Origin of the sequence: Klebsiella sp. HMSC09D12, assembly GCF_001808475.1 — a bacterium.
GTDB classification, from domain to species: domain Bacteria; phylum Pseudomonadota; class Gammaproteobacteria; order Enterobacterales; family Enterobacteriaceae; genus Klebsiella; species Klebsiella oxytoca.
The window spans coordinates 1-99,743 of record NZ_KV793458.1 but is presented as its reverse complement, the minus strand read 5'-3'; the positions used below and the strand labels follow the sequence as shown (position 1 = coordinate 99,743).

The window sequence follows — 99,743 nt, the reverse complement described above, 5'->3', positions numbered from 1 at the left end:
CGGGTTCGAGTCCCGTCCGTTCCGCCACTTATTAAAAAAATTAAGCCTGCTGATTAAGCAGGCTTAATGATAAGAAACTTTAGGGGCGTAGCTCAGTTGGTAGAGCACCGGTCTCCAAAACCGGGTGTCGCGAGTTCGAGTCTCTCCGCCCCTGCCATATAATAATCCTTTGCTCAGGCAAAGGATTTTTTTTGCTTTAAATTTCCCTTCGTTCATCCTCCGTCCCTGGAGGAGTCATCCTATCCTAATATGCTGTGCTTCAGGATCTCACGGATTTGCGCTTGCTTATCGCTGTTCTGTAGCCAAATCGCATAAAGAGGCCTTGAAAGCGTCACGCTGTCAGTGACAGTATGCAGGTTATTTTTTTCCTGCGCCCAGAGTACAGGCAACCACGTGCAGCCGTTAAGCGCGCTGAGCTGCTGATACGCTAATTCGGCAGAACTGGTAGTCAGGAGAGGAATATCATCATTTCCGATCAATCCCGCTTCATTTTGTTGAAAGTCAGGACCCCATTCCAGGCGCAAATAATTCAATTCATTTGTATTTTTAGCCGGCGAGGCGCAATAAAGCGCTAAGGTAAAATTACCCAGCAACTGGCTGCTTAGTTCATCCATCTTCGGCGATTCTGTCGTGATCAGTAGATCAAGCTGACGTTCGTGCAGCTGTTTGACCAACGATTGCCTCTGCGCGATTCGCGCCTCAAATTGTAGGTTATAGGGCTCTGTATAGAGCTTTCCTAACCACTCGTTAAGCAGGCATTCCCATAGCGAAGCGCTGGCTCCGATTGAAAATTCGTTATGCCGGGAGGCATTTGCGACCTCCTTGCGCGCAGCTTGCCAGGTGTTCATCAGGGTTTCGGCATAAGGCAGCAGTTTCTCTCCGGCTGAAGTCAGGCGGATATTATTGCGATGGCGGGTAAAAAGATTCACCCCCAGCTGGTTCTCCAGCTGACGAATACGAAAGCTAACTGCTGACTGCGTCAGATAAAGCGCCTCTGCGGCTCGGCCAAAGTGGCGAGTTCTGCTCACCTCGAGGAAAGTCTTGAGCAATTCCGTATCCACACTCTTCTCCGCAAAATTATTTGTCGTGATGATTTAAATGTTTTGTTTGACGCTCTGTCAAGCGTAACTAATACTCCGCGCCATAAATAGCTCGGCCAAAGAATCAGGAGCGTGTAGGATGGCGGAAAGCTTTACGACAACTAATCGTTTTTTCGACAATAAAAATTATCCGCGCGGGTTTTCCCGTCATGGAGATTTCACCATCAAAGAGGCGCAACTGCTGGAACGTCATGGTTATGCCTTTAATGAACTCGAACTAGGTAAACGCGAGCCTGTCACCGACGATGAAAAACAGTTTGTTTCGGTCTGCCGTGGTGAACGTGAGCCCGCAACGGAAGCAGAACGCGTCTGGATCAAGTACATGGCGCGCATTAAGCGTCCGAAGCGTTTCCATACTCTTTCCGGCGGCAAGCCGCAGGTGGAAGGCACGGAAGATTACACGGAAAGCGATGATTAAGAAAAAGGGCGTAAGCCCTTTTTTTACGTCATCATTTTTTGCAGATGGCTCAACATTCTGTCTATTGCCCGATAGCCAAGAGCCTCCTGCAAATGACGGCGTTCAATACGATCGACCTTCTCAATATCGGCAATCGTGCGTGAAACTTTAAGCAGGCGCTGCCAGGCCCGGATTGAGAGCCCCAGTTGCGTAAGCGTCTGCTCCAGCCAGATTGCGTCATCTTGATGAAGCTGGCACCAGATTTTCATCTCATTATTCCCCAGATTTGCATTGAGTTTTTTCTGTCGTGACAGTTGCCTTTCGTGCGCAGCCAAAACGCGTTGGCGTACGCAGGCGCTGCTCTCTTCTTCGTTTGTTCCCCGGCTAAGCACCCCCGGCGGCGGCAGAGGAATTTCCAGTGAGAGATCGAAACGGTCAAGAAATGGGCCAGATAAACGGGCCAGGTAGCGTAGCGTCTGTTCTGGAGATGCGCGATTATGCTGACCCTGATAGTGGCCCGTGGGGCTGGGATTCATTGCTGCAATAAGCTGAAAACGGGCGGGATAATCGATTTTCGCGCGCGTGCGGGAGATATGGATTACCCCGGATTCAATCGGTTCTCTTAATGCATCCAGAACCCTGCGTTCAAATTCGGGCAGCTCATCCAGGAACAGCACGCCATTATGAGCGAGAGAGATCTCTCCCGGTGTTGGAATAGAGCCGCCACCCACCATCGCAGCCAGGGACGCGCTATGATGCGGAGCTCGAAATGGCCTGCGGCGCCAGTTTTTCATCGCATAACTGGAATTGACCAGGCTAAGTATTGCCGCGCTTTCCAGCGCTTCCTGGTTACTCAGCGGCGGTAGTAGCCCAGGCAGCCGACTCGCAAGCATCGTTTTCCCTGTGCCGGGTGGGCCTATCATCAGCAGGTTATGTCCGCCTGCAGCGATAATTTCCAGCGCTCGCTTTCCTTGCTGCTGACCAATAACCTCGCGCAAGTCTAATGAAGACTCATCTGAGGTCTCCGCTTCCGGAATAGGATGATTTAGCGGGTTTTTTCCCTCCAGAAAGGCGCAGACCTCCTGAAGATGGGCGGCGATAAGACAGTCACTGCCGCCGATTAAACCCACCTCAGGAGAATTCTCATGAGAGACAATAATCTTTCTGCCCGCTCTTATCGCCTCCATCGCGCTGGATATAGCCCCAGGAACGCCACGTAGAGCGCCTGTAAGCGCCAGCTCGCCGACAAACTCGTACTGATTTAGCCTGGGAGCATTTAGCTGCTCAGAGGCCACCAGAAGCGCGAGAGCGATAGGTAAATCATATCTTCCCCCTTCTTTTGGCAAATCGGCTGGCGCCAGATTGATGGTGATTTTTTTCGCCGGCCAGGCGTAGCCGCTGTTGATAATCGCACTACGTACCCGGTCACGCGCTTCTCTGACCGTTGTTTCAGGCAACCCTACCATCGTCAGGCCAGGGAGTCCGTTGCTGATATGAACTTCAACTGTGATAAGGGGGGCGCCGATCCCAAGAGCGGCGCGGGTGTAAACAATGGCGAGTGACATAAAACCTCCTGAGAGCTGGCATTATGTCGGGGATTTTTTGTCGGGTAATTCAGCAATTTTAAATTTCAGGCGTTCGCTTCCAGCCAATTTTCCGTGAATTGCCGCTTTGCACTCGTTGCGGATACAGACTCGCAAAACATTGTTATCAGCCAGCGATGCGAGAAAAAGCTGTGGCGCTCGCCACAAATTGAAATATTTTCATTTCCTGTTTTTCCTATTAAAAACAATTGTTTTTTCGTAAATGGTTAGCAAGATAAGAAATAGGGTCATAAAAAAATCTTGTATTTAATGCGATGTCTGTGGTACCTCTTTAGGTATTCCTTCGAACATGAAGCCAGAAAGAACATAAAATGACAGCCCTTCTACGAGTGATTAGCCTGGTCGTGATTAGCGTGGTGGTGATTATTATCCCACCGTGCGGGGCTGCACTTGGACGAGGAAAGGCTTAAAAAACAAGCCTTAACGAACTAAGACCCCCGCACCGAAAGGTCCGGGGGTTTTTTTATAACTTAAAAACAGAAAAGAGGAGCAGATGATGGTTGGCAGCATAAAATTCTGTTTCTCTCGATCTACGACGGGGAAGTAACTATGAATGGGGCGCGGTGGGTGGTACATGCTTTGCGAGCACAGGGTGTCGATACTGTTTTTGGCTATCCGGGTGGCGCAATTATGCCGGTTTACGATGCATTGTATGACGGCGGCGTGGAACACTTACTGTGCCGGCATGAACAAGGCGCAGCCATGGCGGCTATCGGCTATGCCCGGGCTACTGGCAAAACCGGCGTATGTATTGCGACGTCAGGACCGGGCGCAACCAACCTGATTACCGGCCTCGCCGACGCGCTGTTGGATTCCGTTCCCGTCGTTGCCATCACCGGCCAGGTTGCCGCTCCGTTCATTGGTACTGATGCATTCCAGGAAGTGGATGTTCTCGGTTTATCGCTGGCATGCACTAAGCATAGTTTTCTGGTGCAGTCGCTGGAAGAGCTGCCGCGCGTCATTGCCGAAGCATTCCATGTGGCAAACTCAGGGCGCCCCGGCCCGGTACTGGTCGATATCCCCAAAGACATCCAGCTGGCTCAGGGCGATCTCGATCCGCATTTCTCCATGGTAGCCGATGACGTTGACTTCCCATATGCGGATATCGAATACGCTTTGCAGATGTTGACTCAGGCGCAGAAGCCGATGCTCTACGTTGGCGGCGGCGTGGGTATGGCGCAGGCGGTACCGGCGCTGCGTGAATTTCTTGCCGTCACGCAGATGCCGGCAACGTCTACCCTGAAAGGGCTGGGCGTGGTGGCAGCTGATTATCCATACTATCTGGGCATGCTGGGGATGCATGGAACTAAAGCGGCCAATCTGGCGGTGCAGGAGTGCGATCTGTTGATTGCCGTAGGCGCTCGCTTTGACGATCGCGTGACCGGCAAGCTGAATACGTTCGCCCCGCACGCCAAAGTTATCCATATGGATATCGATCCGGCAGAACTGAACAAGCTCCGTCAGGCGCATATTGGCCTGACTGGCGACTTGAACGTGATGCTGCCGGCGTTGCAACAGCCGCTGTCCATCGACGCCTGGCGTCAACGTAATGCTCAGCTGCGCGCCGAGCACGCGTGGCGCTACGATCATCCGGGCGAGGCCATCTATGCTCCATTGCTGCTGAAGCAGCTTTCCGAGCGCAAACCAGCAGATTGCGTCGTGACCACCGATGTGGGCCAGCATCAGATGTGGTCAGCGCAGCATATGACCTATACGCGTCCGGAGAATTTCATCACTTCCAGTGGATTAGGGACCATGGGCTTTGGCCTGCCGGCAGCAGTGGGCGCGCAGGTGGCCCGTCCTGATGATACGGTAATCTGTATCTCCGGTGACGGCTCCTTCATGATGAACGTGCAGGAGCTGGGCACCGTAAAACGCAAGCAGTTGCCGCTGAAGATAGTGTTACTGGATAACCAGCGTTTAGGAATGGTTCGACAATGGCAGCAGCTGTTTTTCCAGGAACGTTATAGCGAAACCACCCTTACCGATAATCCCGATTTTCTTACTCTGGCCAGCGCCTTCGGCATTCCTGGTCAACACATCACCCGTAAAGACCAGGTTGAAGCGGCACTCGACACCATGCTTTCGAGCCAGGGGCCTTACCTGCTTCATGTCTCAATCGACGAACTTGAGAACGTCTGGCCGTTGGTGCCGCCCGGTGCCAGTAATGCAGAAATGCTGGAGAAATTATCATGATGCAACATCAGGTCGCCTTGCAGGCTCGCTTTAATCCAGAAACCTTAGAACGCGTGCTGCGCGTCGTGCGTCATCGCGGGTTCCAGATTTGCGCGATGAATATGGAAACCGCCGCCGATGCCCGGAATATTAATATCGAACTGACCGTTGCCAGCCAGCGGCCCGTCGAATTACTGTTTAGTCAATTAAGCAAACTGGTGGACGTCGCCTGCGTCGAGATCCAGCAACCTACATCACAACAAATTCGCGCCTGAGCGCAAAGGAAGAATAATGACGACGAAAAAAGCTGATTACATTTGGTTCAATGGCGAGATGGTTCCGTGGGGAGAGGCGAAAGTTCACGTGATGTCCCATGCGCTGCACTACGGGACTTCCGTATTTGAAGGCATCCGTTGCTACGACTCTCACAAGGGGCCGGTTGTGTTCCGTCACCGTGAACATATGCAGCGTCTGCATGACTCAGCCAAAATTTATCGTTTCCCGGTTTCGCAAAGCGTTGATGAGCTGATGGAAGCCTGCCGTGAAGTCATTCGTAAAAACAATCTGACCAGCGCCTATATTCGCCCGTTAGTTTTTGTCGGCGACGTGGGCATGGGCGTCAACCCGCCTCCGGGCTATAACACTGACGTGATCATCGCGGCGTTCCCGTGGGGCGCCTACCTGGGTGCCGAAGCTCTGGATCAGGGGATCGATGCGATGGTTTCTTCCTGGAATCGCGCAGCGCCGAACACCATTCCGACCGCGGCCAAAGCCGGCGGTAACTATCTTTCTTCGCTGCTGGTCGGCAGCGAAGCGCGTCGTCATGGCTATCAGGAAGGTATCGCGCTGGACGTGAACGGCTATATCTCTGAAGGCGCCGGTGAAAACCTTTTTGAAGTGAAGGATGGCGTGCTGTTTACCCCGCCGTTCACCTCCTCCGCGCTGCCGGGCATCACCCGCGACGCGATCATCAAACTGGCGAAAGAGCTGGGTCTGGAAGTGCGCGAACAGGTATTGTCTCGCGAGTCGCTGTATCTGGCCGACGAAGTATTTATGTCCGGCACGGCTGCAGAGATTACGCCGGTGCGCAGCGTTGATGGTATTCAGGTGGGCGAAGGTCGCTGCGGCCCGGTCACCAAACGCATTCAGCAAGCATTCTTTGGCCTCTTCACCGGTGAAACCGAGGATAAATGGGGCTGGTTGGATCAGGTTAATAACTAAGTATAAAAAGATGGGGCGGCACGCAACGCCCCATTTAACAGACACTGGGAGTAACTAAAGCATGCCTAAGTACCGTTCCGCCACAACCACTCACGGCCGTAATATGGCGGGTGCCCGCGCGCTGTGGCGCGCCACTGGAATGACCGACGATGATTTCGGTAAGCCGATTATCGCCGTGGTGAACTCTTTCACCCAGTTCGTGCCGGGGCACGTTCACCTGCGCGATCTCGGCAAGCTGGTTGCTGAGCAAATTGAAGCCGCTGGCGGCGTCGCTAAAGAATTCAACACCATTGCGGTGGATGACGGGATCGCGATGGGGCACGGGGGTATGCTTTATTCACTGCCATCCCGCGAACTGATCGCTGACTCGGTGGAGTACATGGTTAACGCCCACTGTGCTGATGCGATGGTCTGTATCTCCAACTGCGATAAAATCACTCCCGGGATGTTAATGGCGTCTCTGCGCCTGAATATTCCGGTAATTTTTGTTTCCGGCGGCCCTATGGAAGCCGGGAAAACCAAACTGTCCGATCAAATCATTAAACTCGACCTGGTCGATGCGATGATTCAGGGCGCTGACCCGAAAGTCTCTGACGATCAGAGTAATCAGGTTGAACGTTCCGCTTGCCCGACCTGCGGTTCCTGTTCCGGGATGTTCACCGCCAACTCCATGAACTGCCTGACCGAAGCGCTGGGCCTGTCGCAGCCGGGTAACGGCTCGCTGCTGGCGACTCACGCCGATCGTAAACAGCTGTTCCTCAATGCGGGTTCGCGTATCGTCGAGCTGACTAAGCGTTACTACGAGCAGGACGACGCTTCTGCGCTGCCGCGTAATATCGCCAGCAAAGCGGCGTTTGAAAACGCCATGACGCTGGATATCGCCATGGGCGGTTCCACCAATACCGTCCTGCATCTGCTGGCGGCAGCGCAGGAGGCGGAAATCGACTTCACCATGAGCGATATCGATAAGCTTTCACGCAAAGTACCGCAGCTGTGTAAGGTGGCGCCAAGTACGCAGAAATATCATATGGAAGACGTGCACCGCGCGGGCGGCGTATTGGGTATTTTAGGCGAGCTGGATCGTGCCGGACTGCTGAACCGCGATGTGAAGAACGTGCTCGGTTTGACCCTGCCGCAGACGCTGGAGCAGTACGATATCACCGTCACGCAGGATGAAGCGGTTAAAAAGATGTTCCGCGCCGGGCCTGCGGGTATCCGCACGACGCAGGCTTTCTCTCAGGATTGCCGCTGGGACAGCCTGGATGACGATCGCGCAGAAGGCTGTATCCGCTCGCTGGAACACGCTTATAGCAAGGACGGCGGTCTGGCCGTTCTGTACGGCAACTTTGCCGAAAATGGCTGCATCGTGAAAACTGCCGGCGTAGACGATAGCATCCTGAAATTCACCGGCCCGGCTAAGGTATACGAAAGCCAGGACGCGGCCGTGGATGCCATCCTCGGTGGTAAAGTGGTTGCGGGTGATGTGGTGGTTATTCGCTATGAAGGTCCGAAAGGCGGACCGGGGATGCAGGAAATGCTCTATCCGACCACCTTCCTGAAATCCATGGGGCTGGGTAAAGCCTGCGCGCTGATTACCGATGGTCGCTTCTCCGGCGGCACTTCAGGCCTCTCCATCGGTCACGTTTCTCCGGAAGCCGCCAGCGGCGGCAATATCGCGATCATTGAAGATGGCGACATGATCGCCATTGATATCCCAAATCGCGGTATTCAGCTGCAGCTGAGCGATGCTGAGATCGCGGCGCGCCGTGAAGCTCAGGAAGCACGCGGTGATAAAGCCTGGACGCCGAAAGATCGCGAGCGTCAGGTTTCCTTTGCCCTTCGCGCCTACGCCAGCCTGGCAACCAGCGCCGACAAAGGCGCGGTGCGCGATAAATCGAAACTTGGGGGTTAATGATGGCCGAGTCGCAACCCCTGTCCGCCGCCCCTGAGGGGGCGGAATACCTCAGAGCCGTACTGCGCGCGCCGGTATACGAAGCCGCGCAGATTACGCCGCTGCAAAAAATGGAAAAGCTCTCGTCGCGCCTCGATAACGTTGTGCTGGTGAAGCGTGAAGATCGTCAGCCGGTGCACAGCTTTAAGCTGCGCGGGGCGTACGCGATGATGGCCGGGCTGACGGAAGAGCAAAAATCGCACGGCGTGATCACCGCTTCGGCGGGTAATCATGCGCAGGGCGTGGCTTTCTCCGCCTCTCGCCTGGGCGTGAAGGCGCTGATCGTCATGCCAACCGCCACCGCGGATATCAAGGTCGATGCGGTGCGCGGCTTCGGTGGTGAAGTGCTGCTGCACGGCGCGAACTTCGATGAAGCCAAAGCCAAAGCTATTGAGCTGGCGCAGCAGCAGGGATTCACCTGGGTACCGCCTTTCGACCATCCGATGGTGATTGCCGGGCAGGGGACGCTGGCGCTGGAGCTGCTGCAGCAGGATGCCCATATCGACCGCGTATTCGTACCGGTTGGCGGCGGAGGTCTCGCGGCGGGCGTGGCGGTGCTGATCAAACAGCTCATGCCGCAGATTAAGGTCATTGCGGTTGAAGCCGAGGATTCTGCCTGTCTGAAAGCCGCCCTGGATGCGGGCCATCCGGTTGATTTACCCCGTGTGGGGCTGTTTGCCGAAGGCGTGGCGGTTAAACGTATCGGTGATGAGACTTTCCGTCTCTGTCAGGAGTATCTCGACGACATCGTCACCGTTGATAGCGATGCCATCTGCGCGGCGATGAAAGACCTGTTTGAAGACGTGCGTGCGGTAGCAGAACCTTCCGGCGCGCTGGCGCTGGCGGGAATGAAAAAATATATCGCTCAGCATAATATTCGCGGCGAACGCCTGGCGCACGTGCTTTCCGGTGCGAACGTCAACTTCCACGGTCTGCGCTACGTTTCCGAACGCTGCGAACTGGGAGAACAGCGTGAAGCGCTGCTGGCGGTCACCATTCCTGAAGAGAAGGGCAGCTTCCTCAAGTTCTGCCAGCTGCTGGGTGGCCGGTCGGTGACCGAGTTTAACTACCGCTTCGCCGATGCAAAGAATGCCTGCATTTTTGTCGGTGTGCGCCTGAGTCGCGGTCTGGAAGAGCGGAAAGAGATCCTCAATCTGCTGCATGAAGGGGGCTACAGCGTGGTGGATCTCTCCGACGACGAAATGGCCAAGCTACACGTACGCTACATGGTCGGCGGGCGACCTTCTCAGCCGCTGCAGGAACGTTTGTTCAGCTTCGAGTTCCCGGAATCGCCCGGCGCCCTGCTGAAATTCCTGCATACGCTGGGTACCCACTGGAACATTTCACTGTTCCACTACCGCAGTCACGGTACCGATTATGGCCGCGTGCTGGCGGCATTCGAACTGGGCGATCACGAGCCTGATTTTGAAACCCGCCTGCATGAGCTGGGCTACGACTGCCACGATGAAACCCATAACCCGGCGTTCCGGTTCTTCCTGGCGGGGTAGTTATTATGATGACCGGAAGAAACCGCCTCTTCCGGTCATCTGTCAGAATGACATAAATGGCAGCATGGGTTACTTCATCACCGTCCCACGTACATACTTATCCAGCTTGTCCGATTCATAAAAGTTCATGCATTGCGCCAGCACGTTATTGGCAGTCTGAGCATGGTCAGGGTGTAATGACATCGTTAGCCGATCAAAATCTTTCGTCTCTTTGGCGACGAACGTCTGAAATGCCTTCCACACGCCGGCATTATCCAGGGCGTATCTCTCAATCATAAATGACGCATCCTGCGACGGGGCCGATCGCGCGCCTTCAGGCGTTCGGGCTTTGTAATTCGCCACCAGGCATTGCTGAAGCGCCAGATGTTTGATATCCAGCACGGTAATGCCCTTCGGTTTTGCCTGGACGGTACAACATAACACCATGGCAATGGTTAATAGCAACGTCCCTGAACGCATGTTATCTCCTTATTTTGTTTGAACGATTTCCCAGAACGCATTAATCAGCGGTTCATGCAGTCGCTTTTTGGGCGCGCAGACGCCCAGCTCAAAAGGGGTTTTTTCGTCGCTACGCTCCAGAATCATTACGCGATTGCGCACCGGCTCCGGGCTATTTTCCAGCACCACTTCCGGCAGCAGCGCGACGCCGCAGCCGAGCGCCACCATGGATACCATGGCTTCATGTCCGCCCACCGTCGCGTAAATTGATGGATTACTGATTTTATGGCGACGAAACCACAGCTCAATGCGGCGGCGCACGGGGCCCTGGTCGGCCATGATAAAGGGTACCGTTGCCCAGTCAGGCTTCTCCACCGAGACCTGGTTGCGAACCGGACAAGGCAGCGCCGGGGCGATTAGCACCACCGCCAGATTTTCCAGCATTGCGAAGGCCACCGCGCCGGGAAGCGTTTCTGGCTTACCGGCTATCGCCAGATCGGCTTCACCCGTCACCACTTTCTCCATCGCATCGGCGGCATCGCCGGTGGTGAGCTTAATTTCCACCGAAGGATGCTCGGCGCGAAAGCGATCGAGTATGGGAGGCAGGTGGCTGTAGGCGGCGGTTACCGAGCAGAAGATATGCAGCTCGCCCGACAGCGACGGCCCTTGCTGATCGATAGTGTGGCGCAGCTGCTGATACTGCAGCAGCGTCTGCTGGGCAAACGTTCGTAGCTCTTCTCCCGCTTCGGTAAGCGTTACCGTGCGGTTATCGCGGACAAACAGCGGCTGCCCGAGGTCTTCTTCCAGGCGCTGAATCTGCCGGGACAGTGTGGAAGGGCTGACGTGCATTGCCCGCGCGCTGCGGCCAAAATGGCGGCTTTCCGCCAGATGCAGGAAGGTTTTTAGATCGCGTAAATCCACCGGCGGCACTCCACGATTTTACATTGCAGAAATTGCAACGTGACGTTGTGAATATATCAATTTCCGCAATAAATTTCCTGTTGTAATGTGGGTACATTCTCGCTGAACCGCGAACCGAACAAAATAAGACACACAACATCACGAGGTATCACCATGGCTAACTACTTTAATACACTGAACCTGCGCCAGCAGCTGGCGCAGCTGGGCAAATGTCGCTTTATGAGTCGCGACGAATTCGCCGATGGCGCAAGCTACCTTCAGGGTAAAAAAGTGGTCATCGTCGGCTGTGGCGCTCAGGGTCTGAACCAGGGCCTGAACATGCGCGACTCCGGTCTCGATATCTCCTATGCGCTGCGTAAAGAAGCGATCGCCGAGAAGCGCGCATCGTGGCGTAAAGCGACCGAAAACGGCTTCAAAGTGGGTACCTACGAAGAGCTGATCCCGCAGGCTGACCTGGTGGTTAACCTGACGCCGGACAAGCAGCACTCTGACGTTGTGCGTTCCGTTCAGCCGCTGATGAAAGATGGCGCGGCGCTGGGCTACTCTCACGGTTTCAACATCGTGGAAGTGGGTGAGCAGATCCGTAAGGATATCACCGTTGTGATGGTAGCGCCGAAGTGTCCGGGTACCGAAGTGCGCGAAGAGTACAAACGTGGTTTTGGCGTACCGACTCTGATCGCGGTTCACCCGGAAAACGATCCGAAAAGCGAAGGCATGGCCATCGCTAAAGCCTGGGCTGCGGCCACCGGCGGTCACCGTGCGGGCGTTCTGGAGTCTTCCTTCGTGGCGGAAGTGAAATCCGACCTGATGGGCGAGCAGACCATTCTGTGCGGTATGCTGCAGGCTGGCTCTCTGCTGTGCTTCGACAAGCTGGTGGAAGAAGGTACCGACCCGGCATACGCTGAGAAACTGATTCAGTTCGGCTGGGAAACCATCACCGAAGCGCTGAAGCAGGGCGGTATCACCCTGATGATGGATCGCCTGTCTAACCCGGCTAAGCTGCGTGCTTATGCGCTGTCCGAACAGCTGAAAGAGATTATGGCGCCGCTGTTCCAGAAACATATGGATGACATCATCTCCGGTGAATTCTCCTCCGGTATGATGGCTGACTGGGCCAACGACGATAAAAAACTGCTGACCTGGCGTGAAGAGACCGGTAAAACCGCGTTCGAAACCGCGCCGCAGTTTGAAGGTAAAATCGGCGAGCAGGAGTACTTCGATAAAGGCGTTCTGATGATCGCGATGGTGAAAGCAGGCGTTGAGCTGGCGTTCGAAACCATGGTCGATTCCGGCATCATCGAAGAGTCCGCTTACTATGAATCGCTGCACGAGCTGCCGCTGATCGCCAACACCATCGCCCGTAAGCGCCTGTACGAAATGAACGTGGTTATCTCCGATACCGCAGAATACGGTAACTACCTGTTCTCTTACGCTTGCGTACCGCTGCTGAAAGAGTTCATGACTACCCTGCAGACCGGCGACCTGGGCAAAGCGATTGCCGAAGGCGCGGTAGATAACGCTCAGCTGCGCGACGTGAACGAAGCTATTCGCAGCCACGCTATCGAGCAGGTTGGTAAGAAACTGCGCGGCTATATGACCGATATGAAACGTATTGCGGTAGCGGGCTAATTCCCCGTCGCCTTTCAACTTGCAGATGCGTTGGCTGCGTTCGTACACCCCATCACATAGTTATCTATGCTCCTGGGGCTGTACTCACTTGCCGCCTTCCTGCAAGCTGAAATCCTTAGGGGAAAGCTGTGAGATAAAAAACCGGTGCAAATAAGACACCGGTTTTTTATTTGCGGTACAGCACCTTGATGATGTGATAACCAAACTGAGTGTGCAGCGGGCCGGTTGGCTCCAGCTCCGGGCAGGAGAAGACGACTTTATCAAACGCCGGCACCATCTGACCCTGGCGGAATTCACCTAAATCGCCGCCGCGTTTGCCTGACGGGCAGATCGAGTGCTTCTTCGCCAGTTTGCCGAAATCGGCGCCGTTTTTAATTTGCTCCAGAAGATCCAGTGCCAGCTTCTCTTCTTTAACCAGGATATGCAGTGCTGCTGCCGTTTTTGCCATGATCGTACCTTGAGTGAATGGGGGATAAATCAGGGCGCAATAGTAGCATGGGCTAGCGGCGATAGAGCACCTTAATGATGTGGTAGCCGAACTTGGTTTTGACCGGTCCATATGGCTTGAGCAGCGGGCAGCTGAAGACCGCTTTATCAAACGGCCCGACCATAACGCCTTGATTAAACTCCCCAAGATCGCCGCCGTTGCGTCCTGATGGACATTTCGAATAGCGCTTTGCCAGGTGATCGAAGCTGACGCCACGTTCCAGTTTGGCGAGGATCTCGTGCGCCAGTTTCTCTTCTTTAACCAGGATGTGCAGGGCTGCTGCGCTTTTTGCCATTATGGTGTTCTCAGTCGCAAAGATATCCCGTTACTTTACCACCCGCTTTAGCCGTGGACCTATACTCTTCGCCATCGCGGGACAGATGTCTCGCCTGATAAACGGAAGCGGGAGATGAGCAACACTTTTATCCGGCGTATTCCCTCTGGTCGGGGACAGCCGTCCTGTCCTTATAGTCCTGGAGCGAGATAACATGGATACAATGAAAAAACCTGAATTTTCAGTTGGCTGGCTTTCGGGGCTGAGTGAGATCGTGAGCGATCCACAGCTCTATGAATTACTAAAATATTGTCCCCTCGAGATCATGCAGCGCTGGCGCTTCGAAGAGATCCCGCGCGGCGATTTTATCTGTCGACAGGGGGAGGTGTGTCAGCGCTTTTCGCTGATTATCGCCGGTGAGGTGGATGTTTTCTACGAGGCTGAAGATGGGCGCCGCTATCGCCAGGCCCGCTACCGAAAAGGCGATATGGTGGGCGAGCTCGAGATATTTGAGTCGCGTCAGTATATCTGCTCGGTGGCGGCGGTGGGGCATGTGCAGCTTCTCAGCCTGTCACAGGAATATTTCTGCCGCTGGCTGGCGTTAGATAACCATTTTAACCAGCGGATGCTGCGCTTCTTTAGCCAGCAATATTACCAGCTGTCGAAAAAGGCCAGCAGCGACAATCTTTATTCGTTGCATCAGCGGGTGTGCCAGGCCCTATGGCTGCGTTATCAGCAGGATGGCGCCAATGAAATCTTGCTGGATAAGCAGAATCTCAGCCAGGAATTTGCGGCGACGACCCGCAGTATTAACCGTATTTTGCATGATCTGAAAGCGCTACAAATTATTGATACCGATGGTGAACGCATTGTGTTGTTAGCTCCTGAAAAACTTAAACAGGAGGCTGATATCGGATAACCGCAAGAGTGAAGGAGGCGCGAGTATGTCGCTGCAACCCCATATCCAGTTAAACAAAGAGATGACCGGCGCGCGGTACGCGCTGCTGCCGGGCGACCCCCAGAGGGTCGACCGTATCGTCAGTTTTCTTGATAATCCCGAGCCGCTCGGTCAGAACCGGGAGTTTCGCGCCGCACGCGGCTGGTACCAGGGCGTGGAAATTTTGGTGCTCTCCACCGGAATTGGCGGCCCCTCCACTGCGATCGCCATTGAAGAGCTGCGCCAGATCGGCGTTACGACCCTGATTCGTATCGGCAGCTGCGGCGCCCTGCAGGATAATCTTGCGCTCGGCGACGTAATTATCGCCCACGGCGCGGTTATGGATGACGGCACCAGCCGAACCTATGCGCCGGCAGGCTATCCGGCCTGCGCCGACCCGCAGCTGACCTGGGAGCTGATGGCGCAGGCGCGGCAAATGAATATCCCCGCCGCGTGCGGACTGGTGCGCAGCCATGACAGTTTTTATACCGATCGCGAGGCGGAGCTGGATGCACAGTGGTCGGCGCTTGGCATTCTGGGGGCGGATATGGAAAGCGCCGCCCTGATGACCATCGGCGCGCTGCGCGGGTTACGTACAGCCTCATTGCTCAACGTAGTGGTTGCCCACAACGGTTGCCTGGATAGCAGTATCAATGATTATGTTCAGCAGGAGGCTCTGTGCCAGCAGGGCGAAGAACGGCAAATTACTCTGGCGCTGCGCGCCATTTATTCCGCTAGCCAGCAAGGAGGTTTATGATGGACTTTTTTAGCATTAACAATGTGATGGTCAATATTCCTCTCGGCGAAGGCGGCTATGCGCTATCGTGGATTGAAGCCATCGGTACCGTATTCGGCCTGCTGTGCATCTGGTGCGCAAGCCGGGAAAAAATCATCAATTATCTGTTTGGCCTGATTAACGTCACGCTGTTTGCGGCCATTTTCTTCCAGATTCAGCTCTATGCCAGCCTGCTGCTGCAGGTATTTTTCTTCGCCGCCAACATTTACGGCTGGTACGCATGGAGCCGGCAAAACGAGGCGCAGGAAGCTACGCTCAAGGTTCGCTGGCTTTCCCGTCAGCAAACGCTGGCGCTGGGCGCCGTTTGCGCGGTGGCGATCGTGCTGATGACGCTGTTTATCGATCCGGTGTTTGCGATGCTGACCCGCATCATGATTGCCCTGCTGCAAACGTTCGGCATGCAGGTGGCGATGCCCGACCTCCAGCCCGACGCCTTCCCGTTCTGGGATTCCACCATGCTGGTGTTGTCAATTGCCGCCATGGTACTGATGACGCGTAAGTTTGTCGAAAACTGGCTGCTGTGGGTCGTTATCGACGTGATTAGCGTGGTTATCTACGCGGTACAGGGCGTTTACGCAATGTCGCTTGAGTATGTTCTGCTGACGGCTATCGCGGTCATGGGCTCATACAGCTGGATCAAGAGCGCGCAGCGTAATGGCTATGCGCCGCTTGCCGCCGCCGGATCCTGATTTAGCGATTTACAGGCTGCCTGAAAGGGCAGCCTGTTGCTCTCTGTGCCCCTCTTTCTGCTACAATCCCCACCCCGTTCGAAGATTGAGCAAAAGACTCCCATGCGTTTAAACCCTGGCCAACAACAAGCCGTCGAATTCGTTACCGGACCGTGCCTGGTGCTGGCGGGTGCCGGTTCCGGTAAGACCCGCGTTATTACCAATAAAATCGCCCACCTGATCCGCGGCTGCGGCTATCAGGCGCGCCATATTGCGGCAGTCACCTTTACCAATAAGGCGGCGCGCGAAATGAAAGAGCGCGTCGGGCAAACGCTGGGGCGCAAAGAGGCGCGCGGGCTGATGATTTCCACCTTCCACACGCTGGGGCTGGACATTATCAAGCGCGAATACGCCGCGTTAGGGATGAAATCAAACTTCTCGCTGTTCGACGATACCGACCAGGTCGCGCTGTTAAAAGAGCTCACCGAGGGGCTGATCGAAGACGATAAAGTGGTGCTTCAGCAGCTGATCTCCACGATCTCCAACTGGAAAAACGATCTGAAAACACCTTCTCAGGCCGCCGCCGGCGCGAAGGGGGAGCGGGAGCGGATCTTCGCTCACTGCTACGGCCTGTACGATGCGCACATGAAAGCCTGCAACGTACTCGATTTCGACGATCTGATCCTCCTGCCAACGCTGCTGCTGCAGCGTAACGAAGAGGTGCGGGAACGCTGGCAGAATAAGATCCGTTATCTGCTGGTGGATGAATACCAGGACACCAATACCAGCCAGTACGAGCTGGTAAAACTGCTGGTGGGACAGCGGGCGCGCTTTACCGTGGTCGGCGATGACGATCAGTCGATCTACTCCTGGCGCGGCGCGCGGCCGCAGAATCTGGTACTGCTAAGCCAGGATTTCCCGGCGCTGCAGGTGATCAAGCTGGAGCAAAACTATCGCTCATCAGGGCGCATCCTGAAGGCGGCGAACATCCTGATCGCCAATAATCCGCACGTTTTCGAGAAGCGCCTGTTTTCCGAACTGGGCTATGGCGTAGAGCTGAAGGTGCTCTCCGCCAATAACGAAGACCATGAGGCGGAGCGCGTTGCCGGTGAACTCATCGCTCATCACTTTATTAATAAAACCGCCTATAAGGATTACGCGATCTTGTATCGCGGCAACCATCAGTCGCGGGTTTTTGAAAAGATGCTGATGCAGAACCGTATCCCGTACAAAATTTCCGGCGGCACGTCGTTCTTTTCCCGCCCGGAAATTAAAGACCTGCTGGCCTATCTGCGCGTGCTGACTAACCCTGATGATGACAGCGCCTTCATGCGTATCGTCAATACGCCAAAGCGCGAGATCGGTTCGGCGACCCTGAAAAAGCTGGGCGAATGGGCGATGGGACGCAATAAAAGCATGTTTACCGCCAGCTTCGATATGGGTTTGACCCAGACGCTGAGCGGACGCGGCTACGAGTCTTTGACCCGCTTCACCCACTGGCTGCGTGAGATTCAACAGCTTTCCGAGCGCGAGCCGATTGCGGCTGTCCGCGATCTGATCCGCGGCGTGGATTATGAATCCTGGCTTTATGAGACCTCGCCCAGCCCGAAAGCCGCCGAGATGCGGATGAAAAACGTCAATACGCTGTTCACGTGGATGACCGAAATGCTCGAAGGCAGCGAGATCGATGAACCCATGACGCTTACCCAGGTCGTTACCCGCTTTACCCTCCGCGACATGATGGAGCGCGGCGAGTCGGATGAGGAGACGGATCAGGTGCAACTAATGACGCTTCACGCGTCAAAGGGGCTGGAGTTTCCCTACGTCTATCTGGTTGGTATGGAAGAGGGGCTGCTGCCGCACCAGAGCAGCATTGATGAAGACAACGTCGATGAAGAGCGTCGCCTTGCCTACGTTGGTATCACCCGCGCGCAGAAAGAGCTGACTTTTACCCTGTGCAAAGAGCGCCGTCAGTACGGCGAACTCGTGCGGCCGGAGCCGAGCCGTTTTCTGCTGGAACTGCCGCAGGATGATCTGATTTGGGAGCAGGAGCGCAAAGTTATTTCGCCGGAAGAGCGCATGCATAAAGGGCAAGCGAACGTCGCCAACATCCGGGCGATGCTGGCGAAAGCACGTAAATAGCGGCTAGCGGCCGTTGCCCTCTCGGCGCTGGAACTGGCGTAGCTCTTCGCGATTCGGAGCGCCGTCTGAACCGGGTTTGCTGACGACAATGGCCGCCACTTGATTGCCCAGCCGCGTTGCCTGCCGCAGATCCATCCCGCAGGCCAGCCCGGCGATAGTACCGGCACAGTGGCTGTCTCCTGCGGCAATCGTGTCGTGAACCTGTACACGATAGGCCGGAATATGCTGCGGTTGCGCGTCAGGTTCAACCACCCACGCGCCATCCTTATCAAACCGACAAATTGCTCGTAGCTGCCAGTCGCTGGCGAGCCGAGTGGCGTCGTCAAGCGTGGCGCCATCCCGATCGTATAAACGCGCGCATAGCACCCTAAGTTCATCGCGATTAAGGGTGAGAACGGGGCGTTTGCGCAGCAGCGCCTGAATAAAGCGAATATCCAGATCGCCCAGGCGTGGGCCAAAATCGACAAACAGCGTTTTATCTTCTGCCTGGGCAAGGAGCCACTGGCGCAGCGCTTCGCTGGCCAGTTCGTAGCCCGAGACGTAAATAATCGCGTCATTCGGCAGCGGTATTTGCGCTAATAGTTCATCAGTCCAGTGCTGTTCGCAGCCCTCAATGGTGATAAACGTCCGCTCTTTGTCGGCTTCAACAAGAGCCAGACACCAGCCGTTATCGTGGGTGGGATGACGCAAGAGGACGGGCAAGTTTTCCAGCGCCATTTTTTGCGCAACGGCCTGCCCCCAGTCGCCATTGCCTACCGGTATGGCGTTAACGGGAAACAGCTCGAGGCGCGAGAGCGCACGGGCGACGTTAAACGCGCAGCCGCCAATCTGCCGTCCGCCGTCGCGGGCGGGGACATCGCTACCGCTTTGCGGCAGCGCATCGAGATGGAGAATTATGTCGCCAAAAGCGGCGCCGATCACCACGATCGGCCGCCGCGGCGATAGCAGTTCAGCGCTGATTGTCATGGCTGTCCCCCTTTTTCGGTCCGAAGACAAGATAGAGCACCAGGCTCAGAATAAAAGAGACGAATAACCCGAGGCTGGAGTCCGCGAAAATGCCGACCGCGAAAGGTCCGTCGATAAACCCGGTTTTAGAGACCATCAACCCCGCCAGCGCGCCGACAATCCAGCAGCCCAGCGCGGTACGGTTGGCACCGCTTTCTCTGAACAAATCAGCTTCAGAATAGCCGACACGGCGGCGCATCCGATAAAAATCGACCATAAAGATGGCGGCCCAGGCGGCAAGAAATACGCCGCAGAAAATCAGAAACGCGATGAACGGCCCGAGAAAATCTTTCGAGACAAACAGCACGTAGAGGGCGATCCCCAGAACCAGCACGGCATCAATGGCTACGGCGGAACGCTGCTGCAGTTTAATTCCCATGCTTAACAGGTTAAGGCTGGCGGAATAGAGACTCAGCACGGCGATAGTCACAACCCCGGCGGTAGCTGCAGCCAGATAGGGGATTGCCATCCATGAAGGCAGCAGTTTACCGATCGCTGAAATGGGGTTTTCGCTGGAGGCCAGATCGGGGATTTGGGCGGTGAGCAGTATTCCGGTCAGCATTAGCAGCAGCAGGGGAAGGGCTGCGCCGCTGACAACGGCGAGGAAAATCCCCTTTTCGCCGGAGTCAGGGCGCTGATCGCGGCTATAGTCGGCGCCGGCGATCGCCCAGCTGATGCCGGTGCCCGCGGCAATAATAGAGACCGCCGGTAGAAAGCCTGTCAGCCAGCTACCTGACGGCAGCGCGAGGATGGCCTGCCAGTCCGCGGTGAAGAGCAGATAAATGACGACCAGCAGCGTCATGGCGCCAAAGATACGGGTGATCCACTTTTGCATCATCAGCACGGCATTTTGGCCGAGCACGCTAACCAGCACGGTCAGGCCGCCAAACAGAAAAAGCGACAGCGCGGTGGTGGTCAGGCTCTCTTCAAAACCCATGGCGGCAAACAGCGCAACGAGGGTGAGCGTACCGGTAATGATATTGACCGACTCCTAGCCCATCAGGTTTACCCAGCAGAAGCTGGTAGGTGCGATGTTGCCGCGCTTGCCAAAAATGACGCGTGAAAGCGTCAGCGTCGTGGTGCGGCCGATTTTTCCGGCGATACTGGTGACGCCGACCAGCGCAAAGGAGGCGACGCCCGCCACGGCGGCAAGAATCGACTGCCAGAAGGAGAGGCCGAACGATACAATGACTGCGCCGTAAACGACGCCAAGAATGCCGATGTTTGCGGCGCACCAGACGAAAAATAGCTGGATCGGTTTTTGGGTCTGGTGGACCGGGGGGACCAGATCAATCCCCAACTCCGCCATTCCGGGATCTGCTGTCTGGATATTTCCATCGTATGAAGCTTTGCTGTCCATATTGATGCCCTCTGTCAATTAAGCGAAGCGGTATCCTGCAAGCCGCTGTGCGTAAGGCGCGAAGTCTATGCTATTGGCCCGATTAATCTGTTGGATATGTTCCTCAGGAAACGCCTCTATGCCATGAAGCGCGCCGCAGATGGCGGTTGCCATCGCGCCTATCGTGTCGGTGTCGCCGCCTAAATTGGCCGCCAGCATAGCGCATTTCATAGGCTGCGTTTTTGCCAGCTCGACCAGCGCAATCGCCGCGGGGACAGACTCGATAATATCCATTCCGGCGCCGATATCCTCATAAATACGTTCAATTCCTGTCAGATGGTCGGTTTCGCTGGCGATCGTGTTCAGCGCGAGATTAATTCGGTTACCGAGAAGTGGACTAAAAGTGGACTCATACTGGCGCTGGGTTTCATTGGCGAGCGATGCCAGCTCCGTTTTAATTAACAGCCATCCGGCTCCTTCAATGGCGCGACTGATCGCCCAGGCGATAACTACCGCGCCGGCGATGGCGATATCTGATTTGTGCGTCGGCAGGCAGGAGAGGCGAACTTGCTCAATGAAAAATGCCTTATTCCGGGTCGGCAGCAGACAGCCCATGGGCGCCACGCGCATTGCCGCACCGTTGGTCACGCCGTTGGCCGCGATCTCATCGAGCGCTTGCCCCTGTTCAAGCGCCAGCAGGGAGGCCTTCGAGGTTGGGCCGAGAATATTTTTTTCAAAAGCCTGGCAGCGTCTGGCCCATAGCAGAATATGCCTGGCAATAGCCAGTGGATCGGTCACACCGTTGGTATCATTCAGGGCATCCATTAGTGCGATGCACTGATGGGTGTCATCGGTAAACTCTGCGGCGTGAAATTCGCAGGCCGCAATATTCTCTTTCGGTCCAGGAAGGAAGCGTTCAATCCAACCAAAGTGATTGATAATGCGGCGTTTAGGCCACAGTTCGGAAGGCATGCCCATCGCATCACCGATGGCTTGCCCGTAAAGACAGCCAAGGATGCGGCTTTCGGCGGTATTAGTAGGGCGAATATCAGACATCGTCGACTCCCGGAAACAAGTGAATAAAAGTTATCCTAAAAATAGATCCAGATTAAGTCCAGTTAAAGTCCTTTATGGTCATGCTGTGATCGCAGGCGCATTCTGCAAGAAAAATGCGGCGCTCAAAAGGGCGGGGAGACGTTATGATGGGGCTACTAATTCCAGTATGGATCCACTAGGATAAATCCACTGCTACTAAATTCCGGAAGGCCACGAAACGATGTCGCAACCGTTGCTTGAGTATATAAAAGGGCGTCTGAATGCAGAGGCCCCCGCGCCGCTTTATATTCAACTTAAACAAGCCATTGAAGCGGCAATGACGGAGCGGCTGCTGACGCACGGCAGTATTTTGCCCTCAGAACGTAAAATGTCGCAGACGCTTGAGCTATCGCGCGTGACGGTGGTGAAGGCGCTGGATGCCCTGCTGGAAGCCGGGCTGGTGATTAAGCGTCACGGAAAGGGTACCGAGGTCAATTTGCCGGTAAGCTATAACCTTGCCAGCGGGGGATTTTCTGCCCAGCTGCAAAATTCGGGGACGGTATCTAACCGATGGCTGGTGAGGGAAAAACTGGCGGCGGATGATTTTTTGGCTCGTGAACTGGAGATCGCCGTCGGCGATCGGGTGGCGAAAATAAAACGCGTGCGTTTAGTCGATGCGCTTCCGGTCTCCATCGAAACCATGTTTATTCCCGAGCGTTTTTTATCCCGTCCGGATCTGCTTGAAGGGTCGCTGTACGCGCACTGGGCGGAAAATAATATTTTTCCCGATCTCCAGGACTACTCACTCACGGTACATATCCCTTCCGGCGAAGAACTGAATTTGCTCGACCTGCCGCAAGGCGTGCCATTGATGAAAATTACGCTGAAAAGTCGTAATGCTCAGGGAGAGGTGCTTGAGTACGGTACTGCATTTTGCCTGAGCAATTACTTTAACTTTGATTTCCGGGTGAAACTCCAGTCTGCGTCTGGTGGTAAACCGGGCAGCGCTCACAAAAAAGACGCGTAACACCAGCATCCGGGCGATGCTGGTAGCATAACGTTCAGGCGATCAACTGTTGCCAGGCGGCGGAGAAGGGCATCACCAGCAGTAGCGATGGCAGCATGTTCGCCGTCGGAAAAGCGCGAATCCCGCAGAGTCGAAAGCCCGTTGCCAGCATGATGATGCCGCCGCAGGCAGTAAAATCCGCGATCATTGAAGGGGTGATTAACGCCATAATAACGCTGGCGGCGAAGAAAAGGATCGCGAATACAATAAGCTGGGGCACAAAGATAACGGCGATGATGTACCCCAGCGCGGAGGCAAAAATAGCGGCGGTGAAAAAGTCGAGAATGGATTTGGTGAGCAGTATGGTCGCATCTCCTGTCATACCTTCGGTTAATGCGCCAAAAATACCGGTTCCGCTGGCGCAAAACAGGATCAGTACGGCGATAAACTGATTAGTGAAATCCTGGGGATCAATATCGGCACTGCCTTTGCCGGGAAATACTTTCTCAACGGGGCCCCGAAGCTTTATACCAGCATTTTCGATAACTTTTTCGATATGCAGCAGGCTACCGATAATGGTGCCGACGATGACAGCCAGGGCAATGGGCGGGAGATTCATCAGCTTATTGAGAAAAAACACGCCCATGCTAATAGAAATTAACCCGGCGATTAAAGGTAAGGTCTTTTTTAAATGTTCGGGAATAAATCGATTGAGTGATGCGCCAAAAATTGCGCCGACAAGTAGCGAGCCACTGCAAACAAAGATTCCTACCGGCATGATATATTCTCCATAATTGAAAGGGCCTGTTGTCAGGCCCTTTCATTAATACTGGATGGAATTATTTAATGTTAAATACGCGGCTGGCATTACCCCAGGCGATTTTATTCTTCAGTTCACTATCCATTTCCAGAGGATCGAACCAATCACAGGCCTGATGAATATCTTCATACGGATAATCGACGGAGAACATCACGCGATCCGGACCCATAATAGCTAGCGCATTTTGCAGAGAGTAGGTATTAAAATGGCCGCTGGTGGTGACGATAAAGTTATTCTGCAAATAGTGCATTAACGGTTTTTCTGCTTTGCCCAGGCCGCAGCCGAAACGCTGACGATAGAGACGGTGTTGGGTGCGTGGCAGCATATGAACCAGGCCTTCGCCTAAGTGACCCAACACCAGATTCAGGTTGGGATAGCGATCGAACAACCCGCTCATCATCAGGCGAATCGCATGAACCGCGGTTTCCTGGGCAAAGCCCCAGGCGGATCCGATCAGGCTTTCATAACCGGTGTAGATGCCGCGCGCCGGGCCTTCTAAGGGCTCACGCGGATGCAGATAAACGGGAACGTTCAGTTCGTTGACTTTATCCCAGAATACCAGCATTGATTCATCATCCAGGTACAGACCGTGCTCGTTATCCTTGACGTTGGTGTAACCGTTAATCAGCGCGCCTTTCATGCCCAATTTTTTTACCGCACGTTCCAGTTCTTCGGCCGCAGCTTCGGGGTTTTGTAATGCCAGAGTAGCGAATGCGCTAAATTTATCCGGATTAGGTTTAACATAATTCTCGATGATGTAGTCGTTGGTTTCGCGCGCAAAAGATACGGCTGTGGCTTTATCCAAAATAGATTGGGCGCCAGGGGAAGTTAGAGAAAGAATAACATGGTCGATATTTCTCTGGGCCATTTCATCCAGTTGATAGCTACGATCTAATAAGCGGCGATCAACGTCCATCATATATTCTGAACCGTTTCTTGAGGCTTCACCAGTAGAGTCCCAAAGGCTGTTGTTTTTAGGTGTTGAAACGTGTTCTTCTAACGCGATTTTTCCACGCATACTCTATTCCTCTATTTGGTTTTAAAATGACCTGATGCGAGGAGAATAGGATTTTTTACGTACTGGCAGCAATAAACAGAATGCAATACAGGGTATCAGAAAAGCTAATACAGCATGACCTCCGGGAGCCGGAAAATTAATAGGGAATTTTGCTACTGCCGGTTGTGGGTAAGTTTACGATCAGCGACCGCAACCAGATGTGCCCGGGATCGCGGTGCAGACGCTGATGCCAGACCTGGCGAATAGCAATTTCCGGCAGCGAAAATGGCAGCGGCCAGCTGCAGCAGGGATAGCGAGTAATAATATGATTTGCCAGCTGCTCGGGGACGACGGCAATCAATTCACTGCCCGCAACCAGCTCGCCTGCGCCTAAAAAGCTGGGAAGAGTGAGGGCGATGCGTCGCGGCATACCGTACTCGTTAAGTAATCTATCGATATCGCCATGCCCGGTCCCGTTGACGTGAACGGCCAGATGCTTTTCCTGGCGCCAGTTCTCGGCGGTAAACGCGGCTCGGATCCGCGGATGGTTTTCTGCTGTCAGGCATACGTAGGATTGATCAAACAGGCGCTGCTGGTAAATATTATCCGGTAGCTGCCTAAGATAGCCTATAGCTAAATCGCACTTACCAGACTCAAGCGCGCCCAATGTTTGATCGTCGATATTCAGCACCGAAATAGTAATGCCTTCGGCGTTAAGCTGCTGTAGCTGTGCCTGCAACGGCGGCAACAACGTCATCTGGCTGATATCAGTCATGCCGATAGTGAAATTACGTGTGCTGGTTTGGGGGTTAAATTCAGGGTTGCCAGGGAGCTGGTTATCGACCAGTTGAAGAATAGTAAAAACGGTCTGAGCAATATCATCTGCGCGCGGCGTGGGCACCATACGCTGTCCGATTCGCACAAACAGGGGATCGTCGAAATGCTCGCGAAGTTTTTTCAACAATAAGCTGCCGGTCGGCTGGCTGATATTAAGCGCTTCGGCGGCGGGAGAGACATTGCCCAGACGGAAGAGGGCGGAAAAAAAACGCAGCGATTTGAAGTCCAGTTCTTCTCGCATGATACTCCCCTGATTGGGCTATATTGCTGCGCTATCCTCGATAATCTGCAGCGGCCAGTGAACGTAGCTCTGCCACTGGCACTCCTGCTCGACCATTTCCCGACCCAGAGGATGGTTTTCCAGCCATCCCTGCGGCAGGGTCAGCGTCAGGCGCTCATCTTCAGCGGCCAGCGTCATCATCGGCAGCAGATCGTCGCGTCGGCGGTTGGCAAATAAAATAGCCAAGCGCAGCAGACGGCACATATGCTCAGCGACTCTCGGCGGCACCGCGTTCTGTTGATGAATGGAAGAAAGATCGACGGCGTTGGTTTGGTTTAACAGCAACGTCGCCAGCAGCTTCTTTTGCGCGGGGGTAAAGCCGGGCAGGTCCAGGTTGCGCACCAGCCAGGCGGCGTGCAGCGGCGCCTGTTTGTACTCCACGCTCAAACCGATTTCATGCAACTGGCAGGCGCTTTGCAGCAAATCAAAGCATAACGGCTCAATTTCCCAGCTCTTTTCTACCTGATGAGCGAAATGGGCGGCTAACTGAGCAACGCGCTGTGCCTGCTCGGTATCTACCAAAAACCGGCGCTGAATATTGCGTAACGTACGGCTGCGAATATCCTGATCGACCGACAGATGCAGCATGCCGTAAACGAGGCCTTCGCGCAGCGCCCCGCCCGCGAGAGTCATGCACTGAATATTGAGCTCGCTGAAAATGGCAATCAGAATCGCCAGGCCGCTAGGAAAGACGAGCGCGCGTTCAAGCGTCAGGCCTTCAATTTCGAGCTCTTCCAGACGTCCGCACTGAATCGCGCGCTGTTTGAGCTGCTGTAGCTTGGCTAAGGTGATGCGTTCATCCATCCCCTGCGCCATCATGATTTCCTGTAACGCCTGCACGGTGCCGGATGCGCCGACGCACACTTTCCAACCGTGGTAGCGCAGAACATCGGCGACGGGGCGCAGCACTTCACGCGCAGCGGTTTCGGCCTGGCTAAAGTTCTCTTTGGTCAGGCTGCGATCGGCAAAGTAGCGTTCCAGCCAGGTCACACAGCCCATCGACAGGCTGAAAAGCGAGGTCGTTTGCGCACCGGTGCCGGTAACCAGTTCGGTACTGGCGCCGCCAATATCCACAACCAGACGCTGATCTGCACCGCCGGTAGTATGGGCCACACCCTGATAAATCAGGCGTGCTTCCTCTTCACCGCTGATAACCTGCACCGGGCAGCCGAGAATGTCCCGCGCTTTCTCCAGAAACTCGCCGGCGTTCACCGCCAGCCGCAGCGTCGCGGTAGCCACCACGCGGGTTTGCGCCGGAGGAATATCCTGCAAACGCTCGGCAAACAGGCGTAAACATTGCCAGCCGCGTTCCATAGCTTCCACAGAAAGCGTGTTGTCGCTGTTCAGGCCTGCGGCCAGACGTACTTTGCGTTTGATGCGACTCAGGGTCTGGATGCTTCCGGCCACCTCGCGTACAACCAGCATATGAAAGCTATTAGATCCCAGATCGATAGCGGCATAGAGCGAGGTGGAACTCATACACTTCATCTTTCAAGCTGCCTCTGTTTTGGCTGCGTTCTCTGTACCCGAATCGCTGACCAGCGTCAGCTTGTTGCGATTCGCTTTCTTGCGGCCTTGATGCTGCTTGAACGATTTTGTGTATGGCATATTTCTTTAACCTGAACGACGACGATTACGTGGCGGACCGTTGCGGCGCGGGCCGTTGCCCGGACGCGGGCGCGTGAGGCGCAGCGGCTTAGGCAGGTCAGTCATGAGCGCGTCCGAATTGTATTTGCTCACCGGAATCGAATGACCAATATAGGTTTCAATCGCCGGAAGGTTCAGCGCGTACTCTTCACAGGCCAGGCTGATGGAGTGACCGCTGGCGCCAGCGCGGCCGGTACGGCCAATACGGTGAACGTAGTCTTCGCAATCGTCCGGCAGATCGTAGTTAAAGACGTGCGTCACGGCTGGAATATGCAGACCGCGAGCAGCTACGTCGGTTGCGACCAGAATATCGATATCGCCGCGGGTAAATTCGTCGAGAATACGCAGACGTTTTTTCTGCGCGACGTCGCCGGTTAACAGGCCAACGCGATGGCCGTCCGCCGCCAGGTGACCCCAGATATCTTCACAGCGATGCTTGGTATTGGCGAAAATAATCGCGCGATCGGGCCACTCTTCTTCCAGCAGCGTCTGCAGCAGGCGCATTTTTTCTTCATTGGAAGGGTAGAACAGTTCTTCTTTAATTCGGTGGCCGGTTTTCTGCTCTGGCTCAACTTCAACGTACTCGGCGTTGTTCATTTGTTCGAACGCCAGTTCACGTACGCGATAAGAAAGGGTGGCGGAGAAAAGCATGTTCAGGCGCTGATTCGCGGGCGGCATACGGCGGAACAGCCAACGAATATCTTTAATAAAGCCGAGATCGTACATGCGATCGGCTTCGTCGAGCACGACAACCTGAATAGCGCCGAGGTTAATATGGTTCTGTTTAGCGTAATCGATAAGGCGACCGGTGGTACCGATCAGAATATCCACGCCGCTTTCCAGCACTTTCAGCTGCTTATCGTAGCCGTCGCCGCCGTACGCGAGTCCCAGCTTCAGACCGGTCGCCTGCGCCAGTGGTTCAGCGTCGGCATGGATCTGTACCGCCAGTTCACGCGTCGGCGCCATGATTAGCGCCCGCGGCTGATTGACCTGACGGTCAGCGATAGCCGGGTGTGTGAGAAGATAATGAAACGTTGACGTCAGAAACGCCATCGTTTTACCGGTACCGGTTTGCGCCTGCCCGGCGACATCGCGACCTTCCAGCGTTAGCGGGAGGGCGAGGGCCTGAATGGGTGTGCAATTATGAAACCCTTTTTTTTCAAGGGCTTCAATCACTGCCGGGTGCAGGGCGAAGTCGGAAAACTTCTGTTCTGTTAAATGTGTTTTGCTCATAGTGTGGTAGAATATCAGCTAACTATTGCATTAAGAAAGCGTATCCGGTGAAATAACGTCAACCTTTCGTTGGCTATGTATGAAATTATTCAAGGTGCGTCTGCGGCAACTGAACGAATCTTCGAAAGCTTAGACTACTAAGCAAGGCGAGGGTGACAAATCTGCGATAAGCCGGTTTGAACGCTGGTTGCTTTAACTTCTGTGGGACAAAGTTCATGATGGACATTGTGACGCAGAGCGTTATAAAAGAGGCATTCTGAAGAACAGCGTGCATAACGTAGCATTGACACGTCGTTGATGACTGCGACACCAACACACCAGGCTTATTCCTGTGGAGTTAAATATGAGCGATAAAATTATTCACCTGACTGACGACAGTTTTGACACGGACGTACTCAAGGCTGACGGGCTAACCCTCGTCGATTTCTGGGCAGAGTGGTGTGGTCCGTGCAAAATGATCGCCCCGATTCTGGATGAGATCGCTGAAGAGTATCAGGGCAAACTGACCATTGCGAAGCTGAACATCGATCAGAACCCGGGTACTGCGCCGAAATACGGCATTCGCGGCATCCCGACCCTGCTGCTGTTCAAAAATGGTGAAGTTGCAGCGACTAAAGTCGGCGCGCTGTCTAAAGGCCAGCTGAAAGAGTTCCTTGACGCCAACCTGGCGTAAGCGGCTTGCTGTTCCGGCGTCCAGGCTCCTATTTTTTGCGGATCTCTGGACGCCCGGCGAGAGTCGTGCTAAGTTAATCTCAGACTTCGTTTTAAACATACCTTTGTTTGAATCTTGTTTTACCCAAAGCGTCCCGCAAAAATGCGCGTGAGGCTTATAATCCGGGCTTATCACTCATTCCGTTTAGTCGTTTCAGTTCTGCGTTCTTTCCTGTGACCAGGCAACGTACAGACACGAGATGAAGGCCGTTAACAGGCATGGATGTTCCTGCCATACCATTCACAACATTAAGTTCGAGAATTACCCCGAGTTTAAGAACCCACACCATTATGAATCTTACCGAATTAAAGAATACGCCGGTTTCTGAGCTGATTACTCTCGGCGAAAATATGGGGCTGGAAAACCTGGCCCGTATGCGTAAGCAGGATATTATTTTTGCCATCCTCAAGCAGCATTCGAAGAGTGGCGAAGATATCTTTGGCGATGGCGTACTGGAGATACTGCAGGATGGATTTGGTTTCCTCCGTTCAGCAGACAGCTCCTACCTCGCCGGTCCCGACGACATCTACGTATCTCCCAGCCAAATCCGCCGCTTCAACCTCCGCACTGGTGACACCATTTCCGGTAAGATTCGTCCTCCTAAAGAGGGTGAGCGTTACTTTGCGTTGTTGAAAGTTAACGAAGTTAACTACGATAAGCCGGAAAACGCCCGTAACAAGATTCTGTTTGAGAACTTAACCCCGCTGCACGCAAATTCACGTCTGCGTATGGAACGCGGTAATGGCTCAACGGAAGACTTAACCGCTCGCGTGCTGGATCTGGCATCGCCGATCGGCCGCGGTCAGCGTGGTCTGATTGTTGCGCCGCCGAAGGCGGGTAAAACCATGCTGCTGCAGAATATTGCGCAGAGCATTGCGTACAACCATCCTGATTGCGTGCTGATGGTACTGCTGATCGACGAACGTCCGGAAGAAGTGACCGAGATGCAGCGTCTGGTTAAAGGCGAAGTGGTTGCTTCTACCTTTGACGAACCGGCCTCTCGCCACGTTCAGGTTGCCGAAATGGTTATCGAGAAGGCGAAGCGTCTGGTTGAACACAAGAAAGACGTTATCATCCTCCTCGACTCGATTACCCGTCTGGCGCGCGCCTACAACACCGTAGTTCCGGCTTCCGGTAAAGTGTTGACCGGTGGTGTGGACGCCAACGCCCTGCATCGTCCGAAGCGTTTCTTCGGCGCCGCGCGTAACGTGGAAGAGGGCGGTAGCCTGACCATCATCGCAACAGCGCTGATCGATACCGGTTCTAAAATGGACGAAGTTATCTACGAAGAGTTTAAAGGCACCGGTAACATGGAGCTTCACCTCTCACGTAAGATCGCTGAGAAACGCGTCTTCCCGGCTATCGACTACAACCGTTCCGGTACCCGTAAAGAAGAGCTGCTCACCACTCAGGAAGAGCTGCAGAAGATGTGGATCCTGCGTAAAATCATTCACCCGATGGGTGAAATCGACGCGATGGAATTCCTCATCAATAAACTGGCGATGACCAAAACTAACGACGACTTCTTCGATATGATGAAGCGCTCGTAAGTTAAAAAAGCCAGAGAACGCCACGCTATTGCGTGGCGTTTTGTTTTCCGGGTTTGTATGATCCAGGAAGGGAAAACAAAATGGGCGTTAACGTATGATGTGCGCAGCAGGATGGCAGGCAGAGACAGCTTTAACAGTCTAAAATTTCTACAATAAATTTGTAATGTTCTGCTTTGCCCCTTCTGGAGTTGAGGCATCGTCGTTATACTTCCCGGATTAACTATGCTGAGAGCACATGCGTTGTGAATTTACTCACTGCTATTACTGAATTAATCAGTATTTTCTTATTCACCACCCTGTTTATATTTGTCGCCCGCAAGGCGGCAAAAAGAGTTGGGCTTGTGGATAAACCTAACTATCGTAAACGGCATCAGGGTTTGATTCCGTTAGTCGGTGGTATTTCAGTTTTCGCAGGTATTTGTTTTACGTTTGCCATCGCCGATTATTACATTCCCCACGCAAAGTTATACCTGGGGTGTGCCGGGGTGCTTGTGCTGGTCGGCGCGTTAGACGACCGCTTTGATATCAGCGTAAAAATTCGCGCGGTAATTCAGGCCGCCATCGCCGTCATTATGATGATGGTGGGAAATCTTCATCTAAGTAGCCTCGGCTTTATATTTGGCTCATGGGAGCTGGTGCTCGGCCCCTTTGGCTTCTTCCTCACGCTTTTCGCCGTTTGGGCCGCGATCAACGCCTTCAATATGGTTGATGGCATCGATGGCCTGCTGGGCGGCCTCTCCTCCGTCTCTTTTGCGGCAACCGGTATCATTCTGTGGTTTGATGGCCAGTACAGCCTGGCAATGTGGTGTTTTGCGATGATTGCCGCCATTTTGCCCTATATTTTACTAAACCTCGGGGCGCTTGGCCGTCGCTATAAAGTCTTTATGGGTGACGCCGGCAGCACCATGATTGGCTTCACTATCATCTGGATCCTGCTGGAGACCACGCAGGGAAAGACGCATCCCATTAGCCCTGTCACTGCGCTATGGATTATTGCGATCCCGTTGATGGATATGGTGGCGATTATGTACCGCCGCCTGCGTAAAGGAATGAGTCCGTTCTCCCCGGACCGTCAGCATATTCATCACTTGATCATGCGCGCCGGGTTTACTTCCCGCCAGGCATTCGTGCTGATCACCCTGGCCGCCGCGCTGCTGGCGCTGGTTGGGGTGGCAGCGGAATACACCCGTATTGTTCCTGAATGGGTGATGTTAATACTCTTTTTGGTGGCCTTCTTTCTTTATGGCTACTGTATTAAACGCGCCTGGAAAGTGGCGCGCATGGTTAAGCGCATTAGACGCAGAATACGGCGACACAGCGGCAATAATCCAAATTAACCAAGTCAATCTGGGGACGTGATGACTCAACCATTACCGGGAGCACAAACAGTGAACGTTGAGAATGAGCTGGATATTCGCGGGCTGTTTCGCGCCCTGTGGGCAGGAAAAAGCTGGATAGCAGGTTTCGCGGTGCTCTTTGCACTGATTGTTCTGGTCTATACCTTCTTTGCTCGCCAGGAGTGGAGCGCGACGGCAATTACCGACCGGCCGACGGTGAACATGCTGGGCGGGTACTATTCGCAACAGCAGTTTTTACGCAATCTCGATATCAAGGCCAATCTCGTCTCGGTCGATCAACCTTCGGTAATGGATGAAGCGTATAAAGAGTTCATTATGCAGCAGGCGTCATGGGATACCCGCCGCGATTTCTGGCTGCAAACGGACTACTACAAGCAGCGCCAGTCGGGTAACGCCCGCGCCGATGCCGCTTTGCTGGACGATCTGATTAACGACATTCAGTTTATGCCCGGCGATGCGCTCAAAAGCGTTAACGACAGCGTGAAGCTGACGGCGGAAACCGCCCCGGATGCCAATAATCTGCTGCGTCAGTATGTCGCCTTCGCCAGCCAGCGCGCGGCGGGTCACCTGAATGACGAGCTTAAGGGCGCCTGGGCCGCGCGAACCGTGCAGATGAAAGCGCAGGTTAAGCGCCAGGAAGAGGTGGCGCGCGAAATTTTCAATCGCCGCATGCATAGCGTGGAGCAGGCGCTGAAAGTCGCCCAGCAACACAATATTTCCCGCAGCGAAACCGACATTCCACCAGACCAGCTGCCGGATTCCGAACTGTTTTTACTGGGCCGGCCGATGCTGCAGGCCCGTCTGGAAAATCTGCAGGCGGTCGGGCCGCAGTACGATCTTGATTATGACCAAAGCCGAGCCATGTTAACGACGTTAAACGTGGGACCGACCCTGGACCCGCGTTTTCAGACTTACAGGTATTTGCGAACGCCTGAAGAACCGGTAAAACGCGATAGCCCGCGCCGCGCGTTTCTGATGGTGATGTGGGGGATTGTGGGCGCGCTCATCGGCGCAGGCGTTGCGTTAACGCGTCGCCGTGTCCAGTGAATGCGACCTGTGGTGAAGGACATCCAGCCTTCATCGCCTAATCGAAGAGAATCGATGTGAAAGTACTAACGGTATTTGGCACGAGACCAGAAGCCATCAAAATGGCGCCTCTGGTTCATGCGCTGGCAAGGGATCCTCATTTTGAGGCGAAAGTTTGCGTGACCGCGCAGCATCGGGAGATGCTCGATCAGGTGTTGAAACTTTTTTCTATTGTTCCGGACTACGACCTTAACATCATGCAGCCGGGTCAGGGGTTGACGGAGATTACCTGCCGCATCCTTGAGGGCTTAAAGCCGGTGCTGGAGTCGTTTAAGCCAGATGTGGTGCTGGTGCATGGCGATACCACCACGACGATGGCGGCAAGCCTTGCCGCTTTCTATCAGCGCATTCCGGTGGGGCACGTGGAAGCCGGACTGCGCACGGGCGATCTGAGCTCGCCGTGGCCGGAAGAGGGGAACCGCACGTTGACCGGGCATCTGGCAACGTACCATTTTGCGCCGACGGAAACCTCGCGGCAGAACCTGCTGCGGGAAAATATTGCCGATAATCGGATCACGATAACCGGCAATACGGTTATTGATGCGCTGTTTTGGGTGCGCGATCGGGTACTGAGCGATGAAGCGCTGCGTAACGAGCTGACTCAGCGTTATCCTTTTCTCGCCAACGGTAAGAAGATGATTCTGGTCACCGGGCATCGTCGGGAAAGCTTTGGCCGCGGTTTTGAGCAAATCTGCCACGCGCTGGCAGAGATCGCTGCCAATAACCCAGACGTACAGATTGTCTATCCGGTGCATCTGAACCCGAACGTCAGCGAACCGGTTAACCGTATTCTCGGCCACGTTGAGAACGTCATGCTTATTGAGCCGCAGGATTATCTGCCGTTCGTCTGGCTGATGAATCGCGCGTGGTTGATTCTGACCGATTCCGGCGGTATCCAGGAAGAGGCGCCATCGCTCGGCAAACCGGTGCTGGTAATGCGCGAAATGACCGAGCGTCCGGAAGCGGTCAGCGCGGGAACCGTATGCCTGGTGGGTACCGACAGCCAGCGCATCGTCAATGAAGTCACGCGCTTGCTGCATGATGAGTCCGCCTGGCAGGCCATGAGCCGGGCGCATAACCCGTACGGCGATGGACAAGCGTGTCATCGTATTTTGTCTGCACTTAAAAATAATCAGGTAACGCTATGAATTTTTCTACCATTTCAGTGATTGGCCTTGGATATATTGGCCTGCCAACCGCTGCCGCGTTCGCCTCCCGGCAAAAGCGGGTGGTCGGCGTTGATGTCAATCAACATGCCGTGGAGACCATTAACCGTGGTGAAATTCATATCGTGGAGCCGGATCTGGCGAGCGTCGTTAAAACGGCGGTCGAGCAGGGCTATCTGAGCGCCACCACCGCGCCAGTAGAAGCTGACGCCTATCTGATTGCGGTGCCGACGCCGTTTAAAGACCTGCACGAACCGGATATGGTTTTCGTCGAGTCGGCGGCTAAATCTATCGCGCCGACGCTGAAGAAAGGTTCGCTGGTTATCCTCGAGTCCACTTCGCCGGTAGGTTCAACCGAACAGATGGCGGAATGGCTGGCGGAAATGCGCCCCGATTTGAGCTTCCCACAGCAGGCTGGCGAAGCGGCGGACGTGAATATCGCCTACTGCCCGGAGCGCGTTTTGCCGGGTCAGGTCATGATTGAGCTGATCAAAAACGATCGCGTGATCGGGGGTATGTCGCCGGTTTGCTCAGCCCGCGCCAGCGAGCTGTATAAAATTTTCCTCGAAGGCGAATGTGTGGTGACTAACTCTCGCACCGCCGAAATGTGCAAGCTGACAGAAAACAGCTTCCGCGACGTTAATATCGCTTTTGCCAATGAACTTTCGCTGATTTGCGCCGATCAGGGGATTAACGTCTGGGAACTGATTCGCCTGGCGAATCGCCATCCGCGCGTGAACATTCTCCAGCCCGGTCCGGGCGTTGGCGGTCACTGCATCGCGGTCGACCCGTGGTTTATCGTGGCGCAAAACCCGCAGCAGGCGCGGCTTATCCGTACCGCGCGTGAAGTTAACGACCATAAACCAGAGTGGGTGATCGATGAAGTTAAAGCGCGGGTCGCCGACTGTCTTGCCGCCAGCAACAAACGCGCCAGCGAGATAAAAATCGCCTGCTTTGGCCTGGCGTTTAAGCCGAATATCGATGATCTGCGCGAAAGCCCGGCCATGGCCATCGCCGCACAAATCGCCCGCTGGCACGGCGGCGAAACCCTGGTTGTTGAGCCGAATATCCACCAGTTGCCGAAGAAGCTTGATGGCCTGTGCGCTCTGGCGTTGCTCGACGAAGCGCTGGCGAGCGCCGATGTGCTGGTGATGCTGGTCGATCATAAAGAATTTAAAGCGATTAGCGGGGATAGCGTCAGCCAGCAGTTTATCGTCGATACCAAAGGGGTATGGCGGTGAGAACGATTCTGGTCACCGGCGGCGCCGGTTTTATCGGTTCTGCGGTGGTGCGTGAAATCATCACTGCAACCAGCGATAACGTGGTGGTGGTTGATAAGCTGACCTACGCGGGGAATCTGATGTCGCTGGCGCCTGTCGCCGGGGATCCGCGTTTTGCTTTTGAACAGGTGGATATCTGCGATCGCGCTGAACTGGACCGGGTATTTCGCCACTATCAGCCCGATACGGTGATGCATCTGGCCGCTGAAAGCCACGTTGACCGCTCTATTGACGGCCCGGCGGCGTTTATCGAAACCAACATTGTCGGTACCTGGACGCTGCTGGAAGCGGCCAGGGCCTGGTGGAATACGCTGGCGAACGATAAAAAATCCGCCTTTCGTTTCCACCACATCTCAACGGATGAGGTCTATGGCGATCTGCACGACAGCGGCGCGTTTTTTACCGAAACCACGCCCTATGCGCCCAGCAGCCCCTATTCGGCGTCGAAAGCCAGCAGCGATCATCTGGTGCGCGCCTGGAAGAGAACCTATGGCCTGCCGACGCTGGTCACCAACTGCTCGAATAACTACGGACCGTATCATTTCCCGGAAAAACTGATCCCGCTGACTATCCTGAACGCGCTGGCGGGTAAACCGCTGCCGGTTTATGGCAACGGGCAGCAGATCCGCGACTGGCTGTACGTTGAAGATCACGCCAGGGCGCTCTATCGGGTGGCAACGAGCGGTGAGCCGGGCGAAACTTACAATATCGGCGGCCATAACGAGCGGAAAAATATCGAGGTAGTGGAAACCATTTGCGATCTGCTGGAAGAGCTGGCGCCGCGCAAACCGGAAGGCCTTGCGCGCTATCGCGATCTCATCACCTTTGTTGCCGATCGTCCCGGCCACGACCTGCGCTACGCTATTGATGCGGCGAAAATAGCGCGTGAACTGGGCTGGACGCCGGCCGAAACGTTCACCAGCGGGATGCGCAAAACCGTTGCGTGGTACCTGGCTAATGAAGCCTGGTGGCAGCAGGTGCTGGACGGCAGCTATCAGGGTGAACGCCTGGGGCTGCAAGCCTGAGCGCTTGAGGGGGTAAAATGAAAGGTATTATTCTGGCAGGCGGATCGGGTACCCGCCTGCATCCGATCACGCGCGGCGTCTCAAAACAGCTGCTACCCATCTACGATAAGCCGATGATCTACTATCCGCTCTCGGTGCTGATGCTGGCCGGGATTCGCGAAGTGCTGATCATTACCACCCCGGACGACCAGCGCGATTTCCAGCGCCTGCTTGGCGATGGTTCGGAGTTCGGCGTTCAGCTCAGCTACGCCGCGCAGCCAAGCCCGGACGGGCTGGCGCAGGCCTTTATCATCGGCGAGGCGTTCCTCAACGGTGAGCCCTCATGCCTGGTGCTCGGCGATAATATCTTTTTCGGCCAGGGTTTTAGCCCGAAGCTCCGTAGCGTCGCGTCCCGCACTTCCGGGGCGACGGTGTTTGGTTATCAGGTGATGGACCCGGAACGCTTTGGCGTGGTGGAGTTTGATGACGATTTCCGCGCGATTTCGCTGGAGGAGAAGCCAAAGCAGCCCAAATCCAACTGGGCGGTAACCGGCCTCTATTTCTACGACGGTAAAGTCGCGGAATACGCAAAACGGGTTAAACCCTCGGCGCGCGGCGAGCTGGAGATCACCTCCATCAATCAAATGTATCTCGACGATGGCGCGCTAACGGTTGAGCTGCTGGGCCGCGGTTTTGCCTGGCTCGATACCGGCACGCACGATAGCCTGATCGAAGCCAGCATGTTTGTGCAAACGGTGGAAAAGCGTCAGGGTTTCAAGATTGCCTGCCTGGAAGAGATCGCCTGGCGCAACGGCTGGCTGGACGACGACGGCGTGAAGCGCGCGGCGAAACGGCTGGAAAAAACCGGCTACGGTCAATACTTACTGGATTTACTCCGTGCCCGCCCGCGCCAGTATTGAGTCCCTGGAGTGGGAGAACCGCTTCTTCGGCGTCAATAGCGCTATCCTGCGCTTTGGCGATGATGCGCCGCCGCTGACGGTGGACGCGCTGGCGAACTGGTCGCGGGTACAGGCGAAAGTTGCGGCGGATGATACCGCACGCCTGGATGCGCTGCAGGCATTGGGCTTCCGACTGGTGGAGGGCGAGGTCGATCTCGCGCTTTCGCCAGCCGCTTATGGTGATAGTGGCGCCGAGCCGGCGACCGAGGCGGATATTCCCCGGCTGCGTGAACTGGCAGCGCTGGCCTTTGCGCAGAGCCGTTTTCGCGCGCCCTGGTACGCAGCCGATGCCAGCGGCCGTTTCTATGCCCAGTGGATTGAAAATGCGGTGCGCGGCACCTTCGATCATCAATGTCTGGTGTTTCGCGCCCCTGGCGGCGATATCCGCGCGTTTGTCTCCCTGCGCCAGCTTAGCGCGCACGAGGCAAGGATTGGCCTGCTGGCCGGACGCGGAGCAGGAGCGGAATTAATGCAGGCAGCTCAGGGCTGGACCGCGCTGCGCGGGCTGAAGACACTGCGGGTGGCGACCCAGATGGGCAACACCGCCGCGCTTAAACGTTACATTCTTAGCGGTGCGAATGTCGAAAGCACCGCGTACTGGTTATACAGGTGACATGATGATTCCATTTAACGCGCCGCCGGTGGTGGGAACCGAGCTTGATTATATGCAGTCCGCGATGGGAAGCGGCAAGCTGTGCGGCGATGGCGGTTTTACCCGCCGCTGCCAGCAGTGGATGGAGCAGCGCTTCGGTACTGCCAAAGCCCTGCTGACGCCGTCCTGCACCGCTTCGCTGGAAATGGCGGCGCTGCTGCTGGATATCCAGCCGGGCGATGAAGTGATTATGCCGAGCTATACCTTCGTCTCCACCGCCAACGCCTTTGTGCTGCGTGGCGCAAAAATCGTCTTCGTTGATATTCGTCGCGACACCATGAATATTGATGAAACGCTGATTGAAGCGGCGATCACCGACAAAACCCGCGCGATTGTGCCGGTCCACTACGCCGGCGTGGCCTGCGAAATGGACACCATTATGGCTATCGCCAGCAAACATAATCTGTTTGTCGTGGAAGATGCCGCTCAGGGCGTGATGTCGACCTATAAAGGCCGGGCGCTCGGTACTATCGGCCATATTGGCTGCTTCAGCTTCCATGAAACAAAAAACTACACCGCGGGCGGTGAAGGCGGCGCGACGCTGATTAACGATCGCAAGCTGGTAGAGCGCGCGGAGATCATTCGAGAAAAAGGCACCAACCGCAGCCAGTTTTTCCGTGGTCTGGTGGATAAATACACCTGGCGTGATATCGGCTCCAGCTACCTGATGTCCGATTTACAGGCGGCCTATCTGTGGGCGCAGCTGGAAGCGGCGGAGCGAATTAACCAGCAGCGCCTGGCGCTGTGGCAGAACTATTACGAGGCCCTGCTGCCGCTGGCGCGCGCCGGGCGTATCGATCTGCCGATCGTGCCCGCCGACTGCGGGCACAATGCGCATATGTTCTACATCAAGCTGCGCGATATTGACGATCGCAGTAAGCTGATTGCCTGGCTGAAAGAGGCGGAGATTCTGGCCGTGTTCCACTATATTCCGCTGCATAGCTGCCCGGCCGGGGAGAATTTCGGCGTGTTCCACGGGACGGATCGCTTCACGACTCAGGAGAGCGAACGCCTGCTGCGTTTGCCGTTATTCTACAACCTGTCGAGCGTAAACCAGCGCACGGTGATTAACTCGCTGCTGAGCTATTTCTCCTGATATGTCGCTGGCTAAAGCTTCTCTGTGGACCGCAGCGTCCACGCTGGTCAAAATCGGCGCCGGTCTGCTGGTGGTTAAACTGCTGGCGGTGTCGTTCGGCCCGGCAGGCGTGGGGCAGGCGGGCAACTTCCGCCAGCTGGTGACCGTGCTTGGCGTGCTGGCGGGGGCCGGAATCTTTAACGGCGTCACGAAGCTGGTAGCCCAGCATCATGACGATCGCCGGCAGTTGCACAACGTCGTCGGCACCGCTTCAGCGATGGTGCTGGGGTTCTCCACCCTGCTGGCGCTGATATTCCTGCTGGCGGCGGCGCCGATAAGCCAGGGTCTGTTCGGTCATCAGCATTATCAGAATCTGGTACGGCTGGTAGCGCTGGTACAGATGGGCATTGCCTGGGCGAACTTCCTGTTAGCGCTGATGAAGGGGTTTCGCGATGCGGCGGGCAATGCGCTGTCGCTTATCGCCGGGAGCCTGATTGGCGTGGCGGCGTACTATGCCTGCTACCGTTTCGGCGGCTATCAGGGCGCATTGCTGGGACTGGCGCTGGTACCTGCGCTGGTGGTCGTGCCGGCGGCTATCGTACTGTGGCGACGCGGCAATATTCCGCTGAGCGCGCTGCGTCCGCGCTGGGACAACGGCCTCGCAGGGCAGCTGTCGAAATTTACCCTGATGGCGCTGATTACTTCGGTGACGCTGCCGGTAGCCTACGTGATGATGCGTAACCTGCTGGCGGCCCACTATGGCTGGGACGCGGTGGGGATCTGGCAGGGGGTAAGCAGCATCTCCGATGCCTATTTACAGTTTATTACCGCATCATTTAGCGTTTATCTGTTACCGACATTGTCCCGCTTGACGGCGAAAGCGGATATCACCCGTGAGATTGGCAAATCGTTAAAATTTGTTCTCCCGGCGGTAGCTGCAGCCAGCCTGACCGTATGGCTGCTGCGCGATTTCGCTATCTGGCTGCTGTTTTCCGACCGCTTTACGGCAATGCGCGATCTGTTTGCCTGGCAGTTGGTGGGCGATGTGTTGAAGGTCGGGGCATATGTTTATGGCTATCTGGTGATCGCCAAAGCCTCGCTGCGTTTTTATATTCTGACGGAAATCAGCCAGTTCACGCTGTTGACCGCATTCTCGCACTGGCTTATACCGGCGCACGGCGCTATCGGCGCGGCGCAGGCGTATATGGCTACTTATATTGTTTATTTCGCCCTCTGTAGCGGCGTGTTTTTACTTTGGCGTAAACGGGCATGACAGCACTGATACATGTACTGGGATCGGATATCCCGCACCACAACCAGACCGTTCTACGGTTCTTTAATGATGAGCTGGCCGTCAATGACGAGCAGGCTCGCCTGTTTATGGTCGTCGGTGATGCGACAGGAATTCGCGAAGCGTACCCCGCGCTCTCCATCAGCTGCTATCCGGGGAAGAAGTCGCTGGCAAAGGCGGTTATCGCGCTGGCAAAGGCGAACCGGCAGCAGCGCTTTTTCTTTCACGGCCAGTTTAATACCGGCCTGTGGCTGGCGCTGCTCAGCGGGGGGATCCGCCCGGCGCAGTTTAACTGGCACATCTGGGGCGCGGATCTGTATGAGAATTCCGCCAGCCTGAAGTTTCGCTTGTTTTATCCGCTGCGGCGCCTGGCGCAGGGGCGGGTAGGGCGCGTCTTTGCGACCCGCGGCGATCTCAGTTGGTTCGCCGCCCGGCATTCGGGCGTGCCGGGCGAATTGCTCTATTTCCCGACCCGCATGGATCCGGCGCTGAACTCGCTTGCTGAAAGCGCGCCGCGCGGCGAGACGCTGACTATCCTGGTGGGGAATTCCGGCGACCGCAGCAACGAGCATATCGCCGCGCTGCGCGCGATTCATCAGCAGTTTGGCGATACGGTCAACGTTGTCGTGCCGATGGGTTATCCGGCCAATAATAGCGACTACATCAATGAAGTTCGCGCGGCCGGCGCGGCGCTGTTCAGCCCGCCGCATCTTCAGGTACTGGGCGATAAGCTGGCGTTTGATGACTATCTGGCCCTGCTGCGCCGCTGCGATCTTGGCTACTTCCTGTTTGCCCGCCAGCAGGGGATCGGCACGCTGTGTCTGCTGATTCAGGCGGGGATCCCCTGCGTGCTGAACCGGGAGAATCCCTTCTGGCAGGATATGTCGGAGCAGCATATTCCGGTACTCTTTACCAGCGATACGCTGGACGCGGCCGTGGTGCGTGAAGCGCAGCGCCAGCTGGCCGGCGTGGATAAGAATCAGATTGCCTTCTTCCGTCCTAATTATCTGACGGGCTGGCGACGGGCGTTGCGGATTGCCGCGGGGGTGGATGCATGACATTAATGCAATTTAGCGGACTGCTGCTGGTTTGGCTGCTGTCGACGCTTTTTATCGCCACCGCCACCTGGTTTGAATTTCGTCGGGTGCGCTTCAACTTCAACGTCTTTTTCTCGCTGCTGTTTCTGCTGACCTTTTTCTTTGGCTTTCCGCTGACCAGTATTCTGGTGTTTCGCTTCGACGTGGCGGTCGCCCCGCCGGAAATTCTGTTGCAAACTCTGCTGGTTTCCGTCTGTTTTTATGCGGTTTACTACGTGACTTATAAAACGCGGCTACGCTCGGCGGCGCAGAGCCATCAGCATCGTCCGCTGTTTACGATGAACCGCGTGGAGACCCATCTGGCCTGGGGGATTTTGCTGGGACTGGCGCTGCTCTGCGTCGGGATCTTCTTTGCGCATAACGGCTTTCTGTTATTCAAGCTCAACTCCTATAGCCAGATCTTCTCCAGCGAAGTTTCCGGCGTGGCGCTAAAGCGTTTCTTCTACTTTTTCATTCCGGCAATGCTGGTGGTCTATTTTCTGCGTCAGGATTATAAAGCGTGGATATTCTTCCTCGTCAGCACCGTCGCATTTGGTCTGCTGACTTACGCCATCGTTGGCGGGACCCGGGCGAATATCATCATTGCGTTTGCCATCTTCCTGTTTATTGGCATCATTCGCGGCTGGATAAGCCTGTGGATGCTGGCGGCGGCGGGCGTACTGGGCATCGTCGGCATGTTCTGGCTGGCGCTCAAACGCTACGGAATGAACGTCAGCGGCGATGAAGCGTTTTATACTTTCCTCTATCTGACCCGCGATACCTTCTCGCCGTGGGAGAACCTGGCTCTGCTGCTGCAAAATTACGACAAGATTGAGTTTCAGGGCCTGGCGCCAATCGTCCGCGATTTCTATGTTTTTATCCCCAGCTGGTTGTGGCACGGTCGACCGACAATGGTGCTCAATACCGCGAACTATTTCACCTGGGAAGTGCTGAATAACCATTCTGGCCTGGCGATTTCGCCAACCCTGATTGGCTCGCTGGTGGTGATGGGGGGCGTCTGGTTCGTGCCGCTGGGCGCGGTAGCGGTTGGGCTGATTATTAAATGGTTTGACTGGCTGTACGAGCTTGGCAACCGGGAAACGAACCGCTATAAAGCGGCGATCCTGCACAGTTTCTGTTTTGGCGCTATCTTCAACATGATCGTGCTGGCGCGTGAAGGGCTGGATTCCTTTGGCTCTCGCGTGGTTTTTTTCCTCGTTATCTTTGGGATCTGCCTACTGGCGGCGAAACTGCTGTACTGGTTCCTCGATAGCGTCGGGCTGATTCATAAGCGGGCTAAACCGCTGACGCAACCTCAAGTCTGATAAGGGTGTACATGACTGAGACTACATCCGCGCCGTTGTACCTGCTGAGAGGGTTGCAACTCATTGGTTGGCGCGATATGCAACATGCTCTGGACTATCTGTATGCCGATGGCGAGATCCGTACGGGTACGCTGGTGGCGATTAATGCAGAGAAGATGCTGGCGGTAGAGGATAACCCCGAAGTTCGGGCGCTGATCGAAGCCGCAGAGTTTAAATATGCTGACGGCATCAGCGTGGTGCGCTCATTACGTAAAAAATACCCTCAGGCGCAGGTATCGCGCGTCGCCGGGGCTGATTTATGGGAAGCGCTGATGGCGCGCGCTGGCGCTCAGGGAACGCCGGTATTTCTGATCGGCGGTAAGCCCGAAGTGCTGGCGCAGACGGAACAGCAGCTTCGCCAGCGCTGGAACGTAAACATCGTCGGCAGCCAGGACGGCTATTTCGCTGCTGACCAGCGTCAGGCGCTGTTTGAACGTATTCGCGATAGCGGGGCGAAGATCGTCACCGTGGCGATGGGGTCGCCGCGTCAGGAGATCCTGATGCGCGATTGCCGGGAAGTTTATCCGCAGGCGCTTTATATGGGCGTAGGCGGAACCTACGATGTCTTTACCGGCCATGTTCAGCGAGCGCCGAAGTTCTGGCAGGACCTGGGGCTGGAGTGGTTTTATCGCCTGGTTTCGCAGCCGAGCCGAATAAAAAGGCAGGCGCGTCTGCTGCGCTATTTACGCTGGTATTATACCGATAAGCTTTGATATTCCACTGCGAGCGGGCGGGTTTACCTGGATATTCTGTGTAATGTCTTCACTCGCCTGATACTTTATTTGCCATTTCCCTCAAATTCATTAACCATTCGCATGCTTAAAACGCGACGGTCAGGTTTACCGTCGCGCAGGCAGGGCTATTCGTTCATAAAAATAACCGGCATAAGCCCATCTCGCCTGGGATGCGCTTAAATCCGGAGCAGGGCAAACACAAGAGGCTATATGACTGAGAAAAAAGCGGAACTTCAGCGGGGACTGGAGGCGCGGCACATTGAGCTAATCGCCCTTGGCGGCACGATTGGCGTGGGACTATTTATGGGGGCGGCAAGTACGCTGAAGTGGGCCGGACCTTCGGTTCTGCTGGCGTATATTATCGCGGGGCTCTTCGTCTTCTTTATTATGCGTTCGATGGGCGAAATGCTGTTCCTCGAACCGGTTACCGGCTCGTTCGCTGTTTATGCGCACCGCTATATGAGCCCGTTTTTTGGCTATCTGACCGCCTGGTCCTACTGGTTTATGTGGATGGCGGTCGGGATATCGGAGATTACGGCGATCGGGGTCTATGTCCAGTTCTGGTTCCCGGAGATGGCGCAGTGGATACCGGCGCTTATCGCGGTTGGGCTGGTCGCGCTGGCGAATCTGGCGGCGGTACGTCTGTACGGCGAAATTGAATTCTGGTTTGCCATGATTAAAGTGACCACCATTATTGTCATGATCGTGGTGGGGCTGGGCGTCATCTTCTTTGGCTTTGGCAACGGCGGACACTCCATTGGCTTTAGCAATCTGACCGAGCACGGCGGTTTCTTTGCCGGCGGCTGGAAGGGCTTTCTGACGGCGCTATGCATCGTGGTCGCTTCCTATCAGGGCGTCGAGCTTATCGGGATCACCGCCGGTGAAGCGAAAAATCCGCAGGTCACTCTGCGTAGCGCGGTCGGCAAAGTGCTGTGGCGAATCCTGATTTTCTATGTCGGGGCGATTTTTGTGATCGTCACTATTTTCCCGTGGGATCAGATAGGCTCCAACGGCAGTCCGTTCGTGCTGACCTTTGCCAAAATCGGTATCACCGCAGCGGCAGGGATTATCAACTTTGTGGTGCTGACGGCGGCGCTTTCCGGTTGTAACAGCGGAATGTATAGCTGTGGACGGATGCTCTACGCGCTGGCAAAAAATCGCCAGCTGCCTGCGGCCATCGCCAGAGTTTCGCGCAACGGCGTGCCGTCGGCGGGCGTGGCGCTGTCGATCCTGATTCTGCTGGTCGGTTCGTGCCTGAACTACATTATTCCTAATCCACAGCGGGTATTTGTTTACGTCTACAGCGCCAGCGTGCTGCCGGGAATGGTGCCATGGTTCGTAATTCTGATTAGCCAGCTACGTTTTCGTCTGGTACATAAAGAAGCGATGGCCAGCCATCCTTTCCGCTCGCTGCTATTCCCGTGGGCAAACTATTTAACCATGGCGTTCCTGGTATGCGTGCTGATAGGGATGGGATTTAACGACGATACGCGTATGTCGCTCTTTGTCGGAATTATTTTCCTCGCCGCCGTGACGCTTATTTATAAGGTATTTGGCCTTGGTCGACGCGGAAATGTTGATAATGTGGCGTAATAAGCGACAAAACGCACAAAGCATGAGCAAACGATAATTTTCTTTTAAAAGGCACTAGACAGCGGGGTAGGAAGTCCGTATTATCCGACCCCGCAACGGCGCTAAGCGCCCGTAGCTCAGCTGGATAGAGCGCTGCCCTCCGGAGGCAGAGGTCTCAGGTTCGAATCCTGTCGGGCGCACCATTTACCCGGTGCTGGAGCTGCGGTGGTTTCAATACCGCGTAAAAGATTTGCAGTGGTGGCTATAGCTCAGTTGGTAGAGCCCTGGATTGTGATTCCAGTTGTCGTGGGTTCGAATCCCATTAGCCACCCCATTATTTAGAAAGTTGTGAAATTGCGAAGGTGGCGGAATTGGTAGACGCGCTAGCTTCAGGTGTTAGTGTCCTTACGGACGTGGGGGTTCAAGTCCCCCCCCTCGCACCACGACTTTATAAAGAATTGAACTAAAAATTCAAAAAAGCAGTACATCGGCGAGTAGCGCAGCTTGGTAGCGCAACTGGTTTGGGACCAGTGGGTCGGAGGTTCGAATCCTCTCTCGCCGACCAATTTTGAACCCCGCTTCGGCGGGGTTTTTTGTTTTCTGATTCTGCAAAAAAACGTTTATCTCCCTGATATCGCAAACAATACTTCGTTAACCCTGACGTCATTTATTGTCCAGAATAGTCCCAATTCTTTGTTCAGATAGATGCATCTTCTCCTGATCCTGTGCGATAATAATCGGGTAGATGCTCATTCCATCTCTTATGTTCGCCTTAGTGCCTCATAAACTCAGGAATGATGCAGAGCCGTTTTACGGTGCTTATCGTCCACTGACAGATGTCGCATTTTATATGCTAAATCATTCATGATGTGTCGAGACGGCCAGCACGGGAATCCCCAGGAGCTTACAAAGGTAAGTGACTGGAGTGAGCGTGTGCAGCTAACGAAGAGACAGCGTGAAGGATGAAGCATATAGCCTCATCAAACACCATGGACACTACGTTGAGTGAAGCACCCAATTTGTTGTCAAACAGACCTGTTTTAACGCCTGCCCTGGTTTCAGAGCAGGCGTTTTTTTCTTTTCGGAGCGGGAAACGTTCAGGCGGGAGAGGAAGTGATTCTCGCCCCCGGCGGAGGCGAGAGTGACATTACTGCTGCGGATTGTTTTGCAGGGTTAACAGCAGGCCGTCGCGACGCATCGTCGCCGCTTCTTCCGGCTGATGCAGGCGGTCAAGAGTATCCGCAAGCCATGCGTAGTCAAACGCATCCGGGCGCTGCTTGAGGGCTGCGCGGAACGCGATGCTGGCCTCCTGCCACTCACCGTGGCGCATCAGCGATTGCCCCAGCGTACTCCACAGCAGCGGACGATCGCCGACCGTTTTAAGCTGTTGACGCAGCACTTTTTCCAGCTGCTCAGGGTTATTGGTTTTCAGCCGCGGAATCGGCATAACCAGACGGTCGTCATAGTGCTTTTTCAGACCTTCGATAATAATTTGCTGCGCGGTATCATGATCGTCGCTTTCGATAAGACGATTCGCCATCGCCACCTGTAGCGCCACCTGGCTGCGGGTTTTACGGCTCTGGCTTTTCCACCAGTCGCGCAAACCTTCGCTGCCGCCGTCGGCCAGCGTTTTATCCATCAGACCAATCCACGCCAGCTGTTCCAGCTCAGCGCGATGCTCTTCATCGCTGACGTTGGCTTTCGCCATTGACGGAATGATATCCAACAGCGAATTCCAGGCGCCGGTACGGATGTAGGCCTGCTCGGCAAGGCGCAGAACCTCCGGATGACGCGGCGTGATCTCCAGCAGCCTGTCAATACCGTGGCGGGCGGCGTGGTTTTCATTACGCGCCAGCTGCAGACGTACGCGGGTTATTTCGACAGGGATCAGATCGTCACCGGCTAATTCAGCAGCGCGCTCCAGATGCTGGTTAGCGCGAGCTTCATCTCCACGCTGCTGGGCGGCTTCCGCTGCCAGCAGGTAATTCACAACGGGCTGTTCAGCGTGATCGGCATTTTTCGCCATCAGCTTCTCAACCTGCTGGTAATCACCTTCCGCCAGCTTCAGCAGCGCCTGCTCGGTTTGCTTACGGGCGCGACGACGCTTACGGCCAACGAACCAGCCGCGGGTGTGCGCGCCGGTGCGGAAAATCCGCCGCAGTAGCCACTCAATGGCAAACAGTACCACCATGGTGAGGATCAGGATGATCGCAAGCCCGGTCACGCTGGTTTCAATATTGTAGTTATCGGTCTGGATTAGCACGTAGCCCTGATGACCCGCGATCATCGGCCCGACCACAATCCCGGCAAGCAGCAGCGCGAAGAGTAAGAGAATTTTCAACATGCGTTACTCTCCTTGTGGCGCAGGCGTTGGCGCGTGGGCTGCAGGTGCAGGGGCAGGTGCCGGCGCGCTGGTCTGGGGTTCAGCCGGCTGCGCCATCAGATTACGCACTCGCGTCTGCATTAGTTTCTCAAGCAGCGCCTGGCTTTGCAGGTTTTCCGGTACGTTCATGGTGATGCTTTGCTGGCTGAGCTTATCCACATCCTCAAGGAAGGCTTTGGTGGTGGCGTCTTCCGTGTCGTAGTAAGCGCGAACCCAGGTCGAGACGTTATCCAGAGCCTGTTTGTAGGTTTCTTCCTGATGGCGAGGGACAGCCTGCGCTGCGACCAGCAGACGGGAGCGAATATTTTCGCGCAGGTAGACGTCCTGGTTCGGCGCCAGCAGCGGCACGGCGGTTTCATCGCGGCGGCGAACGGTAATAAAGCTGTCCATAAAGTTCTGCCAGCTTTTTTGCAGGTTTACACGCCATTCGGTAATGGAGCTGGATAGCTCATCGCTATCGGAATCCATCGGCGTGTCGTCATCGTTGTTGTCCGCCAGACGGAGATTATCGATCTGGTTGGCGAGCTGGTTCACCTTCAGAATGATGCCGTCGTAGTCGACCTGACTCACGGCAGAAAGCGAGGCAATATCGTCGGTAATGGCGCGACGCGCGGCGATCAGGCTCGGATCGTTCATATCGGCGAGGCTGGCGTCGGCGCTTTTCAGCAGCGCGGCAGCGGTCGTTACGTCCTGATCGCTCCATAGCTTACGTCCGGCCAGTTTCACGAGGAAATCCGCCTGCGCGAGCAGCCAGGTTTTTGCGTCGCTGCCGGAAATAACCGCAACCTTCTCCTGAACTTCTTCCAGCTTCTTCGCCAGAGCCTCCTGCTGACGCTGCGCTTCCGTCAACTGGTCGGCCTGCTGCTTAATAATGCCTTCGAGTTCGCTTTTTTGGCTTTCCTGGGCTTTTTGCAGCGCGGCGATCTGGCTGGATAGCCCGGCGCTGGCTTCGCTCTGGCGGGTTGCCTGGGTCTTCGTCAGGCCATAAAGACCTATGCCAGCGGCGAGGGCGATAGCAATAGCTATTGCGCTCAGCGCGAGGCTGGTTTTACTGCCGCCGTTTTTCTTTTCTACGTTATTTTCTGGCTGTGACGTCGTGTCCACGGCCTCCCTGGTCTCTTCAACCACGGCGGATTGATTCTGTTGTTCCGTCATTATGGCTTCCAATGTTGAGAGTTATTGTAATGCGCGTAGCAGCGCATCGTTGTCGGCGCTATCGGCAACCTGGATATCCTGCCAGCCCAATTCTCTGGCCTGCTCGGCCAGACGTTCACTGACAACTAAAATGCGACAGCTCAGGAGCCAACGTTCGCGATACCACTGTGGTATCAGCGTCCAGAGCTGCTGCAGCATCTCGCCGCTGGTAATGACCAGCGTTGAAATACCGCGAGACTGCCAGCGCATTGCTTCTTCTGCGCCATCATAGTGCCTTGCACTACGTTGATAACATTCACAAAAAGTGACATCAGCACCGCGTTCGCGAAGCGTATCACCGAGTAATTCCCGCCCGCCGTTACCGCGCAGGATGAGCGCTCTTTTCCCCGCAATGTTTTGTAATTCAGGTAATTGTAGCAAGACTTCGCTGATTTCCCGATCTAACGGATAGCGAACATGACGATTGCTGACTTTATGCAGGGCCAGCGCGGTGGTGCGGCCAATGGCAAAATAGTCAGGCGCCGAAGGCCAGCGTAGCCTTTGCTGCTGGAGGCGAGAGTGGGCAAACTCAACGGCGTGCTGGGACAGTGCGAAGAGCAAATCGCCAGCCGCGAGGTTTTCCAGCTGGGCGCCCAGCTCAGGAAGCTGACGTCCAGGGGTAAATTCAATGAGCGGAAAGCTCCAGGCCACGCGCCCCAGCGCGCGCAGGCGGCTGACTAACTCTTCGCCTTGCGGCAGCGGACGGGTGACCAGGATACTCATTGTGGACCTTCTCCTGCATAGACGACGGCAAGTATGTCGCGAGCGCCGTTATTCAGAAGCTCTTCGGCAAGAGAGACGCCGAGCGTTTCTGCCTCTTCCGCACGGCCGCGCCGCTCGCCGCGCACCATTTGTGAGCCATCCGGCGCGCCAACCAGCGCGCGCAGCCATAGCTCACCGTCGATCAGTTCGGCATAGCTGCCGATTGGCACCTGACAGCCGCCTTCCAGCCGGGTGTTCATCGCCCGTTCAGCGCGTACGCGTATGGCCGTTTCCGTATGATTCAACGGGGCCAATAGCGCTTTGGTCCATTCGTCGTCAAGGCGACACTCGATGCCGACCGCGCCCTGGCCAACGGCGGGCAGCGATTGCTCCGGCGATAGCGGTTGACGAATACGCGCCTCCAGGTTCAGGCGTTTAAGCCCTGCGGCGGCAAGAATAATGGCGTCATACTCGCCGCTATCAAGCTTGCCCAGACGCGTGCCTACGTTGCCGCGCAGGGAGCGGATCGTGAGATCCGGCCGCGCTGCGGCCAGCTGACACTGACGGCGTAAACTTGACGTGCCAACGATGCTGCCGTGCGGCAGTTCATCAATGGAAGCGTAGTGGTTTGAGACAAACGCATCGCGCGGATCTTCACGCTCGCAGATGGTCACCAGCCCAAGCCCTGCGGGAAACTCCACCGGTACGTCTTTCATCGAATGGACGGCGATGTCGGCGCGGCCTTCCAGCATCGCCAGCTCTAACTCTTTCACAAACAGACCCTTACCGCCCACTTTTGCAAGGGGCGTATCAAGGATCACGTCGCCGCGGGTGACCATAGGCACCAGTTCAACGGAAAGCCCCGGGTGGCAGGACTCCAGACGCTCTTTCACATAATGTGCCTGCCATAGCGCAAGCGGGCTTTGCCGTGTGGCAATTCTCAAAACTTTGTCTAACATGCTTGTTACCGTCATTGTCGACCACTAACCATCCTAACATTGTTGTCTTAGGGATGTTAGTTTTGTGGGGTTAAGGGTCGCGGCCATCTTTTTAGCCTTTCATGCGTTTGCGGGTTGCCGCAAACGTAGTGAAGAATTTACACATAGTAAAGGGTGCTACACTTGTATGTAGCGCATCTTTCTTTACGGTCAATCAGCAAGGTGTTAGATTGATCACGTTTTAAACCATTTGTCAGTCAGCAGTTCACCACAACCACACCGACGACGAATGGTGACGGTTTTTGTTGAAATACTGAAACTCTCCGTACTATTGTACGTCGGGTTTTTGAACATCAGGCGATATGTCTTGTACCTCTATATTGAGACACTGAAACAGAGACTGGATGCCATCAACCAATTGCGCGTGGATCGCGCCCTTGCTGCCATGGGACCCGCTTTCCAGCAGGTTTACAGTCTACTGCCGACATTACTACATTATCATCATCCGCTGATGCCGGGTTACCTTGACGGTAACGTTCCCCGTGGCATTTGCCTCTACACGCCTGATGAAACCCAACGTCACTATCTTGATGAGCTCGAGCTCAACCGTGGCATGCTGGCCAAGGAGCCGCCGAAAGGCGAGCTGCCGATCACCGGCCTTTACTCTATGGGCAGCACATCTTCCGTCGGCCAAAGCTGTTCGTCTGACCTGGATATCTGGGTTTGCCACCAGTCCTGGCTTGACACTGAAGAGCGTCAGCTGCTGCAGCGTAAATGTAGCCTGCTGGAGAGCTGGGCGGCATCGCTGGGCGTCGAGGTCAGCTTCTTCCTGATCGACGAAAACCGCTTCCGTCATAACGAAAGCGGCAGCCTGGGCGGCGAAGACTGCGGCTCCACCCAGCATATCCTGCTGCTGGATGAGTTTTACCGTACCGCGGTGCGCCTTGCCGGCAAACGTATTCTGTGGAATATGGTGCCGTGCGATGAAGAAGAGCATTACGACGATTACGTCATGAGCCTCTACGCGCAGGGCGTACTGACGCCGAACGAATGGCTGGATCTCGGCGGCCTGAGTTCTCTGTCGGCCGAAGAGTACTTCGGCGCCAGCCTCTGGCAACTGTATAAAAGCATCGACTCGCCCTATAAGGCCGTGCTGAAAACGCTGCTGCTGGAAGCGTACTCCTGGGAGTACCCCAATAACCGCCTGCTGGCGAAAGATATCAAACAGCGCCTGCATGACGGTGAGATCGTTTCGTTTGGCCTCGATCCTTACTGCATGATGCTGGAGCGCGTGACGCTCTATCTGCAGGCCATCGAAGATGAAACGCGCCTCGATCTGGTGCGTCGATGTTTCTATTTAAAGGTCTGCGAGAAGCTGAGCCGCGAGCGCGCCTGCGTCGGCTGGCGTCGCGAAGTCGTCAGTCACCTGGTGAAAGAGTGGGGCTGGGATGAAAAGCGTCTGATGATGCTCGACAACCGGGCCAACTGGAAGATCGACGAAGTCCGTAAAGCGCACAACGAACTGCTTGATGCGATGATGCAGAGCTATCGCAACCTGATTCGTTTTGCGCGCCGCAATAACCTGAGCGTTTCCGCCAGCCCGCAGGATATTGGCGTGCTGACGCGTAAGCTGTACGCCGCCTTTGAAGCGCTGCCGGGGAAAGTCACCCTGGTAAACCCGCAAATTTCACCGGATCTGTCTGAGCCGAATCTGACCTTTATCCACGTGCCGCCGGGCCGTGCCAACCGTACCGGTTGGTATGTCTATAACCGGGCGCCGGACATGGAATCGATCATCAGCCATCAGCCGCTGGAATATAACCGTTATCTTAATAAGCTGGTGGCCTGGGCCTGGTTTAACGGCCTGTTGACGTCACGTACGCGCCTGTTTATTAAGGGCAACGGCATTGTCGATCTGGCGAAGCTGCAGGAGATGGTGGCCGATGTGGCGCATCACTTCCCGCTGCGCCTGCCTTCTCCGACGCCGAAAGCGCTGTACAGTCCGTGCGAAATCCGCCATCTGGCGATTATCGTCAACCTGGAATATGACCCGACGGCGGCCTTCCGCAATCAGGTGGTGCATTTTGACTTCCGCAAGCTGGATGTTTTCAGCTTCGGCGAAGAGCAAAAGTGCCTGATTGGCAGCATCGACCTGCTGTACCGCAACTCGTGGAACGAGGTGCGTACGCTGCACTTTAACGGCGAGCAGGCGATGATCGAAGCGCTGAAAACCATTCTTGGCAAGATGCACCAGGACGCCGCGCCGCCGGATAGCGTGGAGGTTTTCTGCTATAGCCAGCATCTGCGCGGTCTGATCCGCACTCGCGTACAGCAGCTGGTGTCTGAATGCGTTGAGCTGCGTCTTTCCAGCACCCGTCAGGATACCGGCCGCTTTAAAGCGCTACGCGTTTCCGGGCAGACCTGGGGGTTGTTCTTCGAGCGTCTTAACGTTTCGGTTCAGAAACTGGAAAACGCCATCGAATTCTATGGCGCGATTTCCCATAACAAATTGCACGGGCTGTCGGTGCAGGTGGAAACTAACCACGTCAGGCTGCCGCAGGTAGTGGACGGCTTTGCCAGCGAAGGGATTATTCAGTTCTTCTTCGAAGATGCGGATAACGATAACGGTTTTAACATCTATATCCTCGATGAGAGCAACCGCGCCGAGGTGTATCACCACTGCGAAGGTAGCAAAGAGGAGCTGGTGCGCGACGTCAGCCGCTTCTACTCTTCATCCCATGACCGTTTTACCTACGGTTCCAGCTTTATCAACTTTAACCTGCCGCAGTTTTATCAAATCGTCGACGTTGACGGTCGCGAGCAGGTGATTCCGTTCCGCAGCCAGGTGATTGCCGCTGCCACCGCTTCAGCCGGTCAGGATGCTGCCTCATCGCCGATGCTACAGCACTACTCCTGAGCCTGAACTGCGGGCCTTGAGGGTGTGATAGGTTTGAAATCTTCTACGGGTGGACTTGCCGGGGGCGCTGCGCTTGCCCGTGCTACAGGGCGATAGGGATTTTTGTAGCCCGGATAAGGCGTTAGCCGCAATCCGGGGAATTCGTATCACGCTCTCTTAGCGAAAACTCACCGCTTCACCGGCCTGCATGGTCGCCGCCTGTTCCAGCAGATCCCAGAAGGTTTCGCCGCTGCGGTCGCATACCCACTCGTCGCCTTTTAAGTCGAAATGGTAGCCGCCTTGTTTCGTTGCCAGCCACACCTGATGTAGCGGTTCCTGACGGTTGATAATAATCTTGCTGCCGTTTTCAAAACTGATAGTCAGTACGCCGCCGTTGATTTCACAGTCGATATCGCTGTCGCCGTCCCAGTCGTCAAGGCGTTCTTCGATGGTCATCCACAGGGTATCGGCCAGGCGATGGAATTCACTGTCGTTCATGGTTCTTTCCCGCTTTTTTGATAGTGGCGGCAGTATAGCGCGAAACAAAAGCGCGCGCAGTGGGATGCTAAACGCTTGCTTTTACGTCTTCTCCTGCGATGATAGAAAGCAGTAAGAATGAATCACGGGCAACTATCCATGAAAAACGTTTTCCCAGCGCTTGCCGTTTTATTAGCGGTTCTCAGCCTTAGCGGCTGTGGTCTGAAAGGGCCGCTTTACTTCCCGCCGGCGGATAAAACGGCGCCTCCGCCGACTAAGCCGGTTGATAGCGGTATCCAGAGCTCTACGCCGGATCGTAACGATCGCGGCGATAGCGGTGGCCCGACCCAGGTGAATTACTGACAGTTCCGCGCAGCTGGAGTAGAAAATGCAGTTCTCTAAAATGCATGGCCTGGGTAACGACTTTATGGTCGTTGACGCAGTAACGCAGAATGTTTTTTTCTCACCTGAACTGATCCGTCGTCTGGCGGATCGGCATCTTGGCGTGGGTTTCGATCAGCTGCTGGTGGTGGAGCCGCCTTACGATCCGGAGCTCGACTTCCACTATCGTATCTTCAATGCCGACGGTAGCGAAGTGGCGCAATGCGGCAACGGCGCGCGCTGTTTCGCCCGCTTTGTGCGTCTGAAAGGCCTGACCAATAAACGTGATATCCGCGTCAGTACCTCGAATGGCCGTATGGTATTAAGCGTCACGGAAGACGATCTGGTGCGTGTCAATATGGGTGAGCCAAACTTCGAACCGTCCCAGGTGCCGTTCCGCGCCAACAAAGCGGAAAAGACCTATATTATGCGCGCCGCTGAACAGACAGTATTGTGCGGCGTGGTGTCGATGGGTAACCCGCACTGCGTTATCCAGGTTGATGATGTGGAAACCGCGACGGTGGAAACGCTCGGCCCGGTGATGGAAAACCACGAGCGCTTCCCGGAGCGGGCGAACATCGGCTTTATGCAGGTGATCAGCCGCTCTCATATTCGCCTGCGCGTGTATGAACGCGGTGCGGGGGAAACTCAGGCCTGCGGCAGCGGCGCCTGTGCGGCGGCGGCAGTCGGTATCCAGCAGGGATTACTGGGCGAGGAGGTCCGCGTGGAATTACCCGGCGGGCGTCTGGATATCGCCTGGAAAGGTCCGGGCCAACCGTTGTATATGACTGGCCCGGCGGCACATGTCTATGACGGATTTATTCATTTATGAAACAAGTCGGGGAAGAACAACAGGAACTTGCCAGCGAGCTAAACGATCGCGCAGTGGTGGACTATCTGTTGCAACATCCTGAATTCTTTATTCGTAATGCGGCGCTGGTGGAACACATGTCAGTGCCGCATCCGGTGCGTGGTTCGGTCTCGCTGGTGGAGTGGCACATGGCGCGGGCGCGGAACCATATCAACGTGCTGGAAGAAAATATGACGCTGCTGATGGAGCAGGCGACGGCTAACGAAAGCCTGTTTCAGCGCCTGTTTCACCTGCAAACGCGGCTGGCGGCGGCCGATAGCCTTGACGAAATGCTGAACCGCTTTCATCGCTGGGCGCGCGAGCTGGGTCTGGCGGGCGCCACGGTGCGCCTGTTTCCCGACCGCTGGCGGCTCGGCGCGCCTTCCAAATTCACCCATCTGGCGATAAGCCGTCAGGCGTTTGAGCCTATTCGCATTCAGCGTCTTGGACAACAGCGCCATTATCTTGGCGCTTTAAACGGCCCCGAGCTGCTGGTCGTGCTGCCGGAAGCTAAAGCCATCGGATCGGTGGCGATGTCGCTGCTGGGGGGAGACGACGCTCCCGGTGTGATGATATTCAGCAGTCGCGACCCCCAGCACTATCAGCAAGGGCAGGGAACGCAGCTATTGCAGGAAATCGCGTCGATGCTCCCGGGATTGCTGGAGCGCTGGATTGAACGCGCATGACCGACTCGCCTCTGTTTGCTCCCGTAGAACGCTTCTTACGCTATCTCGGCGTCGAGCGTCAGCTGAGCCCGATAACGCTGCTGAACTATCGCCGCCAGCTGGAAACGCTTATCGCGCTGGCGGATAGCGCCGGGCTGAAAAGCTGGCAGCAGTGTGATGCCGCCCAGGTCCGTAGCCTGGCGGTGCGCAGCCGTCGTCAGGGGCTGGGGCCTGCCAGCCTGGCCTTACGTCTCTCCGCCTTACGCAGCTTCTTTGACTGGCTGGTGAGCCAGGGTGAACTGGCCGCGAATCCGGCGAAGGGGATTTCGGCGCCGAAAATACCCCGCCATCTACCGAAAAATATCGACGTCGACGACGTTAATCGGCTGCTGGATATCGATCTCAACGATCCGCTGGCGGTACGCGACAGAGCGATGCTGGAAGTGATGTACGGCGCCGGGTTGCGTCTTTCGGAGCTGGTGAATCTCGATATTAAGCACCTCGATCTGGAATCCGGCGAGGTGTGGGTGATGGGCAAAGGCAGCAAAGAGCGCCGCCTGCCGATTGGCCGCAATGCGGTGGTGTGGATTGAGCACTGGCTCGATCTGCGCGGTCTGTTCGGCGCCGATGAGGACGCCCTGTTCTTATCTAAACTGGGGAAGCGAATTTCCGCGCGTAACGTGCAAAAGCGCTTTGCCGAATGGGGCATAAAGCAGGGGCTCAACAGCCACGTGCACCCGCATAAGCTGCGCCACTCCTTCGCGACCCATATGCTGGAGTCGAGCGGCGATCTGCGCGGGGTGCAGGAGCTGCTGGGCCATGCTAACCTTTCCACCACTCAAATCTATACCCATCTCGATTTTCAACACCTTGCGTCGGTGTACGATGCGGCACATCCGCGCGCCAAACGGGGGAAATGATGCGTTTTTACCGACCTCTGGGCCAGATTTCAGCATTGACGTTTGACCTGGACGATACCCTTTATGACAACCGCCCGGTGATTGACCGGACGCTGCATGAGTCGCTGAGCTTTGTGCGCAGCTACCACCCTTCTCTGAGCCAATTTGACGCCAGCGAGCTTAACCGGCTGCGCCAGACGCTGCTGGCGTCAGAGCCGGAAATTTACCACGATGTGACCGAATGGCGCCGCCGCGCGCTGGAGCTGGGGATGATCAACGCCGGGCTTTCAGCGACGCTGGCGAAAACGGGGGCCGATGAAGCGATGGCGAATTTCGCTCATTGGCGCAGCCTGATTGACGTTCCGCAGGAGACGCACGATACGCTGGCGCAGCTGGCGGAAAAGTGGCCGCTGGTGGCCATTACCAACGGCAACGCCCAGCCGGAACTCTTTGGCCTGAGCGACTACTTCCGCTTCGTGCTGCGCGCGGGCCCTGACGGGCGCTCTAAGCCCTTTGCCGATATGTATCATCTCGCAGCGGAGCGGCTGGAGCTTCCTCTGGGGCAGATTCTGCACGTCGGGGACGATCTGACGACCGATGTCGCAGGCGCTATTCGCTGCGGCATGCAGGCCTGTTGGATTAAACCGCAGGGCGCAGACCTGATGCGCGCCGCCGATGGCCGCCTGCTACCGCACATCGAAATTTCACGGTTGGCATCTCTGACCTCGCTGATATAATCGTCAGTAGTTCTGTATAAATTAACAGTAGCCCGGCGAGCCAAACGTTGCCGGGCGCCTCATTTCCGGCGGTGCCAATGGACGTTTCTTACCTGCTCGACAGCCTCAATGACAAACAGCGTGAAGCCGTTGCGGCATCACGTACTAATATGCTGGTTCTGGCAGGAGCGGGCAGCGGCAAGACGCGCGTCCTGGTACACCGCATCGCCTGGCTGCTGAGCGTTGAGAACTGTTCCCCTTACTCCATCATGGCGGTGACCTTTACCAACAAAGCGGCGGCGGAAATGCGTCATCGTATTGGTCAACTGATGGGCACCACTCAGGGCGGTATGTGGGTCGGCACTTTCCATGGTCTGGCGCACCGTCTGCTGCGCGCTCATCACCTTGACGCCGGGCTGCCGCAGGACTTCCAGATCCTCGACAGCGAAGATCAGCTGCGCCTGCTTAAGCGCCTGATTAAGGCGATGAATCTCGATGAGAAGCAGTGGCCGCCGCGGCAGGCGATGTGGTACATCAACGGCCAAAAAGATGAAGGGCTGCGCCCGCATCATATTCAGAGCTACGGTAATCCGGTTGAGCAGACCTGGCAGAAGGTTTACCAGGCCTATCAGGAAGCCTGCGATCGCGCGGGGCTGGTGGACTTCGCCGAGCTGCTGCTGCGCGCCCACGAGCTGTGGCTTAACAAGCCGCATATCCTTCAGCACTACCGCGAGCGCTTTACCAATATCCTGGTGGATGAATTCCAGGATACCAACAATATTCAGTACGCGTGGATCCGACTGCTGGCGGGCGATACCGGTAAGGTAATGATCGTTGGCGATGACGATCAGTCGATTTACGGCTGGCGCGGCGCGCAGGTAGAAAACATCCAGCGCTTCCTCAACGACTTCCCCGGCGCGGAAACTATCCGTCTGGAGCAGAACTATCGCTCGACCAGCAATATTCTCAGCGCGGCGAACGCCCTGATTGAGAACAACAGCGGACGGCTGGGGAAAAAGCTGTGGACCGACGGCGCCGACGGTGAGCCGATTTCGCTCTACTGCGCGTTTAACGATCTTGATGAGGCGCGTTTTGTCGTCAATCGTATCAAAACCTGGCAGGAAAACGGCGGGGCGCTGGAGCAGTGCGCGATCTTGTATCGCAGCAACGCCCAATCGCGCGTGCTGGAAGAGGCGCTGCTGCAGGCCAGCATGCCTTATCGTATTTATGGCGGCATGCGCTTCTTCGAACGTCAGGAGATCAAAGATGCGCTCTCCTATCTGCGCCTGATTGCCAACCGTAACGACGATGCGGCATTTGAGCGCGTGGTCAATACCCCGACGCGCGGCATTGGCGATCGCACGCTGGACGTGGTGCGCCAGACCTCGCGCGACCGGCAGCTGACGCTGTGGCAGGCCTGTCGCGAGCTGTTAAAAGAGAAAGTTCTCGCCGGGCGCGCTGCCAGCGCACTGCAGCGTTTTATGGAACTTATTGACGCCATGGCGCAGGAGACAGCCGACATGCCGCTGCACGTGCAGACCGACCGGGTCATTAAAGATTCCGGCCTGCGCTTGATGTACGAGCAGGAGAAAGGCGAGAAGGGCCAGACGCGTATCGAAAACTTAGAGGAGCTGGTGACGGCGACGCGCCAGTTTAGCTACAACGAAGAAGATGAAGATTTAATGCCGCTGCAGGCGTTCCTCTCGCATGCGGCGCTGGAAGCGGGAGAAGGGCAGGCGGACACCTGGCAGGATGCGGTACAGCTGATGACCCTGCACTCGGCGAAAGGGCTGGAGTTTCCGCAGGTATTTATCGTTGGCGTGGAAGAAGGGATGTTCCCGAGCCAGATGGCGCTTGATGAGGGCGGCCGCCTGGAGGAAGAACGCCGCCTGGCCTACGTCGGCGTGACTCGTGCCATGCAAAAACTCACGCTGACCTACGCGGAAACCCGTCGCCTGTACGGCAAAGAGGTTTATCATCGCCCCTCGCGCTTTATCGGCGAGCTGCCGGAGTCGTGCGTGGAAGAGGTGCGGCTGCGCGCCACGGTGAGCCGGCCGGTCAGCCATCAGCGCATGGGGACGCCGATGGCGGAAAACGACACCGGCTATAAGCTGGGCCAGCGCGTCCGCCACGCCAAATTCGGTGAAGGCACCATTGTGAACCTCGAAGGCAGCGGCGAACACAGTCGCCTGCAGGTTGCCTTTCAGGGGCAGGGGATCAAATGGCTGGTCGCGGCGTACGCCCGGCTGGAAACAGTGTAACAGTAAGAAAAATATCATTATTTTGTAATATTCTGCTACCTTTATACGTTAAGGAGCTTGATTTGCTCTTTAGCGTTCCGTTGCGTGTTGACGCCGTTTTTGCGCTGGCGTAACATGCGCGCACGATTACGCTAAGAGGACATTCGCCTTGGACACACCCAGTAGATGCTGGCTCAATTTCCTGCCCATCAGGAACAACTCCTAAGGCTATCCTCTTATGCTGATAGCCTTAGCGGTTGTCGGCGACCCGTTCTATTCCCGTCGCTCTGAGTCAGGCTTAATGGTCTGAAACCCAAATTGTTTCTGTGTGCCCACCGAACTGTCCGATAATTTTTTGCATTGGGAGTCCCGGTCATGCTGAGCGCATTTCAACTGGAAAACAATCGTTTAACGCGTCTGGAAGCCGACGAGATCAAGCACCTCGCCAGTTCGGTGTGGGTCGATCTGGTCGAGCCTGACGACGATGAACGAAGCCGTGTGCAAACGGAATTGGGCCAGAACCTGGCGACGCGCCCGGAGCTGGAAGACATCGAAGCGTCAGCGCGTTTCTTTGAGGATGAAGACGGTCTGCATATCCACTCATTTTTCTTTTTTGAAGATGCTGAGGATCACGCCGGTAACTCTACCGTGGCGTTTACTATCCGCGAAGGCCGTCTGTTCACCCTGCGCGAGCGGGAGCTGCCCGCTTTCCGCCTGTATCGCATGCGCGCCCGCAACCAGTCGATGGTGGACGGCAACGCCTACGAGCTACTGCTGGACCTGTTCGAAACCAAAATCGAGCAGCTGGCGGATGAAATCGAAAACATCTACAGCGATCTGGAAAAGCTTAGCCGGGTGATTATGGAAGGTCGTCAGGGCGATGATTACGACGAGGCGCTCTCTACGCTGGCGGAACAGGAAGATATCGGCTGGAAAGTCCGCCTGTGTCTGATGGATACCCAGCGCGCGCTGAACTTCCTCGTACGCAAGGCCCGTCTGCCGGCAGGGCAGCTGGAGCAGGCGCGTGAAATCCTGCGAGATATTGAATCCCTGCTGCCGCACAATGAATCGCTGTTCCAGAAGGTTAACTTCCTGATGCAGGCGGCGATGGGTTTTATCAACATCGAGCAGAACCGCATCATCAAGATCTTCTCGGTCGTCTCCGTCGTCTTCCTGCCGCCGACCCTGGTGGCTTCCAGCTATGGCATGAACTTTGAGTTTATGCCTGAGCTGCACTGGAGCTTTGGCTATCCCGGCGCGATTGTCTTTATGATGCTCGCTGGCCTGGCGCCCTATCTGTACTTTAAGCGCAAGAATTGGCTGTAAAAAAAGGAGCTTCGGCTCCTTTTTTGCGTACCGGTCTGGCTTTATGCCCTACGCGTACGACGTATTGTGTAAACCGCATCCATTACGAAAATCGCCAGCGCCACCCAGATAAAAGCAAAGGTCACCATCTTATCCGCGCCCGGCACCTCGCCGTAGAAGGTCACCGCCAGCAGGAACATCAGCGTTGGGCCGATATACTGGAAGAAGCCCAGCGTAGAAAGGCGCAGACGGGTCGCCGCGCCGGTAAAGCACAGCAGCGGAATAGTGGTGACCACGCCCGCCGCCATCAGCAGCAGGTTCAGCGACCACGGGTTCTGCCCCATATGGCTGGTCGGGCTATCGGCTATACCAAACAGATAAATCGCGGCGACCGGCAGCAGCCAGAGCGTTTCAAACAGCATGCCGGTTTGTGCATCCACGGCGATCTTTTTACGTAGCAGACCATAAAAAGCGAAGCTGAACGCCAGGCCCAGCGCGATAATCGGCAACGAGCCAAAAGTCCAGAGCTGCACCAGAACGCCGCAGGCGGCCAGCAGCACCGCCAGCCACTGCATCCGACGAAAACGCTCCCCGAGGAAGATCATCCCCAGCAGAATATTCACCAGCGGGTTGATAAAGTAGCCCAGGCTGGCTTCCAGCATATGATGGTTATTGACCGCCCAAATAAATAGCAGCCAGTTACCGCCCACCAGCACGGCAGACAGGGCCAGCAGAAACACCTTCTTCGGCGTTTTCAGTAGCCTTTTGACCTGCGGCCACTGACGACTGATGCTGATTAGCGCGACCATAAAGAAGAAGGACCAGATCACGCGGTGAGTCAGAATTTCATCGGCGGGAACATAGTAGATAAGCTTGAAGTACGCTGGCGCGATACCCCAGATAAAATAGGCGGCCAGGGCCAGGAGAACCCCCACCCGCGTTTGTTTAGCGTCCATCGGTACAAATCCATTGCCAAAGAGAATGATGTTACTCGATTTAAGCCGATCAACCCACCATATACGTCGCCGTAGCGCTGGCGATATACACCTGCTCTTCGTTATGCAGTTCGACGCGGGCCACTGCCACCTTGTTACCGGCGCGCAGCAGGCTGCTGGTGGCGGTAAAGCGCTCCCCACGACCCGGACGTAGGTAGTCGACGCGCAGATCGATGGTGCCCATCCGCGACAGGCGCTGGCGCAGCTCTTCTTCATTGATGGTGTCGTGGCGAGTCAGGGTGCTGCCGACGCATACCAGCCCCGCCGCGACGTCCAGCGCTGAGGCAATCACTCCGCCATGTAAAATACTCTGCGCCCAGTTGCCGACCATCATTGGTTGGTTGTTGAAACTCAGCTGGGCGAACTCTTTTTCATAGCGCTCCAGCTCCAGCCCTAAGGCGCGATTAAAGGGCATGTGGTAGACGAAGATTTCTCCCACCAGCTTCAGGGCGGCGGCGGCGGTCAGTTCAGACATAACAACATTTCCATAGGTTAATGAAATGTTGATTTTATGCTTCTAAAATATTGATTTCTACTTTAAGAACGGATAACAGGTCAGAAGACGTATAAATAGGTAGAATGCTGCCTGGGTTAAACAGAAATAATAAATATCCATCCAGGAGAACAGCAATGCGTATCTCTTTGGCCTGCCTGCTGGCGCTTGTTGCGCTTCCGGCCGGCGTTCTGGCGCAGGACGCGCCGGTGAATAAACAGGTCCACGACACTCCGACCGTTCGCGGGAGTATTATCGCCAACCTGTTACAGGACCATGATAATCCCTTCCTGCTCTATCCCTACGAGAGCAACTATCTGCTCTATACATGGACCAGCGATCTCAATAAAGAAGCGATTCGCAGCTACGACTGGGCTGAAAACGCGCGTAAAGACGAAGTGAAGTTCCAGCTTAGCCTGGCGTTTCCATTATGGCGCGGGATTTTGGGCGAGAATTCGCTGCTGGGCGCTTCTTATACGCAAAAATCCTGGTGGCAGCTCTCCAACAGCAAAGAGTCCGCGCCGTTTCGCGAAACCAACTACGAGCCGCAGCTGTTCCTCGGGTTTGCGACCGATTACTCATTTGCCGGCTGGACGCTGCGCGACGTTGAAATGGGTTATAACCACGACTCTAACGGCCGTTCCGATCCCACTTCCCGCAGCTGGAATCGCCTCTATACTCGACTGATGGCGCAAAATGGCAACTGGCTGGTCGAGGTGAAGCCCTGGTACGTGATTGGCAGCACCGACGATAACCCGGATATCACCAAATATATGGGTTATTACCGGCTGAAAGTGGGCTACCAGCTGGGCGACGCTATTCTCAGCGCTCAGGGGCAATATAACTGGAATACCGGCTACGGCGGCGCCGAGCTTGGGGTAAGCTATCCGATCACCAAACACGTGCGCGTCTATACTCAGGTCTATAGCGGTTATGGCGAGTCGCTTATCGATTATAACTTTAATCAAACCCGCGTCGGCGTCGGGCTGATGCTCAACGATCTGTTTTAATCGTTGCACTCTGGCTCTCAGGCGCTGAAAATAGCGCCTGTTTTCTTTTCAGGCATATGGGGTCAACGTGGCGCAGGCGGAAGTATTGAATCAGGAATCGCTGGCTAAGCAGGTTTTACAAGAGACCTTCGGTTACCAGCAGTTTCGCCCGGGCCAGGAAACCATTATCGATACGGCACTGGCCGGGCGCGATTGCCTGGTGGTGATGCCGACCGGCGGCGGCAAGTCGCTGTGTTATCAGGTGCCGGCGCTGGTGCTGGGCGGTCTGACCGTCGTGGTCTCGCCGCTCATCTCCTTGATGAAGGATCAGGTCGATCAGCTGCTGGCTAACGGCGTGGCGGCGGCGTGCCTGAATTCAACCCAGAGCCGGGAGCAGCAGCAGGAGGTGATGGCCGGCTGCCGCAGCGGGCAGATTCGCCTGCTGTATATCGCCCCGGAGCGCCTGATGCTGGATAACTTCCTCGAGCATCTTACGCACTGGAATCTGTCGATGGTGGCGGTGGATGAGGCGCACTGTATTTCCCAGTGGGGCCATGATTTCCGTCCGGAATACGCTGCGTTAGGGCAGCTGCGCCAGCGGATACCGCAAATCCCGTTTATGGCGCTGACCGCCACCGCCGATGACACCACGCGTCGCGACATTGTTCGCCTGCTGGGCCTGAACGACCCGCTTATCCAGGTCAGCAGCTTCGACCGACCCAATATCCGCTACATGCTGATGGAGAAGTTTAAGCCGCTGGATCAGCTGATGCGCTACGTACAGGATCAGCGCGGCAAATCAGGCATTATCTACTGCAATAGCCGGTCGAAAGTGGAGGATACCGCCGCACGCCTGCAAAGTCGCGGCATCAGCGCGGCGGCCTATCACGCCGGCCTGGAAAATCATATCCGCGCCGACGTACAGGAGAAATTCCAGCGCGACGACCTGCAAATCGTGGTGGCTACGGTGGCCTTCGGTATGGGGATCAACAAACCGAACGTCCGTTTTGTGGTGCATTTCGATATCCCCCGCAATATTGAATCCTATTACCAGGAGACCGGCCGCGCCGGGCGCGATGGGCTGCCTGCCGAGGCGATGCTGTTTTACGATCCGGCGGATATGGCGTGGCTCAGGCGCTGCCTTGAGGAGAAACCCGCCGGGCCGCTGCAGGACATTGAACGCCATAAGCTCAACGCGATGGGGGCTTTTGCCGAAGCGCAAACCTGCCGCCGCCTGGTGTTGCTCAACTACTTTGGCGAGGGGCGCCAGGAGCCGTGCGGCAACTGTGATATCTGCCTCGACCCGCCGAAACAGTACGACGGTTTAATGGACGCGCGGAAGGCGCTGTCGACGATTTACCGCGTCAACCAGCGCTTTGGTATGGGCTATGTGGTGGAAGTGCTGCGCGGCGCCAATAACCAGCGTATTCGCGATATGGGGCATGATAAGCTGCCGGTATACGGCATTGGGCGCGAGCAGAGCCATGAGCATTGGGTTAGCGTGATCCGCCAGCTTATCCATTTAGGCCTGGTCACGCAGAATATTGCCCAGCACTCTGCGCTACAGCTTACCGAGGCCGCGCGTCCGGTTCTGCGCGGCGACGTGACGCTACAGCTTGCCGTGCCGCGTATTGTGGCGCTGAAGCCAAAAGCGATGCAGAAATCCTTTGGCGGCAATTACGATCGTAAGCTTTTTGCCAAGCTGCGCAAACTGCGTAAGGCGATTGCCGACGAAGAGAATATCCCACCCTACGTCGTGTTTAACGATGCAACACTGATTGAAATGGCTGAGCAAACGCCGCTGACGGCCGGCGAGATGCTTAGCGTCAACGGCGTCGGCACGCGTAAGCTCGAGCGTTTTGGTAAAGAGTTTATGGCCCTGATCCGCGCGCACGTGGATGGCGATGATGAGTAGTCAGCCGGACGAAAAAGTGCAAATATAGTTTTCGTCCTGACTATTTTCCTGCGAGTTAATTATGTTGACGCTTTTCTTCACCGTCGCGCTGGTGCATATCATTGCGCTGATGAGTCCTGGCCCGGACTTTTTCTTTGTTTCGCAAACCGCCGTTAGCCGCTCTCGTAAGGAGGCGATGATGGGCGTGCTGGGTATCACCTGCGGGGTAATGGTATGGGCGGGCGTAGCGCTGCTCGGCCTGAACCTGATTATCGAGAAGATGGCCTGGCTGCATACCATTATTATGGTCGGCGGCGGCCTGTATTTGTGCTGGATGGGCTTCCAGATGCTGCGTGGCGCGCTGAAAAAAGGCGAAGCGGCGGCAGCGGTAGAGCCTCAGGTTGAGCTGGCGCGCAGCGGCCGGAGCTTTCTGAAAGGGCTGCTGACTAATCTGGCGAACCCAAAAGCGATTATCTATTTCGGCTCCGTGTTCTCGCTGTTCGTCGGCGATAGCGTCAGTTCTGGCGCGCGCTGGGGGATTTTTCTGCTGATCGTACTGGAGACGCTGGCCTGGTTCACGGTGGTTGCCAGCCTGTTCGCCCTGCCAGGCATGCGCCGTGGCTATCAGCGGATGGCGAAGTGGATCGACGGCATCGCCGGTACGCTATTCGCCGGCTTCGGTATTCATCTGATTATTTCACGCTAACCCTTCTGCGTCCCGCCCAGGAGGTTATGGGCGGGCCGGGTATTAATGATGGAGCTGCTGCAAATCGTCGGACGTGAGACCGGTCATTTCCATCTCCGCAGTAGTATCAATGCCCCGCTCGAGCATGGCCTTTGCAACGTTAAGTAGCGCAGCGCGTTTGCCCTCTTTTATGCCTTCCTTAATGCCCTTTTGCATACCTTCCTCAAGCCACTTTTCTGCCAGAGTCATCAGTACACCTCCATGTTGCGGCACCCGCTGTGCCAGCTCATAGAATAGCGGCCGAACATCCTGCTCTTCTCCCACCTGGGCCCTATATTTTATCAGTACGGTAATTTTTTGTTTATCTATACATCACGCGTGGCGGGCGGAGGCCAGCAGGGCGCCGACCAGCATAAACAGCGAACCAAAGACCTTATTCAGCGCCTTCATCTGTTTTGGCCCCTTGATCCATGCAGCGATACGCTGGGCCAGCGTGGCGTAGCCAATCATGACGATAATATCGACCACAATAGTGGTAACGCCAAGTACCAGATACTGCATTACCTGAGGCTGGTGCGGCACGATAAACTGCGGGAAGAGCGCGGCGAGAAATACGATGCTTTTCGGATTGGTCAGATTCACGAATACCGCGCGCTTAAAGAGTTTGCCGCGGGTCTGCGCTTTCGCAAGGGTATTCAGATCGAGAGAGCCTGCGGCTCGCCACTGCTGAATGCCGAGCCAGATAAGATAAGCGGCGCCCGCCCATTTCAGGATTTCAAAAGCTAACAGCGATCGAGAGAAGAGCGTCCCCAGGCCGACGCCGACCAGCACGATGTGAATGCCGAGCCCGGTCTGTAGCCCGGCAATAGAGGCCGCCGCGCCGCGATAGCCGTGGTTAATAGAGGTGGTCATGGTATTTATTGCCCCGGAGCCCGGCGACAGGCTGAGAATAATAGATGTTAGCAGATAGGCAAACCACCACTCGAACGTCATGAGAAACTCCCTGATTGTCTGTTTTTATGCCACAATACGCTATTGTGTAAGCATTGTGTGATGCACGACAAAAAAACGATTTTCAGCGGTTATCAGGGGTGTAAGCCCGATGTTTTTGCAGCAAAAGGACTGGGAAACACGAGAAAACGCGTTTGCGGCTTTTACCATGGGGCCACTAACCGATTTCTGGCGTCAGCGGGAAGAGGCTGAATTTACGGGCGTGGATGACGTTCCGGTGCGCTTTGTGCGCTTCTGCGCCAAAAGTCACGACCGGGTCGTGGTGATCTGTCCGGGTCGTATTGAAAGCTACGTTAAGTACGCCGAACTGGCTTACGATCTTTTCCGCAGCGGCTTTGACGTGATGATTATCGATCATCGCGGCCAGGGGCGTTCCGGGCGCATGCTTTCCGATACCCACCGCGGGCACGTCGTAAATTTCAGCGATTACGTTGACGATCTCGCCGCTTTCTGGCAACAACATGTCGTGCCGGGGCACTGGCGGAAACGGTTTATTCTTGCCCATTCCATGGGTGGCGCTATTGCGACGCTATTTTTGCAGCGCCACCACCAGCATTGCGACGCGATGGCGCTCTGCGCGCCGATGTTCGGCATTGTTATGCGCCTGCCTGACTGGATGGTGCGCCACATTCTCGATTGGGCTGAGGGCCATCAGCGCATTCGTGAAGAGTATGCCCTCGGTACCGGCCGCTGGCGGGCGCTGCCCTTTGCGGTCAACGTACTGACGCACAGCCGTCAACGCTATCGTCGCAACCTGCGTTTTTACGCCGATGAGCCGCAGCTGCGGGTCGGCGGGCCAACGTTCCATTGGGTGCGCGAGGGGATCCTTGCGGGCGAAGAGGTGCTGGCCGGCGCGGAAAAAGACGTTACGCCAACATTATTGCTCCAGGCGGAAGAAGAGCGTGTAGTCGATAACCGTATGCACGATCGCTACTGTGAACTTCGCGCCGCAGGCGGCCATCCCTGCGAAGGGAATAAGCCGTTTGTCATAGAAGGGGCATACCATGAGATCCTTTTTGAAAAGGACGCCATGCGCTCGGTCGCGCTAAACGCTATCGTCGATTTTTTTGCTCGACATACTTAATCCGGCGAAACGCTCGTCGCCCTGTTTAGAGGTTAAAATTTTTATGTACCAGGTTGTTGCGTCTGACTTAGATGGCACGCTGCTTTCTCCCGATCACTGCTTAACCCCCTACGCCAAAGAGACGCTGAAACTGCTTACCGCACGCGGTATCAATTTCGTGTTCGCGACCGGCCGCCACTACATCGATGTTGGGCAAATTCGCGATAATCTCGGCATTAAATCCTATATGATCACCTCTAACGGCGCCCGCGTACATGATAGCGACGGGAAGCAGATCTTCGCTCATAACCTTGATCGCGATATCGCCGCTGACCTGTTCGAGATGATGCGAAACGATCCGGCGATCGTAACCAACGTTTATCGTGAAGATGAGTGGTATATGAACCGCCACCGTCCGGAAGAGATGCGCTTCTTCAAAGAGGCAGTGTTTAACTACAAGCTGTACGAGCCGGGCGAGCTGGACCCGGAAGGGATCAGCAAAGTCTTTTTCACCTGCGATAAGCATGAGCATCTGCTGCCGCTGGAGCAGGCGATCAATGCCCGCTGGGGCGATCGGGTGAACGTGAGCTTCTCTACCGTCACCTGCCTCGAAGTGATGGCGGGCGGCGTGTCGAAAGGCCATGCGCTGGAGGCCGTGGCGAAAATGCTCGGCTATAGCCTGAAAGAGTGTATCGCCTTCGGCGACGGTATGAACGATGCGGAAATGCTGTCAATGGCGGGCAAGGGCTGCATTATGGCCGACGCGCACCAGCGCCTGAAGGACCTGCATCCAGAGCTGGAAGTGATCGGCAGCAACGCTGATGACGCCGTACCCCACTATCTGCGTAAACTCTATCTCGACGAAAAAAGCTTGACGACTGAGTAATAATTAAACAGTTGTCAACCTGTCACTTCGCTACAATGAGTGTTCTTTACTCTATGAGACATTCATTGTGGCGCTACTGATAATCACCACGATTCTGTGGGCCTTCTCTTTTAGCCTCTATGGCGAATACCTTGCAGGTCACGTCGACAGTTATTTCGCGGTGCTGGCGCGCGTTGGTCTGGCGGCGCTGGTCTTTTTACCTTTCCTGCGCACCCGCGGGCAAAGCCTGTCAACCATCGGCCTGTATATGCTGGTGGGGGCGATGCAGCTCGGCATTATGTATATGCTGAGTTTCCAGGCCTATCTGTACCTGACGGTATCTGAACTCCTGCTGTTTACCGTCCTGACGCCGCTCTATATCACGCTGATTTATGATGTAATGAGCCGCCGCCGCCTGCGCTGGGGCTACGCCTGCAGCGCGCTGCTGGCGGTGATCGGCGCGGGTATTATTCGCTACGACCAGGTGACAAATCATTTCTGGACCGGTTTGATCCTGGTGCAGCTCTCCAATATCAGCTTCGCGATTGGCATGGTGGGCTACAAGCGCCTGATGGAAACGCGTCCGATGCCGCAGCATAATGCCTTCGCCTGGTTCTATGTCGGGGCGTTTCTGGTGGCGGCGGTTGCCTGGTCGATACTGGGCAATGCGCAGAAAATGCCGGAAACTTCTCTACAGTGGGGCATTCTGGTGTTCCTTGGCGTGGCGGCATCGGGGATCGGCTACTTCATGTGGAACTACGGCGCCACCCAGGTGGATGCCGGTACGCTCGGCATCATGAACAATATGCACGTACCTGCCGGGCTGCTGGTGAATCTTGCTATCTGGCAGGAGCAGCCCCGTTGGCCAAGTTTTATTACGGGAGCTCTGGTGATCCTGGCCTCGCTGTGGGTCCATCGACGCTGGGTCGCTCCGCACTCCGCACAAACGGTAAATGGTCGCAAGCGTGGTTCCGCGCTGAGCGAATAAACGCCTCGGTCACCGGCTGGCGCTGTTCGCCGTCGCGTACCGCGGCGTATAGCCGGCTCCACAGTCCCTCGCCCAGGGTTTTGGTCACCACCAGACCCTGGCGCTCAAAGCTTTCCACAACCCAGTGCGGCAGGGCGGCGATGCCCATCCGCGCCGCCACCATCTGAATTAACAGCAGCGTATTGTCGACGCTCTTCAGCTGCGGGCTGATCCCCGCAGGCTGCAGGAAGTGACGCCAGATATCCAGACGAGCGCGCTGGACCGGGTAAATCAGCAGCATCTCGGTTGCTAAATCCTCAGGCGCAATGCGCGTCTTTGTCGCCAGCGGATGATCCGGCGCCATCACCAGACGCACTTCGAAATCAAACATTGGCGAATAGTGCAGACCGCTGCGCGGCAGGATATCGGAGGTCATGACCAGATCCAGCTCGCCCTGCTGCAGGCCCGGCTGCGGGTCGAAGATCACGCCGGACTGAAAGTCCACTTCCACATGCGGCCAGCGGGCGCGGAAGCTCTCCAGCGCCGGCGTGAGCCATTGAATACAGCTATGGCATTCGATGGCGATACGCAGACGAGTTTGCTGCGGCTCATTGCAATCCTGCAGGGCGCGGCTGATTTGCGGCAGCACCTGGTTGGCCAGCTGGAGCAGGATTTCACCCTGCGGCGTAAAGCGCAGCGGCTGACTTTTACGCACAAACAGACGGAAGCCAAGGCGCTGTTCCAGATCGCTGAACTGGTGGGACAAGGCGGATTGAGTCTGGTGCAGGGCCGCTGCTGCGCCTGCCAGCGAACCGCTGTTCCGCAACGCCTGGAGCGTTTTCAGGTGTTTAATTTCGATCATGAAAGTCCTTCACTTCGCCATGAATAATTTGCGCTTGAGGAATATACAGTAACTGCCAATTATGGATGTGTAAACATCTGGACGGCTAAATCCTTTATCTTTCGAATTTATGGTGCGTTGGCTGCACTTCCTCACCCCAGTCACTTACTTCAGTAAGCTTCTGGTGATGAGCAAGTTTGCCGCCTTCCCTAAATCCGAAATCTTTCGGATTGCAATTATGAGGCTCAAAAAATGACAATTATTAATCACACCCTCGGTTTCCCTCGCGTTGGCCTGCGTCGCGAGCTGAAGAAAGCGCAAGAAAGCTATTGGGCGGGCAATATCAGCCGCGAAGAACTGCTGGCCGTTGGCCGGGAACTGCGCGCTCGCCACTGGGAACAGCAAAAGCAGGCGGGCGTTGATCTGCTGCCGGTTGGCGATTTCGCCTGGTACGACCATGTTCTGACCACCAGCCTGTGGCTTGGCAACGTGCCGGCTCGTCATCAGAACAAAGACGGCTCCGTTGATATCGATACTCTGTTTCGCATGGGTCGCGGCCGCGCGCCGACCGGCGAACCGGCCGCGGCGGCGGAAATGACCAAATGGTTTAACACCAACTACCACTACATGGTGCCGGAATTCGTGAAGGGCCAACAGTTCAAACTGAGCTGGAACCAGCTGTTGGATGAGGTGGACGAAGCGCTGGCGCTGGGCCACAAAGTGAAGCCCGTCCTGCTTGGGCCAGTCACCTATCTGTGGCTTGGTAAGGTGAAAGGCGAGTCGTTCGATCGTCTGAACCTGCTGCACGATATTCTGCCGGTTTACCAGCAGGTGCTGGCGGAGCTGGCAAAACGCGGCATTGAGTGGGTGCAGATTGATGAACCGGCGCTGGTGCTCGAGCTGCCGCAGACGTGGCTGGACGCTTTCAAACCGGCTTATGAGGCGCTTAATGGCCAGGTTAAGCTACTGTTGACCACTTACTTTGAAGGCATTACCGATAACCTCGACACCATTACCGCGCTGCCGGTGCAGGGTTTGCATGTGGATCTGGTCCATGGCCAGGATGATGTCGCCGAACTGCATAAGCGCCTGCCTGCCGACTGGCTGCTCTCCGCGGGCCTGATCAACGGTCGCAACGTCTGGCGCGCCGATCTGAGCGAAAAATACGCGCAGGTTAAAGGGGTTGTCGGCAAACGCGAGCTGTGGGTCGCCTCTTCCTGCTCCCTGCTGCACAGCCCGATCGATTTGAGCGTGGAAACGCGGCTTGATGCCGAAGTGAAGAGCTGGTTTGCCTTCGCCCTGCAAAAATGCCAGGAACTGGCGCTGCTGCGCGATGCGCTGAACAGCGGCGACACCGCTGCGATTGCTGACTGGAGCGCACCGATCCGGGCCCGTCGCTATTCAACCCGCGTGCATAACGCGGCGGTAGAGAAGCGTCTGGCAGCCATAACCGCTCAGGACAGTCAGCGTCAAAGCGGCTACGAAGTTCGCGCCGAAGCGCAGCGCGCCCGCTTTAAGCTACCGGCCTGGCCGACCACCACCATCGGTTCTTTCCCGCAGACTCCCGAGATCCGCGGCCTGCGTCTGGACTTCAAAAAAGGCCATCTCGACGCTAACCGCTACCGCACCGGCATCGCTGAACACATCAAGCAGGCGATCGTCGAGCAGGAACGGCTGGGGCTGGACGTGCTGGTACACGGTGAGGCCGAACGTAACGACATGGTGGAATATTTTGGCGAACATCTGGACGGCTTTATCTTCACCCAGAACGGCTGGGTACAGAGCTACGGTTCCCGCTGCGTTAAGCCGCCGGTGGTGATTGGCGACGTCAGCCGTCCGGAGGCGATCACTGTCGCGTGGGCAAAATACGCACAGTCGCTGACCGACAAACCGGTAAAAGGCATGCTGACCGGTCCTGTGACCATTCTTTGCTGGTCCTTCCCGCGCGAGGACGTCAGCCGTGAAACGATTGCGAAACAGATTGCCCTGGCGCTGCGCGACGAAGTGGCGGATCTGGAAGCCGCCGGTATCGGCATCATCCAGATTGACGAACCGGCGCTGCGCGAAGGGCTACCGCTGAAACGTAGCGACTGGGAGGACTATCTGGCGTGGGGTGTGGAAGCTTTTCGCATCAATGCCGCGGTGGCGAAAGATGACACCCAGATCCATACCCATATGTGCTATTGCGAGTTCAACGACATCATGGACTCTATCGCCGCGCTGGATGCGGACGTGATTACCATCGAAACCTCGCGCTCTGATATGGAGCTGCTGGAGTCGTTTGAAGAGTTCGACTATCCGAATGAGATCGGGCCGGGGGTGTACGATATTCACTCGCCGAACGTCCCAGGCGTGGAGTGGATCGAGGCGTTGCTGAAGAAAGCCGCGCAGCGCATCCCGGCAGAGCGCCTGTGGGTAAACCCGGACTGCGGCCTGAAAACCCGCGGCTGGGCGGAAACCCGTGCTGCGCTGGCCAACATGGTTAAAGCCGCGCAGAACCTGCGTCAGGCATAGTATAACCACGCTTTCCGGCGTCCGGATGACAGCATAATAACCCCTGAGCCACTCAGTGCTCTTTCCCCCGGTGGGGGGCTACGGATCGCCGCCTGCGGGCCGGTAGCCCGGGTAAGCACCGCGCAACCCGGCGAATGTGCTTATCCTGACCACTCTCTGCTCAAGGAGGCTTCGGCCTCCTTTTTGTTCTTCCCTGCCAAAAATCGATCGCTGGTGCGCCTTTATGACGATCCTCACAAACATAATAACATTATATTGTTATAACAATTGCCAGCAAAATAATAAAGGAACCTCTGTATGGACTACAACCAGGTGGCAAACGCGATTGTGGGGCACTGTGGCGGCTTAGCTAATTTTCTGCATGTGACCAACTGTATGACGCGCGTACGAATGACGATAAGCGATCAAACACGAGTCAATATCGCCGCGCTTAAAAGCATTGAAGGCGTACTCGGGGTCGTTGAGGACGATACCCTGCAGGTTATTGTCGGGCCGGGAAAATCGTCGAAGGTCGCAAATGTGATTAACGATCTGCTTAAGGGCCAGCCTGCGGACGCTACTCCGTTAAGCAACGTTGAGCAAAAAGCTCAGCTGGCGCGGGAAAAGGCGAAAAAACAGACCCGCACCAAAGTTATCCTTAAGCATATTGCCAATATTTTTGTGCCGATCCTGCCATCGTTGATTGCCGCCGGTATCCTGATGGGAATTAATAACGTGCTGGTGAACTCAGCCGCTTCCTGGGCGCTGGCGCATCATGTGGCGGCGCCGGGAGACCTGTCGCCTACCCAGGTGGTGCTCGATCAACGGCATATGCTCGGCATCAGCCAGTTCCTTGATATCGTCTCTAAAGCGCTGTTCGGCTTCCTCGCCATTTATACCGGCGCGACGGCGGCGAAGGAGTTTGACGGAAACGCGGTGATGGGCGGCCTGCTGGGGGCGATCACCATCGTGCCGCAGATTACCGCGCTGGGGCTGATCCCGGGGCAGGGCGGGCTGATTGGCGTCATTCTTTGCGCCTGGCTAATGTGCCTGCTGGAAAAACGGGTGCGGCGCTTTGTCCCGGATATTGTTGATGTTGTGGTCACGCCAACTATCGTGTTGGTGGTGATGGCAGCGGCGCTGCTGCTGGTGATTATGCCCGTGGCGGGCGTCATTTCTAACGGTATTCTGCACGGGCTAAACGGCCTGCTCTCTACCGGCGGCATTGCGGCTGGGTTTGTCCTCTCCGCGCTTTTCCCCTTCCTGATTTCGCTTGGTCTGCATCACGGCCTGTTCCCTATTCATCTGGAGATGATTAACGCGACCGGCCACGCGCCGCTTTTTGCCATCCAGATTATGTCCAACGCCGGGATGGTGGGTGCCGCGACGGCGGTGCTGCTGCTGACGCGCGACCCGATGATGAAGAAAATCGCTAAAGGGGCGATCCCGACCTCTATTCTGGCGGTGGGTGAACCGACCATTTTCGGCGTCAATATTCCGGCAGGATTTGCCTTTATAACCGGCTCCATCGGCGCTGGTTTCGGCGGAATGATGGTGGTGCTGCTGGGCGTCTCAACCAACGGCGTTGGCGCCGCCGGGCTGTCCGCGCTGCCGCTCATCGCCGACGGCAAATATTTGCAGTACATCATCTCATGGTTAACCGGCTGCGCTGCAGCCTTCGTGCTGACCTATATCGTCGGCAAAGTACGCGGTTACGATAAAGAAACGGCGTGAAGGAAGAGTGAAGGAGTAAAGCATGAAAGCGATAATGTTGATGTTTGATTCGCTGAATAAGCGCCTGCTGTCGGCCTACGGCAGCGACAGGGCGATCACGCCGAATTTCCAGCGGCTGAGGGAGCGTACGGTTCGTTTTGACAACTGCTATGTCGGCAGCATGCCCTGCATGCCCGCACGCCGGGAGCTGCATACCGGACGCTATAACTTTTTACATCGCGGCTGGTCGCCAATCGAGCCGTTCGATGATTCGGTTCCCGAGCTGCTGAAGAAGAACGGTATCCACACCCACCTGGTGACGGATCACAAACACTACTGGCGCGACGGCGGAGCGACCTATCACTCTCGCTACAGCACCTACGAGTTTGTGCGCGGTCAGGAGGGCGATGCCTGGAAAGGGGTGGTGGATAAGCCGCAATATCGCTACGAATCCGGCGAGCCGGAGGAGATCAAACAGCGGCGGATCGCCAGCCGGATTCAGCATCAGATCAACGTGCAGTTTATGCAGAACGAAGAGGATCATCATCTGGCGAAGACGATCGGCAAAGGGCTGGGGTTTATCGACGCCAACCATGCCAGCGATAACTGGTTTCTGCAGCTGGAGTGTTTCGACCCGCATGAGCCGTTTTTCGTGCCGGAAAAATATCTCAAGATGTACGGCATTGACGATCCTGCGCAGTTCGACGGCTGGCCGCCTTACTACTTCGTCACCGAAAGCGACGAACGCAAGAGCATGATCCAGAAATACTATATGGCGCTGCTGACGATGGTGGATGCGTACGTCGGTAAGGTGCTGGACTATATGGATCGTTACGATCTCTGGCGCGACACGATGCTGATCGTCAACACCGACCACGGTTTTTTGCTCGGCGAGCACGAGTGGTGGGGGAAAAATATTATGCCGCTGTATAACGAAGTGGCAAATATTCCGCTGTTTATCTGGCATCCGCACTATGGCGGCGCGGGCGAGTCTCGTCAGGCGCTGGCGCAGACCATCGATATCGCCGCGACGCTGCTGGATTGTTTTGGCCTGAATAAACCGGCGGATATGCAGGGCGTGTCGCTGCTGCCCGCGCTGCGCGACGATACCCCGGTCCGCGACTATGCTCTGTTTGGCTATCACGGTTGCCATATTAATATTACCGATGGTCGCTACGTCTATATGCGCTCGCCCGTTGAGCAAGGCGTCGATGGCCTGTTCGAATACACCCTGATGCCGACCCGTATCAATCGTCGCTTCACGCCGCAGGAGCTGCGCGAAACGACGCTGCATCCGCCGTTTCGCTTTACCAAGGGCTGTCCGGTAATGAAAATTCCCGCTGAGTCGGTGATGACCCGCGGCGCCGATCGCTTCGGTCATCGACTATATGATTTACACACCGATCCGACGCAGCAAACCCAGTGCCGGGATGAACACGCGGCGCGGCGGCTGCGGGAGCAGATGATCTGCATGATGAAGGAGAACGATGCGCCCGCTGAGCTGTACGCGCGCTATGGCCTGGATGATGCGCAAAGCCCGCTGCTGGGGCTGGATCCGCACCTGCTACCGGAGCTGGCCGCCTTTACGCCGCAGGTGCGCTACGGCCTGTTTGCGCTACTGCAGCATCTGGAGGGCAGCGGGCAGCATGTTCTGGCTGACAAACTGCGGGCCGCCTGTCAGCCGGACTGGGCGCGGCAAAATTTGTGGGCTTTCGTGCAGAACGAGGTTCCGGAGGAGCAGCATCAGAGCGTGTACTATAAGATGGCGTTAGAAATGCGACTTGATTAAGGGGTACCCCCGGCTGCGGCCGGGGAACAGGAGTGCGAAGTTAATGAAAGAAGAACTGGACTATTCTCGCGGCGCGAAACCATTGTACGCCCAGCTTCACGATATCCTGCTGGAAAAGCTGAGAACCGGGGCCTACAAAAAGAATGATGTCCTGCCGACCGAAGCCGAGTTTGAAGAACTGTTCGGCGTCAGCCGCATCACCGCCCGGCGCGCGCTGGCCGAGCTGGCCGCGAAAGGGCTGGTAAAACGCCAGGCTGGAATCGGCACTATGGTTATCAGCACCTCAGAGAAACAGGGCGTCAAAACCCGTATCCGGCTGGTTGATGGCCAGCAGCAGCACTCTATTTCGCGACATAATCTGACACTCGAGCAGCTGTTGCCGCCGGCGGAAGTGGCGCAGGCCTTCGCTCTCCTGGCGGGGCAGAAAATTCAGCGTCTCACCCGCACGATCTATCGACAAAACGAACTGCCCGCGCAGGTAAACTATATCTGGCTGACGCCGCGTCTGGGCGAGCTGACTTTAGACGCGTTTAAAGAAGGTTTGTATAGTGCGCTGGAACAGCGCGGCGAAAATATTGACAGCTATAAAGACACCATTACCGCCGAGCTGCCGACGGCCCAGGACTGCGACATTCTGCAGGTTGCCGCAGGCGAGCCGCTGCTGGTGAAGACTCGCCAGGGATTTAACGATCGCGGCGAGCTGGTGGAATATACCATCGCGCGCCATATCGCCAGCTGCTATCAGTACATTGTAGAGAACAGTTAATGGCAGCATTTACCGGGCCATCAAATCTGGGGAAATTAGCATGATTCATGGCTGCCACGTGATGGCAAAGCCGAGCGGCTCGGTGTGTAACATCGATTGCACCTACTGCTTTTATCTGGAAAAAGAAGCGCTTTATCCGGAACGGAATAAAAACTGGCGCATGTCCGATGAGACGCTGGAAAACTATATTCGCCAGCATATTGCCGCCCAGTCCGGCGATGCGGTGACCTTTGCCTGGCAGGGCGGCGAGCCGACCATGATGGGGCTGCCGTTTTTTCGCCGGGTCGTTGAGCTGTGCGGCCAGTACGCCAACGGTAAGAAGATAGAACATGCGCTGCAAACTAACGGCGTCCTGGTGGACGAAGAGTGGGCGCGTTTTTTTGCCGAACAGGGTTTTCTGGTGGGTTTGTCGATAGACGGCCCGGCGCATCTGCATAACCAGTACCGCGTTAACCGCGCCGGAAAGGGTACCCACGAAAAGGTTGTTGCGGCGATGGCGCTGCTGAAGGCGCATAACGTCGAGTTCAATACCCTGACCGTCGTCGGCAAGCATAACGTCGATCATGCCCGTGAAGTGTATGATTTCCTGCTGGCGGCCGGTTCGCGCTATATGCAGTTTATCCCGCTGGTCGAACGGATGAGCAGCGACGCCTCGGCGCCGCTCCAGCTGGTGCTCCCGGGTGAGAGCGCGGCGCGGCTGGCGCCCTGGACGGTACCCTCCTGGCAGTTCGGCGAGTTTCTTAACCAAATTTTCGATATCTGGGTTCGTCGCGACGTCGATCGCGTCTACGTGCAGATGTTTGACGTTGCCCTGGCGGCATGGACCGGTCAGCCGCCGGTACTTTGCGTACATTCGCCAACCTGCGGGCACGCTTTTGCGCTGGAATCGAACGGCGATCTGTATAACTGCGATCACTTTGTTTATCCGGAGCATAAGCTGGGTAATATTCATCAGCAGAGCATCCACGAGCTGAATAATAGCGAGCAGGCCATCGCCTTTGGTCAGGCAAAACAAGAGACGCTAACGGCGGATTGCCGCAGCTGCGAGTTTCGCTTTGCCTGCCACGGCGGTTGTCCGAAACATCGCTTCGCCGTTTCCCCGAGCGGTCGCCCCGGCCATAGCTACCTGTGCGCAGGCTATCAGCACTTTTTCAAACACGTGACGCCGTATATGAACGTCTGGCGGCAGCTTCTGGAAAACGGCTATCCGCTCCCGGCCATGATGCAATGGCTGGCGCAAGAAGAGCAGCAGCCGAAAACGGCTTCCCGCAACGACCCTTGCCCCTGCGGCAGCGGGCGTAAATATAAAAAATGCTGCGGCGCGCAGCATTGATATGCTTAAAGTAATACGTCAAAGCCCTGGCGCTGGAGATGGCCAGAGTTAATCATTTACTGAATGGGTCTACTGTCACTCTTCGGAGATGAATGATGATTGAACGCCACGAGCAAAAGAAGTATTTACGTTTTGCCATTAATCTGGGCAACCCGGTTCTTACGATACTGTCGCCAGATGGATCGCCGGGGGGGATAACCGTCGAACTGGCAAAGAAACTGGCGACTGAGAGCCAGCGTGAAGCGCGGTTGGTGACCTGGCCAACGGCCGGGCAGGTCGTGGATGCGGCGCTGATGGATCAATGGGATATCGCTTTTCTGGCTATCGACCCGGCGAGGGAAGATAAGCTTCGCTTTACGCCCTCCTACATCACGATCGAGAGTTCGCTGATGGTTAAAAAAGAGAGCAAGATTCAATCGGTTCAGGAGATGGACCGCGAAGGTTCAGTAATCAACGTGGGCAAAGGTGCGGCCTACGAGCTGTATCTGATTCGCACGCTGAAACATGCGACGCTGCGCCAATATGCCACTTCGCAGGATGCTATACAGGCGTTCATCAACGGCGAAGGTGATATGGTGGCCGGTATTCGTCAGCCTCTGGAGAAAGCCGCGCGGGATAATCCACAGTTTCGCGTTTTACCCGATAGTTTTAGCCAGATACATCAGGCGATATGCGTGCCGCGCAATGCGACACAGCACTATGAATTTATTTGCCGCTGCCTTTCTTCATGGATAGCGGACGGGACTATTGCCGGGATGGTGAGTCACCATATCGGCAATAGTTGATTTTTACCCCCGCTTACCGCCGTACTGCGCAAACCACGCCAGCATTCGCTGCCAGCCGTCTTTCGCCGACTCTTCATGATAGCTGGCGCGATAGTCGGCATTAAAAGCGTGGCCGGCCTGCGGATAAACCACAATTTCCGCCGTGGCGTTGGCCGCCCGTAGCGCCTGGCGCATGGTTTCTACCGTATCCTGTGGGATGCTGTCATCTTTTGCGCCATACAGCCCTAAAACCGGCGCATTCAGATCGACGGCGACATCGACCGGATGCTTCGGCGAATTAAGCGTTTTTTCGCCGACCAGCTTGCCGTACCAGGCGACGGCGGCTTTTAGCTGCGGGTTATGCGCAGCGTACAGCCAGGTGATGCGCCCGCCCCAGCAGAAACCGGTAATGAGCAGACGGTGGGCGTCGCCGCCGTGGCGGTAGGCCCAGCTAGCCACGTGATCGAGGTCGGCCAGCACCTGAGAATCCGGCACCTTTGTGACCAGCCCCTGGAACAGAGAAGGAATGTCGCTGTAATCGTTAGGATCGCCCTGGCGGAAGTACAGCTCCGGTGCGATAGCCAGATACCCCTCCTTTGCCAGACGGCGGCAGATATCGCGGATATGTTCATGCACGCCGAAAATTTCCTGAACCACGATAACCACCGGCAGCGAACCGTCGACGCTGCGCGGGCGGGCATGGAATGCCGGCATGTTATCTCCCTGCGAAGGGATGGATGTCTCCCCGGACACGATGTTCTCATCTGATGTGTGAACGGCAGTTGAGGCGTGCGGCGTGGCTGCAGGTGCAAAGCCGGTTGGCTTGATTGTCGTCATGGTATTCTCCGTACCCTCAATTTATTAGCGCATCAATAACTATAGCTGCTCTGGACAGGACGTTAACCAAACACAGTGCCCGAAACCGGCTATCTTTTGTGCAGGGTTCTGAGATTTAGCTTGTTAATGTGATGTTTATCACTATTTTATGGAAAGTTATTGCAATGAATTTCATTCATGGTGATTGGTATCACAAAACTGAACCAGCAGCTTCTGTAAAGTACCGTTTTGCTTCTGCTGATAATTCGACCCACAGAGGAGTTTTTTATGTCCAAGTCTGATGTTTTTCATCTCGGCCTCACCAAAAACGATTTACAAGGGGCTACGCTGGCTATCGTCCCTGGCGATCCGGAGCGTGTGGAAAAGATCGCCGCGCTGATGGATAAGCCGGTTAAGCTGGCATCTCACCGTGAATTCACCACCTGGCGCGCCGAGCTGGATGGTAAAGCAGTGATTGTCTGCTCTACCGGTATCGGCGGCCCATCGACCTCTATCGCCGTGGAAGAACTGGCCCAGCTCGGCATCCGTACCTTCCTGCGTATTGGTACCACCGGCGCCATTCAGCCGCACATTAACGTAGGTGATGTTCTGGTGACCACCGCTTCTGTCCGCCTGGACGGTGCAAGCCTGCACTTTGCGCCGATGGAGTTCCCGGCGGTGGCTGATTTTGAATGTACTACCGCGCTGGTTGAGGCGGCGAAGTCTATTGGCGCGACCACCCATATCGGCGTGACCGCTTCTTCCGACACCTTCTATCCGGGCCAGGAACGTTACGATACCTTCTCCGGCCGCGTCGTTAGCCGCTTTAAAGGCTCGATGGAAGAGTGGCAGGCGATGGGCGTAATGAACTATGAAATGGAATCCGCCACTCTGCTGACCATGTGCGCCAGCCAGGGCCTGCGCGCCGGAATGGTTGCCGGGGTTATCGTCAACCGTACCCAGCAGGAGATTCCGAACGCGGAAACCATGAAGCAAACCGAAAGCCACGCGGTGAAAATTGTCGTGGAAGCGGCGCGCCGCCTGCTGTAATTATTCTCTCTTCGTATAAGGGTCGGATTCTCCGGCCCTTCTTTTTTGCGTAGCGCCTCGCAGGAAAACCCTTTCAAACTGGACGTTTGTACAGCACAATTCTATTTTGTGCCGTAAGTCGTTGCCGCAGGGGGCTTTGTGGATATCTCAATTATTATTAGTGCCGTCGTGGCGCTGGCCGTGGGGCTGATTGTCGGCTGGCTGGCGACCAAAGCGCACGCCGATCAAATTCGCGCCGATCTCATCGAAGAGCGGCGCGAGCTGGATATTGAGCTGAGCGCCACCCGCCAACGGCTGGTACAGGAATCTCACTGGCGCGAAGAGTGTGAACTGCTGAATAACGAGCTGCGCAGCCTGCGCGAAATCAACGCCTCGCTGGAAGCTGACCTCCGCGAAGTGACCACTCGTCTTGAATCCACTCAGCTGCATGCGGAAGACAAAATCCGCCAGATGGTTAACAGCGAGCAGCGGCTTAGCGAGCAGTTTGAGAATCTGGCGAACCGTATTTTTGAGCACAGTAATCGCCGGGTAGATGAGCAGAACCGCCAGAGCCTGCATGGTCTGCTGACGCCGCTGCGCGAACAGCTGGATGGCTTTCGTCGGCAGGTGCAGGATAGCTTTGGCCAGGAAGCGCGGGAGCGTCACACCCTGGCCCATGAAATCCGCAATCTTCAGCAGCTAAATGCGCAGATGGCCCAGGAAGCGCTAAATCTGACCCGCGCGCTAAAAGGCGATAACAAAACTCAGGGCAACTGGGGCGAGGTGGTGTTGACCCGCGTACTGGAAGCATCGGGGCTGCGGGAAGGCCATGAATATCAAACTCAGGTGAGCATCGAAACGGAAAACCGCGCGCGGATGCAGCCTGATGTGATCGTCCGTTTGCCGCAGGGAAAGGATGTGGTCATCGATGCCAAAATGACCCTGGTGGCCTATGAGCGCTACTTCAACGCTGACGATGATTACACCCGAGAAGCGGCGCTGCAGGAGCATATTGCTTCCGTACGCAACCATATGCGCCTGCTGGGACGCAAAGATTATCAGCAGCTGCCTGGGCTGCGCTCGCTTGACTATGTTCTGATGTTTATCCCGGTGGAACCGGCCTTCCTGCTGGCAATCGATCGCCAGCCGGAACTCATTAGCGAAGCGCTGAAAAACAACATCATGCTGGTGAGCCCGACCACGCTGCTGGTGGCGCTACGGACCATCGCCAATCTCTGGCGCTATGAACATCAGAGCCGTAACGCGCAGAAAATTGCCGAAAGAGCGGGGCGTCTGTATGACAAGATGCGTCTGTTTGTTGACGATATGTCGGCCATTGGCCAGAGCCTGGATAAAGCCCAGGATAACTACCGTCAGGCGATGAAAAAGCTCGCCTCCGGGCGCGGTAACCTGCTGGTGCAGGCGGAGTCATTTCGCGGGCTGGGGGTGGAGGTTAAACGTGGGATTAATCCTGACTTAGTCGAACAGGCAGCCGCGCAGGATGAAGAATACTTCCTTACAGAAGACGGTAACGCGCAGGAAGATAAAGACTTTTCTGCCGATAAGGCCGTTGCCGCTGCGTATGAGAACCGTCCTCAGCCGCGTTGAAGCGTATGGGAAGTGCGCTAAACCTGTTACACTCAACGAACATTTTCTTGATAAGTAAGCAGGCATAGAGATGGTTGAGGATTCACAAGAAACGACGCATTTTGGCTTTCAGACTGTCGCCAAAGAGCAGAAAGCTGACATGGTGGCGCATGTATTTCATTCTGTGGCCGCAAAATATGACGTAATGAACGATCTGATGTCGTTCGGTATTCATCGTTTGTGGAAGCGTTTCACCATCGACTGCAGCGGCGTCCGCCGTGGGCAAACCGTGTTGGATCTGGCCGGAGGAACCGGCGATCTGACGGCGAAATTTTCTCGCCTGGTCGGCGAAACCGGCCGCGTGATGCTGGCGGATATCAACGACTCTATGCTGAAAATGGGCCGTGAAAAGCTGCGCAATATCGGCATTGTCGGCAACGTGGAATACGTCCAGGCGAACGCCGAAGCGCTACCTTTTGCGGACAACACCTTTGACTGCATTACGATTTCTTTCGGTCTGCGTAACGTGACGGATAAAGAAAAAGCGCTGCGCTCTATGTACCGCGTATTAAAGCCGGGTGGCCGTCTGCTGGTGCTGGAATTCTCAAAACCGATTATTGAGCCGCTTAGCAAAGCCTACGACGCCTATTCCTTCCATATCCTGCCGCGCGTAGGCGAGCTGGTTGCGAAAGACGCCGAAAGCTATCGTTATCTTGCTGAATCTATTCGAATGCATCCCGATCAGGACACGCTGAAAGGCATGATGCAGGATGCAGGATTTGAAAACGTCGACTACTACAACCTCACGGCAGGCATCGTTGCGCTACACCGCGGTTATAAGTTCTGACAGGAGGGACGCTATGCCTTTCAAACCACTGGTTACCGCCGGTCTTGAGACGGTTCTGAATACCTTCCTCTGGCGCGATCGGGCGTTGAAACCTGCCCGTCAGCGTCTGCTGGGGAAAGTGCTGCGTGTCGAACTACAGGAGCTCTCCGAACCCGTGGTGCTGGTTTTTAGCGAGCGCCAGGTCGATGTGCTGGGGGCGTGGGAAGGCGAGGCAGACTGCACCGTGCGTACTCGCCTGAGCGTGCTTCCGCAGCTACGTAATCGCCAGCAGCTTACCGCGCTGATTCGCAGCGGCGATCTTGAAGTGCAGGGCGATCTGCAGGTGGTACAAAATACCGTTACGCTGTGCGATCTCGCGGAGTTCGATCCGGCTGAACTGCTCGCACCGTATACCGGGGATGTGGTTGCGGAAGGCTTTAGTAAAGTATTCCGCGGCGGTGCTCGTTTTCTTCTGCGTGGTGCTCAGCGCCAGCAGCGCTATGTTGCGGAAGCGATTACCGAAGAGTGGCGCCTGGCGCCGGGTCCGCTGGAGCTGGCCTGGTTTGCTGAAGAAACCGCAGCCGTTGAGCGAGCGCTGGCCGCGCTGGAAAAACGGCTGGAAACGCTGGAGGGCAAATGACGCCAGGAGAATTACGGCGCCTGTATTTCATCGTCCACACCTTTTTGAGCTACGGGCTTGATGAGCTCATTCCTAAAATGCGTATCACGCTGCCGCTGCGAATCTGGCGGCGGATGTTGTTCTGGATGCCAAACCGCCATAAAGAACGTCCTCTTGGCGAGCGCCTGCGCCTTGCGCTGCAGGAGCTGGGTCCGGTGTGGATCAAGTTTGGCCAGATGCTCTCGACCCGTCGCGACCTGTTCCCTCCCCACATTGCCGATCAGCTGGCCATGCTGCAGGATCGCGTTGCGCCTTTTGATGGTCTGCAGGCCAAAAAGCAAATTGAGCAAGCCATGGGCGGCTTGCCGGTAGAAGCCTGGTTTGATGATTTCTCTGTTGAACCGCTTGCTTCCGCTTCTATTGCTCAGGTGCATACCGCGCGCTTGAAAGAGAACGGCAAAGAAGTGGTCATTAAAGTGATCCGCCCGGATATCGTGCCGGTTATCAAAGCGGATATGAAGCTCATCTACCGCCTTGCCCGCTGGGTGCCTCGTCTGTTACCGGACGGTCGTCGCCTGCGCCCGCAGGAAGTGGTGCGTGAATACGAAAAAACGCTGCTGGATGAGCTCAACCTGCTGCGTGAATCGGCTAACGCTATTCAGCTGCGGCGCAACTTTGAAGATAGCCCGATGCTTTATGTCCCGGAAGTTTACTCGGACTACTGCAGTGAAGGCATGATGGTGATGGAGCGGATTTACGGGATCCCGGTTTCCGACGTCGCCGCGCTGGAAGCGCAGGGGACCAACATGCAGCTGCTGGCTGAGCGCGGCGTGCAGGTCTTCTTTACTCAGGTTTTCCGCGACAGCTTCTTCCATGCCGACATGCATCCGGGCAACATTTTCGTCAGTCGTAACCACCCGGAAGACCCGCAGTATATTGGTATAGACTGCGGTATCGTCGGCTCGCTGAACAAAGAAGATAAACGCTATCTGGCGGAAAACTTTATTGCCTTCTTCAATCGCGACTACCGTAAGGTTGCGGAACTGCACGTTGATTCCGGCTGGGTTCCGGCAGATACCAACGTCGAAGAGTTCGAATTTGCCATTCGTACCGTCTGCGAGCCTATTTTTGAAAAACCGCTGGCGGAAATCTCGTTTGGCCATGTGTTGTTGAACCTGTTTAACACGGCGCGACGTTTCAATATGGAAGTGCAGCCGCAGCTGGTTCTGCTGCAGAAGACATTACTTTACGTAGAAGGAGTAGGTCGCCAGCTCTATCCTCAGTTAGACTTGTGGAAAACGGCGAAACCGTTCCTTGAGTCGTGGATTAAAGATCAGGTGGGCATTCCGGCTCTGGTGCGGGCTTTTAAAGAGAAGGCGCCGTTCTGGATTGAGAGAATGCCGGAAATACCTGAGCTGGTGTATCAGAGCCTGCAGCAAAGCAAGCAGTTACAGAATAGCGTCGATACCATCGTGCGCGACATCCAGGTGCGGCACGTGCGCCAGGGGCAGTCCCGTTATCTGTTTGGTATAGGCGCGGTTTTATTACTGAGTGGTACGCTGCTGTTCATCCACCGCCCTGAGTGGGGCATGATGCCCGGCTGGCTGATGGCCGCTGGCGTCGTAACCTGGCTTATCGGCTGGCGTAAGACGAACTGACGGCAGTCGCCTTTATCACTGCGCATAACGTGTATAATGCGTCCTATTAATTCATCATCTGTCATAGGGGAATGTGTATGGGTGGTATCAGTATTTGGCAGTTACTCATTGTTGTCGTCATTGTGGTTCTGCTTTTTGGGACAAAAAAGCTGAGCTCGCTCGGTTCCGATTTGGGGGCGTCGATCAAAGGTTTTAAAAAGGCCATGAGCGACGACGATAAACCGGAAAAATCCGCGCCGGATGCAGATTTCGCGGCAAAAACCCTTGCTGATAAGCCGGATGACGCAAAAAAAGACGAGACTAAACGCCACGACAAAGAGCAGGTGTAATTCGTGTTCGATATCGGTTTTAGTGAACTTCTGCTGGTATTCGTGATTGGCCTCATCGTTTTGGGGCCACAGCGACTACCGGTAGCGGTAAAAACGGTAGTCAGCTGGATCCGTACGCTGCGGTCGCTGGCGGCTACCGTACAAAATGAAATAACCCAGGAATTAAAACTGCAGGAGTTTCAGGAAAGCCTTAAGAAGGTGGAAAAGGCCAGTCTGGATAACCTGACGCCTGAGCTAAAAGCATCTATGGATGAGCTGCGAGAAGCGGCTGAATCTATGAAGCGATCCTATTCCGCCCACGATCCTGAAAAAGCCAGCGACGAAGCCAACACGATTCATAACCCGGTTGTAAAAGGGAGTGAAGAGCAGCGCAAGGACGTGACGCCAGCAACGGCTGAACATCAGGCCAGCGCGCCTGAGCACGTACCTGAACCCGTGTCTGAAGAGCCCCCCGTTTCGCAGAGTGAAATCCCGGCAGAGAAAGTAAAAGTTGCCGTGGCGGCTTCCGATTCCTCCTCCCCCGTATCGAGTGATAAACAGTAAAAATGGGCGTAGACGATACTCAACCGCTAATTACGCATCTGATTGAGCTGCGCAAGCGCTTAATCAACAGCATTCTTGCGATTCTGGTCATTTTCCTGGCGTTGGTTTATTTCGCCAATGACATCTATCAGCTGGTTTCTGCGCCGCTTATTCGGCAGATGCCGGTTGGCGCGACTATGATCGCAACGGATGTGGCCTCGCCTTTCTTCACGCCAATCAAACTGACCTTCATGGTATCGATAATTTTGTCGGTGCCGGTCATTTTGTATCAGGTTTGGGCCTTTGTGGCGCCAGCGCTGTATAAGCACGAACGTCGATTGGTTATGCCGCTGCTGGTCTCCAGTACGTTGCTGTTCTATATCGGCATGGCTTTTGCCTACTTTGTTGTTTTCCCGCTGGCGTTTGGTTTTCTGACCCATGCGGCGCCGGAAGGCGTACAGGTCTCGACCGATATTCGCAGCTACCTCGACTTTGTGATGGCGTTGTTTATCGCCTTTGGCGTCTCATTTGAGGTTCCCGTGGCCATCGTCCTGCTGTGCTGGATGGGCGTCACCACGCCGGAAGACCTGCGTAAGAAACGCCCCTATGTTCTGGTTGGCGCATTTGTCGTTGGGATGCTGCTGACGCCGCCGGATGTGTTCTCGCAAACGCTGCTGGCGATTCCTATGTACTGCCTGTTTGAAGTCGGGGTCTTCTTCGCGCGGTTCTATACCGGTAAGCGCCTGACGCGTGACGAGGATGCCGCAGCCGAAGAGGCGCAGGGCAAAGAAGAATAAAGCGCAACCGCCCGTCAGGGCGGTTGCCGTATGGGAGTGATGATGTTTGATATCGGCGTGAATCTGACCAGCTCGCAGTTTTCCCGCGATCGGGACGAGGTTATTGCCCGAGCCCGGGCGGCGGGAGTCACAGGAATGCTGTTGACGGGGACCAACCTTCATGAAAGCGCGCAGGCGCAGCAGCTGGCGCATGGTTATTCCGGATGCTGGTCAACGGCCGGTGTTCATCCCCACGACAGCCGCAGCTGGACGGAATCGGCCGCGGCAGCGGTCTACGAGCTGGCCCGCGAGCCAGAGGTCGTTGCGATTGGCGAATGCGGGCTGGATTTCAACCGCAACTTTTCAACGCCTCAGGAGCAAGAGGCGGCGTTTAGCGCCCAGCTGGCGCTCGCTGCGGAACTGTCGATGCCGGTATTTTTGCACTGCCGCGATGCGCACGACCGTTTCCTGGCCCTGCTAACCCCGTGGCTTGATAAGCTTCCGGGGGCCGTGGTGCATTGCTTTACGGGTAGCCGCGAAGAGATGCGCGAATGCGTGGAGCTGGGATTATTTATTGGCATTACCGGCTGGGTATGCGATGAGCGTCGGGGGCTGGAGCTGCGGGCTCTCCTGGCCGATATCCCGGCCGATCGCCTGCTGATTGAGACCGATGCGCCGTATCTGCTGCCGCGGGATATGCAGCCAAAACCCGCTTCCCGCCGCAATGAGCCTGCATATCTGCCGCATATTCTGTCTCGTATCGCGGAGTGGCGCGGAGAAGAAGCGCCGTGGCTGGAAGAGATTACCGATGCTAACGTCAGAAGGCTCTTTGGCGTGCGTTTTTAGACGCCGTCAGATTTTATAAAAGTCAGTATTTTTGACGCTTTGTAATACCTGCTTGTTAAGCAGATTCAGCAGCAGCATAGAGCGGGCTTCGCCATCCGGTTCGGTAAAGATAGCCTGGAGACCCTCAAAGGCGCCATCGGTGATCAGCACGCTGTCGCCTTCATGCGGCGTTTCCGGGTCGGTAATACCTTCCGGTTTGTAGATGGAGAGCTGATGAATAACCGCAGACGGCACGATCGCGGGCAGCGCGCCGAAACGCACAAAGCTGTTCACGCCGCGCGTTGCGCTGATGGTGGTGGTATGAATCACTTCCGGGTCAAACTCGATAAACAGATAGTTTGGGAACAGGGGTTCGCTGACCGTCGTGCGTTTACCGCGGACGATTTTTTCCAGTTCGATCGTTGGCATCAGGCAATTGACGGCCTGCCGCTCGAGATGTTCCTGGGCGCGCTCAAGCTGCCCACGTTTGCAATAAAGTAAATACCAGGCTTGCATAATAACTCTTTCCACTCTACTAGCAGCAAGCATAACAAAAGGCCGGGGCGATCGCGAAATCATTGCAGTTGAAAGCTAAATTTCAGCGTTCTTTCACGCTAATTTAACAAAAATACAGCATAGCTCCGGCGAACGCCGTATAATCAGCCGCCTGTATAGAGGTCAATAACAACTCCATGAAATACCACGATCTACGCGAATTTCTGACATTACTGGAGCAGCAGGGGGAATTGAAACGGATTTCCCTGCCGGTCGATCCTCATCTGGAAATTACCGAAATTGCCGATCGCACCTTGCGTGCTGGCGGTCCGGCCCTGCTATTTGAAAATCCTAAAGGCTACGCGATGCCGGTGTTGTGTAATCTTTTCGGCACGCCGCGGCGAGTTGCGCTGGGGATGGGGCAGGAGGATGTCAGTTCTCTGCGCGAAGTGGGTAAGCTCCTGGCATTCCTGAAAGAGCCGGAACCACCAAAAGGTTTCCGCGATCTGTTTGATAAGCTGCCGCAGTTCAAGCAGGTGCTGAATATGCCGACTAAGCGTCTGCGCGGGGCGCCATGCCAGCAAAAAATTATTCAGGGCGATGATGTCGATCTGGGCCGCATCCCGATCATGACCTGCTGGCCGGAAGATGCCGCACCGCTGATCACCTGGGGCCTGACGGTGACGCGCGGCCCGCATAAAGAGCGGCAAAATCTGGGCATTTATCGCCAGCAGCTGATTGGCAAGAACAAGCTGATTATGCGCTGGCTATCGCATCGCGGCGGCGCGCTGGATTTCCAGGAGTGGTGCGCAGCGCGCCCTGGCGAGCGTTTCCCGGTCTCCGTTGCGCTGGGTGCCGATCCGGCAACCATTCTCGGGGCGGTGACTCCGGTTCCCGACACCCTCTCCGAGTATGCATTTGCCGGGCTGCTGCGCGGTACGAAAACCGAAGTCGTGAAGTGCATCTCTAACGATCTGGAGGTGCCCGCCAGCGCAGAGATTGTGCTGGAAGGGTATATTGAAGTCGGTGAAATGGCGCCGGAAGGGCCGTATGGCGATCATACGGGCTACTACAATGAAGTGGATAATTTCCCGGTCTTTACCGTTACCCATATTACTCAGCGTGAAGACGCTATCTACCATTCGACCTATACCGGACGTCCGCCGGACGAACCCGCGGTACTGGGCGTTGCGCTGAACGAAGTCTTCGTCCCTATTCTGCAAAAGCAGTTTCCTGAGATTGTGGATTTCTATTTACCACCTGAAGGCTGCTCCTATCGCCTGGCGGTGGTCACGATGAAGAAGCAGTACGCCGGTCACGCGAAACGCGTCATGATGGGAGTCTGGTCCTTCCTCCGTCAGTTCATGTATACCAAGTTTGTTATCGTCTGCGATGATGATGTCAACGCGCGTGACTGGAATGATGTGATTTGGGCGATTACTACCCGTATGGACCCGGCGCGTGATACGGTAATGGTAGAAAATACGCCAATTGATTATCTGGATTTTGCCTCACCGGTTTCCGGTTTGGGTTCAAAAATGGGGCTGGATGCCACAAATAAATGGCCCGGTGAGACCCAGCGCGAGTGGGGTCGTCCGATTAAGAAAGATCCCGAGGTGACGGCGCGCGTTGACGCCATCTGGGATGAACTGGCCATCTTCAAATAACAGTAAGCGGGGCTACGCCGCTGTTTTGCACAATAGACCCGACAGAGGGGACGCATGACAACCTTAAGCTGTAAAGTGACCTCGGTGGAGGCGATTACCGATACTGTGTATCGCGTTCGATTAGTGCCGGAAGCGGCGTTTTCTTTCCGGGCTGGTCAGTATCTGATGGTCGTGATGGACGAACGCGATAAGCGCCCATTCTCCATGGCTTCTACGCCGTCGGAACAGGAGTTTATCGAACTGCATATCGGTGCATCTGAACTTAATCTGTATGCGATGGCAGTGATGGATCGGATCCTGAAAGAGCGTGAAATCGAGGTCGATCTGCCGCATGGCGAAGCCTGGCTGCGTGATGACGAAGAACGCCCGCTGATTTTAATCGCTGGGGGAACGGGCTTCTCTTACGTGCGTTCGATTTTGCTTACCGCGCTGGCGCGCAATCCAAACCGCGATATCGCTATCTATTGGGGCGGACGCGAAGCGAAGCATCTCTATGATCTGGCGGAACTGGAAGCATTAAGCGTGCAGCATCCGGGCTTACGCATCGAGCCCGTGGTTGAGCAGCCTGACGCTGAGTGGCGTGGCCGTACCGGAACCGTACTCACCGCGGTCCTGCAGGATTACGGTACGCTGGGCGATCATGATATCTATATTGCAGGTCGCTTCGAGATGGCTAAAATTGCCCGCGATCTGTTCTGCAACGAGCGCGGCGCCCGCGAAGAGCGTCTGTTTGGCGACGCGTTTGCCTTTATCTGATTGCCGCTGTGAAGGCATCCGGGCGTTGGTCCGGATGCTGTTCTAGCGCGCATCGCTAAAGTAAACGTACAGCGGTCGATCGTTTTCCAGCAAACAGAGCATTTTCCCTACGGGGTTCCCTTCTTTTTCCAGCGTGGCGGCTAACTGCGTCGCGATATGTTGGCTGCCTATCTTCTCATCATAGCGTTCGGTATTAATATTGGTGATGGTCAGGTCCTTGAGCCGCTCGCTTTCCGGATTCTGCGCCATTTTATTGATTCCCCATAAGAGGCATGCCTGAGCGTTATCCTGTTCGCTGGCAAGAGCAGCGCCAGAGAATGCGGTGAGCAGAAGTATGAAAGGGAGTGTTTTCATAAGTCGTTATTATCCTTAGTCAACGTGACGTATCCGGTGATAATAGCTGAATAGCGGAAATAAAAAACCCGCCCCTGACAGGCGGGAAGAACGGCAACTAAACCTTCTCCCCGTTATCATTCACGCTGCCTTTTTGTTGGCTGCGCTCGCTCACCCCGGTCACAGAGTTATCTATGCTCCCGGGGATTTGCTCGGTTGCCGCCGCGATGCCGCGCGAATGATTCAGGGAATTAACTCTTTGCTTAAACCCGCTCGAATACCGTCGCGATCCCCTGACCTAAACCAATACACATCGTTGCCAGGCCGAACTGCGCGTCTTTGCGCTCCATCTGGTTGATGAGCGTGGTGCTGATGCGCGCGCCTGAACAGCCGAGCGGATGGCCCAGGGCGATCGCGCCGCCGTTGAGATTGATCTTCTCGTCGATCTGTTCCATCAGTCCCAGATCTTTAATGCACGGCAGGATCTGCGCGGCAAAAGCTTCGTTCATCTCGAACACATCGATATCGCTGGTGGTGAGCCCGGCTTTTTTCAGCGCCAGCTTTGACGCGGGAACCGGGCCGTAGCCCATTATTGACGGGTCGCAGCCGACGACGGCCATCGAACGCACGCGAGCGCGAGGCTTCAGGCCCAGCTCGCGGGCGCGACTTTCGCTCATTAACAGCATGGCTGCGGCGCCATCGGAGAGGGCAGAAGAGGTACCCGCCGTTACGGTACCGGTGACGGGATCGAACGCGGGCCTCAGCGCAGCCAGCGCTTCTACCGTCGTCTCCGGGCGAATCACTTCATCATAGCTGTATGACTTCAGTACGCCGTCGGCGTCGTGACCGCCGGTCGGAACAATCTCCGTTTTGAATGCGCCAGATTGCGTCGCGGCCCAGGCGCGGGCGTGGGAGCGGGCTGCAAACTGATCCTGCATTTCCCGGCTGATGCCGTGCAGGCGCGCCAGCATTTCTGCGGTCAGCCCCATCATCCCGGCGGCTTTAGCGACGTTCCGGCTCAGGCCCGGGTGAAAATCCACACCATGGCTCATCGGGACGTGGCCCATATGTTCTACGCCGCCAATCAGGCATACGCTGGCATCGCCGGTCATGATCATGCGGGCCGCGTCGTGAAGCGCCTGCATGGAAGAACCGCACAGTCGATTGACCGTGTTGGCGGGCACGGAATGCGGGATTTCCGCCAGCAGCGCCGCGTTGCGGGCAATATTGAAACCCTGTTCAAGGGTCTGCTGAACGCAGCCCCAGTAAATATCATCAATGGCGCTTGCTTCAAGGGATGGATTACGTGAAAGCAGGCTACGCATCAGGTGCGCGGAGAGATCTTCCGCGCGCACATGGCGAAAGGCGCCGCCCTTCGAACGGCCCATCGGGGTACGAACTGCATCGACAATGACAACCTGTTCCATTGTGACTCCTTAAGCCGTTTTCAGCTCGCCTGGCGCACGGGCAGGCTCAACCGGGGGATAGTACGGTTCGTTATGACGCGCTTTGCTGCGCAATCCTTCCGGCACGTCATACAGCGGACCGAGATGCTGATACTGCTGCGCCATATCGAGATATTTTGCGCTACCGAGGGTATCCAGCCAGCGGAACGCGCCGCCGTGGAACGGAGGGAAGCCGAGACCATAGACCAGCGCCATATCGGCTTCCGCCGGGCTGGCGATAATGCCCTCTTCAAGACAACGCACCACTTCGTTGACCATCGGGATCATCATGCGGGCGATAATCTCTTCATCGCTGAAATCACGCTTCGGCTGGCTGACTTCTGCCAGCAGGTTATCGACTGCGGCATCCTCTTCCTTCTTCGGCTTACCTTTGCTGTCTTCTTTGTAGCGCCAGAAGCCGAGGCCATTTTTCTGGCCGAAACGGTTAGCGTCGAACAGCGCATCGATCGCATCGCGATAATCTTTCTGCATCCGCTGCGGGAAGCCCGCCGCCATGACTGCCTGCGCGTGATGCGCGGTATCAATGCCAACGACGTCCAGCAGATAGGCCGGGCCCATCGGCCAGCCAAACTGCTTTTCCATCACTTTGTCGACTTTGCGGAAGTCTGCGCCGTCGCGCAGCAGCTGGCTGAAACCGGCGAAGTAGGGGAACAGCACGCGGTTAACAAAGAAACCGGGGCAGTCGTTGACCACTATTGGCGTTTTACCCATTTTGCTGGCCCAGGCGACCACTTTCGCAATGGTTTCGTCCGAGCTTTTTTCACCGCGAATAATCTCGACCAGCGGCATCCGGTGCACCGGATTAAAGAAGTGCATTCCGCAGAAGTTTTCCGGGCGCTTCAGTACGCTGGCCAACTCGCTGATGGGAATGGTGGAGGTATTCGATGCCAGCACGGTATCCGGACGGACTTTGTCTTCCGTTTCCGCCAGCACCGCTTTTTTCACTTTCGGATTCTCAACAACGGCTTCGACCACGACGTCCACGCGCTCAAAGCCGGCGTAATCCAGGGTTGGCTGAATAGTGGAAATAACGCCAGCCATTTTGAGACCATCGATTTTGCCGCGCTCAAGCTGTTTATTCAGCAATTTGGCCGCTTCGGTCATGCCGAGCGTCAGCGATTTGTCGTTGATATCTTTCATGACTACCGGCACGCCTTTCCATGCCGATTGGTATGCAATGCCGCCGCCCATAATCCCCGCGCCCAGTACGGCCGCGTGTTTTGGCGTGTCGGTATCTTTAGTCAGCTTCTTCGCTTTCGCTTTAACATACTGATCGTTAAGGAAGATACCTACCAGCGCCCGCGCCTCGTGGGTATGCGCCAGCGGGACAAAACTTTTGTTTTCCAGATTCAAGGCTTCTTCGCGGCCAAAGCGGGCGGCGGCTTCAATGGTTTTAACGGCAGTAATGGGCGCAGGGTAGTGTTTCCCGGCGGTTTGCGCCACCATGCCTTTGGCGATGGTAAAACTCATCGCGGCTTCAATTTTACTCAGGTGAAGAGGCTCCAGCTTCGGCTGGCGCTTCGCCTTCCAGTCCAGGTCACCTTTAATGGCCTGACGCAGAATTGCTATCGCGCCATCGAGCAGTTTTTCATGTTTAACCACGCCATCGACGAGGCCGATTTTTAAGGCCTGTTCGGCGCCAACGTCTTTACCTGCGGCAATGATTTCCAGCGCGCTGTCCGCGCCAAGCATCCGCGGCATCCGCACCGAGCCGCCAAAGCCCGGCATGATACCCAGCTTCGTTTCCGGCAGGCCAATGCGCAAATCCGGCGTCGCCAGGCGATAATCGGTCGCCAGCACGCATTCGCAGCCGCCGCCCAGCGCATAGCCGTTGACGGCGGAAATAGTGGGAACCGGTAAATCTTCCAGGCGATTAAATACGCTATTGGCGAAATGCAGCCACTGGCTTAACTGTTCTTGCGGAACCAGGAACAGGGAAAGAAATTCAGTGATATCCGCACCGACGATAAAGGCTGCTTTCTCAGAGCGCAGCAGTAGCCCTTGCAGATCTTTTTGTTTTTCGAGCACGTCCAGCGCTTCACCGAGGCTGGCTACGGTTGCGGTATCAAGCTTATTGACCGAGCCGGGGGCATCGAATACCAGTTCGGCAATGCCGTCTTCCCGCCAGTCGAGGTACAGGGTGTCGCCTTTGTAGAGCATGTCAGTCTCCTGAATCCAGCAATATGATCTGGTCGTACCAGATGCAACGGAGTGTGGAATTTATGTTAAGAAAATGCAAATAAGTCTTTAAATAAATGCTGGTCGGATCACACCCGCTAGAGATCACCCCGTCTGGAGCCAATGTGCTAAGATGCGAAGATTCACGATCCAATAAAATCAAAGGATAAAAGATGGAATCCCTGGCCGGTCTCTATAAAAATCATATCGTTACCTTACAAGAACGCACCCGCGATGTTCTGGCCCGCTTTAAGCTGGATGCTCTGTTGATTCACTCAGGTGAACTGGTCAACGTCTTTCTTGACGATCATCCGTATCCATTTAAGGTCAACCCACAGTTCAAAGCCTGGGTACCGGTTACGCAGGTTCCGAACTGCTGGCTGCTGGTGGACGGCGTCAACAAACCAAAGCTGTGGTTCTATCTGCCGGTTGATTACTGGCATAACGTAGAACCGTTGCCGACGTCATTCTGGACCGAAGAGGTGGAGGTGATCGCCCTGCCGAAAGCGGATGGTATCGGCAGCCAGCTGCCTGCCGCGCGTGGCAATATCGCTTATATCGGACCGGTACCGGAACGTGCGCTGGGGCTGGATATTGCGGCGGATAAAATCAACCCGAAAGGGGCGATCGATTATCTGCACTACTATCGCTCTTATAAAACTGACTATGAGCTGGCCTGTATGCGTGAAGCGCAGAAGTCGGCGGTTAACGGTCATCAGGCTGCTCATGAAGCTTTCCTCTCCGGGATGAGCGAGTTTGATATCAACCAGGCCTATCTGACCGCGACCGGCCATCGCGACACTGATGTGCCGTACAGCAATATTGTGGCGCTGAACGAGCATGCCTCCGTACTGCATTACACAAAGCTTGATCATCGTGCGCCTGCAGAGATGCGTAGCTTCCTGCTGGATGCGGGCGCGGAATACAACGGCTATGCAGCCGACCTGACCCGTACCTGGGCGGCGCATGGCGATAATGACTATGCTCAGTTGATTAAAGACGTTAATGATGAACAGCTGGCGCTGATTAGCACCATGAAGGCGGGCGTGAGCTACGTGGATTATCATGTCCAGTTCCATCAGCGCATCGCCAAACTGCTGCGTAAACATCAGATAGTCAAAGACATGAGCGAAGAAGCGATGGTGGAAAATGACCTGACCGGACCATTTATGCCGCACGGTATTGGCCACCCCTTAGGTCTGCAGGTTCATGACGTTGCTGGTTTTATGCAGGATGATACCGGTACCCACCAGGCCGCGCCGGCAAAATATCCTTACCTGCGCTGCACGCGCGTTCTGCAGCCGCGCATGGTGTTGACGATCGAGCCGGGTATCTACTTTATCGAATCGCTGCTGGCGCCGTGGCGCGAAGGACAGTTCAGCAAACACTTTAACTGGCAGAAAATTGAAGCGCTGAAACCCTTTGGCGGTATCCGTATCGAAGACAACGTCGTGATCCACGAAAACAGCATCGAAAATATGACGCGCGATCTGAAACTGGCGTAATGGAAAGCTGGTTGATACCGGCCGAGCCGGTCACCGTCGTTGAAGAGATCAAAAAGAGCCGCTTTATTACGCTGTTGGCCCATACCGATGGCGTAGCGGCGGCAAAGGCGTTTGTCGAGTCAGTCAGGGCGGATCACCCGGATGCGCGTCATCACTGCGTAGCGTGGGTTGCAGGGCCGCCAAATGATTCTCAGCAGCTGGGTTTTTCCGACGATGGCGAACCGGCGGGAACGGCGGGGAAACCAATGCTGGCGCAGTTGATGGGCAGCGGCGTCGGCGAGATAACCGCTGTCGTCGTGCGCTACTACGGTGGTATTCTGCTGGGCACCGGCGGCCTGGTGAAAGCGTATGGCGGCGGTGTACATCAGGCGCTAGCGCAGCTCACAACACAGCGCAAGACGCCGCTCACCGCATATACTTTGCAGTGTGAATACGGGCAGTTGGCCGGGATTGAAACGCTGTTGGCTCAGTTCTCAGGAAAAATTGTCGAAAGCGAATATCAGGCGTCTGTTCAGCTGCGCGTGGCGCTTCCCCAGGCTGAAGTGGCGCTATTTTCAGCAAAGCTGGCTGATTTTAGTCGCGGTTCGTTGCAATTACTGAAGATTGACGAATAATCCCCACCTGATTTTTTTGCATATCAAAGGAAGCGCCAGAGATGCATTTTCGCGCGATAACCCGAATCGTTGGACTGTTGGTCATTTTGTTTTCGGGGACGATGATCCTTCCGGGATTAATAGCTCTGATATATCGCGATGGTGCGGGGCGAGCGTTTACCCAGACCTTTTTCGTTGCCCTGGCCATCGGTTCGCTGCTGTGGTGGCCTAATCGTCGTGAGAAGGGAGAACTGAAATCCCGGGAAGGATTTCTGATTGTGGTTCTCTTCTGGACCGTGCTGGGTAGCGTGGGGGCATTGCCGTTTATCTTTGCGGAGCAGCCGAACCTGACGGTGACGGATGCATTCTTTGAATCTTTCTCCGGTCTGACAACGACGGGGGCAACCACGCTGGTGGGGCTCGATTCGTTACCCCATGCTATTCTTTTCTACCGGCAGATGCTGCAGTGGTTTGGCGGGATGGGGATCATCGTTCTGGCGGTAGCGATACTGCCGATACTGGGCGTCGGGGGGATGCAGCTGTATCGGGCCGAAATGCCCGGACCGCTGAAAGATAACAAAATGCGGCCGCGGATTGCAGAGACGGCAAAAACGCTGTGGCTTATTTATGTCCTGCTGACGGTGGCCTGCGCGTTGGCGCTGTGGTTTGCCGGGATGCCGGCATTTGACGCCATCGGCCATAGCTTCTCTACTATCGCGATTGGCGGGTTCTCCACCCATGATGCCAGCGTGGGTTACTTTAATAGCCCAACAATTAACTCCATTATTGCGGTTTTCCTGCTGATTTCTGGCTGTAACTACGGCCTGCACTTTTCATTACTGAGCGGGCGCAGCCTGAAAGTGTACTGGCGAGACCCTGAATTCCGTATGTTTATCGGCGTGCAGTTTACGCTGGTGGTGGTATGCACCCTTGTACTGTGGCTGCATGACGTCTATAGCTCGGCGTTAATGACGGTCAACCAGGCGTTTTTCCAGGTGGTGTCGATGGCGACAACGGCGGGCTTCACGACAGACAGTATTGCGCGCTGGCCGCTATTTTTGCCGGTGCTCTTGCTATGTTCGGCTTTCATCGGCGGCTGCGCCGGGTCCACCGGCGGTGGACTAAAGGTTATTCGTATCCTGCTGCTTTTTAAGCAAGGCAACCGCGAGCTTAAACGTCTGGTACACCCTAATGCGGTCTACAGTATTAAACTGGGAAACCGTGCACTGCCGGAGCGTATCCTCGAAGCCGTCTGGGGATTCTTCTCCGCGTATGCGCTGGTGTTTATCATCAGTATGCTGGCGATAATTGCTACCGGCGTGGATGATTTCTCGGCCTTTGCTTCAGTCGTCGCCACGCTGAACAACCTTGGACCGGGACTGGGCGTAGTGGCGGATAACTTTGCCACGATGAACCCTGTCGCGAAATGGATCTTGATTGCTAATATGCTGTTTGGTCGTCTGGAAGTGTTCACCTTACTGGTGCTATTTACTCCGACTTTCTGGCGCGAATAACAGGAGTGCCTGTGAAAACTTTGATTCTCTTTTCCACCCGCGACGGACAGACGCGCGAGATCGCCTCGTTTTTGGCCTCTGAACTAAAAGAGCAGGGGATCGATTCGGACACGGTTGATCTCAACCGCACTAACGAGGTGGAGTGGCCTTTATACGATCGCGTTGTGATAGGCGCATCAATCCGCTACGGTCATTTTCATCCAGCGCTGGAACGGTTTGTAAAAACGCATCTTCAATCGCTACAGGCGCTGCCGGGGGCTTTTTTCTCGGTCAACCTCGTGGCGCGTAAGCCAGAAAAACGAACGCCGCAAACTAATAGCTACACGCGCAAGTTTCTGCTCAACTCGCCCTGGCAGCCCCAGCATTGCGCAGTGTTTGCCGGTGCGCTCCGCTATCCACGCTATCGCTGGTACGATCGCTTTATGATCCGTCTTATTATGAAGATGACCGACGGCGAGACCGATGTCAGTAAAGAAGTGGTCTATACCGACTGGCAGCAGGTAGGCAGATTTGCGCGGGAAATTGCGCAAATGACCAGCAAATAGCGCGTTAAATCACCCCGATGATGGAAAGTTGAGCGAATGAAAAGTTTTTTGAAATTTCCCCTTGTCACTTC

Annotated in this window: 91 protein-coding genes, 5 tRNA genes and 2 pseudogenes; 69 read left to right on the top strand and 29 right to left on the bottom strand. The window is 55.7% G+C overall.

The window, feature by feature from the left end:
• The first annotated feature begins 81 nt into the window (after nucleotides 1-81).
• Nucleotides 82-157, top strand: a tRNA-Trp gene (locus HMPREF3178_RS09470).
• A gap of 82 nt (nucleotides 158-239) precedes the next feature.
• Here the strand turns inward: HMPREF3178_RS09470 and hdfR are convergent.
• On the bottom strand, nucleotides 240-1,061 hold the full coding sequence (gene hdfR, locus HMPREF3178_RS09465) for an HTH-type transcriptional regulator HdfR (protein ID WP_004107593.1): 822 nt from the start codon (nucleotides 1,059-1,061) through the stop codon (nucleotides 240-242).
• Between the two features lie 118 nt (nucleotides 1,062-1,179).
• Here hdfR and HMPREF3178_RS09460 point away from each other — a divergent pair, with 118 nt between their 5' ends.
• On the top strand, nucleotides 1,180-1,518 hold the full coding sequence (locus HMPREF3178_RS09460) for a MaoP family protein (protein ID WP_004097464.1): 339 nt from the start codon (nucleotides 1,180-1,182) through the stop codon (nucleotides 1,516-1,518).
• Between the two features lie 23 nt (nucleotides 1,519-1,541).
• On the opposite strand, the gene HMPREF3178_RS09455 is transcribed toward HMPREF3178_RS09460, so the two are convergent.
• Nucleotides 1,542-3,062: a YifB family Mg chelatase-like AAA ATPase gene (locus HMPREF3178_RS09455; protein WP_004116935.1), complete on the bottom strand. Its 1,521-nt coding sequence runs from the start codon at nucleotides 3,060-3,062 to the stop codon at nucleotides 1,542-1,544.
• A 350-nt stretch (nucleotides 3,063-3,412) separates the two neighbouring features.
• Between HMPREF3178_RS09455 and ilvL the strand changes: the two genes are divergently transcribed.
• The 6 genes from ilvL to ilvA all read left to right on the top strand — a co-directional run bounded on the left by ilvL (nucleotide 3,413) and on the right by ilvA (nucleotide 9,956).
• Nucleotides 3,413-3,511, top strand: coding sequence for an ilv operon leader peptide (gene ilvL, locus HMPREF3178_RS29790; protein WP_001311244.1), 99 nt, complete (start codon nucleotides 3,413-3,415; stop codon nucleotides 3,509-3,511).
• A 139-nt stretch (nucleotides 3,512-3,650) separates the two neighbouring features.
• Complete coding sequence (gene ilvG / locus HMPREF3178_RS09450) at nucleotides 3,651-5,297, top strand: acetolactate synthase 2 catalytic subunit (RefSeq protein ID WP_004107597.1); 1,647 nt, start codon at nucleotides 3,651-3,653, stop codon at nucleotides 5,295-5,297.
• Nucleotides 5,294-5,551: an acetolactate synthase 2 small subunit gene (gene ilvM, locus HMPREF3178_RS09445; protein ID WP_004107599.1), complete on the top strand. Its 258-nt coding sequence runs from the start codon at nucleotides 5,294-5,296 to the stop codon at nucleotides 5,549-5,551. Before ilvG ends, ilvM begins: the two co-directional genes overlap by 4 nt.
• 16 nt (nucleotides 5,552-5,567) lie before the next feature.
• Nucleotides 5,568-6,497, top strand: a complete 930-nt coding sequence (gene ilvE, locus HMPREF3178_RS09440) for a branched-chain-amino-acid transaminase (RefSeq protein ID WP_004107600.1) — start codon at nucleotides 5,568-5,570, stop codon at nucleotides 6,495-6,497.
• Between the two features lie 61 nt (nucleotides 6,498-6,558).
• Nucleotides 6,559-8,409: a dihydroxy-acid dehydratase gene (gene ilvD, locus HMPREF3178_RS09435; RefSeq protein ID WP_004107602.1), complete on the top strand. Its 1,851-nt coding sequence runs from the start codon at nucleotides 6,559-6,561 to the stop codon at nucleotides 8,407-8,409.
• 2 nt (nucleotides 8,410-8,411) lie between these two features.
• Complete coding sequence (gene ilvA, locus HMPREF3178_RS09430; RefSeq protein ID WP_024274874.1) at nucleotides 8,412-9,956, top strand: threonine ammonia-lyase, biosynthetic; 1,545 nt, start codon at nucleotides 8,412-8,414, stop codon at nucleotides 9,954-9,956.
• Nucleotides 9,957-10,025: 69 nt separating this feature from the next.
• Here ilvA and HMPREF3178_RS09425 read toward each other — a convergent pair whose 3' ends face one another.
• Nucleotides 10,026-10,415, bottom strand: a complete 390-nt coding sequence (locus HMPREF3178_RS09425; protein ID WP_004107609.1) for a hypothetical protein — start codon at nucleotides 10,413-10,415, stop codon at nucleotides 10,026-10,028.
• A gap of 9 nt (nucleotides 10,416-10,424) precedes the next feature.
• Nucleotides 10,425-11,315, bottom strand: a complete 891-nt coding sequence (gene ilvY, locus HMPREF3178_RS09420; RefSeq protein WP_004107613.1) for an HTH-type transcriptional activator IlvY — start codon at nucleotides 11,313-11,315, stop codon at nucleotides 10,425-10,427.
• Between the two features lie 153 nt (nucleotides 11,316-11,468).
• On the opposite strand from ilvY, the gene ilvC reads away from it, so the two are divergent.
• A complete protein-coding gene (gene ilvC, locus HMPREF3178_RS09415; RefSeq protein ID WP_017145187.1) occupies nucleotides 11,469-12,944 on the top strand; it encodes a ketol-acid reductoisomerase in 1,476 nt (491 codons plus the stop codon).
• Between the two features lie 166 nt (nucleotides 12,945-13,110).
• Here the strand turns inward: ilvC and ppiC (HMPREF3178_RS09410) are convergent, their stop codons facing one another.
• A complete protein-coding gene (ppiC, locus tag HMPREF3178_RS09410) occupies nucleotides 13,111-13,392 on the bottom strand; it encodes a peptidylprolyl isomerase PpiC (RefSeq protein ID WP_004107616.1) in 282 nt (93 codons plus the stop codon).
• Nucleotides 13,393-13,444: 52 nt separating this feature from the next.
• Nucleotides 13,445-13,726, bottom strand: coding sequence for a peptidylprolyl isomerase PpiC (ppiC, locus tag HMPREF3178_RS09405; RefSeq protein WP_016808199.1), 282 nt, complete (start codon nucleotides 13,724-13,726; stop codon nucleotides 13,445-13,447).
• Between the two features lie 193 nt (nucleotides 13,727-13,919).
• Here ppiC (HMPREF3178_RS09405) and HMPREF3178_RS09400 point away from each other — a divergent pair, with 193 nt between their 5' ends.
• The 4 genes from HMPREF3178_RS09400 (at nucleotide 13,920) to rep (ending at nucleotide 18,248) form a co-directional block, all read left to right on the top strand.
• Entirely contained in the window at nucleotides 13,920-14,624 is a 705-nt protein-coding gene (locus HMPREF3178_RS09400) for a Crp/Fnr family transcriptional regulator (RefSeq protein WP_004107618.1), read from the top strand.
• Between the two features lie 25 nt (nucleotides 14,625-14,649).
• Nucleotides 14,650-15,399: a nucleoside phosphorylase gene (locus tag HMPREF3178_RS09395; protein WP_004107619.1), complete on the top strand. Its 750-nt coding sequence runs from the start codon at nucleotides 14,650-14,652 to the stop codon at nucleotides 15,397-15,399.
• The gene (gene pnuC / locus HMPREF3178_RS09390) at nucleotides 15,399-16,127 is read left to right on the top strand and encodes a nicotinamide riboside transporter PnuC (protein WP_017145186.1); all 729 of its coding nucleotides are present in this window, start codon (nucleotides 15,399-15,401) and stop codon (nucleotides 16,125-16,127) included. The genes HMPREF3178_RS09395 and pnuC overlap by 1 nt, the downstream gene beginning before the upstream one ends.
• Before the next feature lie 102 nt (nucleotides 16,128-16,229).
• Nucleotides 16,230-18,248: a DNA helicase Rep gene (gene rep, locus HMPREF3178_RS09385; protein WP_004107621.1), complete on the top strand. Its 2,019-nt coding sequence runs from the start codon at nucleotides 16,230-16,232 to the stop codon at nucleotides 18,246-18,248.
• A 3-nt stretch (nucleotides 18,249-18,251) separates the two neighbouring features.
• Here rep and HMPREF3178_RS09380 read toward each other — a convergent pair whose 3' ends face one another.
• The 3 genes and pseudogenes from HMPREF3178_RS09380 to HMPREF3178_RS09370 all read right to left on the bottom strand — a co-directional run bounded on the left by HMPREF3178_RS09380 (nucleotide 18,252) and on the right by HMPREF3178_RS09370 (nucleotide 21,648).
• A complete protein-coding gene (locus HMPREF3178_RS09380; protein WP_017145185.1) occupies nucleotides 18,252-19,214 on the bottom strand; it encodes a PfkB family carbohydrate kinase in 963 nt (320 codons plus the stop codon).
• Nucleotides 19,198-20,613: pseudogene (locus HMPREF3178_RS09375) on the bottom strand (purine-cytosine permease family protein). The gene HMPREF3178_RS09380 and the pseudogene HMPREF3178_RS09375 overlap by 17 nt, the downstream one beginning before the upstream one ends.
• Before the next feature lie 18 nt (nucleotides 20,614-20,631).
• A complete protein-coding gene (locus tag HMPREF3178_RS09370) occupies nucleotides 20,632-21,648 on the bottom strand; it encodes an ADP-ribosylglycohydrolase family protein (RefSeq protein WP_017145182.1) in 1,017 nt (338 codons plus the stop codon).
• A gap of 220 nt (nucleotides 21,649-21,868) precedes the next feature.
• Here HMPREF3178_RS09370 and HMPREF3178_RS09365 point away from each other — a divergent pair, with 220 nt between their 5' ends.
• Nucleotides 21,869-22,654 carry a GntR family transcriptional regulator gene (locus HMPREF3178_RS09365; RefSeq protein ID WP_017145181.1) on the top strand — a complete coding sequence of 262 codons (786 nt, stop codon included), beginning with the start codon at nucleotides 21,869-21,871 and terminating at the stop codon, nucleotides 22,652-22,654.
• 34 nt (nucleotides 22,655-22,688) lie between these two features.
• On the opposite strand, the gene HMPREF3178_RS09360 is transcribed toward HMPREF3178_RS09365, so the two are convergent.
• From HMPREF3178_RS09360 to rhlB, 5 genes are all read right to left on the bottom strand, one after another.
• A complete protein-coding gene (locus HMPREF3178_RS09360) occupies nucleotides 22,689-23,411 on the bottom strand; it encodes a DUF554 domain-containing protein (RefSeq protein WP_004116965.1) in 723 nt (240 codons plus the stop codon).
• A 61-nt stretch (nucleotides 23,412-23,472) separates the two neighbouring features.
• A complete protein-coding gene (locus tag HMPREF3178_RS09355) occupies nucleotides 23,473-24,471 on the bottom strand; it encodes an amidohydrolase family protein (protein WP_029496761.1) in 999 nt (332 codons plus the stop codon).
• Nucleotides 24,472-24,607: 136 nt separating this feature from the next.
• Entirely contained in the window at nucleotides 24,608-25,528 is a 921-nt protein-coding gene (locus HMPREF3178_RS09350) for a LysR family transcriptional regulator (RefSeq protein ID WP_004107631.1), read from the bottom strand.
• Between the two features lie 18 nt (nucleotides 25,529-25,546).
• Entirely contained in the window at nucleotides 25,547-27,055 is a 1,509-nt protein-coding gene (gene gppA, locus HMPREF3178_RS09345; RefSeq protein ID WP_162098321.1) for a guanosine-5'-triphosphate,3'-diphosphate diphosphatase, read from the bottom strand.
• A 126-nt stretch (nucleotides 27,056-27,181) separates the two neighbouring features.
• Nucleotides 27,182-28,447, bottom strand: coding sequence for an ATP-dependent RNA helicase RhlB (rhlB, locus tag HMPREF3178_RS09340; RefSeq protein WP_004107637.1), 1,266 nt, complete (start codon nucleotides 28,445-28,447; stop codon nucleotides 27,182-27,184).
• Between the two features lie 343 nt (nucleotides 28,448-28,790).
• Here rhlB and trxA point away from each other — a divergent pair, with 343 nt between their 5' ends.
• The 19 genes from trxA (at nucleotide 28,791) to HMPREF3178_RS09245 (ending at nucleotide 45,891) form a co-directional block, all read left to right on the top strand.
• Nucleotides 28,791-29,120 (top strand): thioredoxin TrxA, encoded by a 330-nt coding sequence (gene trxA / locus HMPREF3178_RS09335; RefSeq protein WP_004097507.1) that lies wholly within the window; start codon nucleotides 28,791-28,793, stop codon nucleotides 29,118-29,120.
• A gap of 329 nt (nucleotides 29,121-29,449) precedes the next feature.
• Nucleotides 29,450-30,709, top strand: a complete 1,260-nt coding sequence (rho, locus tag HMPREF3178_RS09330) for a transcription termination factor Rho (RefSeq protein ID WP_002883293.1) — start codon at nucleotides 29,450-29,452, stop codon at nucleotides 30,707-30,709.
• A gap of 242 nt (nucleotides 30,710-30,951) precedes the next feature.
• A complete protein-coding gene (gene wecA, locus HMPREF3178_RS09325) occupies nucleotides 30,952-32,046 on the top strand; it encodes a UDP-N-acetylglucosamine--undecaprenyl-phosphate N-acetylglucosaminephosphotransferase (protein ID WP_004107647.1) in 1,095 nt (364 codons plus the stop codon).
• 21 nt (nucleotides 32,047-32,067) lie between these two features.
• On the top strand, nucleotides 32,068-33,114 hold the full coding sequence (wzzE, locus tag HMPREF3178_RS09320; protein WP_024274881.1) for an ECA polysaccharide chain length modulation protein: 1,047 nt from the start codon (nucleotides 32,068-32,070) through the stop codon (nucleotides 33,112-33,114).
• 56 nt (nucleotides 33,115-33,170) lie between these two features.
• Nucleotides 33,171-34,301, top strand: a complete 1,131-nt coding sequence (gene wecB / locus HMPREF3178_RS09315) for a non-hydrolyzing UDP-N-acetylglucosamine 2-epimerase (protein WP_004107651.1) — start codon at nucleotides 33,171-33,173, stop codon at nucleotides 34,299-34,301.
• Entirely contained in the window at nucleotides 34,298-35,560 is a 1,263-nt protein-coding gene (gene wecC, locus HMPREF3178_RS09310) for a UDP-N-acetyl-D-mannosamine dehydrogenase (RefSeq protein ID WP_017145178.1), read from the top strand. The genes wecB and wecC overlap by 4 nt, the downstream gene beginning before the upstream one ends.
• Nucleotides 35,557-36,624, top strand: coding sequence for a dTDP-glucose 4,6-dehydratase (gene rffG / locus HMPREF3178_RS09305; protein ID WP_004116976.1), 1,068 nt, complete (start codon nucleotides 35,557-35,559; stop codon nucleotides 36,622-36,624). Before wecC ends, rffG begins: the two co-directional genes overlap by 4 nt.
• 17 nt (nucleotides 36,625-36,641) lie before the next feature.
• Complete coding sequence (gene rfbA, locus HMPREF3178_RS09300) at nucleotides 36,642-37,523, top strand: glucose-1-phosphate thymidylyltransferase RfbA (RefSeq protein WP_004107659.1); 882 nt, start codon at nucleotides 36,642-36,644, stop codon at nucleotides 37,521-37,523.
• The gene (rffC, locus tag HMPREF3178_RS09295; protein ID WP_016808209.1) at nucleotides 37,501-38,175 is read left to right on the top strand and encodes a dTDP-4-amino-4,6-dideoxy-D-galactose acyltransferase; all 675 of its coding nucleotides are present in this window, start codon (nucleotides 37,501-37,503) and stop codon (nucleotides 38,173-38,175) included. Before rfbA ends, rffC begins: the two co-directional genes overlap by 23 nt.
• Before the next feature lie 4 nt (nucleotides 38,176-38,179).
• On the top strand, nucleotides 38,180-39,310 hold the full coding sequence (rffA, locus tag HMPREF3178_RS09290; RefSeq protein ID WP_004116980.1) for a dTDP-4-amino-4,6-dideoxygalactose transaminase: 1,131 nt from the start codon (nucleotides 38,180-38,182) through the stop codon (nucleotides 39,308-39,310).
• Nucleotide 39,311: 1 nt separating this feature from the next.
• The gene (gene wzxE, locus HMPREF3178_RS09285; protein WP_004107662.1) at nucleotides 39,312-40,562 is read left to right on the top strand and encodes a lipid III flippase WzxE; all 1,251 of its coding nucleotides are present in this window, start codon (nucleotides 39,312-39,314) and stop codon (nucleotides 40,560-40,562) included.
• On the top strand, nucleotides 40,559-41,638 hold the full coding sequence (locus HMPREF3178_RS09280) for a TDP-N-acetylfucosamine:lipid II N-acetylfucosaminyltransferase (protein WP_004107664.1): 1,080 nt from the start codon (nucleotides 40,559-40,561) through the stop codon (nucleotides 41,636-41,638). The genes wzxE and HMPREF3178_RS09280 overlap by 4 nt, the downstream gene beginning before the upstream one ends.
• Nucleotides 41,635-42,981 (top strand): ECA oligosaccharide polymerase, encoded by a 1,347-nt coding sequence (gene wzyE / locus HMPREF3178_RS09275; RefSeq protein WP_004116984.1) that lies wholly within the window; start codon nucleotides 41,635-41,637, stop codon nucleotides 42,979-42,981. The genes HMPREF3178_RS09280 and wzyE overlap by 4 nt, the downstream gene beginning before the upstream one ends.
• Before the next feature lie 11 nt (nucleotides 42,982-42,992).
• Nucleotides 42,993-43,733 carry a lipopolysaccharide N-acetylmannosaminouronosyltransferase gene (wecG, locus tag HMPREF3178_RS09270; protein ID WP_004107669.1) on the top strand — a complete coding sequence of 247 codons (741 nt, stop codon included), beginning with the start codon at nucleotides 42,993-42,995 and terminating at the stop codon, nucleotides 43,731-43,733.
• Between the two features lie 231 nt (nucleotides 43,734-43,964).
• Complete coding sequence (thrP, locus tag HMPREF3178_RS09265; RefSeq protein ID WP_004107670.1) at nucleotides 43,965-45,347, top strand: bifunctional threonine/serine APC transporter ThrP; 1,383 nt, start codon at nucleotides 43,965-43,967, stop codon at nucleotides 45,345-45,347.
• A 105-nt stretch (nucleotides 45,348-45,452) separates the two neighbouring features.
• Nucleotides 45,453-45,529 (top strand) — tRNA-Arg (locus HMPREF3178_RS09260).
• Between the two features lie 55 nt (nucleotides 45,530-45,584).
• Nucleotides 45,585-45,660, top strand: a tRNA-His gene (locus tag HMPREF3178_RS09255).
• Between the two features lie 22 nt (nucleotides 45,661-45,682).
• A tRNA-Leu gene (locus HMPREF3178_RS09250) sits at nucleotides 45,683-45,769 on the top strand.
• 45 nt (nucleotides 45,770-45,814) lie between these two features.
• Nucleotides 45,815-45,891, top strand: a tRNA-Pro gene (locus tag HMPREF3178_RS09245).
• 582 nt (nucleotides 45,892-46,473) lie between these two features.
• Here the strand turns inward: HMPREF3178_RS09245 and hemY are convergent.
• From hemY to hemC, 4 genes are read right to left on the bottom strand one after another with little or no spacing between them, the layout of a single operon-like run.
• Nucleotides 46,474-47,670 (bottom strand): protoheme IX biogenesis protein HemY, encoded by a 1,197-nt coding sequence (gene hemY / locus HMPREF3178_RS09240; RefSeq protein WP_004107671.1) that lies wholly within the window; start codon nucleotides 47,668-47,670, stop codon nucleotides 46,474-46,476.
• A gap of 3 nt (nucleotides 47,671-47,673) precedes the next feature.
• Complete coding sequence (hemX, locus tag HMPREF3178_RS09235; protein ID WP_004107672.1) at nucleotides 47,674-48,864, bottom strand: uroporphyrinogen-III C-methyltransferase; 1,191 nt, start codon at nucleotides 48,862-48,864, stop codon at nucleotides 47,674-47,676.
• A gap of 21 nt (nucleotides 48,865-48,885) precedes the next feature.
• The gene (gene hemD / locus HMPREF3178_RS09230; protein WP_017145176.1) at nucleotides 48,886-49,626 is read right to left on the bottom strand and encodes a uroporphyrinogen-III synthase; all 741 of its coding nucleotides are present in this window, start codon (nucleotides 49,624-49,626) and stop codon (nucleotides 48,886-48,888) included.
• Nucleotides 49,623-50,564, bottom strand: a complete 942-nt coding sequence (gene hemC / locus HMPREF3178_RS09225; RefSeq protein ID WP_016808212.1) for a hydroxymethylbilane synthase — start codon at nucleotides 50,562-50,564, stop codon at nucleotides 49,623-49,625. Before hemC ends, hemD begins: the two co-directional genes overlap by 4 nt.
• Before the next feature lie 346 nt (nucleotides 50,565-50,910).
• On the opposite strand from hemC, the gene cyaA reads away from it, so the two are divergent.
• Complete coding sequence (gene cyaA / locus HMPREF3178_RS09220; protein ID WP_016808213.1) at nucleotides 50,911-53,460, top strand: class I adenylate cyclase; 2,550 nt, start codon at nucleotides 50,911-50,913, stop codon at nucleotides 53,458-53,460.
• 156 nt (nucleotides 53,461-53,616) lie between these two features.
• Here cyaA and cyaY read toward each other — a convergent pair whose 3' ends face one another.
• Complete coding sequence (gene cyaY, locus HMPREF3178_RS09215; protein WP_004107678.1) at nucleotides 53,617-53,937, bottom strand: iron donor protein CyaY; 321 nt, start codon at nucleotides 53,935-53,937, stop codon at nucleotides 53,617-53,619.
• Between the two features lie 138 nt (nucleotides 53,938-54,075).
• On the opposite strand from cyaY, the gene lptM reads away from it, so the two are divergent.
• From lptM to corA, 8 genes are all read left to right on the top strand, one after another.
• The gene (gene lptM, locus HMPREF3178_RS09210) at nucleotides 54,076-54,279 is read left to right on the top strand and encodes an LPS translocon maturation chaperone LptM (RefSeq protein ID WP_016808214.1); all 204 of its coding nucleotides are present in this window, start codon (nucleotides 54,076-54,078) and stop codon (nucleotides 54,277-54,279) included.
• Nucleotides 54,280-54,304: 25 nt separating this feature from the next.
• Entirely contained in the window at nucleotides 54,305-55,129 is an 825-nt protein-coding gene (gene dapF / locus HMPREF3178_RS09205) for a diaminopimelate epimerase (protein ID WP_004107680.1), read from the top strand.
• Nucleotides 55,126-55,833, top strand: coding sequence for a DUF484 domain-containing protein (locus tag HMPREF3178_RS09200; RefSeq protein WP_004107681.1), 708 nt, complete (start codon nucleotides 55,126-55,128; stop codon nucleotides 55,831-55,833). The genes dapF and HMPREF3178_RS09200 overlap by 4 nt, the downstream gene beginning before the upstream one ends.
• Nucleotides 55,830-56,732, top strand: coding sequence for a tyrosine recombinase XerC (gene xerC / locus HMPREF3178_RS09195; RefSeq protein WP_004107682.1), 903 nt, complete (start codon nucleotides 55,830-55,832; stop codon nucleotides 56,730-56,732). Before HMPREF3178_RS09200 ends, xerC begins: the two co-directional genes overlap by 4 nt.
• Complete coding sequence (gene yigB, locus HMPREF3178_RS09190; RefSeq protein ID WP_016808215.1) at nucleotides 56,732-57,448, top strand: 5-amino-6-(5-phospho-D-ribitylamino)uracil phosphatase YigB; 717 nt, start codon at nucleotides 56,732-56,734, stop codon at nucleotides 57,446-57,448. The genes xerC and yigB overlap by 1 nt, the downstream gene beginning before the upstream one ends.
• A 77-nt stretch (nucleotides 57,449-57,525) precedes the next feature.
• The gene (gene uvrD, locus HMPREF3178_RS09185; protein ID WP_017145175.1) at nucleotides 57,526-59,688 is read left to right on the top strand and encodes a DNA helicase II; all 2,163 of its coding nucleotides are present in this window, start codon (nucleotides 57,526-57,528) and stop codon (nucleotides 59,686-59,688) included.
• 148 nt (nucleotides 59,689-59,836) lie between these two features.
• Nucleotides 59,837-59,893, top strand: a complete 57-nt coding sequence (gene ysgD / locus HMPREF3178_RS32175; protein ID WP_349817343.1) for a YsgD/CorL family protein — start codon at nucleotides 59,837-59,839, stop codon at nucleotides 59,891-59,893.
• Between the two features lie 149 nt (nucleotides 59,894-60,042).
• Entirely contained in the window at nucleotides 60,043-60,993 is a 951-nt protein-coding gene (gene corA, locus HMPREF3178_RS09180) for a magnesium/cobalt transporter CorA (protein ID WP_004107687.1), read from the top strand.
• 41 nt (nucleotides 60,994-61,034) lie between these two features.
• On the opposite strand, the gene rarD is transcribed toward corA, so the two are convergent.
• Together rarD and yigI are read right to left on the bottom strand one after the other, a co-directional pair.
• A complete protein-coding gene (gene rarD / locus HMPREF3178_RS09175; RefSeq protein ID WP_004107689.1) occupies nucleotides 61,035-61,928 on the bottom strand; it encodes an EamA family transporter RarD in 894 nt (297 codons plus the stop codon).
• Between the two features lie 49 nt (nucleotides 61,929-61,977).
• Nucleotides 61,978-62,442, bottom strand: coding sequence for an acyl-CoA thioesterase YigI (yigI, locus tag HMPREF3178_RS09170; RefSeq protein ID WP_004097567.1), 465 nt, complete (start codon nucleotides 62,440-62,442; stop codon nucleotides 61,978-61,980).
• Between the two features lie 155 nt (nucleotides 62,443-62,597).
• Between yigI and pldA the strand changes: the two genes are divergently transcribed.
• From pldA to rhtC, 3 genes are all read left to right on the top strand, one after another.
• Nucleotides 62,598-63,470, top strand: a complete 873-nt coding sequence (pldA, locus tag HMPREF3178_RS09165; RefSeq protein ID WP_004117000.1) for a phospholipase A — start codon at nucleotides 62,598-62,600, stop codon at nucleotides 63,468-63,470.
• 67 nt (nucleotides 63,471-63,537) lie between these two features.
• On the top strand, nucleotides 63,538-65,364 hold the full coding sequence (gene recQ / locus HMPREF3178_RS09160; protein ID WP_016808220.1) for an ATP-dependent DNA helicase RecQ: 1,827 nt from the start codon (nucleotides 63,538-63,540) through the stop codon (nucleotides 65,362-65,364).
• A gap of 61 nt (nucleotides 65,365-65,425) precedes the next feature.
• Nucleotides 65,426-66,049, top strand: coding sequence for a threonine export protein RhtC (rhtC, locus tag HMPREF3178_RS09155; RefSeq protein WP_004107695.1), 624 nt, complete (start codon nucleotides 65,426-65,428; stop codon nucleotides 66,047-66,049).
• 42 nt (nucleotides 66,050-66,091) lie between these two features.
• On the opposite strand, the pseudogene HMPREF3178_RS31665 reads toward rhtC, so the two are convergent.
• Both HMPREF3178_RS31665 and rhtB read right to left on the bottom strand, forming a co-directional pair.
• Nucleotides 66,092-66,388: pseudogene (locus HMPREF3178_RS31665) on the bottom strand (ISNCY family transposase); the annotation flags it as partial.
• A gap of 12 nt (nucleotides 66,389-66,400) precedes the next feature.
• Nucleotides 66,401-67,021, bottom strand: a complete 621-nt coding sequence (rhtB, locus tag HMPREF3178_RS09145) for a homoserine/homoserine lactone efflux protein (protein ID WP_004107699.1) — start codon at nucleotides 67,019-67,021, stop codon at nucleotides 66,401-66,403.
• 109 nt (nucleotides 67,022-67,130) lie between these two features.
• Between rhtB and pldB the strand changes: the two genes are divergently transcribed.
• The 3 genes from pldB (at nucleotide 67,131) to HMPREF3178_RS09130 (ending at nucleotide 69,955) form a co-directional block, all read left to right on the top strand.
• On the top strand, nucleotides 67,131-68,123 hold the full coding sequence (gene pldB / locus HMPREF3178_RS09140; RefSeq protein ID WP_004107700.1) for a lysophospholipase L2: 993 nt from the start codon (nucleotides 67,131-67,133) through the stop codon (nucleotides 68,121-68,123).
• Nucleotides 68,124-68,166: 43 nt separating this feature from the next.
• Nucleotides 68,167-68,988, top strand: a complete 822-nt coding sequence (gene yigL / locus HMPREF3178_RS09135; protein ID WP_004107701.1) for a sugar/pyridoxal phosphate phosphatase YigL — start codon at nucleotides 68,167-68,169, stop codon at nucleotides 68,986-68,988.
• 67 nt (nucleotides 68,989-69,055) lie between these two features.
• On the top strand, nucleotides 69,056-69,955 hold the full coding sequence (locus HMPREF3178_RS09130) for a carboxylate/amino acid/amine transporter (protein WP_004107702.1): 900 nt from the start codon (nucleotides 69,056-69,058) through the stop codon (nucleotides 69,953-69,955).
• On the opposite strand, the gene metR is transcribed toward HMPREF3178_RS09130, so the two are convergent.
• A complete protein-coding gene (gene metR, locus HMPREF3178_RS29780) occupies nucleotides 69,843-70,796 on the bottom strand; it encodes an HTH-type transcriptional regulator MetR (protein ID WP_004107703.1) in 954 nt (317 codons plus the stop codon). The genes HMPREF3178_RS09130 and metR overlap by 113 nt on opposite strands.
• A 231-nt stretch (nucleotides 70,797-71,027) precedes the next feature.
• Between metR and metE the strand changes: the two genes are divergently transcribed.
• The 6 genes from metE to HMPREF3178_RS09090 all read left to right on the top strand — a co-directional run bounded on the left by metE (nucleotide 71,028) and on the right by HMPREF3178_RS09090 (nucleotide 79,654).
• On the top strand, nucleotides 71,028-73,289 hold the full coding sequence (metE, locus tag HMPREF3178_RS09115) for a 5-methyltetrahydropteroyltriglutamate--homocysteine S-methyltransferase (RefSeq protein ID WP_016808223.1): 2,262 nt from the start codon (nucleotides 71,028-71,030) through the stop codon (nucleotides 73,287-73,289).
• Nucleotides 73,290-73,586: 297 nt separating this feature from the next.
• Nucleotides 73,587-75,002 (top strand): PTS transporter subunit EIIC, encoded by a 1,416-nt coding sequence (locus HMPREF3178_RS09110; RefSeq protein ID WP_016808224.1) that lies wholly within the window; start codon nucleotides 73,587-73,589, stop codon nucleotides 75,000-75,002.
• A 22-nt stretch (nucleotides 75,003-75,024) separates the two neighbouring features.
• Nucleotides 75,025-76,770 carry a sulfatase gene (locus HMPREF3178_RS09105; RefSeq protein ID WP_016808225.1) on the top strand — a complete coding sequence of 582 codons (1,746 nt, stop codon included), beginning with the start codon at nucleotides 75,025-75,027 and terminating at the stop codon, nucleotides 76,768-76,770.
• A 43-nt stretch (nucleotides 76,771-76,813) separates the two neighbouring features.
• The gene (locus tag HMPREF3178_RS09100) at nucleotides 76,814-77,536 is read left to right on the top strand and encodes a GntR family transcriptional regulator (protein WP_016808226.1); all 723 of its coding nucleotides are present in this window, start codon (nucleotides 76,814-76,816) and stop codon (nucleotides 77,534-77,536) included.
• 40 nt (nucleotides 77,537-77,576) lie between these two features.
• Nucleotides 77,577-78,869, top strand: coding sequence for an anaerobic sulfatase maturase (locus tag HMPREF3178_RS09095; RefSeq protein ID WP_004107713.1), 1,293 nt, complete (start codon nucleotides 77,577-77,579; stop codon nucleotides 78,867-78,869).
• A gap of 95 nt (nucleotides 78,870-78,964) precedes the next feature.
• On the top strand, nucleotides 78,965-79,654 hold the full coding sequence (locus tag HMPREF3178_RS09090) for a transporter substrate-binding domain-containing protein (RefSeq protein ID WP_023321881.1): 690 nt from the start codon (nucleotides 78,965-78,967) through the stop codon (nucleotides 79,652-79,654).
• 3 nt (nucleotides 79,655-79,657) lie between these two features.
• On the opposite strand, the gene HMPREF3178_RS09085 is transcribed toward HMPREF3178_RS09090, so the two are convergent.
• Nucleotides 79,658-80,470, bottom strand: a complete 813-nt coding sequence (locus HMPREF3178_RS09085) for a dienelactone hydrolase family protein (RefSeq protein WP_004117059.1) — start codon at nucleotides 80,468-80,470, stop codon at nucleotides 79,658-79,660.
• Between the two features lie 267 nt (nucleotides 80,471-80,737).
• On the opposite strand from HMPREF3178_RS09085, the gene udp reads away from it, so the two are divergent.
• The 9 genes from udp (at nucleotide 80,738) to tatD (ending at nucleotide 88,641) form a co-directional block, all read left to right on the top strand.
• Entirely contained in the window at nucleotides 80,738-81,499 is a 762-nt protein-coding gene (gene udp, locus HMPREF3178_RS09080; RefSeq protein WP_004097583.1) for a uridine phosphorylase, read from the top strand.
• A 138-nt stretch (nucleotides 81,500-81,637) separates the two neighbouring features.
• The gene (rmuC, locus tag HMPREF3178_RS09075; protein ID WP_016808228.1) at nucleotides 81,638-83,086 is read left to right on the top strand and encodes a DNA recombination protein RmuC; all 1,449 of its coding nucleotides are present in this window, start codon (nucleotides 81,638-81,640) and stop codon (nucleotides 83,084-83,086) included.
• A 70-nt stretch (nucleotides 83,087-83,156) separates the two neighbouring features.
• The gene (gene ubiE, locus HMPREF3178_RS09070) at nucleotides 83,157-83,912 is read left to right on the top strand and encodes a bifunctional demethylmenaquinone methyltransferase/2-methoxy-6-polyprenyl-1,4-benzoquinol methylase UbiE (protein ID WP_004107776.1); all 756 of its coding nucleotides are present in this window, start codon (nucleotides 83,157-83,159) and stop codon (nucleotides 83,910-83,912) included.
• 13 nt (nucleotides 83,913-83,925) lie between these two features.
• A complete protein-coding gene (gene ubiJ, locus HMPREF3178_RS09065; RefSeq protein ID WP_016808229.1) occupies nucleotides 83,926-84,531 on the top strand; it encodes a ubiquinone biosynthesis protein UbiJ in 606 nt (201 codons plus the stop codon).
• Nucleotides 84,528-86,168, top strand: a complete 1,641-nt coding sequence (ubiB, locus tag HMPREF3178_RS09060; RefSeq protein WP_004107780.1) for a ubiquinone biosynthesis regulatory protein kinase UbiB — start codon at nucleotides 84,528-84,530, stop codon at nucleotides 86,166-86,168. The genes ubiJ and ubiB overlap by 4 nt, the downstream gene beginning before the upstream one ends.
• A 77-nt stretch (nucleotides 86,169-86,245) precedes the next feature.
• A complete protein-coding gene (gene tatA, locus HMPREF3178_RS09055; RefSeq protein ID WP_004107782.1) occupies nucleotides 86,246-86,497 on the top strand; it encodes a Sec-independent protein translocase subunit TatA in 252 nt (83 codons plus the stop codon).
• A gap of 3 nt (nucleotides 86,498-86,500) precedes the next feature.
• Nucleotides 86,501-87,040 carry a Sec-independent protein translocase protein TatB gene (tatB, locus tag HMPREF3178_RS09050; protein ID WP_016808230.1) on the top strand — a complete coding sequence of 180 codons (540 nt, stop codon included), beginning with the start codon at nucleotides 86,501-86,503 and terminating at the stop codon, nucleotides 87,038-87,040.
• 2 nt (nucleotides 87,041-87,042) lie between these two features.
• Nucleotides 87,043-87,816: a Sec-independent protein translocase subunit TatC gene (gene tatC / locus HMPREF3178_RS09045; protein ID WP_004107787.1), complete on the top strand. Its 774-nt coding sequence runs from the start codon at nucleotides 87,043-87,045 to the stop codon at nucleotides 87,814-87,816.
• Between the two features lie 30 nt (nucleotides 87,817-87,846).
• A complete protein-coding gene (gene tatD / locus HMPREF3178_RS09040; protein WP_160887395.1) occupies nucleotides 87,847-88,641 on the top strand; it encodes a 3'-5' ssDNA/RNA exonuclease TatD in 795 nt (264 codons plus the stop codon).
• Nucleotides 88,642-88,647: 6 nt separating this feature from the next.
• Here the strand turns inward: tatD and rfaH are convergent, their stop codons facing one another.
• Nucleotides 88,648-89,136 (bottom strand): transcription/translation regulatory transformer protein RfaH, encoded by a 489-nt coding sequence (rfaH, locus tag HMPREF3178_RS09035; protein ID WP_004097595.1) that lies wholly within the window; start codon nucleotides 89,134-89,136, stop codon nucleotides 88,648-88,650.
• 176 nt (nucleotides 89,137-89,312) lie between these two features.
• Between rfaH and ubiD the strand changes: the two genes are divergently transcribed.
• Entirely contained in the window at nucleotides 89,313-90,782 is a 1,470-nt protein-coding gene (ubiD, locus tag HMPREF3178_RS09030) for a 4-hydroxy-3-polyprenylbenzoate decarboxylase (RefSeq protein ID WP_004107790.1), read from the top strand.
• A gap of 54 nt (nucleotides 90,783-90,836) precedes the next feature.
• On the top strand, nucleotides 90,837-91,538 hold the full coding sequence (gene fre, locus HMPREF3178_RS09025) for an NAD(P)H-flavin reductase (protein WP_004107791.1): 702 nt from the start codon (nucleotides 90,837-90,839) through the stop codon (nucleotides 91,536-91,538).
• A 42-nt stretch (nucleotides 91,539-91,580) separates the two neighbouring features.
• On the opposite strand, the gene HMPREF3178_RS09020 is transcribed toward fre, so the two are convergent.
• The 3 genes from HMPREF3178_RS09020 to fadB form a co-directional block, all read right to left on the bottom strand.
• On the bottom strand, nucleotides 91,581-91,892 hold the full coding sequence (locus HMPREF3178_RS09020) for a hypothetical protein (protein ID WP_017145174.1): 312 nt from the start codon (nucleotides 91,890-91,892) through the stop codon (nucleotides 91,581-91,583).
• 242 nt (nucleotides 91,893-92,134) lie between these two features.
• Nucleotides 92,135-93,298, bottom strand: a complete 1,164-nt coding sequence (gene fadA / locus HMPREF3178_RS09015; protein WP_017145173.1) for an acetyl-CoA C-acyltransferase FadA — start codon at nucleotides 93,296-93,298, stop codon at nucleotides 92,135-92,137.
• Nucleotides 93,299-93,307: 9 nt separating this feature from the next.
• Nucleotides 93,308-95,497: a fatty acid oxidation complex subunit alpha FadB gene (gene fadB / locus HMPREF3178_RS09010; RefSeq protein WP_004107796.1), complete on the bottom strand. Its 2,190-nt coding sequence runs from the start codon at nucleotides 95,495-95,497 to the stop codon at nucleotides 93,308-93,310.
• A 191-nt stretch (nucleotides 95,498-95,688) separates the two neighbouring features.
• Here fadB and pepQ point away from each other — a divergent pair, with 191 nt between their 5' ends.
• From pepQ to hemG, 4 genes are read left to right on the top strand one after another with little or no spacing between them, the layout of a single operon-like run.
• Nucleotides 95,689-97,020, top strand: a complete 1,332-nt coding sequence (gene pepQ / locus HMPREF3178_RS09005) for a Xaa-Pro dipeptidase (protein ID WP_004107798.1) — start codon at nucleotides 95,689-95,691, stop codon at nucleotides 97,018-97,020.
• The gene (locus HMPREF3178_RS09000; RefSeq protein ID WP_004107800.1) at nucleotides 97,020-97,634 is read left to right on the top strand and encodes an IMPACT family protein; all 615 of its coding nucleotides are present in this window, start codon (nucleotides 97,020-97,022) and stop codon (nucleotides 97,632-97,634) included. The genes pepQ and HMPREF3178_RS09000 overlap by 1 nt, the downstream gene beginning before the upstream one ends.
• 41 nt (nucleotides 97,635-97,675) lie before the next feature.
• Nucleotides 97,676-99,127, top strand: coding sequence for a Trk system potassium transporter TrkH (gene trkH, locus HMPREF3178_RS08995; RefSeq protein ID WP_004107802.1), 1,452 nt, complete (start codon nucleotides 97,676-97,678; stop codon nucleotides 99,125-99,127).
• A gap of 11 nt (nucleotides 99,128-99,138) precedes the next feature.
• The gene (gene hemG, locus HMPREF3178_RS08990) at nucleotides 99,139-99,672 is read left to right on the top strand and encodes a menaquinone-dependent protoporphyrinogen IX dehydrogenase (protein WP_004107806.1); all 534 of its coding nucleotides are present in this window, start codon (nucleotides 99,139-99,141) and stop codon (nucleotides 99,670-99,672) included.
• The last annotated feature ends 71 nt before the right edge of the window (nucleotides 99,673-99,743 follow it).

Bases quoted from the DNA above. Each gene is read 5' to 3' on its own strand.
- HMPREF3178_RS09460 (WP_004097464.1), top strand. From the start codon at position 1,180: ATGGCGGAAAGCTTTACGACAACTAATCGTTTTTTCGACAATAAAAAT.
- HMPREF3178_RS09455 (WP_004116935.1), bottom strand. From the start codon at position 3,062: ATGTCACTCGCCATTGTTTACACCCGCGCCGCTCTTGGGATCGGCGCC.
- ilvL (WP_001311244.1), top strand. From the start codon at position 3,413: ATGACAGCCCTTCTACGAGTGATTAGCCTGGTCGTGATTAGCGTGGTG.
- ilvG (WP_004107597.1), top strand. From the start codon at position 3,651: ATGAATGGGGCGCGGTGGGTGGTACATGCTTTGCGAGCACAGGGTGTC.
- ilvM (WP_004107599.1), top strand. From the start codon at position 5,294: ATGATGCAACATCAGGTCGCCTTGCAGGCTCGCTTTAATCCAGAAACC.
- ilvE (WP_004107600.1), top strand. From the start codon at position 5,568: ATGACGACGAAAAAAGCTGATTACATTTGGTTCAATGGCGAGATGGTT.
- ilvD (WP_004107602.1), top strand. From the start codon at position 6,559: ATGCCTAAGTACCGTTCCGCCACAACCACTCACGGCCGTAATATGGCG.
- ilvA (WP_024274874.1), top strand. From the start codon at position 8,412: ATGGCCGAGTCGCAACCCCTGTCCGCCGCCCCTGAGGGGGCGGAATAC.
- HMPREF3178_RS09425 (WP_004107609.1), bottom strand. From the start codon at position 10,415: ATGCGTTCAGGGACGTTGCTATTAACCATTGCCATGGTGTTATGTTGT.
- ilvC (WP_017145187.1), top strand. From the start codon at position 11,469: ATGGCTAACTACTTTAATACACTGAACCTGCGCCAGCAGCTGGCGCAG.
- ppiC (WP_004107616.1), bottom strand. From the start codon at position 13,392: ATGGCAAAAACGGCAGCAGCACTGCATATCCTGGTTAAAGAAGAGAAG.
- ppiC (WP_016808199.1), bottom strand. From the start codon at position 13,726: ATGGCAAAAAGCGCAGCAGCCCTGCACATCCTGGTTAAAGAAGAGAAA.
- HMPREF3178_RS09400 (WP_004107618.1), top strand. From the start codon at position 13,920: ATGGATACAATGAAAAAACCTGAATTTTCAGTTGGCTGGCTTTCGGGG.
- HMPREF3178_RS09395 (WP_004107619.1), top strand. From the start codon at position 14,650: ATGTCGCTGCAACCCCATATCCAGTTAAACAAAGAGATGACCGGCGCG.
- pnuC (WP_017145186.1), top strand. From the start codon at position 15,399: ATGGACTTTTTTAGCATTAACAATGTGATGGTCAATATTCCTCTCGGC.
- rep (WP_004107621.1), top strand. From the start codon at position 16,230: ATGCGTTTAAACCCTGGCCAACAACAAGCCGTCGAATTCGTTACCGGA.
- HMPREF3178_RS09380 (WP_017145185.1), bottom strand. From the start codon at position 19,214: ATGACAATCAGCGCTGAACTGCTATCGCCGCGGCGGCCGATCGTGGTG.
- HMPREF3178_RS09370 (WP_017145182.1), bottom strand. From the start codon at position 21,648: ATGTCTGATATTCGCCCTACTAATACCGCCGAAAGCCGCATCCTTGGC.
- HMPREF3178_RS09365 (WP_017145181.1), top strand. From the start codon at position 21,869: ATGTCGCAACCGTTGCTTGAGTATATAAAAGGGCGTCTGAATGCAGAG.
- HMPREF3178_RS09360 (WP_004116965.1), bottom strand. From the start codon at position 23,411: ATGCCGGTAGGAATCTTTGTTTGCAGTGGCTCGCTACTTGTCGGCGCA.
- HMPREF3178_RS09355 (WP_029496761.1), bottom strand. From the start codon at position 24,471: ATGCGTGGAAAAATCGCGTTAGAAGAACACGTTTCAACACCTAAAAAC.
- HMPREF3178_RS09350 (WP_004107631.1), bottom strand. From the start codon at position 25,528: ATGCGAGAAGAACTGGACTTCAAATCGCTGCGTTTTTTTTCCGCCCTC.
- gppA (WP_162098321.1), bottom strand. From the start codon at position 27,055: ATGAAGTGTATGAGTTCCACCTCGCTCTATGCCGCTATCGATCTGGGA.
- rhlB (WP_004107637.1), bottom strand. From the start codon at position 28,447: ATGAGCAAAACACATTTAACAGAACAGAAGTTTTCCGACTTCGCCCTG.
- trxA (WP_004097507.1), top strand. From the start codon at position 28,791: ATGAGCGATAAAATTATTCACCTGACTGACGACAGTTTTGACACGGAC.
- rho (WP_002883293.1), top strand. From the start codon at position 29,450: ATGAATCTTACCGAATTAAAGAATACGCCGGTTTCTGAGCTGATTACT.
- wzzE (WP_024274881.1), top strand. From the start codon at position 32,068: ATGACTCAACCATTACCGGGAGCACAAACAGTGAACGTTGAGAATGAG.
- wecC (WP_017145178.1), top strand. From the start codon at position 34,298: ATGAATTTTTCTACCATTTCAGTGATTGGCCTTGGATATATTGGCCTG.
- rfbA (WP_004107659.1), top strand. From the start codon at position 36,642: ATGAAAGGTATTATTCTGGCAGGCGGATCGGGTACCCGCCTGCATCCG.
- rffA (WP_004116980.1), top strand. From the start codon at position 38,180: ATGATTCCATTTAACGCGCCGCCGGTGGTGGGAACCGAGCTTGATTAT.
- wzxE (WP_004107662.1), top strand. From the start codon at position 39,312: ATGTCGCTGGCTAAAGCTTCTCTGTGGACCGCAGCGTCCACGCTGGTC.
- HMPREF3178_RS09280 (WP_004107664.1), top strand. From the start codon at position 40,559: ATGACAGCACTGATACATGTACTGGGATCGGATATCCCGCACCACAAC.
- wzyE (WP_004116984.1), top strand. From the start codon at position 41,635: ATGACATTAATGCAATTTAGCGGACTGCTGCTGGTTTGGCTGCTGTCG.
- wecG (WP_004107669.1), top strand. From the start codon at position 42,993: ATGACTGAGACTACATCCGCGCCGTTGTACCTGCTGAGAGGGTTGCAA.
- thrP (WP_004107670.1), top strand. From the start codon at position 43,965: ATGACTGAGAAAAAAGCGGAACTTCAGCGGGGACTGGAGGCGCGGCAC.
- hemY (WP_004107671.1), bottom strand. From the start codon at position 47,670: ATGTTGAAAATTCTCTTACTCTTCGCGCTGCTGCTTGCCGGGATTGTG.
- hemX (WP_004107672.1), bottom strand. From the start codon at position 48,864: ATGACGGAACAACAGAATCAATCCGCCGTGGTTGAAGAGACCAGGGAG.
- hemD (WP_017145176.1), bottom strand. From the start codon at position 49,626: ATGAGTATCCTGGTCACCCGTCCGCTGCCGCAAGGCGAAGAGTTAGTC.
- hemC (WP_016808212.1), bottom strand. From the start codon at position 50,564: ATGTTAGACAAAGTTTTGAGAATTGCCACACGGCAAAGCCCGCTTGCG.
- cyaY (WP_004107678.1), bottom strand. From the start codon at position 53,937: ATGAACGACAGTGAATTCCATCGCCTGGCCGATACCCTGTGGATGACC.
- lptM (WP_016808214.1), top strand. From the start codon at position 54,076: ATGAAAAACGTTTTCCCAGCGCTTGCCGTTTTATTAGCGGTTCTCAGC.
- dapF (WP_004107680.1), top strand. From the start codon at position 54,305: ATGCAGTTCTCTAAAATGCATGGCCTGGGTAACGACTTTATGGTCGTT.
- HMPREF3178_RS09200 (WP_004107681.1), top strand. From the start codon at position 55,126: ATGAAACAAGTCGGGGAAGAACAACAGGAACTTGCCAGCGAGCTAAAC.
- xerC (WP_004107682.1), top strand. From the start codon at position 55,830: ATGACCGACTCGCCTCTGTTTGCTCCCGTAGAACGCTTCTTACGCTAT.
- yigB (WP_016808215.1), top strand. From the start codon at position 56,732: ATGCGTTTTTACCGACCTCTGGGCCAGATTTCAGCATTGACGTTTGAC.
- uvrD (WP_017145175.1), top strand. From the start codon at position 57,526: ATGGACGTTTCTTACCTGCTCGACAGCCTCAATGACAAACAGCGTGAA.
- corA (WP_004107687.1), top strand. From the start codon at position 60,043: ATGCTGAGCGCATTTCAACTGGAAAACAATCGTTTAACGCGTCTGGAA.
- rarD (WP_004107689.1), bottom strand. From the start codon at position 61,928: ATGGACGCTAAACAAACGCGGGTGGGGGTTCTCCTGGCCCTGGCCGCC.
- yigI (WP_004097567.1), bottom strand. From the start codon at position 62,442: ATGTCTGAACTGACCGCCGCCGCCGCCCTGAAGCTGGTGGGAGAAATC.
- pldA (WP_004117000.1), top strand. From the start codon at position 62,598: ATGCGTATCTCTTTGGCCTGCCTGCTGGCGCTTGTTGCGCTTCCGGCC.
- rhtC (WP_004107695.1), top strand. From the start codon at position 65,426: ATGTTGACGCTTTTCTTCACCGTCGCGCTGGTGCATATCATTGCGCTG.
- rhtB (WP_004107699.1), bottom strand. From the start codon at position 67,021: ATGACGTTCGAGTGGTGGTTTGCCTATCTGCTAACATCTATTATTCTC.
- pldB (WP_004107700.1), top strand. From the start codon at position 67,131: ATGTTTTTGCAGCAAAAGGACTGGGAAACACGAGAAAACGCGTTTGCG.
- yigL (WP_004107701.1), top strand. From the start codon at position 68,167: ATGTACCAGGTTGTTGCGTCTGACTTAGATGGCACGCTGCTTTCTCCC.
- metR (WP_004107703.1), bottom strand. From the start codon at position 70,796: ATGATCGAAATTAAACACCTGAAAACGCTCCAGGCGTTGCGGAACAGC.
- metE (WP_016808223.1), top strand. From the start codon at position 71,028: ATGACAATTATTAATCACACCCTCGGTTTCCCTCGCGTTGGCCTGCGT.
- HMPREF3178_RS09110 (WP_016808224.1), top strand. From the start codon at position 73,587: ATGGACTACAACCAGGTGGCAAACGCGATTGTGGGGCACTGTGGCGGC.
- HMPREF3178_RS09105 (WP_016808225.1), top strand. From the start codon at position 75,025: ATGAAAGCGATAATGTTGATGTTTGATTCGCTGAATAAGCGCCTGCTG.
- HMPREF3178_RS09100 (WP_016808226.1), top strand. From the start codon at position 76,814: ATGAAAGAAGAACTGGACTATTCTCGCGGCGCGAAACCATTGTACGCC.
- HMPREF3178_RS09095 (WP_004107713.1), top strand. From the start codon at position 77,577: ATGATTCATGGCTGCCACGTGATGGCAAAGCCGAGCGGCTCGGTGTGT.
- HMPREF3178_RS09090 (WP_023321881.1), top strand. From the start codon at position 78,965: ATGATTGAACGCCACGAGCAAAAGAAGTATTTACGTTTTGCCATTAAT.
- HMPREF3178_RS09085 (WP_004117059.1), bottom strand. From the start codon at position 80,470: ATGACGACAATCAAGCCAACCGGCTTTGCACCTGCAGCCACGCCGCAC.
- udp (WP_004097583.1), top strand. From the start codon at position 80,738: ATGTCCAAGTCTGATGTTTTTCATCTCGGCCTCACCAAAAACGATTTA.
- ubiE (WP_004107776.1), top strand. From the start codon at position 83,157: ATGGTTGAGGATTCACAAGAAACGACGCATTTTGGCTTTCAGACTGTC.
- ubiJ (WP_016808229.1), top strand. From the start codon at position 83,926: ATGCCTTTCAAACCACTGGTTACCGCCGGTCTTGAGACGGTTCTGAAT.
- ubiB (WP_004107780.1), top strand. From the start codon at position 84,528: ATGACGCCAGGAGAATTACGGCGCCTGTATTTCATCGTCCACACCTTT.
- tatA (WP_004107782.1), top strand. From the start codon at position 86,246: ATGGGTGGTATCAGTATTTGGCAGTTACTCATTGTTGTCGTCATTGTG.
- tatC (WP_004107787.1), top strand. From the start codon at position 87,043: ATGGGCGTAGACGATACTCAACCGCTAATTACGCATCTGATTGAGCTG.
- tatD (WP_160887395.1), top strand. From the start codon at position 87,847: ATGGGAGTGATGATGTTTGATATCGGCGTGAATCTGACCAGCTCGCAG.
- rfaH (WP_004097595.1), bottom strand. From the start codon at position 89,136: ATGCAAGCCTGGTATTTACTTTATTGCAAACGTGGGCAGCTTGAGCGC.
- ubiD (WP_004107790.1), top strand. From the start codon at position 89,313: ATGAAATACCACGATCTACGCGAATTTCTGACATTACTGGAGCAGCAG.
- fre (WP_004107791.1), top strand. From the start codon at position 90,837: ATGACAACCTTAAGCTGTAAAGTGACCTCGGTGGAGGCGATTACCGAT.
- HMPREF3178_RS09020 (WP_017145174.1), bottom strand. From the start codon at position 91,892: ATGAAAACACTCCCTTTCATACTTCTGCTCACCGCATTCTCTGGCGCT.
- fadA (WP_017145173.1), bottom strand. From the start codon at position 93,298: ATGGAACAGGTTGTCATTGTCGATGCAGTTCGTACCCCGATGGGCCGT.
- fadB (WP_004107796.1), bottom strand. From the start codon at position 95,497: ATGCTCTACAAAGGCGACACCCTGTACCTCGACTGGCGGGAAGACGGC.
- pepQ (WP_004107798.1), top strand. From the start codon at position 95,689: ATGGAATCCCTGGCCGGTCTCTATAAAAATCATATCGTTACCTTACAA.
- HMPREF3178_RS09000 (WP_004107800.1), top strand. From the start codon at position 97,020: ATGGAAAGCTGGTTGATACCGGCCGAGCCGGTCACCGTCGTTGAAGAG.
- trkH (WP_004107802.1), top strand. From the start codon at position 97,676: ATGCATTTTCGCGCGATAACCCGAATCGTTGGACTGTTGGTCATTTTG.